Raw genomic sequence first — 115343 nt, forward strand, 5'->3', positions numbered from 1 at the left:
CCTGAAGATCGCCGACGCCCTGACCTTCTTCTCCAGCGAGCGTGAGCACCTGGAAGAGGCCTTCGCCGGCGACATCATCGGCCTGCACAACCACGGCACCATCCAGATCGGCGACACCTTCACCGAAGGCGAGGCGCTGGGCTTCACCGGCATCCCCCACTTCGCCCCGGAGCTGTTCCGTCGGGTACGGCTGAAGGACCCGCTGAAATCCAAGCAGCTACGTCAGGGCCTGCAGGAATTGGCCGAGGAAGGCGCCACCCAGGTGTTCTTCCCCGAGCGCAACAACGACATCGTGCTCGGCGCGGTGGGCGTGCTGCAGTTCGACGTGGTCGCCAGCCGCCTGAAAGAGGAATACAAGGTGGAGTGCGCCTACGAGGCCATCAACGTCTGGTCGGCGCGCTGGATCGAGTGCGACGACAAGAAGAAGCTCGAGGACTTCAAGACCAAGGCCTTCGAGAACCTGGCGGTGGACGGCGGCGGTCACCTCACCTATCTGGCGCCGACCCGCGTCAACCTGGCCTTGATGGAAGAGCGCTGGCCGGAGATTACCTTCCGCGCTACCCGCGAGCACCACTAAGGTTTGCTTCCTGGCCGGTGGACCCTCCGCCGGCCAGCTGCCTCTGCTCTACTGCCCAGCCGCTAGTCAGCTGCGGTCTGCCAGCTCCACCACGTTGAGTTCCAACTCCGCGCGCTCGGTCCACTGGCCATCCAGCTCGGTGCGTACCGCCACGCCCAGTTCCTTGAAGTCGGCCACCTGCTTGACCAGGTTGCCCGGCCCGCCCACCAGTTGGCCGCAGGCCTTGCGATAGGCCTCACCCGCCTTTTCCAGGCTCTTGCCGATGCCATCCATGCTGCCGAGGAAGGTACGCAGCTTGTCGTAGACCTTGCCGGCGCGGTCGGCCAGTTCCGCGGTGTGGCGATTCTGATCCTCGAAGCGCCAGAGTTGGCGGACGATATTGAGGCTGGTCAGCAGGGTGGTCGGGGTGGCCACCAGCACGTTCTGCTCGATGGCACGCTGGAACAGACTCTCGTCGGCCTTGAGCGCCTCGACGAAGGCCGATTCGATGGGGATGAACAGGAAGACCATCTCCGGCGAATTCAGCCCCGGCAGGCTGAAGTACTCGCGATCGGCCAGTTCGCGGATACGCTCGCCTACGGCACGTACGTGCTCGCCCAGGGCCAGGCGGCGCTCGCCTTCGTCTTCGCTGTTGACGTAGCGGGTATAGGCGTTGAGCGACACCTTGGCGTCCACCACCAGGTGTTTCTTCTGCGGCAGATGCACCAGCACGTCCGGCCGCCGGCGCCCGGTCTCGGTGGTGAAGCTGCGTTCGCGGACGAAGTCGCGCCCTTCGCGCAGGCCGGAGCGTTCCAGCACATTTTCCAGGATGAGTTCGCCCCAGTTGCCCTGGGCCTTCTTCTGGCCGCGCAGGGCAGTGGCCAGATCGTGGGCTTCCTGGGTGATCTGGCGGTTGAGCTCCTTGAGGTCGAGCAGTTGCTGACCGAGGGCCGCCTGCTGCTGGACGTCCTTGTGGTGGATGTCTTCGACCTTGGCGCGGAAGCCTTCGATCTGCTCGCGGAAGGGCCGCAGCAGGGCATCCAGCGACTGCTGGCTGTGCTGGGCGAAGGCCTGGCCCTTGGCTTCGAAGATGCGTCCGGCTAGCTGTTCGAATTCCAGCTTGAGCTGCTCACGACTCTCGCGCAGCAACAGGTGCTGTTCCTGGAAGTGCTGTTCCTTCTGCTCCAGGGTGGTCTTGAGGGTGGCGTGTTCTTCGGCCAGGCGTGCATGGCGTTCCTGCACCTCGGCGTGCAGTTGTTGCTCGCGGTGCTGGCGCTCACGCAGTTCGGCGAGTTGCTCCTGGATGCACTGCAACTGGGCGCGGGTGGCCTCGGCCAGGGCGTGCTGCTCGGCGGCCTGCAGCTGGGCCTGGCGGGTCTGCTGGCGCAACTCGGCCTCCAGCTCCCGATTGGCCTCCAGCTGACGCTGCAGGGTGGCGGTGCGTTCGCGTTCGGCGCCCAGCTCCACCACCTGGCGGCCATTGGCCAATTCGGCTCTTTGCAGGTCGTCGCGCAGCATGTCGTAGCGCTCGGCGGCGCTGTCGAGCTGCTGCTGGAGATAGCGCTGGCGGCCGGTCAGCCAGACGGCCGAACCGGCCCAGGCGGCCAACAGCAACAGGGGAAGCACAAGGGAGGCGAAAGGCAGGGAAGTCATGGCGCTCTCATCACGGACGGCTCCCCCTCACCTTAGGCAGGCCAGGCGGGAGCGTCCAGCAGTTATCTGTATATTTACACAGTATTTCGCAAATCCAGGTCTAGCCCACTGACGCGCCGGACCCGCCGCGCCACCGCCTCGGCGAAGATGCCGCCACGGGCCTCGATGAGGGTGAAGTCATCACGGGCCCGAGTGATACCGGTGTACACCAGCTCCTTGGTCAGCACCGGGCTGAGTTGCTCAGGCAAGAGCAGCGCGGTATGAGCGAATTCCGAGCCCTGGGACTTGTGCACGGTCATGGCGAACACCGTCTCCACCGCGGCGAGGCGACTGGGCAGGACGAATCTCAGGCCGCCGCTGCCATCGCCACGGGGAAAGGCGACCCGCAGCACCTTGCGCCCCGGCTGGGTGGCGTCGGGCAGGCAGAGGGTGATGCCGATGTCGCCGTTCATCAGCCCCAGGCTGTAGTCGTTGCGCGTCACCAGCACCGGGCGCCCTTCGTACCAGCCATGCTCGCCACTGAGCAGGCCCGCGGCCAACAGGGCACTGGTGATGCGCAGGTTGAGGCCTTCCACCCCCCAGGGGCCCTTGCGCACGGCGCAGAGCAGCTGGAAATCGTCGAAGGCGGCGAGCACCTGACCGGCCCAGTGCGTCCAGGCCGGATCGTCCAGTGCGGTATCCGCCTGGGGCCGCGCCTGGCGCAAGACCTCCAGATAATGCCGATACCCGCGAGCACGCCCTCGGCCCTCCAGCACCAGGCGCTCCAAGGCCCGATCCTCGGGCCCCTTGAGCAGCACCCGATGCAGGTCGGCGTAGCCGCCGTCGACCAGCACCTGCTGCGCACCCTGCCCATCCTGGGCATTGACGCGGCGCGCCAGCTGGCCGATGCCGCTGCCGGCGCCGAAGCGGCGTGAGCGGCGCAGCATCACTACCTGTTGGGCCAGGGCATCGCCTTGGTCATCGCCGACGGCCAGGTCGGCTGCCGCCAACGACTGGCCGCTCACCGCCTCCAGCCAGGCGCGGGTGGCGGGGCTGTAGCGCCCGGCTTCGGCATCGCGGCAGAGATCACCCAGCACCGCGCCCGCCTCCACCGAAGCCAACTGGTCCTTGTCGCCGAGCAGGATGAGGCGCGCCCGCGGCGGCAAGGCCGCCAACAGGCTGGCCATCATCTCCAGGTCGATCATCGAGGCCTCGTCCACCACCAGCACGTCCAACGGCAGTGGCTGTCCGCGGTGATGGCGGAAGTGGCGGGTATTGGGGCGACTGCCCAGCAATCGATGCACCGTAGTCACCCCGGTGGGGATGTGCCGGCGCAGCTCCTCGTCCACCGGCAGGCGGCTGACCTGGCCGCCGATGGACTCTGTGAGCCGCGCGGCGGCCTTGCCGGTGGGCGCGGCCAGGCGGATGCGCAAGGGACGACCGGCGGCCACCGCCGGTGCCTGGAGCAGCGCCAGCAGGCGAACCACGGTAGTCGTCTTGCCGGTGCCGGGACCGCCGGTGACGATGCTGAAGGCACCCCGCACCGCCAGGGCGCAGGCCAATTTCTGCCAGTCGGGCTCGCCGTCGGCCTCGATGTCTGGCGGAAACAACAGATCGAGACGCTCGGCGAGATCCGCTGGCAGGGGCTCCGGAGTGGCCAGCCGCTGGCGCAGGCTGGCGGCCACCTCGCGCTCGTAGTTCCAGTAGCGGCGCAGATAGAGGCGCTCGTCACCCAGCACCAGGGGGCGCTCCGGCGCGCTGCCGTCGCCATCGACCAGGGCGCTGGCCAGCAGCGCCTGGCGCCAGGCCTCCAGGCTATAACCCTGCAGCAGTTGCGACGGCAGCAGCGAGTTGCGCGCCTCGTCGCCCTCCGGTGGCAGCGACAGGGCCGCATCGGGATTGCGCAGGGTGGCGGCGAGATCCAGGCAGACATGACCATGGCCGAGCTGATGACTGGCCAGGGCCGCGGCCAAGAGCACCGCCGACTCGCCATTCGCTTCGAGTTCACCGAGAAAGCTGGTGAAGGCGCGGTCGACCTGGCGCAGCCAGCCGCGCTGGACCCAGAGCTCCAGCAGGCGAAAGAGGTCGTCACGGCGGCTCAGGGGCGACAAAGGGCTTTCCGGAACCAAGGAGGCCAGGCGCAACAGGCGTTCGGTGGCGGCGCTGAAATCAGACATGGGCAAGCTCCGCACCGCTGAACAGCAGATCCAGGGTCTCGATCAGGGCCTGGGCGGGGCGCTCGACGAAGACGCCGTGGCCGGCCGGATCGCAACCGCGCAGGAAGAGGTAGACGGCCCCGCCGAAGTGGCGCTCGTAGCTGTAGTCGGGCAGCCGCGCCTTGAGCAGGCGGTGCACGGCCAGGCTGTAGAGCACGTATTGCAGGTCATAGCGTTTGGCGAGAACGGCGCTTTCCATGGCCGTGCGGGTATAGGCCGCGGCCTCGGCCCCCAGCCAGTTGGATTTGTAGTCCACCACGAAATAGCGCCCCTCGTGCTCGAAGACCAGGTCGATGAAGCCTTTGAACAGGCCGTTGAGCTGCCCTGGTTCCAGTACCGGCCGCGCCTGGCCGCCATGGGTGCCGCGACGCACCAGGTTATCCAGGCGCTCCAGATCGACGCCGTGGGTAGCGAACCAGAATTCCATCTCCACCTGGTAGCGCGCCAGCTCACCCAGGCGCTGGGCGCCGCCCGGCAGGGGCAGCGGCAAGGTTAGCAGCTGGCGCAGCCAGCTCTGCAGGATGGGAATCCAGTGATTCCAGCCGCGCCGCTGGCAGCGCCGGGCGATCAGGTCGTCGAGCCGCTCGGGCGCCGCCTGGATGGCGGCGAAGCCCTCCTCGCCGACCCATTCCAGCAGGCTGTGCAGGAAGGTGCCCGGACCGGGACCGCGGGGGAAGCGATGCAGGTCTTCGCCAGCGGCAGGCTGGCGGGCCTCGTCCGGGGCGAGACGGTCGTCGTCGAACAGCTTCTGGGCCGCGGGCGTATCCAGGTCCAGCTCCAGATTCAGCTGGCCCTCCTCCCGTGCCTCGCCCAGGCGCGTACCGATGCGCAAGGCACTGTAGGACGCGATCCACCAGTCCTCGCGGGCCGCACGCCGGGCGGTCAGGGCCTTGAGGGTCACCGGGGCCTCACGCGCTTCCGGTAGCCGCTCAGCACTGGCCTCCGGCAGCGGCAGGATGAGGCTGTCGGGCTGGGTGCCGATCAGGGTGCTTAGCGCGGTGGTCAGGGCGGCCGAACTCGCCAATGGCTCGCCACCGGTGGCCAGATAGCCCAGGGCACTGCGGGCGAAGCCGGAGTCCTTGCTACGTCCACGCTTGAGATCGGCCACCCCGACCCAACAGGCATGCCGGGCGCGGGTCAGGGCGACATAGAGCAGGCGCAGGTCCTCGGCCAGACGCTCGTCGTCGGCGCGGGCCAGGTCTTCGGCGGAGGGGCGGAAGGTCCGCTGCACCCGGCCCTGGTCGTCGTGATAGCGCAACGGCAGGCTGGCGCCCTCCTCGGCGCGGTAGGCACAGGCGAAGGGCAGGAATACCAGCGGGTATTCCAGGCCCTTGGACTTGTGCACCGTCACTACCTTGACCAACTCGGCGTCGCTTTCCAGCCGCAGGATCTGCTCGTCGGCAGCGCCCTGGGCGGCCAGTTGCTCGGCCAGGTGGCGAATCAACGCCTGCTCGCCATCCAGCTCGCCAGCGGCGCGCTGCAGCAGTTCGGCGAGGTGCAGCAGGTTGGTCAGTACCCGCTCGCCGTCGGCGCGGGCCATCAGCCGCTGTGGCAGGCGGAAGTCCTGCAGCAGGCGGCGCAGCATGGGCAGCACGCCCTGGCCGCGCCACAGCTGGCGATAGCCGCGGAATTGCAGCACCCGCGCCTCCCAGGCCTGCTCGTCGTGGTTGAGGGCGTCCAGTTCGGCCAGCGGCAGGTCGAGGGTCAGGCTGCCCAGGGCCGCACGCAGGCGGCGATCCACGTCGGGCTCGGCGCAGGCCTTGAGCCAGTCCAGCAGGCAGCGGGCCTCCTGGGCGGCGAACACCGAGTCCTTGTCCGACAGATAGACGCTGCGTACCCCGCGCCGCACCAGCGCCTGGCGCACCGCCTGGGCCTCGCTGCCGGCGCGTACCAGGATGGCGATATCGGCCGGTCGCAGCGGCTTGAGCTCGCCGTCCTCATGGCGAAAGCCCGCGCGCCCATCGGCGGCGAGGGTCAGCAACCGGACGATCTCGCTGGCGGTGCTCTCGGCCAGGCTGACGCGATAGGCGGTGCCGGCCAGGGGCTCGTCGCCGGCCAGGTGCCAGAAGGTCAGGGCCGCACCGGGTGCGCCGTCGATCTCCAGCACCTCACGCCGCCCTTGGGCGCGGACCGGCTCGAAGGGCACCGGATTGTCCTCACCCTGGCGGAACAGGAAGGCCGCGCGCGGCGCCGTCGTCTCACCATGCAGGAATACCTGGTTGACCGCGGCGACCATGGCGGCAGTAGAACGGAAATTGGTGTCCAGCGAATGCAGGTGGCCGGCATTGGCGCGACGGGCCTGTAGATAGGTGTGGATATCGGCGCCACGGAAGGCATAGATGGCCTGCTTGGGATCGCCGATCAGGAACAACCCGGTGCCCTCCCCCGCGCCATAGACGGTGCTGAAGATGCGGTACTGCACCGGGTCGGTGTCCTGGAATTCGTCAATCAGCGCCACCGGGAATTGCTCGCGGATCAGCGCCGCCAGCCGTGCGCCGGCGCCATCGGCCTGCAGCGCCCTATCCAGGCGGGTGAGGATGTCGTCGAAACCCAGCTCGGCGCGGCGCAGCTTCTCGCGCTCGAATTTCTGCTGGACCCAGGCTGCGGCGTGTTCCAGCAAGGGCACCTCGGGGCTGGGCAGCTCGGCCAGTTGTCCGGGCAGGCGCGCCATGGCCGCCAGGGCCGGGTGATCCGGCGGGCTGGCCTTGGTCCAGACCTCGGCGAAGCCCTCCTCGGTCAGCCGGGTGAAGCCGGTGCCGATATCGAGGGCTTCACTGGCGGAATCCTCTGCCCAGGCGCCCAGCTTGTCGCACCAGGGCCCGAAGAATCTCTTCTGCAGCTTGCGCCCATCGACCACCTTGGCGTCGCAGCCAGCCTGGCAGAGATCACGCAACTCTTCCGCCCAAGCCGTCCAGGGCGCCTTGAGTGTTGCCAATCGCGCCTGGCGTTCGGCCAGGGCCGTGGCCAGCAACGTGGCGGGATCGCCCTGGGGTGCGCCCAAGGGTTCGCCCAGCAAGGGTCGCAGACGCGCCGCCAGGGCCCGGGGTTCGCCCCAGTGCTCGATGACCCAGTCCAGCGCCGCGCCTTCGAGGGGATAGCAGAAGCGCCGCCAGTAGTCGCGCACCACCTGGGCGAGCAATTCGCTCTGGTCCTGCTCCAGGTTCTGCACGAAGAGGCTGCCGCTGTCGAAGGCATGCTCGCGCAGCATGCGCTGGCACCAACTGTGGATGGTGGAGACCGCCGCCTCGTCCATCCACTGGGCGGCGATATCCAGGCGCCGGGCGCAATCGGCCCAGGACTCGACGGGGAAATCTTCGCGCAAGGCGTCGAGCAGCGGATCGGGTGCCGCGATCTCGTCACGGAAGAAGCGGGCCGCTTCGGCCAGCCGATGGCGGATACGGTCACGCAGTTCCTGGGTGGCGGCCTCGGTGAAGGTCACCACCAGGATCTGCGGCGGCAACAACTCCCGGCCAAAAGCCGTCTCGGCCGTGCCATGGCCCAGCACCAGGCGCACATAGAGCGCGGAGATGGTGAAGGTCTTGCCGGTCCCGGCACTGGCCTCGATGAGCTGATTGCCCTGCAGTGGAAAGCGCAGGGCGAGCGGACGTTGACTCATGCCTGCCCCTCCCCGCCGACGACCTGCCAGCCGGCGGTGAAGACCGGTGCATAGAGCGTCTGGCACCAGCCATCGAATTCCTCGTCGGCCAGCAGGGCAGCGAAGTCCGGATACTGGCGGCGCAGTGCCGGATGGGTCGCCGCCTCGCCCTGGTAGGCCTGCTCGGCAAAGGTCAGCGCCTTGTCCGGCTCATTGGCCAGCCAGGCGAAGGCGGTGCGGGGCGCGACGGGTAGCGGGCGCCGCTGACCCAGGGCCCAGGCATCGAGCAATTCGTTGAGCTGACGGCTGCCCAGATCGGCGTCCAGCGGTGGTAGCAGCAGGGTCAGATCGGTCGCCACCACGGCGGTGGTGAGCTGCAGACCACCGGCCGCCGCGACCAGGTGCTGCACCCAGGGTCGCAACAGCCGATGCCACTTGCGGGTACGAGCATTGCCCAGGCCATTGGCCTGGGCGGTCAGGGCCAGCAGCCCTTCAGAGCCCCGACGCAAACGTTCAAGGTTGGCCACCAACTGCACTTCGCGATGTTCGAGGTCCAGGGTCACGGCCTCTTCCAGAGGTTCGGGCCAGCGCAGCGTCAAGGCCTCGACCTGGGCCACCACGGCGGGCAGTGGCTCGCGCAACGCCCGTCCGGCCCGCTCGCCAAAACCCGCCAACGGCAGGCGACCACTGCCGCGCAGCCGTTCGGCCGCCGCGGTGAGCGCTCGGTCGACGGCTTCCGGCTCGGCCAGCGCCGCCGCCAGCAGGCCTTCGCCCAGTTGGTAACGGGTCAGGGCGTCCAGACCGAAGGGTTCTTCGTCTTCCGCCGGGGCATCGGGCGCCTCGAAATGCACCTTGAGGCGATTGGCGAAGAACAGATCCACCGGTCCGCGTAGAAAGCGCGCCAGGTCGTCGAGGCCCAGCGGCTCTTCCAATACCAACGGCGGCAACAGGGCATCTTCATCCCGCGTGGTGCGGTCGTGCACGCCCAGCCACTCGGCGGCAAAGCTGAAATAGCCGCGCTCGCCGCGGAAATAGCGGGCACTGAAGGGTTGCAACGGATGCTCCTGGGTCAGGGCCGCGAGCAGACGCTCCGGCTCCTCTTCATGGCCAGCCAGCCGCCAACCGGCCAGGAGATGATCGCGCAACTGGGCGATCAGCACCGACGGCGGTCGCTCGCTGTTGTCGCGGATGCTGCGCCCCACCCAGCTGACATAGAACTGGTCGCGCGCCGAGAGCAGGGCCTCCAACAGCAGATAGCGGTCGTCTTCGCGCCGCGAACGGTCACCGGGCCTATAGTCCTGAGCCATGAGGTCGAAATCCAGCGGCGGCTGGATGCGCGGATAGGCGCCATCGTGCATGCCCAGCAGGCAGACCACGCGGAAGGGAATGGCGCGCATGGGCATCAGGGTGCAGAAGTTGACCGCCCCGGCGAGAAAGCGCTGGGCCAGGCCGCCGGCATCCAGCCCGGCCAACCAAGCCTCGCGGACCACGGTGAGCGGCAGCTCTTCGTCCAGCGCCACGTCCTCACACAGCTCCAGCCAACGCTCGCGCAGATTTTCCAGCTGCTCCAGCAGGTATTCGTCATGCTCGTCCTGGGCGCTGAAGAACAGCGCCAGCAGCGCCTGCAAGCGCGCACCCCACTCCGCCGGCCGGGCCGGTTGCGCCAGCGCCGCCTGGGCTGCGTCCAGCGCATCGAGCAGATCCACCAGCGGCCCGACCAGCGCGGCGTCCAGGCCGCCCACCTCATCGAAGGGCTCGATGTCGCCCAGGGCCGCACCGCCGCCCACCGCATAGCCCAGCAACATGCGCCTCAGGCCGAAGCGCCAGGTGTTCTGCGTCAGGCCTTCGGGCAGGTCGAGACGACTGCGCTGCGCGGCATCCAGCCCCCAGCGTACACCGGCGCCTTCCAGCCAGAGGTGCAGGGTCGGCAGATCGGCCTCGCGCAAGCCGAAGCGCGCGCGCAGCGCCGGCACATCCAGCAGATCGAGGATCTCGCTCAGGGCAAAGCGGCTGTCGGGCAGCTGCAGCAGATGCTCCAGGGCGATCAACAGCGGCTGGAAGCCGCGCTGGTGCTGGTCGGCCAGACTGAAGGGAATGAAGCGGGGATCGCTACGGTCGAGCTGGCCGAACACCGCGCGGATGTGCGGCGCATAGGCATCGATGTCCGGCACCATGACGATGACGTCGCGCGGCCGGAGGCTGCCATCGCTGTTGAAACGTGCCAACAACTGGTCGTGGAGGATCTCCACTTCACGCTGCGGACTATGGGCCACATGGAAGCGCACGGACCTGTCCAGCGCCGGGTCTACCGCCGGCCAACGCGCGCGCGTCTCGGCCAGAGGGCGCAATTCAAGGATATCGTCCTGCAACTGGCCTAGCAGATGCTGGGGTTCGGTATCGGCGAAGAGATCGATGCGGCCGCCGTTGAGGTCTTCGAATAGCCGGCGATAGCCATCGGGTTCGTCGAATTCGTCCAGCAGATGGATATAGTCGCGGCCCTGCTTGCCCCAACTCGCCAGCAGCGGCTGGCCGTGCTGATGCAGCGCCTCGGCGTCCAGGGTCTGGGGCATGCCCGGCTTGCGCTGCTGACGGCGATAGTTCTGCCGCAGTAGATCCTGGTCGGCGACGATGTCGGACCAGTGATGGCGACAGGGATTGTGCACACAGAGCAGCACCTGGCTGAAACGCGCCAGGGCGGCCAGGGCTTCGAGGGTCTGCGCCGGAATCGCCGACAAGCCAAAGATCACCACCCGCCGCGGCAGACCGGCCGGCGCTTCGGTCGCCGCCTGCATCACCTCCAGAAAACGCCGATGCACCCCGGCCCGACTCCGGGCCAGACCGCCGTCGCCAACATCGGCCAGCAGGGCGCGCCACAGCTGCGCCTGCCAGCGGCAACTTTCCGGCAAGGGGCGCCGGCTGTCACGCAGACTGGCCAGCAAATCGCGGCCCTCGGCCCAGTCGTTGAGCCAGTCGGCGCGATAGACCTGGTAGCCGTCGTAGAGGTCGGCCAGGCGCTCGGCCAGCTGATAGCGCTTGCGCAGATCACCATCATCATCGAGAAAGCGCCGTAGCGCGGCGAAGTCCGGCTGCATGAGCAGGGTCGGCAAGAGCCGCATCAGCCGCCAGGTCAGGGGCGCGCGGTCCAGCGGCGAGGATGGCGGTACGTTGTCCCGGCCCAGCACCTGGCGATAGGTGCGCCAGAGAAAGGCCGCCGGCAACTGCACCTCAAGGGCCGCAGCCACTCCGCAGCCACCCTCGTCGTCTCCGCGCGGATCCTCGGCCAGCGCCAGCTTCAGCCACTGGACGATGCCATTGCTCTGCACCAGTACCTGTTCGTTTTCCAGCGGTGCCAGGGGATACCGCCGCATCCAGCCGACCGCCAGGCTGCGCAGCTCTTCGAGCCGATTGCCGTGTACCACCATGAATCCGGGAGTGAGCACCTCGGACATCCTACGCCTCGCTGTTCGCTATCTGCGGCAAGGGTAAGGATCACCCGCGCCGGACACCAGCCCGCCATGTCGTCGGCTGTGCATGACGCAGCGCACAGCCGCCTATTCCATCCGCCTGCAACGGGCTTTCAGCCGGTAGACTCACCGCCCATCGGCCGCCGGCCATCGACAGGACGTTTCCATGCGCTTCATCGCTGCCCTTCCCCTGCTCCTGGGCGCCGCCCTCGTTCATGCCGCTGACACAGCCCCCGTCGATTGCGCCAGCGTGCAGGCCCAGTTGCCGCTGCCCCTGCTCCAGCAGACGTCGGGCCTGCCACTGGCCTACGCTCGCCAGATCGCTGGTGGTTGTGCCTTCACCGATCGCGACACCGGCCAACCGGCCAACTATCTACTGGGCCTGTCCGCAGGTTACGAGAATGGCGGTCGGGCGCTGCCCAAGTTGCGGCGCCAGGTGCAGTCGCTCAGCGAACAGCTGGACTGCAAGGCCATCGACGGCCTCGGCGAAGGCGCCACTGCCTGTAGCAAACCCTTGCTGGGCACGCAGATCTTCTTCATCAAGCGCGACCGTATCCATACGGTGACCGCGTCCAGCCCACTGGAATATGAGAAACCCGAACTGGCGGCCAAGCTGCATCAAGCAGCGCTGGCGACTGCCCTGGCCTGGTCGCAGCGGTTATAGAACTCAGTGGCCGCGCCGATTGAGGTCTTCGGAATAGAGATCGTCTTCGAGCTCGTTGCCGGGAATGGCATGTTCTTCCGCCGCCCAGGCACCTAGATCGATCAATTTGCATCGGTCGGAGCAGAAAGGCCGATTGGGGCTCTTCTCGCTCCATTCCACGGGTGCGCCGCAGGTGGGGCAATCCACGGTGAGAGTGCTCATGCTTGGCCTCCGTCAAGGGTCAGGTAAAAGGAATGCAGGCGTTCCACTTCGGCGTGGAGCGCGGCGAGATCGCCGTCATTGCGGATAACGTCATCGGCCTTGGCCAGTCGCTCGGCCCGCGGCAGTTGCGCCGCCAGGATGGCCCTTACCTGGGCTTCATCCACTCCATCACGGCGCATGGCCCGTTCGAGTTGAAGCTCTTCCGGCGCATCGATCACCAGGCCACGTTGCACCAGCGCCCGCTGCCCCGATTCGAACAGCAGCGGCGACACCAGGATGGCATAGGGCGACTGCGCCCGGGCCAAGACCGCCAGGATCTCCTGACGAATGATCGGATGCAGCAAGGCCTCGAGCCAGCGCCGCTCGGCCGGATCGGCGAAGATCGCCGCCCGCAACGCCGCCCGGTTCAGGCTGCCGTCCGGTTGCAAGACAGCCGGCGAAAAATGCCTGGCGATCTCGGCCAAGGCCGGTCGTCCCGGCTCGACTACCCAGCGGGCAGCCTGGTCAGCGTCGACGCAGGTGATGCCCAGACGGGCGAAGTGCTCGGCAGCGGCGCTCTTGCCGCTACCGATGCCCCCGGTCAGGCCGAGGGTCCAGGCAGAAGTCATCGGAATCCGGCGAAGTTCAGGTATAGGCCGGTTATTTGATCACCCCAGAGCAAGGCAATCCACCCCGCCACAGCGAGATAGGGACCGAAGGGCAAGGGCGTACTGGTTTCCGCCCGGCGCAAACGCAGGGTGATGATGCCGAGGATGGCCCCCACCAGCGACGACAGCAGGATGGTCAAGGGCAGGATCTGCCAACCACCCCAGGCCCCGAGCAAGGCCAGCAACTTGAAATCGCCATAGCCCATGCCTTCCTTACCAGTCACCAAGCGAAACAGCTGGAACACCAGCCAGAGACTCAGATAACCCACCACCGCGCCCCAGACGGCATCAGCAAGCGTAGCGAAAAGCCCGAACTGGTTGACGATCAAGCCCAACCACAGCAGCGGCAGTACGATGATATCCGGCAGCAACTGATGATCAGCGTCGATCAGGCTGGCAGCCAACAGCCCCCAGGTCAGCAGCAGAAAAGCGCCGCCCTGCCAGGTCACACCCAGATGCCAGACGACCCAGGCGGACAGCAATCCACAGGCCAGCTCGACCAACGGATAACGCAGGCTGATGCTCGCCTGGCACCCCTTGCAGCGGCCGCTTAAGAGCAGGTAACTCAGCACCGGTACGTTTTCCCAGGGCCGCACGCCGCGTTGGCAATGGGGGCAACGGGATGCAGGGCGCGCCAGGTTGAAAGACGCACCGACAGGTTCGACTGGCAGCTCCAGCACCTCACGAGCCTCGGCCTGCCAATCACGCCTCAACATCACCGGCAAGCGATACACCACCACATTTAGAAAGCTACCGACCAGCAGCCCCAGGAGCAGCGCACACAAAGCCGCGGCCAGCGGCACGCCGGCCAGAAATTCCAGCAGCGCCATCAGACCACCGAGCCGAGCTGGAAGATCGGCAGGTACATGGCGATGATCAGACCACCTACCAACACCCCCAGCACCGCCATGATCATTGGCTCCATCAGGGTGGTGAGGTTGTCGACCATGTTGTCGACCTCATCTTCATAAAAGGTCGCAACCTTGGAAAGCATCTCGTCCAGCGAACCCGACTCTTCACCGATGGCCGTCATCTGGATGGCCATGGAAGAAAACACCCCGGTGGTGCGCATGGAGAAATTGAGCTGCATACCAGTGGAGACATCAGCCTTGATCTTCTCCACCGCATTGCGGAAGACCACGTTACCCGTAGCACCGGCCACCGAATCCAGAGCGTCCACCAAAGGCACACCTGCGGCAAAGGTGGTAGCCAAGGTACGGGCATAACGAGCGATGGCCGACTTGTAGAGAATGGAGCCAATTAGTGGGATTTTTAATAAGCCACGGTCCGTGGCGTCACGGAATTTCTCCGACTTCTTATAGAAACGTCGCAACACAAAGCCCAGTACGAACAGGCCGCCGAGCACCAGCAACCACCACTCCTGCAAAATCTCAGACAGGCCGATGACCATAAGTGTAAAAGCAGGCAGTTGAGCGCCGAAACCCTCAAAAACCGATTGGAACTGAGGCACTACTTTAATTAGCAGTACAGCCGAAACAATGATAGCCACCACCACCACTGCTGCAGGATAGGTCATGGCTTTCTTAATCTTCTTCTTAAGAGCTTCAGTCTTTTCCTTGTAAGTGGCTACCCGATCCAGCAGGGTCTCCAGCGCACCAGACTGCTCACCAGCATCCACAAGATTGCAGTAGAGGTCATCGAAATACTGCGGCTGCTTGCGGAGAGAGTTGGACAAACTGTTGCCTGCGGCAACGTCCTGCTTGATGTCGTCCACTAGCTTACGCATGTTAGGGTTTTCGAAACCCTCACCAATGATGTCGAAGGCCTGCAACAGGGGTACACCCGCACTCATCATGGTCGCCAGTTGACGGGTGAACAAGGCGATATCGAGGGGCTTGATCTTCTTGCCCCGGCCTAGTAGCGAAATCGACTTCTTGCGCACGCGGGTCGGATTGATCCCCTGCTTACGCAACTGCGCCTTGATCAGTGCCGGATTGAGACCGGTCATCTCGCCCTTCACCTTGGTCCCTTTGCGATCGGTCCCCTCCCAGGTGAAGCTGCCCATCTTGATTGCTTTATCGGCCATGGCCTCGACTCGTCAAAGACTCGGCCCGGCGTGGCGGACCCGTCAAAAGAATGCTCTTTGCAAAGCTGCTGCCTCTGCTAAGGCAAGCATCGCGCCAAATGCCGCACGCTCAGTGCTCTGAAGGCTTAAAGCCTGCTAATGACAACTGCCCCCGCTCCGCCCCAGTCCCCTCTCCCTGAGGGAGAGGGCTAGGGTGAGGGAACCCATCAATCCTTGGTCACCCGATTGATCTCTTCCAGACTGGTAATCCCCTGCATCGCCTTCACCAGCCCCGACCGCCGCAGATCGTTGAAGCCTTCCGTCCGCATCCGCGCCGCGATCTCGATGGAATTACCCTCCTCCATGATCATCTGCTGCAGCGCTGGAGTGATCTTCACCACCTCATAAATCCCTACCCGACCGCGATAACCCGCGTTGCAGTCCTCGCAACCTATGGGCTGGTAAAGCGTGAAACTACCGATTTCCTCCTCCCTGAAACCCTCGGCCAACAGTGCCTCACGCGGCACCTCATGGACACGCTTGCACTTGGTGCACAGTTTGCGCGCCAGACGTTGGGCGATGATCAGATTGACCGAAGTCGCCAGGTTGAAGGCTGGTACACCCATATTGCGCAAACGCGTCAGGGTTTCCGCCGCACTATTGGTGTGCAGGGTCGACATCACCATGTGACCGGTCTGGGCCGCCTTGATGGCGATCTCCGCTGTCTCGAGATCCCGAATCTCCCCCACCATGATCACGTCGGGGTCCTGGCGCAGGAAAGCGCGCAACGCCTGAGAAAAATCGAGCCCCTGCCGCGGATTGACGTTTACCTGGTTGATGCCTTCCAGGTTGATTTCCACCGGATCTTCCGCCGTGGAAATATTGATGTCTTCCGTATTGAGAATATTGAGGCCGGTATAGAGGGATACCGTCTTGCCCGAACCGGTCGGCCCGGTTACCAGGATCATCCCCTGCGGCTGCTTGAGCGCCTGCAGGTAGAGCTCCTTCTGCACATCCTCATAGCCCAGGGCATCGATCCCCATCTGGGCACTGGAAGAGTCGAGAATCCGCATCACGATCTTCTCGCCCCACAGCGTGGGCAAGGTATTGACCCGGAAGTCGATGGATTTGGTCTTGGACACCTTGAGCTTGACCCGACCGTCCTGTGGTTTGCGGCGCTCGGAGATATCCATATTGGACATCACCTTGAGCCGCGCCGAGATCCGCGACACCAGTTGCACCGGTGGCCGCGCGACCTCGTGCAGGACGCCATCGGTACGGAAGCGCACACGGTACATCTTTTCATAGGGCTCGAAGTGGAGGTCGGAAGAGCCCTTTTTGATGGCATCGAGCAGCATCTTGTTGACGAACTTCACCACTGGCGCATCGTCAGCATCGGTACCGGCAACAGCTTCCTGAGGACGCTCGCCGCTGTCGGCCTCCAGATCGAGATCGATATCGCCCAGATCCAGACCACCCGTGCCGGTATCCAAATATCGCTCGATGGCTTGGTGCAGCTTGTCGTCCTCGACCAGCACTACCTCGACGGCAAGCTTACTGCCAAAGGACACATCATTAATGGCCTGCTGATTGGTCGGATCGGACAAGGCGATAAAGAGCTTGTTACCTCTCTTGCTGAGTGGCAGGAAATGATGCTGCTGCATCAACTTCTCGTTGACTATGTCCTTGGGCAATTGCTCCTTGTCGATGGCCGCCAGATCAAGAAAGGGCACGCCAAACTCCTGGGCAGCCAGCTCCGCCAAAGGGCGGCTCTGCACCAGCCGCTGTTGAACGAGATAGGTCACCAGTGGCACCTTGGCCTGCTTGGCCTTGACCACCGCCTGCTGGGCAGCCGCCTCCGCTAGCAAATGCGCATCCACCAATTGCCGCGCCAGCCCTGACAGCATCACCGTCTCGTTCATCATCCATCACCCAAGCCTACGTTAGTTGGCCTTATAGCACCGCCCCAGCTCGGTCGCAAAATGGCGCCAGACCGCTGACGTTTTTCGTCACCACCTGCCCCTTTGGTGACACCCAGCACAGCAGAATCGTGCTGCAGTCGCCACTTTTCTTTGGCACGGCCTGTGCTATACATCAAACAGGCACGTTGGCCTGACCCAACCTCGGAGATTTTGAATGAAAGCTCAGAAAGGCTTTACCTTGATCGAACTGATGATCGTGGTAGCGATCATCGGTATTTTGGCGGCGGTGGCATTGCCGGCTTACCAGAACTATGTGCGCCGTGCTGCTTATAGTGAAGTTATCTCCGGCATGGAGCCTTACAAGGTAGGTGTAACGGAGTGCTTCCAAACTACTGGAGCATTGACTAACTGTACTTCTGGTAGCAATGGCGTACCTGCAAACATTACTGGGCGCACTAACGGGGCTCTGAATGGTATCTCCACTGCTGCTGGCGTTATCACTGCCGTACCAAACCTCTATAAGGGAATTGCAACCGGCGATACTTGTACGCTTACTCCTACTCCAGCCGCCGGCAGTACCGGATTGCTTGACTGGACTTATAGCGGGGTCTGCGTGACGAACAACTACATCAGAAACTAAATTAAAGAAAAAGGCGCCTATGGCGCCTTTTTTATCGCCATGACCAAAGAACAGAAAAACACCGCCAGAATACTCATCTGGGCCTTTGTAGCCTGCACTTTCCTATGCACCCCCTTCCTCAGAAGCCCCACACTCTTTGATGACTTCAACATCATAACCCCCTCCAACTTAGACAAAATAAAATCGCTAGGCTTGGATTTTTCACCACGAATATGGGTATATCAGACCTTTGCTTTAAATCAATATTTCTCCGGAAACGATTTAGAAAGCTATAGGGCATTTAACCTAGCCCTGCATCTCCTAAACAGCCTCGCAATATTTTTCCTTTGCCGCGAAGCAATGAAGCAACCCGCCCAGAAGGGCGCCCTTACCAAGAAAAATTCTGACTTGAATGCGGCCTTAGTGGCGGGCTTGTTTGCCTTGCATCCGATAGCCATATTCACACAAGCCTATCTCATCCAGCGCACCATTCTAATTGCAACACTGGCAGCACTTTGCTCGACCCTCTTTTTTCTGAAGGGGCTCAGGGGGAGCAAAGGCTTCTTCTACCTAAGTGCGCTATTTTGCGCGATATCTTTGTATTCGAAGGAAAACTCCATAGCTCTCCCGGCCGTTCTATTTTTACTATCTACAGTAGAAGCAAAAAGAAGAAAGCTGAGTATCTGGGGTTTCCTGAGAGACGAAAAACATGCGACAGCTTCTCTACTCATCTCTGGCATCTTTGCTATCAGCTTGGTCCTGAGACTCAAGGGCTTGATCGGCAGTAATTACGAGCCCTTGACAGCCGAGGTATTGGAGGAAAGCAGCCTACTGAATGGAAAGAACCTCTATCTACTAAGCATACTGAATCAAGCTAAGCTTTTTTTCTATTATGTAGTCTACTGGGTGACACCCTTCCCCAACGATATTGTTATTGACATTAGAAAACCTTTCCCCACCCAAGTCCTGACGCCCCGCCTATGGCTGACGGCAATGCCCTTTATAGCACTAAACCTTTTCCTAATCATCAAGGCCATAAAAAACCCTAAAAAAGCAGCCTATGCCTTTCTTGCCATCCCTGGAATTCTCTTCATAACCGAATTTGCCGCAACAAGGATTCAAGAAAACTTTGTACTGTACAGATCTTATCTCTGGGCACCTTTCGGCTTTATTGCACTCGGAATCATGCTATCAAAGATAGAACTAACCAAGACAAAGCTTACTCTATTCATCACTCTAGCCACCCTATTCTTTTACTCTAGCTGCCTAACATTAGTATCCCTATCAAATCCATATCTTGCCTGGGATGCAGCACGAAAGATATACGAAGAAAACGATAAAAACCTATTCGTACCCGGCGGATATAGAATATATTACAATATCGGCACAATACTCTACGACCATAAAAACCTTGAACTCTCCCTAGAAAACTACGATAAGGCTTTAAAATTAAACAGCAAATACACCTACGCACTAATGAACAGAGGAATTGTCTTCCTAGACACCCAACAATGGGAGTTAGCTTTAAATGACTTCGAAGAAGCCTCTAGGCTCAGTCCTCTTTCAATAAAACCTCTAATAGGAAAAGCCAAATCACTCAAAAAGCTCGACCGACAAACTGAACTAGATGCAACCTTAAGCGAACTATGCAGACTTTCAAATGAAAACACCTGCCGCGAAACAAAGGAGTTTGTAAACACAAAATAGATAAAATTGAGCGCCAACCTAAAACACACAAAAGGAGGGAGAGGTGAACCTAAAGGATCATGCCTTTTCGTTTACAAATCAAATTTGGCGCCTTACATCGGCTCCCCTTACCTTGGTACTGTTACCATTTTTTTTGAATGCTGAGATCCAAGGGTATTGGTACGTTTTCATCGGTGTTGCTGGATTAATTTCCTTTGCCGATCTCGGCGCATCGAGTGTTGCGGCCAATCTTGCAGCACACGAAGCAGCCTGGATTTCTATCTTAGAGAAAAGCCCACCACAGGGATCAACGATACACCTCATTAGATTAGGCTCTCTTTTCTCTTTCACTTGCAAGTGGATTTGCACCTGCGGAGCCATTGCTCTTCCAGTTATATTTTCAATCGGCTTCTACATATTCGAATCGAAATCCGAACATCTTACATGGCTAGCCCCATGGACCTTAATCTGTATCTCATCAGCGCTAACTCTATTAAACAATTTCTTGCTTAGCTTCGTTGAGGGCTGCGGGAATGTTTCTCACGGGCAAAAAATCCGGTTCATCTCATCGAGCATTGGATTTTCTACCCTAGCGATACTGCTCTTATTAGAACTCAATCTTTATGCCTTAGCACTATCTTCTATTATAGGAAGCCTCCTGTGTATAGCCATGACGTTAAGCAGATACAAAATATTTTTCATGACCCTGCAAAAATTTTCACAACATGAAGAAAGTGCAGAAAAAGAAGCTAGAAAAGAAAAATCAACCCTACTATTTAAAAGCACGGCAATCAGTTTCTTAGGTGGAAACATAGGCTTTCAGACGATCACTCCTATCATATTTTACTTCAAAGACCCAGTACTGGCTGGACAAGCAGGACTTAGCATAGCTATCTTTTCCGCACTTCACTCAATATCGTGCGTCTGGCTGAATGCTTTCATTCCAAAATTCTGCAAATTAATAGCACAAGGAAGAATCAAAGAGGCAAATGTCGGATTTACAAAATTCTCCTTATCGACACTGAGCAGCTTTATAATAGGTTCAAGCTTGTTTTTTCTATGCTTGCATCTTACTCCTTTTAACGTCGACCTAATCAAAAAAATTATAAACGACTGGAATTTATATTTCCTATGCATAAGCTGGCTCCTACAAACGCTTACCTGGATAATTGCCACACATTTAAGAGCCCAAATAAAAGAGCCCTTCTCAAAAATATCAGTAATTACAGGAGCCTACCTAGCCCTACTTAACGCCACCCTAATCAACTACGTACCCTTCGATATATTTTTTTCTATACTACTTAGCTCTTACGCATTCTCTCTACCTTGCTTCTATATAATTCATCGACGTGAAAGCCCAATAAAAATTACTGCGCGCAACAGTCTGAAAGCAATCACACATTGACATGAACCGCGAGCATTATTTGAAATAATTAAATAAATTCAGAGAAAAGTCATTACTGCTTACCGATAACCTTAATGACCGCATAGCGATTTCGAATTGAGCATTCGAACGATTAAAAGCAAGCCTAAGCTTGGACTGCAAAAACTGTTCAGCCGCCCGAAATACCAGCAGCGCACCATCATTTATATAGATGTCAGGTTGACTGAAGGAAGAAGAGCGGTATTAACCTTCCTTAGATGGGCACTCGAGCTTGCTCGCGAGGAGGGGGCACTGAGTTTTGCCCAAAGATGTATAGCAATGCTTCCAGCCCCATCCTGAGCTCACGGCATCCCCTTCCCCCCAAACGCCCCCACCACCGTCCCCGTACTAAAACTCGCATCCTCCTCCGCCAACGCCACATACAGCGACGCCAACTCCGCCGGCTGCCCGGCTCTTCCCAGTGGCGTATCCTGCCCAAACTCCTTCATCTGCCCCTCCAATTGCCCACCCGCCACCTGCAACGGTGTCCAGACCGGCCCCGGCGCCACGGCATTGACGCGTATACCTTTCTTAGCCAATTGCTTGGCCATGCCCTTGGTGAGATTGAGGATCGCAGCCTTGGTAGAGGCATAGTCGATCAACTCTTCGCCGGGATCGTAGGAATTTACCGAGACGGTATTGATGATGCTCGCACCCGGCGGTAAGTGAGGAATGGCTGCCTTGCTGAAGCGGAAGACGTGATAAACGTTGGTCTTGAAGGTCCGGTCGAATTGTTCGTCGGTGATCTCGAGGATATCGGCCTTGCTCTGTTGATAAGCCGCGTTGTTTACCAAGAGATCCAGGCCACCAAGTTGCTGGATGGCCTTGCTAACTACCTCTTCGCAAGCCTCCTGAGTACGGATATCGGCCGGCAGGGTAACGGCCTTGCGACCGGCTTCGTTGATCAGCTTCACCACTTCCTGAGCGTCGGATTCTTCTGAGGGGTGATAGTTGATGGCGACGTCAGCGCCCTCGCGTGCGAAGGCGATGGCGACCGCGCGTCCTATGCCGCTGTCGCCACCCGTGATCAGCGCCTTGCGCCCGGCCAGGCGACCCGAGCCGTGATAGCTGGTCTCGCCATGATCGGGACGGGGCTCCATCTTACTGGTCAAGGCCGGCCACTCCTGGCGCTGCTCCTTGAAGGGCTCGCGGGTATATTTGGTCCGCGGATCTTGCAGTGGCTTGGTCGGACGCGTGGGGGCGGTGCCTTCCTGAGCGACAGCGGCACCCGAGGCGGCAGCAGCGAGTCCCACGGCCGAACCGAGGAGTACAGTGCGACGGGTAAGGGAGTAGTCGGTCATCGTGGGTCTCCGGTAGTAGGATCGCAGGACAAAGCCTTGATCATTCACAAGCCAGTTGCTGCTATATCTATCCAGAGTTAGGTATGACGAATCAGCCAAAGGTTTCCCAAAGACTGAGGCCGCTGACGAACCGATGACCGAACCCCATGGAGGAGCCACCGAGCTTGGGTTCAGAGCTATGGAGGAAGGCCTTCGCGACAGTGCGACACATCGCCACAGGCATGACCAGGCAGTCGATACATGGGCTTGCACGTCGAGCCATTCGGGCCTTAAAATTGAAAGCTTCGTGCCGGTGTAGCTCAGTTGGTAGAGCGGCGCATTCGTAATGCGAAGGTCGTAGGTTCGACTCCTATCTCCGGCACCATCTCCCCGCGCTTCTTTTCTCCCGCCATTTCAAAGGCTTCAAGGCCGCAGCCGCCTGACGATGCGCCTTTCCAAGACCTTCCCTCTTCAAGAATCCTTTCGTCCAAGCCCCTGAAAAGCGGTCAGTCGACTGGCAGCATCGTCGCGCTCGACTACTCTTACCCAGCGCATGACAGTGCCTTACCCCGCCTGATTTCGGCTTTCTTGACGGCCGGCAATAGCTGAACGGCGGCTGACCAAAGGGTCGAATCTCCAGCCCCTCTGTGGCACCATACCGCGCTGCGAAATCCCGCAATTTCCGCAATCCATCAGCCTGCCGCACGGATGCCTGTCCGTTGCGGAGCGTGAGGCTGGCGACAGGCACGTTGAGAGAATAACCACGATGAGCCGCTCTACTGAGGTCGTGAGATGAAACTGACGAAGTATCTAAAACCAACCGGTTGGCTTCTAGCCGGTGCCGCCGCGCTGCTGCTCAGCGGGTGCGACGCCGTGCTGCTGGATCCGAAAGGCTCCATCGGCGTGCAAGAACGCAACCTCATCTACACAGCGTTCGGCCTCATGCTGATCGTGGTGATCCCGGTCATCGTGATGACCTTCCTGTTCGCCTGGAAGTACCGCGCCGATAACAAGGAAGCCAAGTACACCCCGAACTGGGCTCACTCCTACAAGATCGAAGCCGTGGTCTGGCTGGTACCCCTGGCCATCGTGGTATTCCTGAGCATCCTGTCCTGGAAGACCTCCCACGAGCTGGATCCCTTCAAGCCGCTCGACAACCCCGAGAAGCCGCTGGTGATCGAGGCGGTCTCGCTGGACTGGAAATGGCTGTTCATCTACCCGGAGCAGGGCATCGCCTCGGTCAATGAGATCGCTATTCCGGTCGGTCGTCCGGTGCAGTTCAAGATCACTTCCGAGTCGGTCATGAACACCCTGTCCATTCCGGCCCTGGGCGGCATGATCTACGCCATGTCCGGCATGCAGAGCCAGCTGCACCTGATCGCCGATCATCCCGGCGTCTTCGAGGGTCGCTCGGCCAACTACAGCGGCGCCGGCTTCTCCGACATGATCTTCACCGTGCACGCGGTGCCGACCGCAGGCGACTTCGACGCCTGGGTCGCCAAGGTCAAGCAGTCGGGTGGCAAGACGCTGGACCAGGCGAGCTACGCGCAGCTGGCCAAGCCCAGCGAGAAGCAGCCGATCTCGTACTACTCGACGGTCGAGCCGGACCTGTTCAGAACGGTCATCAAGAAGTTCATGAAGTCCGACTTCAGCAAGCAGACCGACCACGTGATGGATATGACTCAGCACGCCGGTCAACACGGTACCGAGGAATAAGTTATGTTCGGTAAATTAACTCTTGCGGATATTCCGTATCACGAGCCGATCATTCTCGTGACGTTCCTGGTGGTCGCCCTAGGCGGCCTGGGACTCTTGGGCGCGATCACTTACTACGGCAAGTGGGGCTACCTCTGGAAAGAGTGGTTCACCACGGTCGACCACAAAAAAATCGGCGTGATGTACTTCATCGTCGCGCTCGTCATGCTGCTGCGTGGCTTCTCCGACGCCATCCTCATGCGTAGCCAGCAGGCCATCGCCTCCGGCGGTGCCGAGGGCTACCTGCCACCGCATCACTACGACCAGATCTTCACCGCCCACGGCGTGATCATGATCTTCTTCGTGGCAATGCCGTTCGTGGCCGGCCTGATGAACGTGGTGACACCACTGCAGATCGGTGCCCGCGACGTGGCCTTCCCCTTCCTGAACTCGCTGAGCTTCTGGCTGTTCGTCGCCGGTGCCGTGCTGGTCATGCTGTCGCTGTTCGTGGGCGAATTCGCCGCGACCGGCTGGGTGGCCTATCCGCCACTGTCGGGCATTCAGTACAGTCCGGGCGTGGGGGTTGACTACTACATCTGGGCGCTTCAGCTCTCCGGTATCGGTACGACCCTGACCGGCGTGAACTTCTTCGTCACCGTACTGAAGATGCGTACCAAGGGCATGACCCTGATGCGTATGCCGATCTTCACCTGGACCTCGTGGTGTACTGCCATTCTGATCATGGCAGCTTTCCCGATCCTGACCGTCACTCTGGCATTGCTGACTCTGGACCGTTACCTGGGCTTCCACTTCTTCACCGCGGAAGCTGGCGGCAACCAGATGATGTACACCAACCTGATCTGGGCCTGGGGCCACCCCGAGGTATACATCCTGATCCTGCCGGCTTTCGGCGTGTTCTCGGAAGTGACCTCCACCTTCAGCAAGAAGCGTCTGTTCGGCTACGTGTCGATGGTCTGGGCCACGGTTGCCATTACCGTACTGTCCTTCATCGTCTGGCTGCACCACTTCTTCACCATGGGCTCGGGCGGTAACGTCAATGCCTTCTTCGGCATCGCGACCATGATCATTGCGATCCCGACGGGTGTGAAGATCTTCACCTGGCTGTTCACCATGTACCAGGGCCGCATCCAGTTCACCTCGCCGATGCTCTGGACCCTGGGCTTCATCGTCACCTTCAGCATCGGCGGCATGACCGGCGTCCTGCTGGCGGTACCGGGTGCCGACTTCGTGCTGCACAACAGCCTGTTCCTGATCGCCCACTTCCACAACGTAATCATCGGCGGCGCCGTGTTCGGCTACTTCGCCGGCATGATCTACTGGTTCCCGAAGGTGTTCGGCTTCAAGCTGAACGAGCGTCTGAGCAAGCAGGCCTTCTGGTGCTGGCTGATCGGCTTCTATGTCGCCTTCATGCCGCTGTACATGCTGGGCTTCATGGGCATGACCCGTCGTCTGAACCACTACGACAACCCCGATTGGCACCCCTTCCTGATCACCGCCGCCATCGGCGCCGGCATCATCGCCATCGGTATCCTGAGCCAGATTTGGATGTTCTACGTCAGCATCCGCGATCGCAATCTGCCGGAAAACCTGGACGTGACGGGCGATCCTTGGGATGGCCGTACCCTGGAGTGGTCGACCTCCTCGCCGCCGCCCTTCTACAACTTCGCTGAAGTGCCGGAAGTGCACGACATCGATGCCTACTGGGGCATGAAGGAAAAAGGCATCACCGAGAAGAAAGAGGCGGATTACAAGCAGATCCACATGCCGCGCAATACCGGCGCCGGTGTCGTGATCAGTGTCTTCGCCCTGGCTCTTGGTTTCGCCCTGATCTGGCATATCTGGTGGCTGGCCATCGCGAGCTTCGTGGGTGCCATCGCCAGTGCGGTGATTCGCAGCTACGACGATGACATCGACTACTACGTACCGGCGGAAGAAGTGGCGCGCATCGAAACCGCTCGCCTTCAGTCCCTGGCGAAATTGAAGCAGGCCTAACTCAATGGCGAATCAAGTTATGCATAACGAAGTCGCCCATGCCGAGGAGCATGGGCACCATGACGCCGGATCGATGAAGACGTTCGGCTTCTGGTCCTACCTGATGACCGACTGCATTCTGTTCGGGACGCTGTTCGCGACCTATGCAGTACTGAGCGGGGCCCATGCCGATGGCCCCTCCCAGAAGGACATCTTCGAACTGCCGTTCGTACTGGTCGAAACCTTCCTGCTGCTGTTCTCCAGTATCACCTACGGCTTCGCCATGATCGCGCAGCACCATGGCAGCAAAGGTGGCGTCCTGGGTTGGCTGGCGGTGACCTGGCTGTTCGGTGCGGGCTTCATCGGCATGGAAGTCTATGAGTTCCATCATCTGATCGAAGAAGGCTTCGGGCCTGATCGCAGTGCCTTCCTGTCGTCGTTCTTCGCGCTGGTCGGTACCCACGGTCTGCACGTGAGCTCGGGTCTGATCTGGATGCTCGTGTTGATGGCGCAGGTTGCCTCCAAAGGCTTGACCACCACCAACGTGACCCGTCTGTCGTGCCTGAGCCTGTTCTGGCACTTCCTGGACATCATCTGGATCTTCGTCTTCACCATCGTCTATCTGATGGGGGTGCTGTAAATGGCGCACGACCATAACGCCCACGGGCATACCGCCGAGAGTCATGGCAGCTTCAAGAGCTACATGATCGGCTTCATCCTGTCGGTCATCCTGACGGTCATTCCCTTCGGCCTGGTGATGTTCCCCACCTTCTCCAAGGGCGCGACCCTGGCGATCGTGGTGATCATGGCGGTGGTACAGCTGCTGGTGCACCTGTACTTCTTCCTGCACCTGAACACTTCCGAAGAGCAGCGTTGGAACGTGATCTCCTTCGGTTTCACCGTGGTCATCGTCGGTATCGTGGTGGTGGGATCCCTGTGGATCATCTACCACATGCACCGCAACATGATGATCCACTGAACCGGGCCGACGTGATGATCAAGAAGTACCTTCTCGTGACGAAGCCGGGCATCATCTTCGGCAACCTGATATCGGTTGCCGGCGGGTTCTTCCTGGCTTCCAAAGGGAGCATCGACCCGCTGTTGCTGCTGGCGACGGCTATCGGGGTGTCGTTGGTCATTGCTTCCGGCTGTGTGTTCAACAACGTGATCGACATGGACATCGATCAGAAGATGGAAAGAACCCGCAATCGTGCCCTGGTCCAGGGTACGATCTCCTCGAAGGTGGCGCTGGCCTATGCCACCCTCCTCGGCCTGGCCGGGGTGGGACTGCTTTATGTGGCGACCAATCTGGTCGCCACCGCCTTCGCGGTGATGGGTTTCGTGGTGTACGTGGGGCTCTACAGCCTGTGGCTGAAGCGCACCTCGGTATACGGCACCCTGGTCGGCAGCCTCTCCGGTGCCGCTCCGCCGGTAATCGGTTACTGCGCCGCCAGCGGCCAGTTCGACAGCGGCGCCGCGGTGCTGCTGCTGATCTTCTGCCTCTGGCAGATGCCGCACTCCTACGCCATCGCCATCTTCCGTCTCAAGGACTACACCGCGGCCTCGATTCCGGTCTTGCCGGTGGCCAAGGGCATCTCGGTGACCAAGCGCCATATCGTCTGGTACACCGTGGCCTTCCTGGCCGCCACCCTGCTGCTGACCGTGCTCGGCTACGCCGGCTATGTCTATCTGGCAGTGGCCGCTGTGATCGGTGCCTGGTGGTTGCGTCTGGCGTTCATGGGCTACCAAGCCGAGAACGACGCGCAATGGGCACGCAAGCTGTTCGGGTTCTCCATCATCGCCATCACGGCCCTTTCCGTGATGATGTCGGTGGACTTCCAGATCCCGGGCGACGTGCTGCTGACCTACGCGCGCTGAGACGAAGTTCGCTGAAAAGCCCGGCCTAGTGCCGGGCTTTTTCATGGGCGCTCGTAAACGAAAGCGGGTCAATCCTGATTGGTAATGACCCTCCAGGTCTGCCGGCGGCTGGCGGGCAGCTCACCGCCCAGACCGGCGTCGGGGGATTTGCCGTCGCTGCCGTAGAGCGCGGCATCGGCCAGGGTGCCCTCCATGCTGAAGCTGCCATCGCCATAGACGAACGGCACGATGCCACCCAACAGCCCATCCATCTGGATACGACCGTAGACCGTGTCCAAGCCCAGGTTGAACAGGCCGCTGTTGTTGCCGCCCGTATAGGGGTCCAGGGCATAGAGGTAGGTCGTGACCCCGCTGGCGCAGGCATCGGTACTGGGCACCAGCGAACTCATCAGCAGGGTACCGCTGAACAGCTGGGGCTTGTTGATCACCAATTCACCGTTCAAGGGCAGATTGAGATACCAACCCTGCTTGCCATTGGCCGCCGTTGCCGGGTCGTACCAATTCACCGAGGTAGTGGAGACGGTATTGGCCGTGCTACTGACACTGGCGCCGCTGGAGCCTCTGTAGTTGATCGACTGATCGGTGCCCAGGGTTTGTTGCTGGAGGTTGGCGATCGTCAGCGTTGGCGTGCTGCCAGCGGCCGAACCATCGGTCTGGCGGTCCCAGATACCGTAGAGCGTCATGGCCTTGTTGGGATTGGCGATGGCATCGCTGGCTTCCAGATATTTGCCGGTACCGAAGATCACCAGATGGCCGACGCCACTCGGGTGAGCGATTGCCGCGGGACTCGCCGTGATCGGCTGGACCAGATTGGTAGTGCCGGGCGCCACGCTGCTGGCCTGGGCGGTATAGAGTGGTCGTCCGCCAAAGGCGACGCGGAAGTTATCCGCTGCAGCCACGGCAGTCAGTGAGGTGCCGATCAGATCAAAGCGCCAGAGATTGCCGTGCAGGTCACCGGCGTAGGCGTAATCGGCCACCAGGTCGCCATCGACATCGGCCACGAAGGGCGAACTCAGGCCATTGGGCGTGGCGACGTTGTCGCTGGCCGGGAGGGCCTTGATCAGGCTGCCATCGGCCATGTTCATCACGTAGAGCACGGCATTGTCCTGGGCGCTGTTGTACCCATTGCTCATTACCACTCCCCAGCCCCCCGTGTGCAGCCGGGCGATGACGGGACGGGCATAGGTGAAGCCCAGGTCCGCATAGCCGGGATCGCTCGCGGATTTCTCCCAGAGCAATACCGGCGCATTCGGATTGGTGATGTCCAGGGCGAAGATCCCCTGCCCTCCCCCGCGCAGGGTACCCACCAGGACGGTTCGCCAGGCGCCGCCAATATAGACGTCGCCCACGACCGGGGTGTTGTCGACGTAGGACTGATGGCCGCCCCCGGCGTAGCCGCGATCGGTGAGCCGATTCAGGTTGCCGATCACGGCGCTCGGTACGAAGGCGAAGACTTCCTGCCCCTGATCATTGAAAGCATGCAGCATGCCGTCGTTGGCGCCGACATAGATGCGCCGCTCACGGTTCAGGTTGGCGGTACGAAAGGTGGCGTAGGAGTTATCGCCGACCGTGGCGTTCATCAAGGCGATGGGCTGGGTAGGTGCCGCTACCACCACGGGCGAGGAATTCACGATGTCGCCAAGGATATGGTTACGCGGTCGGAAAGAAGGCGTCGTACCAGGCGCCTCCAGGCTGCGATCACCGCGCAGGTAATCGACGCGGCGACTGCCATAGGTGTCGGTGGCGCCAGCGGAGGTGCGATTGAGACTGGCCTGCTGGGCCGCGGTCAAATTCGCCCAGCTGAAGTCGGTTAGTACGCCGCGACTGGCCACGTAGATCTTGCGTCCGGAGTAGGCGTTATTGCCCAGGGTGAATCGGCTATCGAGTAATTGACCTGCGCTCCAGAGACGCGTCCGAGTGGTCGCGGTGCGTTGGTATTTGATGAGGTCACCGCTCCAGTCGGTACTGGAGAAAGACGGCACATAGGTATAGAGCGAGGTGCTGTCGCCTTCCTGGGTGGGCGAGACGGTCTGGCTGGCACCCACGCTGGTGGATTGGGTGATACGGGTGATCACCGCGCTCAGCGAGGTGATCAGGTCGCTGGCGTCTTCCGCACTGAAGAACTCGCCACGCGAGTTGATGGCCGCGTGCCAGAGGTCATAGACATTGTTCTGATTGACGGAATTGTCCGCGCCGGCCACCGGCCAGGAGGTGGTGCCCGCCGCCAGGCCGCTGTAGCCACCGGCGAAGGTATCGCCGCCCCAGGCCGGATTGACCAAGGCACTACTCAGACCTATCCCGACATAGAACCCCGTGAGGTGCTGCCAGGTGGCCGGATCGTTGCGGGGATTCCAGTAGGGTGCCAGTGTCCGGGTGCCCTGGACCTCATCGCTGGTGACGGTGTTGTAGGGCGGCACCCTGTTGTTCAGATTAGGCTGGGCATCGTTGCGCCAATAAAGAAAGGCCAGGTCAGCCAAAGTGTTAGCCGTACTGTCCTGGAAGGGAGCCTGGGGCGAATACTGCTGGCCGTCTGGCAAGGTGGCCGAGCTCCCATCGAAGTTGCCCGAATTCAGGGCCGCATTCCAGATACCGTCGGTGACCACCAGGCTATAACTGGCACGGCAACCGTAGACCGGCGTCTCGCTGGTGCCCGGCTGATAGGCATAGGGGCTGTCGTTGCCGGTGACCTTGAGCAGTTCTCCCACCCGGGCGACAGCCTGTAGCAAAGGCGTGCTCTGGTTGTAATAGACATCTCCTAGCCAGGTGAAGAAGGCTGCCCGATGGGCGCCCGTGAAAGGCCGCAGACGATTGTCGTAGGTCGTCGAACTGGCGTTACTGATGCCACGGCAGTTGGCGTTGGCTGTGACCAGGACGCAACTGTCATTGGTGCCCAAAGCCTGCCAGCCGACCCGGATGTTCTCGGACGCATCCGCCAGTGCCAGGTTGGTCGCCGTCTGCGCGGACAAGGCGCGGCTGCGATAGAAGGAATACCAGTTGGCGAAATTCTGCCGCTCGTCCGTACCGTTGGGACCCGAGGAGGTGCCGACCAGTACGCGGCGATAGCAGCCTTCGGTTTGCAGAGCGGCCGGGGTACAGGTGGCCAGGGTAGTATCGTAGAGATAGTAGTAGGCAGGCACGCCGGCAATGGCGCCGGAGATGCTGGTGTTGGCCGTGACCGTGTAGCTGGCCGCGGTGATGGCGCCGAACAGTCCGTATTGGACGTTACGGGTACAGGTCACGTTGCTGTAGGTGACGCTGCTGGTATTGGCGATGGTCGCCGTACACCCGCCGGTCAGGGAACCGCCAAACAACAGCCGCGACAGCAAAGAGGGATCGCTGATGCTGACCTGGGCGCCGTTGATGTTTTCGGTGAATCCCGCCCCGACCAGTATGTTCACCAGGGTCAGGCTGCCGTAGGTATTGCTGGTGCCCTGGTAGGTACCAGAGCTGTAGAAATCCTGGGACGGGTTTTCCGCCAACATGCTCGGACTGTTGTTCTGCAAACCCGGATTGCCGTAGGCGGTGCCACGCGCCACGTTGGGATCCGTGGTGACCAGGTTTGGGTTGTAGCTCCAACTCACCCGATAGTCACTGGCCAGATTGACACTCCCCAACCCAGGCCGATAGCCGTTGACATAGGCACTGGTGAAGCTGGTAGTCAGGCGGGTACGGGTCAATCCACCGGTACTGCTGTAACTCACCGCATAGGGTGCCGGATAGGTAATCGCCGGGTTGTAGTAAAGGCTGTTGAAAGCCGCCGACTTGGCGCGACGGGTGGGACGGATGGCGTCCGTATTCGAAGCATCCGGCACCACCGCCATCTGCATGCTGGTGGAGTTGTCCAGGGTGACGAACAGATTGGGACCGACGCTGTTGGTCAGAAACAGCGGCTGCTGACTGAGATTCAGGGCCGCGGCCTGAACGCCTGGCGTAGCCATGGCGGACAGCAGGGCCAGAGACGCTATACCCAGCACGACTCGACTCATGGCACCTCCAGGGAGACGACGCTCTGCAGGATTACGGGAAAGCGTCCGCCACGATCCTGGGCGACAGCGGTCACCCGGAACAGAGTGGTGGCAGGCGCGGAGACATCGACGGAGTTGCTGCCGATGGCGGTGACCACCCAGCGTGGTGTCCGGGTGAAGGTCGAGCCGCCATCGGAGCCACGATAGGCGACCGACCGCGAGGTGGCCGTCATGCCGGTGGCCTGCAGCGCCGTCGCCGCCCAGGTCTGCGTCAGGGCGCTGGTAGCCAGATCGTTACTCTTGGTCAGGATGCACAGATCGCCACTGGGAGGCTTGGCGAAGGCGCTCTGGATCAGGGATACGCTTTCGGTACAGCTGGCGAATCCAGCACTGAACGCAGTGAAGGTCGGCTGTCGACTGAGGGCCATCAGCCGGCGCTCGCCCTCGCGCAGCGCCGCTTCGGCAGCATTGAAGGCCTGGGTATTCTCCATCGCTGCACCTCCGCTACGCGCCTGCAACAAGGTCTGGCGCATGCTGGACGCCGCCAGCAGCGAGAGCAGCAGCAACATCACCAAGGCGACCAACAGCGTAGCGCCACGCTGGCCGCTGCCGAGGCGGGTCTTCATAAGGCAAGATTCCTCAGGGTGACGGTGCTCTGCAGCATCTGCATGGGTCGACCGGTATCGTCGAGCTGCTGGCCAGTGAGCGTCTTCCAATTGGCCACCGCATTGCTCGCCACATCGCTCGGTAACGCGTCGCTGGTACTGAGCAGCGCGGCGTATCGCACCGCCGGCGAATCCGCGCTCGGCGGAATGGACCAGCGAAAGTCGCGTAGCCCCTGCACCAACACTCCACTTCCCTTGCGGGTCAAGGCGCCGTTCCGCTCGCTCCAGACGGTACAGCTCAGGGTACCCGTGCCCGGCGTGGCATCGGCGAGGTAGCGTAGCTTGAGCAGGACGTTTCCCCCGGTATTGAGATTCACCCGCGGGATGGCGCTGCCCAGGCAGTCCAGATCCTTGCCGTCCAGCCCACCCTGATAGCGAATGCAGACACCCGTGGGCGCATTGACGCTATCCGTGGTGGCGGCGAAGGTGACCCCGGCATTGAATGCCGGACAGCTCACGCCATCGGTGTCCGCCACGGCGCTGACCGCCGGAAAAGCCGCCCGCAAGGTGCCCTGGTAGCGGATATCGGCGCGAAAGCCAGTCCGCGCCAGTTGCCGGTCGAGTATCTGCAAGGTCAATTGGGCGTTGTTTCTGTTGCCGGTCTGCCCCTGCTGGAAAAGAAAGCTGCGCTTGTTGTCGATGTAGATCTGCGAGACACCCAGTACCAGAAAGGTACCCACGGTCAAGGCGATCATCATCTCGATGAGGGAGAACCCCCGCTGTTTGGCACGCTGTCGACGCCAAGCCTTCATGACTCACAACTCCGAGCGCAGGGCGTAGTAGCAAACGCCCTTGGGGCAGTTCACCGGATCATTGCTGGCGTCCTGCCATGCGATCACCACCATGATCGTCGCGCGCGCGGCGTTCTCGCAGGCGCTGAGCGGCGTGGTGTTGCCTGACGCATCGCTGGCCGGTAGCGGCGGTATGCCCGACGCGGGGCAGACCGCGAAACTGCTGGTGATCAGGGCGTCCGTCACCGGCAACAGCGCCTTCACCTGACTCAGCCAGCAACCCAGGTCCTGGCCCGCCACCGTCTCACCGCCGGCCGAGCGATCCCGGGTCAGGCAAGTCTTGCCGGCATCGAGCGCCTTCACCTGGAAGCTGCGCCCCGGTTGCTTGGCGTAGCTGCCATCGGGCTTGACCTTGTCGCTCGCCAGCACCTGATCACGATTGCTGCGCATCAGTTCGAGCAGATCGTTGGCCAGCACCATGGCGTTGCTGCGCTGCACCGAATCCTGGGACAGCGCCACGCTGCGGGTCTGCAAGGCCACCATGCCGAGCACACCGATGCAGATGATCACCAGGCTGACCAGCACCTCGATCATGCTGAAGGCCTTCTGCCGGGGCTTCATCTAGCTGCACCCCACGGCACTGGCCTGGGTGGGCACATAGTCCGTCACACTCAGGACCCCACCCACGCTGAGCGTGAATTGCTTGCCGGGCGTCAGGGCATTGGTGGCGCAGATGCGAATGGTGGCCTCCGAACTTATCCGCAAACTGCCATTGGGCTGGAAGGTCAGGCTGGTGAGTGGACTGCTGCCCTGGGCACCAGTACCGTTGACCCCATTGCCCAGGCCCCCGGCGTACTGCCGCAAGACCTCGGCATTGGGCAGGACCACGGTCTTGGCGGTACTGATCTTGAGCGCGCCCGTCCAGCCGTTGGCGTCTTCCGGATCCGTGGTGACGATGACATTCACCCCCCGGCTCATGGCTTCACTGCGCGCGTAATAGAGCGCGCGCTGCAACTCCCCTGCGGCAGCCTGCACTCGATTGCTCCGGATCAAACTGGCAAAACCTGGCGCCGCCAAGGCAGTGACGATACCCAGCAAGACAACGACGACCAGAACCTCGATAAGAGTGAAACCCGAGAGGTGTTTAGACTGCATCCGCACCGCCCTGAAACCTGATTCCTCACTTGATAGTAGTCAGGCGTACGGCTGTCATTACTACCGAATATCGCCTCGCTAAGCGCTGGAAGACGCATGAATCAAGGCTTTCGCCGGAAAGTAGCGAAATAGAGCGGCATCCCGTCAGGCTGGGATCAGAGACATGGATAAAAAAAGAGTGCCCTGGACTTCAGCGGGACGGGATGCCAGGAAACGGATACCGACCAGCGAAAGATTCAGCCTCGGACGGTGAAGCCTGGAAGACGGGAGGGCATGAAATCCCAGCGCCAGAAACGCAAAAACCCTCCTTGCGGAGGGTTTCTGGTGAATATGGTGGGTCGTGTAGGATTCGAACCTACGACCAATTGGTTAAAAGCCAACTGCTCTACCGACTGAGCTAACGACCCAAATATGGTCGGGGTAGGGGGATTCGAACTCCCGACATCCTGCTCCCAAAGCAGGCGCGCTACCGGGCTGCGCTATACCCCGAGAATGGAAGTGGCTCCGCGACCTGGACTCGAACCAGGGACCCAATGATTAACAGTCATTTGCTCTACCGACTGAGCTATCGCGGAATTTCGATCTTCCAACCCCTCTTACGCCACTGCCTTTCGGGCTTTGCCGTAAGTGAGGTGCGCCATTTTACGGAAGTAGAAACAGACGTCAACACCTAGCCTGCTGTTTTTTCACAAATTTATATGGAAAGCCGGGCGATCCAGGGATCGTCCGGCGTTTTCCTAGGCGAAGACGATCTCGTCGTCCTCCACCCTGCCCTGGATGCGGCTGCCGGGTGCGAAGGCACCGGAGAGGATGCGCTGGGCCAGCGGATTCTCGATCCAGCGCTGGATGGCACGCTTGAGCGGCCGGGCACCATAGACCGGGTCGTAGCCCACGGCCACCAGCTTGTCCAAGGCTTCCGGCGTCAGCTCCAGTTGCAGGTCACGCTCGGCCAGACGCTGACGCAGGTGTTGCAGCTGGATCTCGGCGATGCCGGCGATCTGCTCGCGGCCCAGGGGCTCGAACACCACCACTTCGTCGATCCGGTTGATGAACTCGGGGCGGAAATGACTGGCCACCGCATCCATCACCGCTGCGCGCTGGGCGTCATGGTCGTCGACCAGTTCCTGGATCTGCGCCGACCCCAGGTTGGAGGTCATGACGATCACCGCATTGCGGAAGTCCACGGTACGGCCCTGGCTGTCGGTCAGACGACCGTCGTCCAGCACCTGCAGGAGGATGTTGAAGACGTCGGGATGGGCCTTCTCCACCTCGTCCAGCAAGACCACCGAATAGGGCTTACGCCGCACGGCCTCGGTCAGGTAGCCACCCTCTTCATAGCCAACATAACCGGGCGGTGCCCCGATCAGCCGCGCCACGGAGTGCTTCTCCATGAACTCGGACATGTCGATGCGCACCATGGCGTCCTCGGTGTCGAAGAGGAACTCCGCCAACGACTTGCACAGCTCGGTCTTGCCCACCCCGGTCGGGCCAAGGAAGAGAAAGGAACCACTGGGGCGATTCGGATCGGACAGCCCCGCCCGCGAACGGCGCACGGCATTGGCCACCGCGGTGACCGCTTCGTCCTGGCCGATCACCCGGTTGTGCAGGGCGTCCTCCATGCGCAGCAGCTTGTCGCGCTCGCCTTCGAGCATCTTGCTGACCGGGATGCCGGTCCACTTGGAGACCACTTCGGCGATCTCGTCCTCGGTGACCTTGTTGCGCAGGAGCTGGTTGGCCGGCTTCTCGTGCTGGTCGACCATCTGCAGGCTGCGCTCCAGGTCGGGAATGGTGCCGTACTGCAGCTCGGCCATGCGATTGAGGTCACCCTTGCGGCGGGCGACCTCCAGCTCAGCACGCGCCTGTTCAATGCGCTGTTGCAGCTGTGCGGAATCCTGCACTTCGGCCTTCTCGGCCTTCCACACCTCTTCCAGGTCGGCGTATTCCTGTTCGAGACGAGTGATCTCCTCCTTGAGTCTTTCCAGACGCTTGAGCGCGGCGTCGTCGTCTTCTTTCTTCAGGGCCTCGCGCTCGACCTTGAGTTGGATCAGGCGGCGATCCAGGCGGTCCAGGGCCTCGGGCTTGGAGTCGATTTCCATACGGATGCGGCTGGCGGCTTCGTCGATCAGGTCGATGGCCTTGTCCGGTAACTGACGGTCGGTGATATAGCGGTGCGACAGCTTGGCTGCGGCGATGATGGCGCCGTCGGTGATGGCCACCTTGTGGTGCACCTCATAGCGCTCCTTGAGGCCCCGCAGGATGGCGATGGTGTCTTCCTCGCTCGGCTCGTCCACCAGCACCTTCTGGAAACGCCGCTCCAGGGCTGCGTCCTTCTCGATGTACTGGCGGTACTCGTCGAGGGTGGTGGCGCCCACGCAATGCAGCTCGCCACGCGCCAGGGCCGGCTTGAGCATGTTGCCGGCGTCCATGGCGCCCTCGGCCTTGCCGGCGCCGACCATGGTGTGCAGCTCGTCGATGAACAGGATGACGCGCCCTTCCTGCTTGGCCAGTTCGTTGAGTACACCCTTGAGGCGTTCCTCGAACTCACCACGGAATTTGGCACCGGCGATCAGGGCGCCCATGTCCAGCGCCAGCAGGCGCTTGTCCTTGAGGCCGTCCGGCACCTCGCCGTTGATGATGCGCTGGGCCAGGCCCTCGGCGATGGCGGTCTTGCCAACGCCAGGTTCGCCGATCAGCACCGGGTTGTTCTTGGTGCGGCGCTGCAGGACCTGGATAGTGCGCCGGATCTCGTCGTCACGGCCGATCACCGGGTCGAGCTTGCCGTCCTCGGCGCGCTTGGTGAGATCGACGGTGAACTTGTCCAGCGCCTTGCGGCTGTCTTCGGCATTGGGATCGTTGACCGCCTCGCCGCCGCGCAGGTTGTTGATGGCATTCTCCAGCGCCTTGCGCGAGACGCCCTGCCCCAGCAGCAACTTGCCGAGCCGGGTGTTCTCGTCCATGGCGGCGAGCAGCACCAATTCACTGGAGATGAACTGGTCGCCCTTCTGCTGGGCCAGGCGATCGGCCTGATTGAGCAGACGCGCCAAGTCCTGGGAGAGATTCACATCGCCCGTGGGATTCTGGATCTTGGGCAGCTTGTCCAGCTCTTCGGCCAGGGTCTTGCGCAGGCTGGCCAGATCGAAACCAACCTGGCGCAGCAGCGGGGGAATGGAACCGCCCTGCTGGTCGAGCAAGGCGGAGAACAGGTGCAGCGGCTCGATGGCCGGATGATCGTGGCCGACGGCCAGGGACTGGGCATCCGCCAGGGCGAGCTGCAGTTTGCTGGTGAAACGGTCTATACGCATGGGTAAGGTCCTATCTGAGACGCGGGACAGCGCGGCAGAAGGCGCTTTCGATTACCCGCGGGAATGACCTTTAGATAGGGGCGATGCTTAACGATTCAAGCATGGCGCATGCGCCATGTCGGAAAAGACGTCAGGGCTTGATCCAGATCAGGCTGGCGAAACGTCCGGTTCGCGCGGAACGCCGATAGGAGAAGAAGCGCGCCTGATCGACGAAGGTGTCCAGACCGCCACCATACACCGCCGTGATGCCCTGAGCGGCAAGACGCAAGCGGGCCAGGGCATAGAGGTCACCCAGGTACTTGCCTTCTTCCCGCGCCACGAAGCAGGACTCGGCATCGGCGTGCTGGGCGACGAAGGCCTCGCGCACTTCAGCACCGACCTCGAAACTGGCCGGGCCAATGGCCGGCCCCAACCAGACCAGCACCTCTGTGGGTGCCACGGCCAGGCTGGCCGCGGCAGCTTCCAACACTCCGCCCGCCAGACCGCGCCAACCGGCGTGAGCCGCCGCGACGCGAGAACCGTCCCGGCGGCAGAACAGGGCCGGCAGGCAATCAGCGGTCATCATGGTCACGGCGATACCCGGCATCGACGTCCAGGCCGCATCGGCGCGCAGCACCTGGGTGGGATCGGCCTCGACCACCGTTGTGCCATGCACCTGCTCCAGCCACGCCGGCTGGCAGCCCAGGGCTTCGCCCAGGCGCCGACGATTCTCGGCGACCGCGGCGGGATCGTCACCGACATGGGCACCCAGATTGAAGCTGGCAAAAGGCGGCTGACTGACACCACCCGCCCGAGTGGTGACGCAGGCCTGAACGCCGACCGGCGCCGGCCAGTCAGGCCGCAGCCAGCCGGCGCCTATCATTCGAAGGACTCCCGGTCCTGGCGCAGCAGATCCAACAGCCAGACCAGGTCTTCCGGCAATGGCGACTCCCAGCGCAGGCGCTCACCGGTCTCCGGATGATCCAGTTCGAGGAAGCGCGCATGCAAGGCCTGGCGCGGAAATTCGCGCAGGGTCTTGATCAGGGTCGGATTGGTCGCCGGCGGAATCTTGAAACGACCGCCGTAGACCGGGTCGCCCACCAGCGGGAAACCGACATGGGTCATGTGCACGCGAATCTGGTGGGTCCGCCCGGTCTCCAGCTTGACGCGAGTGTGGGTATAGGCGCGGAAGCGCTCCAGCACCCGGTAATGACTGATCGCGGGCTTGCCGCCGGCGATCACCGCCATCCGCTGGCGCCGCTGGGAGTGGCGGCCGATGGGCGCATTGACCGTGCCACCCGCGACGATCACCCCGGCGACGATGGCTTCGTAGATGCGGCTCACCGAGCGGGCCTGCAACTGGGCCACCAGATTGGTATGGGCTTCCAGGGTCTTGGCCACTACCATGAGCCCGGTGGTGTCCTTGTCCAAGCGATGGACGATACCGGCGCGCGGCACGTGTTCCAGCCCTGGCACATGATGCAGCAGGGCATTGAGCAGGGTGCCGTCGGCATGACCAGCGGCCGGATGCACCACCAGCCCGGCCGGCTTGTCGAGCACCAGCAGGTGATCGTCCTCGTAGACGATGTCCAGCTCGATATCCTGGGCCACCCACTCACCCTGGGCTTCGCGCTCGGCGCGCAGCGCCAGCTGGGCACCGCCGTGCACGGTATCGCGCGGGCGCAGCACGGCGCCGTCGACGGTCAGGCTGCCGTCCTTGATCCAGGCGGCGAGCCGCGAGCGGGAGTGTTCGGCGAACAGCTGGGCAGCGACCTGGTCGAGGCGCTGGCCACCGAGTTCGGAGGGGACTTCGGCATTGAGAACGATGGATTCGGACATGGATCTGCGCGGGCAATGGCAGGGCTTTTGGAATCGGCCCGACCCTGTGGTTAAATACGGCGACTTTTTTGCCCCGGCATTCCGGGTCGATCATCATAACAGGACGGTTCCGGCCCCGTCACAGGCTAGGTGAGAGCTCTCCGCCCTCATCCCTGCACCGCCGACCGTTTCGGGGAATCCAAGCCGCCATGCAATTGAAGCACCTGCTGCTGGTCACCAGCCTAGTCCTCACCGCCGCCTGCTCCTCGAAAGCGCCCGAGGTTCCGGAGAACATGCCGGAAGGCGAGCTCTACAGCCAGGCCCAGCGCGATATCGCCAACAGCAGCTACACCGACGCCATCAGCAAGCTGAAGGCCCTGGAGTCGCGGTATCCCTTCGGTCGCTATGCCGAACAGGCCCAGCTCGAGCTGATCTACGCCAACTACAAGAATGGCGAGCCCGAGGCGGCGCGCACGGAAGCGGATCGTTTCATCCGTCTGCATCCGCAGCATCCCAATGTCGACTACGCCTACTACATGAAGGGCGTGTCCTCCTTCGACCAGGACCGTGGCCTGCTGGCGCGCTTCCTGCCGCTGGACATGACCAAGCGTGATCCGGGTGCCTCGCGCGACTCCTTCAACGACTTCGCCCAGTTCACCAGCCGCTTCCCCAACAGCCGCTATGCCCCCGATGCCAAGGCGCGCATGATTTACCTGCGCAACCTGCTGGCGGCCTACGACATCCATGTCGGTCACTACTACCTGACCCGTAAGGCCTACGTAGCTGCCGCCAACCGCGGTCGCTACGTGGTGGAGAACTTCCAGGACACCCCATCCGTGGGCGATGGCCTGGCGCTGATGGTCGAGGCCTACCAGCACATGGGGCTCAACGAACTGGCCGCGTCCAGCCTGGAAACCCTGAAGCTGAACTATCCGAACAACGTCAGCCTCAAGGATGGCGCATTCCAGCTGCGCGAGCCCGACGACAAGGACCAGCAACGCTCCTGGCTGACCCGCGCGACCCTGGGCCTGATCGATCGCCCGAGCGATCCGCTGCCGCCCGGCGAGACCCGCGCCAGCCAGGACATCCAGCGCAAGTACCAGGAAGAGCGTGACAACCTGGCGCCCGAACTGCGTATCGTCGACCCGGCTGAGGCCGAAAAGGCCGGCGGCGCGACGCCCGCACCGGTCAAGCGCTCCTGGTTCAGCCGCCTGACCTTCGGCCTGTTCGACTGACCAGGCGCAGACGTAAAAAGGGGAAGCCAGTGGCTTCCCCTTTTTTATGGCGCTCGCAACAGGCTACGAAAACCCTGGTGCCGGATCGTAGAGACGCGGCAGCAGACCCCTAGTCGCCGATGCGCCAGCCGGAGGTGATCGGATAGCGCCGGTCACGGCCGAAACCGCGCTGGGTCACGCGCGCACCGACCGCTGCCTGGCGCCGTTTGTATTCGTTGAGATCCACCAGGCGCAGCACCTTGCGCACTACCTCCTCGTCGAAACCGGCGGCGACGATATCCACCGCCGACAGGTCCTGCTCGACATACAGGCGCAGGATCTCGTCGAGTACCGGATAGGGCGGCAGTGAATCCTCGTCCTTCTGGTCCGGCGACAGCTCGGCGGACGGCGGCCGATCGATCACCCGTTGGGGAATCACCTCGCCGGCGCGATTGCGATACTCGCAGAGACGGAACACCAGGGTCTTGGGCACATCCTTGAGCACATCGAAGCCGCCGGCCATGTCGCCATAGAGGGTGGCATAGCCGACCGCCATCTCGCTCTTGTTGCCGGTGGTGAGCACTAGGTAGCCCTTCTTGTTGGAAATGGCCATCAGCAGAGTGCCACGACAACGCGCCTGCAGATTTTCCTCGGTGGTGTCCCGACCGAGACCGGCGAACTCACCGGCCAATGTCTGCTGGAAGGCCTCGACCATGGGTGCAATGGGCAGCACGCTATAGCGTACGCCCAGGGTCCGGGCCTCGGCTTCGGCATCGTCCAGGCTCATCTGGGCGGTGTAGTGATAGGGCATCATCACCGCCTCCACCTGCTCCGCCCCCAGGGCATCCGCCGCTACCGCCAGCACCAACGCCGAGTCGATACCCCCGGATAGCCCCAGTACCACGCCCTTGAAGCCATTCTTGCGCACGTAGTCGCGCACCCCGAGCACCAGGGCGTCGTAGACGCTGGCCTCCAGTGAGGCGATAGGCGCTAGCTCAGCCGGCAGCGGATTCAAGGCTTCGTCGAAGGCGACCGGATAGAGTCCCTCGACGAACGCTGGCGCCCGTTGGGTGACCTGCCCCTGGGCATCCACCACGAAGGAATGGCCGTCGAACACCAGCTCATCCTGGCCACCCACCTGGTTGACGTAGACCACCGCCATGCCACCTTCGCGGGCCCGCTCGGCCACCACGGCTTCACGCTCCGGTTGCTTGCCGCCGTGGAAGGGCGAGGCGTTGAGGTTGAGCATCAACCGCGCGCCAGCCGCCCGCGCCTTGGCCATGGGCTCGGCGAACCAGATGTCCTCGCAGATGGTGACGCCGATGGGGACGCCCTTGAATTCGAACACCGCCGCGCTATCGCCCGGCTCGAAGTAGCGCTTTTCGTCGAATACCCGATAGTTCGGCAGTTGCTGCTTACGGTAGAAGGCCAGTTGCACGCCGTCGCGATAGACCACACAGGCGTTGTAGCGCCGCCCCTCTTCCAGCCAGGGAAAGCCGACCAGCACATGGATGCCGCCGATCTCCTCGCGAATCCGTTGCAAGCCCTGCTCGATGCGCCGCTGCATGCTGGAACGCAGCAGCAGGTCCTCCGGTGGATAGCCACACAGTGAAAGCTCGGGAAAGACGATCAGATCGCCGCCCAATTGGTCGCGGGCCTCGCAGGCCGCCGCGATGATCCGATCGACGTTGCCATGGATGTCGCCCACCTTGAGGTTCAATTGCGCCATCACGACATTCAGCAGCTGACTCATGAAAACTCCCTAGCCCGGTTTATCGGGTCATTTTCCAGCATGCAGGGAAGCCGGACAATCGGAGCCGCACGGCGATCTCCCAGCACCTGGCGGCCCTGCTAAACTCTCCCATCATTTACGCCGCGAGATCATCCATGGGTCTGTTTCGCCTGCTGTTGTGGCTCGCCCTGCTGGGCGCGCTGTTTTGGCTGATCCGACGCTGGTGGCGGGGCAAGACGCAGAGGCCATCCGGCAAAGCCCGCCCGCTCCCGCCCAATCCGATGGTGCGCTGCGCCCATTGCGAGGTCCACGTGCCCCAGGAACGAGCCCTGGCCGATGGCGACAGCCAGCGCTGGTATTGCAGCGCCGAACATCGCCGGTTGCAGCATGAGCACCGAGACTGATCCCGATATCCTCAGAGCCGACGCAGTCCTGCGGCTCTATCACTTCTATCGCATCGTCATCGGCTTGGCGCTGGTCCTGCTGATCTCCAGCGATCTCGACCAGCACTGGCTACGCACCGTGGACGGCCAACTGTTTCGCCAGGCCAGTTGGGCCTATCTCGCCGCCAACACGGTATTGGCCGCCTTTCACCGACCACTGCGCCGGCATGCCTTCACCCTGGCACTGATCGATATCATCGCCCTGGGCGGCCTGTTCTTCCTGGCCGGCGGCATCACCAGCGGTATGGGCAGCCTGCTGGTGGTGACAGTGGGCGTGTCCAACGTCCTGATCCGTGGTCGCCGCGGCCTATTGATCGCCGCCCTGGCCGCGATCGCCCTGCTGCTCGCCACCATCTACCTGGACCTGCGCCGCGGCGACGGTGGCAGTGGCTACGTCCAGGCCGCGGGCCTGGGCACCCTGTGCTTCGCCACGGCATTGCTGGTACAGGGCCTGGTTCGGCGACTGCTGGACAGCCAGGCGCTGGCCGAAACCCGCGCCACTACCGTAGCCGAGCTGGAAGCGCTAAACGCCCTCATCCTCGAACGGATGCGTACCGGCATCCTGGTGTTCGATGCCGAATACCAGGTGCTGCTGGCCAATCCAGCGGCGCGCCGTCTGTTGGGCGTGGACGACGACGGCAGCATCACGCCCCTGAGTAGCGTCCTGGCCCAACGCCTGGAGGAGTGGGAGCGCAATCCCAGCATCCGCCCGGCCGCGTTACGCGCCTACGCCAACGGTCCGTTGTTGCAGCCAACCTTCGCGCGCCTGCAACAGGGCGAGGGCGAGCGCGTGCTGACCTTTCTCGAAGACGTCTCGCGAATCGCCCAGCAAGCACAACAACTCAAGCTCGCCTCCCTCGGTCGCCTCACCGCCGGCATTGCCCACGAAATCCGCAACCCGCTGGGCGCCATTAGCCACGCGGCGCAACTGCTCCAGGAGTCCGAGGAGCTGACCACTCCGGATCGCCGCCTGGCGCAGATCATCCAGGATCAATCGCGGCGGATGAACCGGGTGGTGGAGAACGTCCTGCAACTTTCGCGGCGGCGCCAATCGGCGCCCCAACTGATCGACCTGCGCTACTGGGCCCATCGTTTCGCCGGTGAGTTGCGCCCTACCCTACCCGCCGACCAGAAAATCCATGTCAAGGCCGAACCCGGCACCTTGCAGACCCACATGGATCCCCACCAGCTGGGGCAGATCCTCACCAACCTGGTGCAGAACGGCCTGCGCTACAGCGTTACCGGTCAGGTCTGGCTCAGCGTGTATCGCGACCCGGACAGCGACCTGCCCATCCTCGACGTGGTCGACGACGGTCCCGGCGTCGCCGCCGAGCAACTCGACCACCTGTTCGAGCCGTTCTTCACCACGGAAAACAAGGGCACCGGCCTGGGGTTGTACATTTCCCGTGAGCTTTGCGAAAGCAACCAGGCCAGACTTGGCTATCATCCCTTGGCGAGCGGCAGCTGTTTCCGCATCACCTTCGCCCATCCCCGCACAATGAGCTGAGCATGGCCAGACAGAAAGTCCTGATCGTCGACGATGAACCCGATATCCGCGAACTCTTGGAAATCACCCTGGGCCGGATGAAGCTCGATACCGCCAGCGCCAAGAACATCGCCGATGCGCGTGCCATCCTCGAACGGGAAAGCTTCGACCTCTGCCTGACCGACATGCGCCTGCCCGATGGCTCGGGCCTCGAGCTGATCAACTTCATCCAGCAGCGACTGCCGCAACTGCCAGTGGCCATGATCACCGCCTTCGGCAGCCTGGAAACCGCCGTGCAGGCGCTGAAAGCCGGCGCCTTCGACTACCTCACCAAACCCGTGGACCTGCCACGTCTGCGCGAATTGGTCGGCACCGCCCTGCGTCTGTCCGGCCCCGCCACGCCGGTGATCGGCTCGAGCGAAACCCAACTGCTGGGCGAATCGCCGCCCATGCGCGCCCTGCGCACCCAGATCGCCAAACTCGCCCGCAGCCAGGCACCGGTCTATATCAGTGGCGAATCGGGCAGCGGCAAGGAACGCGTGGCCCGCTTGATCCACGAACAGGGCCCGCGCGCCGGCAAGCCGTTCGTGCCGGTCAACTGCGGGGCGATTCCTTCGGAATTGATGGAAAGCGAATTCTTCGGCCACCGCAAAGGCAGCTTCACCGGCGCCATCGAAGACAAGCAGGGGCTATTCCAGGCGGCCCAGGGCGGCACCCTGTTCCTCGACGAGGTGGCCGATCTGCCGCTGCCGATGCAGGTCAAGCTATTGCGCGCCATCCAGGAAAAGGCCGTGCGCCCGGTAGGCAGTCAACAGGAGATCAGCCTGGACGTGCGCATCCTCAGCGCCACGCACAAGGACCTCGCCGCCGAGGTGGCGGCCGGCACCTTCCGCCAGGATCTCTACTATCGGCTCAACGTCATCGAACTGCAGGTGCCGGCCCTGCGCGAGCGCCGCGAGGACATCGGCGTGCTGGCGGGTCACATGCTCGAACGCCTGGCACGCGATTCCGGCCTGGCTCCAGCAACGCTGGGTGAGGATGCCCTGGCCAAGCTCAAGAGCTACCGCTTTCCGGGCAACGTCCGGGAACTGGAGAACATGCTGGAGCGCGCCTATACCCTCTGCGAAGGCGACGTCATCCGCCCGAACGACCTGCGCCTGGCCGACGCTCCGGCTGCCACTGCCGCCGGCGAGGCGAGTCTGGCCAATATCGCCAACCTCGAGGACCACCTGGAGTCCATCGAGCGCCAGCTGATCATGCAGGCACTCGAAGAGACGCGCTGGAACCGCACCGCTGCGGCGGAACGTCTGGGCCTGTCGTTCCGCTCGATGCGCTACCGCCTGAAGAAGCTCGGTATCGACTGATTAATCGACCTTCAGACGCGATGCCGGCGCATAGGGCGCCGGATCGATGATCGGCGGGCGCTCGGTAAGCAGATCGGTCAGCAGTTGGCAGGAAGCCGGCGCCAGCACCAGGCCATTGCGATAGTGGCCGCAGTTGAGCCACAGCCCGGGCAACTCCGCCACCGGACCGATGAAGGGCACGCCATCCGGCGAGCCCGGCCGCAGCCCCGCCCAATGCGCGACCGGCTCCAGACCTGCCAGCGCCGGCAGCAACTCGGCGGCCGACGCCCGCAGGCTGGCAAGCGCCTGGGCGGTCGGCGTCTTGTCGAATTCGGCGTGCTCCAGGGTACTGCCGATCAGGATATGACCGTCCCGCCGCGGAATGGCGTAGCGCCCCTTGGCCAGCACCATGCTGGTCAGATAGCCCTCCGGCTGCCGATAGAGCAGCATCTGCCCCTTCACCGGAGCCACCGGCACCGCCAGCCCCAGCGTCTGCAACAGCTCACCACTCCAGGCACCCGCGCAGACCACTACAGACTCCGCGTGGATCTCCTCAAGAGTGGTCCGCACGCCTACCACTCGCTCGCCCGAGCGCACGAAGCCCGTCACCGGAGAATCGGTCAACAGCGTGACGTTGGGCATCTGCAACAAGGCTTCGTGCAACGAACGCACCAGCCGCGGGTTGCGCACATTGGCCACCCCGGCCATGAACACCGCCCGCGCATAACCCGGTCCCAACACCGGCACCCGGCTACGCACCTCGTCCAGCGACACCGACGACAGCGGCCTGACGTTGCGCCGCGCCCAATCCAGCGCCTCGGCTTCGTCCTCCAGATCCAGCCAGTACAGGCCGGTGACCTCCACCTCCGGGTCCACCCCGGTCTCCTGACGCAACCGCTCGCCCAGCACCGGATAGAAATCCTGCGACCAATGCGCCAGCGCCGTCACGGCGGGCTGGTAGCGCCACGGATAGAGCGGCGAAACGATGCCTCCGCCGGCCCAAGACGCCTCCCGTCCCGGCTCTCCCCGCTCGACCACCACCACCCGCCGACCGCTCAAGGACAGGTGATAGGCCGATAAAAGCCCTATGGCGCCGGCCCCTATTACCGCTACATCGAAACTCACGTCACACCTCTACACCCGGAGAATTGACTGTTCCATCGCCATGAAGCAAAACGACGATGGCGACCAGGACGGCCGCCCCCCACACAAGGACGTCAACATGACCTATCGCGATTCGCGAGGCGTCAGCCTCTTTGAATTACTCATTTGTCTCAGTGTACTCGGCATCGTCGTCTCTCTGGCGGTCCCCGCTTTCGGCGGAATACTGCAACGTAATCGACAGCAAATTGCCATCCAGCAACTGAGGGAAACGGTGAGCTTCGCCCGCGCTGCAGCCATCAGCAGGAAAAGCAGCATTTCCATCTGCCATGCACCGGCAGGCACCTGCGAAGCATCGAACATCTGGTCAGCCAGCACCCGCGTCTTCCAAGATCTCGACCGAGACGGCCGCCAGTCCGCGCAGGAAACGACACTACTGATCAGTGAGCAGCCGCCAAGGGACTTCCAGTGGCGCTGGAACAACTTTCGCGCACAGCCTCATCTCACCTTCCTGAACAACGGCACGACCGATGCACTCAACGGTAGCTTCATCCTCTGCCAGGGAGACATCCCCCGCGCACGACTGGTCCTGAACAAAGCCGGAAGGATTGAAACGGCCGACCTCCGGGAGCACGACCGCTGCGCTTGAACCGCCGTACCAGACACCTTCCTGTTTCGACCGGACATCTGTCGTCAGCTACTACATCGCCCGTTAATCCCCCATGCTACGAATCCCAGCATGGCGAAGTAGACGATGCGTACCCAGTACGGTTTCACCCTTATCGAAACGATGGTAGCGATCGCCATTCTGGCGATCGTGATCAGCATCGCCGCGCCTTCCTTTACCCGCATGCTGCAAAGCAACCGTGCGGCCGTCTTGAGCAACGAGCTGTTGGGAACCCTGCAAATCGCGCGCTCCGAGGCCCTAAAGCGGCGAACTAACATCGTGCTCTGCCGTAGCACTACGGGCAGCAACACTTGTGTGAACGGCACAGACTGGTCGTCTGGCTGGCTCCTGATGCAGGGCAACACCGTATTGCGAATCTGGGAGCCCATCAGTGGCGGCACCCTCGTCGGCCCCAGTGCGGGCATGACCTATCAAAGCAACGGCCTGACCACGCTGGCAGGGGGCATCCAAGCGACGTTCACCATAACGACCTCCCCTACGTGCAGCCGTACCATCCAGGTCAGCACCACCGGCAATGCCACAGTCGGCGCAGGTGGCTGCCCATGATCGGGTCTTTCCGACAACGCGGCGCCACCCTCATCGAGGTGCTGGTCGCCATGCTGATCCTGGCCATTGGCCTACTCGGCCTGGCCGGTTTGCAGACGGTGAGCGTGCAGAGCAACCAGGGTGCCTATTTCCGCTCGCAAGCCACTATCCTGGCCAACGACATCGTCGATCGCATGCGAGCAAATCGGGTTGCCGCGCTTGCCGACCGAAGCAGCTACTCAGCCAGCTTCCCGACCCCGAGTACTACCAATGCAATCACTGGCACGGTCGCCCAACAAGACGTCAACGGCTGGCTGAATGCCCTGGCTCTCAGCCTCCCCCAAGGCACGGGCAGTCTTAGCCTGGACAACACAAACAACGTCACCGTCATCGTCTGTTGGAATGATCGTCGAGCGGCCATTAAATCGGCCCAGGCCGTGGCGGCGACCAACGACAGCTGCAGCAGTCCTGCCAGCAGCAACAGTAGCTTCGAGCGCTTCACTTACAGGACACAGCTATGAGGGCCGCCTCAGCACAACACCAACGCGGTCTTTCCATCATAGAGTTGATGATCGCGCTACTGCTTGGGTTACTACTCATGGGCGGGGTATTGCAGCTTTTCCTGTCATCCAAGCGCACCTACCAAACCAACGCTGCGCTGTCCCAAGTGCAGGAATCGGGGCGTTTCGCGCTGGAGTTCCTGGCCTTCGATCTGCGCAATGCGGCTTATCACGGCGAATGCATGAGCCCACTGGACGAAAGCTTATTACCAGCGAGTCTCGCCAGACCCAACGGCCAAACCGATATCCGCTACGACCTGGGTGCGGGTATCCAAGGCTGGAGCACTGCGAGTAATACGCAGAATCCGGCAAACACTCCCGCCTGGCTGACTACGATCTTTAACAACCGCGCCAACAGCTCCGATGTCATTCTGCTCAAGCATACAGCGGACTCGGTGAGCACCCAGATTACCAGTGCGACCGTTACCCAGATCTCTACGGATCGAGCCACTGGACTAGCGCAAAATAGGCTTCTAGTCATAGATGACCCAGGCGCCTGTTTTCTTTTCGCGAATCAAAGTGGTCCCACTGACAGTCGCGTATCTGTCGCGGGGAGTACCGGTTTCGGTCGTACGTACCGGAATACCGCCCACCTGCTGCTCTACCAGAGCGCCCTCTACTATCTGCAGAACAATCCAGATACAGGTGTACCGTCACTGTGGCGACAGGTCTACAACGGCTTGAACCAGCCCGCGGAAGAATTGGTATCAGGCATCCAGCAACTGCAGATTCGCTATGCCGTAGGTGATGCCAACGGCCAGATCAAGGTGGACGCCAACGGTCAAGCCTACCAGGACGCCAGCACCATCACTGACTGGCAGAGCGTGGTCGCCGCCCGGATCAACCTGATCGCGGTGAGCAGTGCTACCAACGTCGTTACACCTAATCAGCAAGTTCTTTTCAACAACGCCTCGGTGACCATCCCTAATGGCCGCCTTGCCCAGGTGTTCACCCTGACCGTCAGCCTGCGGAACCACCTGCCATGAATCCGCCCCCCTCATCCCAGCGCGGCGCGATCTTGATCGTCACCCTGGTAATGCTACTGCTGTTGACCCTGCTGGCCTTGGGAAGCATGCGCGGAACAACCCTGGAAGAACGCATGGCCGGCAACCTGCGCGATGAAAGCCAAGCCTTCCAGGCGGCGGAAATGGCACAGCGTACCGCCGAAGCTGTATTGCTGAGTCGCTCTATTGCCCAACTCCAGGGAATGACCTCACCCGAGACGGTTACGCTAAACCCAACGGGCTTGCAACCTACAACCTATACCTTGGTGCCACTGCCGGGAGTACGCGTACGCCCTCCCGCCTCAAGTGCCGAGGCTAACGAGCCTAGCGACAACAGCGTCATCCGGATCGTCAGCACAGGCAAAGGTGCCGCGCAGGATACCGGCTCGGACGGTACCCCCGCGCCCAGCTCCAACGTCACCATCAATACCCTCTATCTCAGGCGTTAGGTTTCGGAGAATCCCATGCATAGCTCTTACGCATCCCGAATTCGCCGTTACAGCCTGGGCATCCTGGCCTACGGCGTCATGGCCCCGTTCGCCCAGGCCACGCTGACCCCATCGACCACTACCACTACCACTACCACTACCACGCAGCCTGCGGTATCCCAAACCCCTTTAGCGAGCGGAGCCAACATTCCAGGCAGTCTGGCTCTGGTACCCTCGGTGGAATGGCCTACTGTGCTGTCGGTAGCCAATCTCGGCAGCTATAGCTCCGCTAACACCTATAGTGGTTATTTCGATTCCAACAAGTGCTACGTCTACACCTACGCCAATCCACCTGCCCAGTCTGGCGATGGTAGTACCAACTTAGACAATAGTTGGTTCCAGCCCCAGACCTCAGCCAGCAATCACCAATGCAATGGCGCCAGGCAGTGGAGCGGCAACTTCCTGAATTGGGCTGCTACTCCTACCATCGATCCCTTCCGTAGTGCTCTGACCGGCGGCGAGCGTATTCGGGACACCGAAGGCCTCACGGTCCTGCAAAAAGCACGTCATGATGGCCAGAACAGTGCCGGCAACCGCCTGAGCACTGATCAAGGGCTTATCCCTCACTCCGAAATCGCGGGCGCCACGCCCTTTGCCGCCACCTGGGACAATCTCTATGTCCGCCTGGAAGGCCAGGGTTTCGACATGCTGTTTTCCAACTGGAATGACCGTATTGGCGGCGGTGGCTCCAGAGATTATGGCTATGGCAATAATTGGCCGAGCGTCTGGGCCGATCTCGATCCTAACAATACTCGCCAATGGGATGGCAACAGCCTCAGAAGAGACTATGAGCCGGGAGGTGGTGCAACCAACACCAACAGCGTCTATCGCGTGCGCGTCCAGATACAGGTCTGTAATCCGGCTGTGGGCCTCGAGAGCAACTGCAAGGCTTATTCGGCATCGAACTACAAGCCCGAAGGGCTGCTGCAGCAATACTCCGATCGGCTGCGCTATTCCGTCGTCAGCTATCTCAACGATTCTGATGTGCTAAGGGATGGCGGGGTACTACGTGCCAAACAGACCTTCATCGGCCCGTTGAATCCCGACCAGACGACCAATACCAATGCGGAATGGAATGCCCAGACCGGTATCCAAAGTCTCAATCCACGTCCTGCGGAAGCCAGTGGTACTCCGGGCACCACGGGAATCACCAACAGCGGTGTCCTCAACTATCTGAACAAATTCGGCTCCATGCCCTATGACAGCCAAAAAGACTATCGCAACCTAAAGAGTTTCGACCCAGTCAGCGAGCTTTATTACACGGCAATCCGTTATTTCAAGCACCAGGGCAACGTCGCCGCCTATAGCAATCTCACAGGCGATGCCACCAACCGCTATGCCCAAGCCGATGGTTTCCCGGTAGTCACGAGCTGGGACGATCCCATTACCTACTCTTGCCAGAAGAACGTGATCCTCGGTATCGGCGATACCAATACCTGGGACGATAAAAATCTGCCGGGAGGCGATACCTCGTCCGGCGGCGAACCGGCAAGGCCCGCAGAGGTGACGGCGGACACCACGGTGAATGTGCAAACCGCTACTCAGAAAGTTGCATCACTCGAAGGCATCACCATAAACACGCCTTTCACAGGCCGCGGTAACTCAGCCTATATCGCCGGCCTCGCCTACGATGCCCATACCCGGGATCAACGGCCAGACCTATCGGGTAATCAGACCATATCCACCTATTGGATGGATGTTCGGGAAAACCAAACGCTCGCGGGCAAAGCCCAAAACCAATACTGGCTCGCAGCCAAATATGGTGGCTTCAGCGTCCCACAGAACTTTTCTCCTGACACTGCTACCAGTGCCAGTATCACCGACAATCTCTGGTGGACCAGTGGCGATATTCTTCCCACAGGGGACAAAAGACCCGATAATTTCTTCGTAGCCAGCGATGCCCAGGCTATGACTACCAGCCTGAAAAAAGCCTTTGCCCAGATCGCCAGTGAAACAAGTAATACGAGTACTTCGATCGGTGCCAGCAGTTCGGAACTCAACACCAGTACGGCACTCTTCCAGGCGAGTTACAAGCCGAAATTCTGGAGCGGTGATCTAGTCGCCCAGGCTTTCAATGCAGATGGCACTCTGAGTCCAACCGCTACCTGGAGCGCAGCCGCGAAGCTGGATGCCCGGGACTTTTCCACGCGTAACATCGCCACCGGCAATGCACCAGCCAGCGGAAGTTTGGTCGCAACAGGCGGGCGCGACCTCTCTTGGACTGGGAGTAATGCCTTGGATGATGACGCCAAGGCGGCGCTTCGCAACAATGGCGACGGTACCCAGGTCAACGACGCAGAAGGCCAGCGACGCCTGAATTACCTGAGAGGTGATCGTAGCCCTGAAACAGCTGCCACGAACCCCTTGCGCACCCGTGCCAGCCGCTTAGGCGACATCGTTAACTCCGATCCGCTTTATATCGGCCAGCCGGATTACGGTTACAACCTTTTGCCCGGCCAAGCAGGAAATAGCTACCTAGACTTCCGAGCAACAATCAAAACTCGGGCGCCCATCGTGGTGGCCGGCGCCAATGACGGCATGCTGCATATATTCGATGGCAGCCTTGGCGACTCTGGCGGCAATGAACTCTTCGCCTATATTCCGCGGGCCATTTTGGGCAACCTTTATCAATTAACGCGGCAAGACTATAGCCATAGGTATTATGTCGACGGACCTGCGACCTCTTCCGATGCCTACTACAACGGTGCCTGGCATACCCTGCTGGTGGGTACAACAGGTGCCGGTGGCAATGCCGTCTTTGCCTTGGACGTGACGAATCCCAGCCGCATGAACAAAGATAAGGTGCTTTGGGAATTCGCTTCACCCGATATGCATTACCCAGTACAAAAGCCGGCAATCGTCGCCCTACCCAACGGTAGTTTTGGTGTCATCGTCACCAGCGGCTTCAGCGATGGTCCCGTGACCTCTGGCAAAGTGTGGATTCTCGATGCCGGTACCGGCCAGGTCATTAAGGCTTTCACCCTTACCACCACGGGAGGTTTGGGTGCGCCGCTGGCCGTGGACCTGAACAATGACCGCATCGCGGATTCCCTCTATGTAGGAGATACGGCTGGCAAACTCTGGAAATTCGATATTTCCAGCACCGATCCAAACAACTGGCAGACACTCACTACGCCACTCTTCACTGCTACCACAGGTCCGGACTACGGTAACGTACCACAACCCATCACCGCACCTTTGGCAGCGGCATTGAATACCGACGGCAAGGCCATCATCCTCTTCGGCACCGGTAGTTATTATCGCATTGGCGACAACATCATTCCGGCACGACCAAGGCTGGAGAGTTTCTACGCCATTATCGACCGGGGCCAGGCTATTACGCGTAATCAGTTACTCGAACAGCAGATCATCGCTCAGGGCACGGTCGGTACCAACCGCGCGAGAGCCGTCAGCGACAATACCCTAGGCTCAGGTCAAGCCGGCTGGTTCATGGATTTAGTCTGGAAGACACAAAACGGCGGGCCAGGAACGCTTACCGGAGAAAGAGTGATAGCCAAGGCTGCCCTAAGTGGTGGTGCGGTCGTTTTCACCAGCATGACGCCTTCAAGCGACCCCTGTACCGGTGGAGGAACCAGCTGGATCATGGCGGTAAACGTTCTAACCGGCAGTCGGTTCAATTACAGCTACTTCGATCTCAACGGCGATCATCTGCTGGATGCAAGCGACTATGTACTCAGTGGCAATGTGCGGATTCCTGCATCAGGCTTATTAAATGGAGGAGGAGCCTCCAAAAGTGTTTACATTGGTAGTCCGGCTAACGGATCTGATGGTTCTTTCAATAGCCAAGGACCGAAAAATAGCGTGGCCTGCGTCTCGCTAGCTAACGGGCAAATAGATTGCAAAGACATATCATCCGGAAACCGCACCTCCGGAAGAATGTCTTGGCGAGAGGTCAGAAATTAGCGATGAAGAAATCTACCAAGCCCCTACAAAGAGGCTTCACCCTTATCGAAGTGATGATCGTGGTGGCCATCGTCGGCATCCTGGCCGCCATTGCCTATCCGTCCTATATGGAACATATCCGCAAAGGCAATCGCGCAGATGCCGAAGCATCGCTCATGCAACTGTCGCAGTTCATGGAGCGGTACTACACAGGGACGGGACGCTATTCGAAGACGGCCGGAGGGACGGATGTGCCGGACAATCCGGCACCGCCCTATCCTACGGGAACCAACTACACCTTCACCATCACCGTGGGTAACGCCGGTACGTCCTATACCGCCACCGCCACGCCGAACAACGCCGGGGTGATGGCCAATGACAAATGCGGTGCCCTGACGCTCACCAACAATGGTCTCAAAGGCCAGACCGGCACCGGCGTTACCACCGCCGACTGCTGGCGCCGCTAGGGCGCCAGCGACGTCCTACACCGCCTTAACCCTGAGCTCCCGCGGCAGGGTGAAGGTGATGTTCTCCGGCTCGCCCTCCAGCTCCACTTCTCCGGTGGCGCCCCAGCTCTGCAGTTGGTCGATGACACCGCGTACCAATACCTCGGGAGCCGAGGCGCCGGCGGTGACACCGATACGCTGAACCCCTTCGAACCAGCTCTGCTGCAGATCCTCAGCGCCGTCGATCAGGTAGGCCGGGGTGCCCAGGCGTTCGGAGAGTTCGCGCAGGCGATTGGAGTTGGAGCTGTTGGGGCTGCCCACCACCAGCACCACGTCGCTTTCCAGCGCCAAGGTCTTCACCGCATCCTGGCGGTTGGTGGTGGCATAGCAGATGTCGTTCTTGCGCGGACCATTGATGTGGGGGAACTTGGCGCGCAGGGCGTCGATCACCTTGCGGGTGTCATCCATCGACAGAGTGGTCTGGGAGACGTAGAACAGGGCTTCGGGGTTGCGCACCTCGAGCTTTTCGACGTCTTCCTCGTCTTCCACCAGGTAGATGGCACCGCCGGCACGATCGTCGTACTGGCCCATGGTGCCCTCCACTTCCGGGTGCCCGGCGTGGCCGATGAGGATGCATTCCTGGCCGTCGCGGCTGTAGCGGGCCACTTCCATGTGCACCTTGGTCACCAGCGGGCAGGTAGCATCGAATACCTTGAGACCGCGCTCAGCGGCCTCGCGGCGCACGGCCTGGGAGACGCCGTGGGCGCTGAAGATGAGGATGACGTCGTCCGGTACGTCGGCCACGTCTTCGACGAAGACGGCACCGCGAGCACGCAGGTTGTCGACCACGAACTTGTTGTGCACCACTTCGTGACGCACGTAGATGGGCGGGCCGAAGACGTCCAGCGCCCGGTCGACGATGTCGATGGCGCGGTCCACGCCGGCGCAGAAGCCGCGGGGATTGGCGAGCTTGATCTGCATAGGCTCCTCTGCCCGCTTCACGGGCGGCGGTAGATCAATGGGAGACGGCAGGCTCGATGGCCAGGATTTCCACGTCGAAGGTCAGCACACGGCCAGCCAGCGGGTGGTTGAAGTCTATGACCACCTGCTCGTCGTCATAGCTCTTGACCACCCCGGGCATCTCGCCACCGGCGGCGTCGCTGAAGATGATCAGCAGGCCCGGCGACAGCTGCATGTCGGTGAAGTCGTCACGCGCCATGGTCTGGAGGTTACCGTCGTTGGGTTGGCCGAAGCCACGCTCCGGCGGGATGGTCAGGCTGGTCTTGGCGCCAGCCTGCAAGCCGAACAGTGACTGTTCGAAACCAGGCAGCAAATTGCCGTCACCGACGGTGAAGGTGGCTGGCGCCTTGTCGAAGGTGCTGTCCACCACATCGCCGTTCTGCAACTTGATGGCGAAATGCAGGGTGACCCGGGTATCCGGGCCGACGGTGATCTCAGCCATGAACGGCCTCCGGCTTCTTCGTGCGGAACATGTCCAGGGCCAACATGATGGCGCCGACGGTAATGGCGCTATCGGCCAGATTGAAGGCTGGGAAGAACCACTCCTGGCGCCAGTGCACCAGGATGAAATCGATGACGTGCCCCAGGACCATACGATCGTAGAGATTACCCAGCGCACCACCGAGGATCAGCGCCAGAGCGATGGCAGTCCAGGTGTCGTTGCGCAGGCGCTTCAGCCAGACCACCAGCACCACACTGACCACGACCGCGATGCCGGCGAAGAACCAGCGCTGCCAGCCGGAATGGTCGGCCAGGAAGCTGAAGGCGGCACCGGTGTTGTAGGCCAGGGTCCAGCTGAACAGATCGGGAATGATCGATACCTGCTGGTAGAGCGACAGGTTATTCTGGAAATAGGCCTTGCTCAGTTGATCCAGCAGGATCACCACCACGCTCAAGGCCAGCCAGGGCAAGGCGCCGAAGCGCTGAGCATCACGCATGCTCGCGCACCTCACCAGCCCCATAGACGTTGGTCACGCAGCGTTCGCAGATTTCCGGATGCTCGGCATGCTGGCCCACGCTGTGGCTGTGGTGCCAGCAGCGGGCGCACTTGGGCGCTTCGGATTTGCGTACCACCAACTTGAGACCGCTCAGCTCGCTGGCCACGGCGCCTTCGGGTGCCTTTTCCAGCGGCTGGACAGCCGCCTGGGAGGAGATGAGTACGAATCTGAGTTCGTTGCCCAGGGCCTCCAGTACGGTCTGCAGGGCGCTGTCGGCATAGAGGGTGATCTCCGCCTGCAGGCTGCCACCCAGGGTCTTGGCGGCACGCTGGTTTTCCAGCTCCTTGTTGACCGCCGCCTTGACCGCCATGACCTGGTCCCAATAGGCGCGATCCAGGGTCGCACCTTCCGGCAGGGCGAAGAGGCCGTCGTACCAGGTGGTCAGCATCACCGATTCTTCCCGCTCGCCCGGCAGGTACTGCCAGATCTCGTCGGCGGTGAAGGACAGGATGGGGGCGATCCAGCGCACCAGGGCCTCGGCGATGAGGTACAGCGCGGTCTGGCAGGAGCGGCGCGGCAGGCTGTCGGCACCGGTGGTGTACTGGCGGTCTTTGATGATGTCGAGGTAGAAGCCGCCCAGCTCCTGCACGCAGAAGTTGTGCACCTTCTGGTAGACGTTGAGGAAGCGGTACTCGGCGTAGGCCTGCTCGATTTCCTTCTGCAGCAGCAGGGCGCGATCCACGGCCCAGCGATCCAGGTCGATCATGTCCTCGGGGGCGACCCGGTTGACCGCCGGATCGAAGCCGGACAGGTTGGAAAGCAGGAAGCGCGCGGTGTTACGGATGCGGCGATAGGAATCGGCGCTGCGCTGCAGGATCTGGTCGGAGACCGCCATCTCGCCGGTGTAGTCGGTGGAGGCGACCCAGAGGCGCAGGATGTCGGCGCCCAGGCTGTCGATGACCTTTTGCGGGGCGACCACGTTGCCCAGCGACTTGGACTGCTTGCGGCCCTGCTCGTCCACGGTGAAGCCGTGGGTCAGCAATTCCTTGTAGGGCGCGTGGCCGTCGATGGCGCAGCCGGTCAGCAGCGAGGAATGGAACCAGCCGCGGTGCTGGTCGGAGCCTTCCAGGTAGAGATCGGCTACCGGACCCTGGGTATGCGCCAGCTCGGCATGGGAGCCGCGCAATACGTGCCAGTGAGTGGTGCCCGAATCGAACCAGACGTCGAGGGTGTCGCGACTCTTGTCGTACTGGCCGGCTTCCTCACCGAGCAGCTCGACCGGGTCGAGCTTGAACCAGGCTTCGATGCCCTCGCGCTCGACGCGCTGGGCGACGGCTTCCATCAATTCGACGGTGCGTGGATGCAGCTCGCCGCTTTCCTTGTGGGTGAAGAAGGGAATCGGCACGCCCCAGTTGCGCTGACGCGAGATGCACCAGTCGGGACGGCCGGCGATCATGCCGTGCAGCCGCGCCTGGCCCCAGGCCGGGACGAACTGGGTCTGCTCGATGGCCGCCAGGGAGCGCTCACGCAGGGTGGCGCCCTCGTTGGGCTGCTTGCCTGACGCGGCCCGATCCATACCCACGAACCACTGGGGAGTGGCGCGATAGATCAGCGGGGTCTTGTGCCGCCAGCAATGCATGTAGCTGTGGTTGATCGCCTCGTGCTTGAGCAGGGCGCCGACTTCTTCCAGCTTGCCAACGATGGCCGGATTGGCCTTCCAGATGAACTGGCCACCGAACAGCGGCAGCGACTCGGCGTAGACGCCGTTGCTCTGCACCGGGTTGAGGATGTCGTCGTTACTCAGGCCGTATTGCTTGCAGATGCGGAAGTCGTCCTCACCATAGGCGGGCGAGCAGTGCACCACGCCCGTGCCGGCGCCCAGCTCGACATATTCGGCCAGGTAGATGGGCGACAGCCGCTCGTACAGCGGATGGCGGAAGTTGATCAACTCCAGGGCGGTACCCGGCGCGGTGGCGATCACCTCGCCCTGCAGGCCGTAGCGTGCCAGGCAGCTTTCCACCAGTTCTTCGGCCAGCACCAGCAGACGATCACCGACATCCACCAGTGCATAGGTGAATTCGGGGTGCACGTTGAGCGCCTGGTTGGCCGGGATGGTCCAGGGAGTGGTGGTCCAGATGACGATGGCGGTGGGCTTGGCCAGCGTATCGAGGCCGAAGGCGGCCGCCAGCTTGTCGGCATCGGCGACCGGGAAGGCCACGTCGATGGCGTCGGATCGCTTGTCCTGGTACTCCACCTCAGCCTCAGCCAGGGCGGAGCCGCAGTCGAAGCAGAAGTTGACCGGCTTGAGGCCCTTGAAGACGAAGCCGTTCTTGACCATCTCCGCCAGTGCGCGGATTTCGCCGGCCTCGTTGGCGAAGTTCATGGTCAGGTAGGGATTGCTCCAGTCACCGAGCACACCCAGGCGGACGAAACCGGCCTTCTGCTCTTCGATCTGCTCGCTGGCATAGGCCCGGCAGCGCTCGCGGGTCAGGTCCGCCGGCTGATTCTTGCCGAAGGTGGTCTCCACCTTGTGCTCGATGGGCAGGCCATGGCAGTCCCAACCCGGCACATAGGGGGCATCGAAGCCGGCCAGGGTCTTGGAACGGGTGATGATGTCCTTGAGAATCTTGTTCAGCGCATGACCGATGTGGATGCTGCCGTTGGCATAGGGCGGACCGTCATGCAGGATGAAGGTCGGCCGGCCCTTGCCGATGGCGCGCAGCTTCCCGTACAGGTCGATATCCTGCCAGCGCTTGAGCGCTTCCGGCTCGCGCTGCGGCAGGCCGGCTTTCATCGGGAATGCCGTTTCCGGCAGATTCAGCGTCGCTTTGTAATCGGTCATGTCAGTCCAGGCTCGTTGACGGTTGCCCCTGCCAGAAGGCGCGGGCCGTGGCGACGTCCGCTTCGATCGCCGCCTTGAGGGCCTCCAGAGAGGCGAATTTCTGTTCGTCGCGGACCTTCTGCACGAAGGTCACGCTGAGATGGCGGCCATAGAGGTCGCCGGCAAAGTCCAGCAGATGGATCTCCAGGTGCGGGCGACCATCGCCCTGCACCGTAGGGCGTTGGCCGATATTGGCTACGCCCGGCACCACCCGTCCATCGATGAGGCTGCTGACCAGGTAGACGCCGCGCAGCGGCGGTCGACGGCGCTTGAGCTGGACGTTGGCGGTCGGCCAACCCATTTGGCGCGCCAGCTTCTGGCCATGCAGTACCCGCCCGGAGAGGCTGTAGGGCCGCCCCAGCATGCGCTCGGCTAGGGCCAGGTCGCCGTCGGCCAGAGCCTGACGGATCAGGGTACTACTGACTCTCAGGCCATCCAGCTCTACGGTGGTGGCGGCTTCCAGGGTGAAGCCATGCTCGCGGGCGGCCAGGTTCAGATAGGTGAAGTCGCCGGCGCGATCGCAGCCGAAACGGAAGTCGTCCCCGATCTCCAGGTGCTTCACGCCCAGCCCCTCCACCAGCACCTGCCGGACGAAGGCCTCAGCGGACAGTTCGCGCAGCCGGCGATTGAAGTTCAGGCACAGCACGTTGTCGACGCCCAGGCGCGCGAAGCATTCCAGCTTCTCGCGCAGGCGGGTCAGCCGCACCGGCGCGATGTCGGGCAGGAAGAACTCGCGGGGCTGCGGCTCGAAGATCACCACGCAGCTGGGCACCCCGAGCTCCGCCGAACGCTCACGCAGCCGCGCGAGGATAGCCTGGTGCCCCAGGTGAACCCCGTCGAAGTTGCCGATGGTGGCAACGCAGCCCTTGGGAAAGGCGTCGAGATGGTGGAGACCGCGAAACAGCTGCATGGGTAGGTATTGCTCAGAAATTAATCGATTATATCCGGATGCCCGCCGTGAGGACAGGCGTACGCCCGGCTTCGTGCGATCCCCTGGCCGCTACATCACTGCCCGTCGATTGAAGTCGCGCAGCCGGAAACCAAGCAGGAAGAGACTGGCGAAATAGGCCAGCACCCCAGCCGCCACCAAGCCACCGAGACGCAGCAGGCGCTGCCACATCAGGCCGTCGCTCCAGTTGGGCAATATCTGCATGAGTCCGAACAGCACGGCGCTCATCGCCATCACGGCGACCAGCAGCCGCAGCAGGAAGCCCAGCCAGCCGGGCTGGGGCATGAATAGGTTATGGCGGCGCAACTGCCAGAATAAAAGGCCCGCGTTGAGACAGGCCGCCAGACCTATGGCCAGGGCCAGACCCACGTGCTGCAGCGGACCGATCAGGATCAAGTTGAGCACCTGGGTCACCACCAGGGTGAAGATGGCAATCTTCACCGGCGTCTTGATGTTCTGCTGGGCATAGAAGCCCGGCGCCAGCACCTTGACCAGGATGATGCCCAGCAGCCCCACCGCATAGGCGATCAGGGCGCGCTGGGTCATCAGGGCGTCATGGGCGTCGAAGCGACCGTACTGGAACAGCGACACCGTCAGCGGCTCGGCCAGCAGCGCCAGGGCCGCGGCGCAGGGCAGTACCAGCAGGAAACACAGCCGCAGGCCCCAGTCGAGCAGGCGCGAATACTCCTGGCGATCGGCCTTGGCATAGGTACGCGACAGGGCCGGCAGCAGGATAGTGCCCAAGGCCACGCCGAGCACCCCGGAAGGCAGCTCCATGAGGCGGTCGGCGTAGTACATCCAGGACACCGAGCCGGCGGCGAGGAAGGAGGCGAAGATGGTGTTGATGATCAGCGAGAATTGGCTGACCGAGACCCCGAGGATCGCCGGCCCCATCTGCCGCATGACCCGCCAGACACCACTGTCGCGCAGATTGAGGCGGGGCAGCACCAGCATGCCGATGCGCTTGAGGTGCGGCAGCTGGTAGAGGAACTGGGCCAGACCACCCACCAGCGTCGCCCAGGCCAGCGCCATGATCGGCGGATCGAAATACGGTGTGAGGAACAGCGCGAAGATGATCATGCTGATGTTGAGCAGCGTCGGCACGAAGGCCGGCACGCTGAACCTGTTCCAGGTATTGAGCACCGCGCCGGCCAGGGACGCCAGGGAAATCAGCAGAATGTAGGGAAAGGTCACCCGCAGCAGACTGGAGGTGAGCGCGAACTTCTCCGGAGTATCGGCGAAGCCCGGCGCGGTGATCCAGATCACCAGCGGCGCCGCCAGCATGCCCAGCACTGTGACCACCGCCAACACCAGGGTCAGCAGACCGCTGACGTAGGCCAGGAAGGTCCGGGTGGCCTCCTCGCCCTGCTGGGCCTTGTATTCGGCGAGGATGGGCACGAAAGCCTGGGAGAAGGCCCCCTCGGCGAAGATGCGACGCAGTAGGTTGGGCAGCTTGAAGGCGACGAAGAAGGCATCGGTGGCCATGCCGGCGCCAAAGGTTCGGGCAACGATGGTGTCACGCACGAACCCCAGCACGCGGGACAGCATGGTCATGGAGCTGACGGCGGCCAGGGACTTGAGCAGATTCATGGATAGGGACAGACTCGATGGATACAGCAGGAAAGCGGGCGCCAGGAGTCGCTGGAGCGCAGTCGCGCCGCCTGGACAAGAGGCCGAGTGTAACGAGGCCCTTCATCGGCGACCAGCCGGATATCCATCCAGACGGCCTTGACAGGCGCCGCCAGGGACGTCAAGATTCGCGACCTTAATTTAGCTCTGTACTTGCTACAGAGTTCGCTCTGTACCTAATACAGTCTTTTTCGAAGGAGCTCCACGGTGGCTAACTCCCCCTCCGCCAAAAAACGCGCCAAACAGGCTGAGAAGCGTCGCAGCCACAATGCGAGCCTGCGCTCCATGGTGCGTACCTACATCAAGAACGTCGTCAAGGCGATCGAAGCCAAGGACCTGGAAAAAGCCAAGTCCGCTTATGTTGCTGCCGTTCCGGTCATCGACCGCATGGCCGACAAGGGCATCATCGACAAGAACAAGGCCGCTCGCCACAAGAGCCGCCTGAACGCGCACATCAAGGCCCTGGCTATCCCCGCCGCTGCCTGATAAGCGTTCGAATAAAAAACCGGCCTCGGCCGGTTTTTTATTGTCTGCGATTTGAGGAACCGGACACCTCCAGGGAGGCGCCGGGATCCGGAGGCGTCAGACCAGAACCAGATTGTCTCGATGGATCAGCTCAGGCTCATAAACATAGCCCAGCTCGACGACGATGGCATCGGAAGGCCTTCCCAGGATGCGACGCGCCTCAGTCGCACTGTAGTTGACCAGGCCACGCGCCACTTCGCGCCCATCGGGCCCCATGCAGGCGACCATCTCGCCGCGGCGGAAATTACCTTCCAGTTCCTGCACCCCTACCGGCAGGAGACTGCGATGACCGCCGACCAGGGCTTGCACCGCACCCGCATCCAGCCGCAGCGTGCCACGCACTTGCAGATGCCCTGCCAGCCACTGCTTGCGCGCCGCCACCAGGCCACGCTCGGGTGACAAGAGGGTACCCAACTGCTCGCCTTGCTGCAGACGGCTGAGGACCTGCTGGATACGCCCACCAACAATAACCGTATAGGCACCGGAGCGGGCCGCCAGCCGCGCGGCGCGCAGCTTGGTCTGCATGCCGCCACGCCCCAGGGCACCACCAGTACCGCCAGCGACCAGATCCAGGACCGGATCGTCCGCCCGCGCCTCACTGATGAGACTGGCCTCGGGGTTACTGCGTGGATCAGCGTCGAACATGCCATCGCGATCGGTGAGGATGACCAGCAGATCAGCCTCGACCAGATTGGCCACCAGGGCGGCCAGGGTGTCGTTGTCGCCAAAGCGGATCTCGTCGGTGACGACGGTATCGTTCTCATTGATCACCGGCACCACGCCCAGACTGACCAGGGTGCGTAGGGTACTGCGGGCATTGAGGTAGCGCTTGCGGTCCGACAGGTCATCATGGGTGAGCAGGATCTGAGCGGTCTGCACCTGATGCTCGGCGAAACTGGACTCCCAGGCCTGCACCAGACCCATCTGCCCTACCGCGGCGGCGGCCTGCAACTCGTTGATGGCGGTTGGCCGCTGAGTCCAGCCGAGCCGACTCATGCCAGCCGCCACCGCACCCGAGGACACCAGCACCAGCTCGATACCCGCTTGGTGCAGCGCCACCATCTGCTCGACCCAGCCAGCCATGGCGCCGCCATCGAGGCAACGGCCGTCGTCGGTCAGCAGGGCACTGCCGATCTTCACCACCCAGCGCTGGGCGCCAGACACCTGATCACGCATGGGCAAGCTCCTTTCTTACCGTACGTAGAAGATTTCCGGACCGTCGCCGTCGTCTTCGTCATCATCGAAGTCGTCGTCTTCGTCAACCGCCTTGACGCCCGAACGCCGCAGGGCACGCTGATCGTCCAGCGCCTGCAGCCGCGCCCGCGCCTCGTCCTCGATCCGCTGATCGAGTTCTTCCAGCGCCTCGGCGTAGGCCGGATCCTCGGCGATGCGCAGGGAGCGCTCGTCCAGGTATTGCATGATCGCCTGGCAAAGCGCCTCGGTCCCCTCGCGCTCCAGTGCGGAGATGACGAAGACCGGACCCTGCCAGTCCAGACGCTCGACGACTGCCTTGAGGCGCTCTTCGCGCTCCTCGTCGAGCAGTTGGTCGGCCTTGTTCAGCACCAGCCAGCGGTCACGCTCGCCCAGCGCCGGACTGAACTTGGTCAACTCGTTGATGATGGTCTCGGCCGCTTCGGCCGGATCGCTCTCATCCAGCGGCGCCATGTCGACGAGATGCAGCAACAGGCGAGTCCGCGCCAGATGCTTGAGGAAACGAATCCCCAAGCCCGCGCCTTCGGAGGCCCCCTCGATCAGCCCCGGAATGTCGGCGACCACGAAGCTCTTGAAGCGGCCCACGCTGACCACCCCGAGATTCGGCACCAGGGTGGTGAAGGGATAGTCCGCCACCTTGGGCTTGGCGGCCGACACCGCGCGGATGAAGGTGCTCTTGCCGGCATTGGGCAGACCCAGCAGGCCGATGTCCGCCAGCACCTTGAGCTCCAGCTTGAGATCGCGCTCTTCGCCGGGCTTGCCCGGCGTGGTCTGCCGCGGCGCACGGTTGGTACTGGATTTGAAACGGGTATTGCCCAGGCCGTGCCAACCGCCCTGGACGACTCGGATGCGCTGGCCGGGCTGGGTCAGGTCACCGATGATTTCCTGGGTCGCCGCATCGATCACCGTGGTACCCACGGGCACCGGCAGCACCAGGTCTTCACCCTTGGCGCCGGTGCATTCGGTACTGCCACCCTTTTCACCGTTCTGCGCGGTGAAACGCCGGGTGTAACGGTAATCGACCAGGGTGTTCAGGTTGATGTCGGCTTCGAGCCAGATCGACCCGCCATCGCCACCGTCACCACCATTGGGGCCACCCTTCTCGATGAATTTCTCCCGGCGGAAACTCATCATGCCGTTGCCGCCGTCACCCGCTTTTACGTGTATGGATACTTCATCGACGAATTTCATCTGGACCTCCCGCGCTCGCGGGCCGCTGCAAACAAGGAACTAGTGTGGTGTTTCAGAAGTTCGCGCAAGAATTGGCAAGTGTTTTTTTGGCGGTTCGGCGTTCCGACTGGGCTAGGCGTCGCGACGAGTCATAGCAGGGCTATGGCGAGGAGTGGCAACAACGCCCAGGCGGTCCGCCGCTGCGGCCGAAAAAGCGCCGCCAAAATTGTGCAGGTAACTTCTGAAACACCACACTAGCTTAACTACAAACGAAAAAGCCCCGTCGGGTAGACAGGGCTTTTCTTCCGTCACAGGCCTTAGGCGGCGGTGACGATGCTCACGTAACGACGGCCGAAGGCGCCCTTCACGTCGAACTTGATCACGCCGTCCACTTTCGCGAACAGGGTGTGATCCTTACCGAGGCCCACGCCGTAGCCGGCATGGTACTGAGTGCCGCGCTGACGCACGATGATGTTACCGGCCTTGACGACCTGGCCGCCGTACAGCTTCACGCCAAGGCGTTTGCTTTCGGAATCGCGACCGTTACGAGTAGAACCACCCGCTTTTTTGTGTGCCATGAGTCAATTCTCCGTTAGAGGCGAGATCAGGCCTGGATGCCAGTGATCTTGATTTCAGTGAACCACTGACGGTGGCCCTGACGCTTCATGTGATGCTTACGACGACGGAATTTGATGATGGTGACCTTGTCGTGACGGCCCTGGGCGGTCACTTCGGCGGTCACTTTGGCACCATCAACGACCGGCAGACCGATCTTGACGTCGTCACCGTTGCCAACCAGCAGAACCTGGTCGAAGGTGACGGTTTCACCGGTGGCGATGTCGAGCTTCTCGACTTTCAGGTATTCGCCTTCGGCGACCTTGTATTGCTTGCCACCGGTAACGATAACTGCGTAGGACATGGTAAATCTCCGTTAAACCTGCTCACCCGGTGCTTTATAAGAGGTATCGTCGACCGGCATGGCTGCACGGGATCGGAAGGAGCGCCGTGCAATTGCGTAAGACAGGGGGTTAACCCTAGGAATGTTCAGGGCCCGCGATTCTACGCAAGCAACCGCTCGGAGGCAAGAGCCTCCAGCCCGCGCCTTGACAGCCCCCCACCCCACCCCTAGCATGCCGCGCAACCTCGTTCAGCGGCCATGCCGGGCCGGTGCCTGTCTGAAGCGGCAGGTGCGGCGAGCCGCGGGAGCGCGATGGCAGTCCTTGGGCATGGCACTTTGGCCGGTCCCTAGGGCATAGTCTGGCGGTCATGCGCCATCCGGCCGCCTGAATATTGCCCGGAACTCCAGTGGACACCTCTCAATGACGCAGCAATCCCAGTCCTTCTATCGCGTGGTGACGGACGATTTCGCCGCCGTGGACGGCATCATCCGCCAGCAGCTGACTTCGCGTGTGCCGCTGGTCGAGAAGATTGGCGACTACATCGTCTCCGCTGGCGGCAAACGTCTGCGTCCGCTCCTGGTGCTGCTGGCCGGCAAGGCGCTCGGGCGTGCTGACCATGACCTTCAGTTGCTGGCGGCCACCATCGAGTTCCTGCATACCTCCACGCTCCTGCACGACGACGTCGTCGATGCCTCAGGCATGCGCCGTGGCCGCTCCACCGCCAACGCGCTATGGGGCAATGCACCGAGCGTTCTGGTCGGCGACTTTCTCTACGCCCGCTCCTTCGAGATGATGGTGGCGCTGGGTTCGATGGAGGTGATGCGCATCATCTCCCAGGCGACCCGCGTCATCGCCGAGGGCGAGGTGCTGCAACTGTCGAAAATCCGCGACGCCAGCACCACCGAAGAGATCTACATGGAGGTCATTCGCGGCAAGACCGCCATGCTCTTCGAAGCCTCTACCCATAGCGCAGCGATCCTGGCCGGGGCCAGTCCCGAACAGGCGGAAGCCTTGCGGCGCTATGGCGATCACCTGGGTGTAGCCTTCCAACTGGTCGACGACCTGCTCGATTATCAGGGCGATGCCGCCACCCTGGGCAAGAATGTCGGTGACGATCTGGCCGAAGGCAAGCCGACCCTGCCGCTGATCGTGACCATGCGCGAAGGCACGGCCGATCAGGCGGCGCTGGTACGTCAGGCGATCCGTCAGGGCGGCAGCCAGGATCTGGAAAGCGTTCGCGCGGCCGTCGAAGCGGCCGGCGCCCTAGACTATACCGCCCGCAAAGCCCAGGAATTCGCCGAACGGGCCATCGAGTGCCTGGAAGTGCTGCCTGCCAGCCCCTACCGGGACGCCCTGGCCGAGCTCGGCCAATTTTCGGTCGCGCGCACCCACTGACAATCCGGTTCCAACAGAAAAGCCCGCCGTCGAAAGACCGCGGGCTTTTTCATATCCGACCAAAAAAGTCAGGTAATCGGCTTGCTATTTTGCTAATAAGAATTATTCTCACAAATAGCAACACAGGAGCTCTCCCATGACTTATCTGATCGACGCCTGGCTGGACCGGCCCCATCCCTATCTGCGCATCCTCAACCGGGAAACCGGCAAGGTCTGTGCGGAACTGGACGAGACGGCCCTGGAAGAACTCAAGGATCTGGGCGAGCTGGATCTGCACAGCCTCACCTCCAGCGAACCCCGGGTGGTGAAGGAACAGATCCGCCAGGTCTTCCTGTTCAGCTACGCCCTGGCGCTGCGCCCGGAAAACGAAGCGCTACGCCTGGACGTCTGAGCTCTCAGAGGACGTCGAGCAATTCGACGTCGAACACCAGCACGCTGTGCGGCGGGATGCTGCCGACGCCCTGGGCGCCATAGGCCAGTTCGCTGGGCACGTGCAGCCGCCACTTGCTGCCGGCCGGCATGAGTTGCAGGGCTTCGGTCCAGCCGGCGATCACGCCACCCACCGGAAACTCGGCAGGCTGGCCACGCTCGTAGGAGCTGTCGAAGACACTGCCGTCGATGAGGGTGCCGTGATAGTGGGTGCGCACCTGATCTTCACGGGTAGGCGTAGCGCCCTCCCCCTGAGTCAAGACTTCGTATTGCAGACCGGACGGCAGCACCACGACACCAGGTCGCTCGGCGTTGGCCTTCAAGTAGTCGACACCCTCCTGAGCGGCAGCGGCGGCCTTGACCTTGGCCTCTTCCTGCATGCGCTCACGGATGACGCGGAAGCTGGCGTTCAGCGCCTCGACGTCCACCTTGGAGGCTTGGCCATCGAAGGCTTCGGTGAGGCCGGCAAGCACGGCGGCCAGTTGCATGCCGGGGACCGGATTCTGCCGCAACTGATCGCCCAGTTGGCGGCCGATGCCGTAGCTGACGCGGGCTTCGTCGGTGTCGAGCAGGATGTCGTTCATAGCAGCCTTTCCATCGTGAAAAAGGAGCCGAGCCTAGCACATCAGGGATGCGGATCGCCGCCACTCGGGTGGCCGCGCTGACGTCGACAGCGCTCGGAGCAGTAACGTACCTCGTCCCAGTTCCTCTCCCACTTCTTGCGCCAGGCGAAGGGGCGCTGGCAGACGGGACAGATCTTGGTGGGGAGATCGCTCTTTTTCATAGGGATTCTCCGGCATCCAGACGCGCCAGCAATTCCTCGCCCCGCTGCCACAGCGCCTGCTGTCGCTCCGGCGCCTGGCGGTCTAGATTCCGATAGAGATTGTGCATGCGGGGATAACTGGCGAAACGGTGGCGATGGCGGATCAGGAAGTGCCAGTAGAGGGCATTGAAGGGACAGGCCGTCTCGCCCAGAGACTCGCTGACCTGATAGTGGCAACCCTTGCAGTAGTCGGATTGCCGCCGGATGTATTGGCCACTGGCGCAATAGGGCTTGCTCGCCAGGTAGCCCCCGTCCGCATGCATGACCATGGCCTGGGTATTGGGTAGCTCGACCCACTCGAAGGCATCCAGGTAGACCGCCAGATACCACTCGCCGAGGGCCTGGGGGACGATACCCGCCAGTAGGGCGAAATTGCCGGTGACCATCAAGCGCTGGATGTGATGGGCATAGGCCAGCTCCAGTGTCTGGCCGATGGCCTCACGCATGCAGGCCATGAGTGTCTCACCGGTCCAGTAGAATTCCGGCAAGGGGCGCGTATTGCCCAGGGCATTCAACTCGGCGTAGTCGGGCATGCGCAGCCAGTAGATTCCACGAACGTACTCGCGCCAGCCGATGAGCTGTCGCAGGAAACCCTCGGCACTGTTCAGCGGCACCCGGCCCTCGCGATAGGCGCTATCCAGGTCGGCGCAGAGGCGACGCAGGTCCAGCAGGCCAACGTTGAGGGCGGCGCTGATACGGGCGTGATGGAGATAGGGCTCACCTCTTGCCATGGCGTCCTGGTAAGCGCCGAAATCGTGCAGCCCGGTGTCCAGGAAGTGTTGCCATAGCCGCTCGGCGTCCCCGCGCGTCACCGGATAATCGAAGCCGTCCAGCCGGCCATAATGATGGGCGAAGGCACGGCCGACCAGTTCGAGCACCTCGCGAGTGCAAGCATCGGGAGGGCAACCGAGCGCGGCGGGAACGTCATGGTCCCTGGGCAACGCCTTGCGATTCTCCTTGTCAAGATTCCAGGTGCCGCCACAGGGCTCTTCGGGCCCCGCCATCAGCCAGCCGTGGCGCCGGCGCATGCCACGGTAGAAGGTCTCCATCCTCAGATTGGTGCGCGAGCCGGCCCAGCGGGCGAAAGCCGCTCGGCTGCAGAGAAAACGATCATCGCCGTACCACTGCAACGACACCGCCAGCTCGAGCTCCCTTAGAGTCTGCTCCAGACGCCATTCGCCGGTTTCGGTGATCCCCACCTCGGCTACGTTCAATTCGCGGGCCCAAAAAGCGATCTCGGCAGCTAGCGAGCCCTGGTTTTGGGGATCGTCGAGGGTGCGGTACTCGACCCGAAAGCCGCGCTCGCGCATCTCGACGGCGAAATGCCGCATGGCACTGAAGATGAAGGCGATCTTGCGCGGATGATGAGGCACGTAGGAGGCCTCGCTCATGACCTCCGCCAGCAGCAGCACGTCTTGCACCGGATCGGCAGCGCGCAAGGAAGCCAGTTCTGGGCTCAGTTGATCGCCAAAGACCGGCAGCAGGCGCCGGACGGCGCCCTCGCTCAAGAGGCGTTCCGGTAGTTCAGCGGGATTTTCAGTGGCTCGGCGGAACGTGGCGCCATGCCCACCATTTCGTCATAGGCGCTGTGCTGGATGAGAAAGCACGGCAGCGCCGGCAACTCGGCCAGCAGACGGCGAGCCTGGGCGGCCGAGCCGAGCCGGTAGAAGTGCCCATCGCGCCCCGTCAGCCGCGCACGGCCATCCTGGGTGAGCACCTCGAGCACATAGAAGCCGCCTTCAATGGAGAGCAAATTGAGTTCCCGGACCTCTCCGGCCTGGGCGCGCTGGGTCAATTCCGGCAATTGCATGGGGACCTCCGGGTCGAGGTCGGCACCAGAAGCGGCGCCGATCCGTATTCGACAACCTAGGACAGACAAGCGCAGCGGCGCAATCCACAAAGCGTAAGCGGAGATGCCGGGGCCAGACGAACGGCAGCCTCTCCTAGTGCTTGGTCAGACGATCCAGATAACCCATGGCGAAGGCTGAGATCACGAACACCAGATGGATGATCACGTACCACTTCAGGTATTCGGGATTGGTGTTCTGGGCATCCATGAAGATGCGCAGCAGATGAATCGAGGAGATGGCGACGATGGACGCGGCCACCTTGTTCTTCAGCGATCCCGAATCCATCTTGCCCAGCCAGCTGAGCTTTTCCGAGCCTTCGTCGATATCCAGTTGGGAGACGAAGTTCTCGTAGCCGGAGATCATCACCATGACCAGCAGGCCGCCAACCAGCGCCATGTCGATCAGCGATAGCACCAGCAGGATCAGCTCGGCTTCGGTGGATTCGAAGATATGCGGCAGGACGTGGAAGACTTCCTGGAAGAACTTCAACGCCAGCAGGATCAGGGCCAGCGACAACCCCATGTAGATGGGCGCCAGCAACCAACGGGAGGCGTAAAGGACTTTTTCGATCAGACGTTCCATGCAGACTCGCTCGGTTCAGGACAGCCGCGCGAGTATACCTACACCGCTACCGCCGACAATGCGACGGCTTGTCGTCAGGCATCGGGCCCGACCTGGAAGCGCACCTGATGATGGGCGCGTTCGCCGTTCATCTTGCGCAGTTCGCCTTGCATGTGCAGGCGCCAGATCTGGGTTTCTTCGACCTGGATATAACCCTGTTCGACCAGATTCTCGGCGATGGCGGTCATGACGCCTTCGGCGGCCTTGGGTCCGTGGAAGGGGCCCTGGGCTTTAATGGCCGTGGGCTGCTGGCCATTGAGACCGGCGGCGCACAACAGCGTCCACAGACCCTGTTCCTGACCGAGGGGCTTGATCTCGCATTCGATGCGGGTGACGAGGCCCAGGCAGGGACGGATCAGGGTGATAGTGCGGGACATGGCGTCATCCTCTCGAAGCGCTCGATACTCGCCGGTCCTAGGCCAGGGCTATCCACACAAGCTGTGGACAACTCTGTTGGTCAACAGGGGGCAAGCGGATCTGGGCGCCGTGCTACTTGGGCTGCAGCGCCTTGTACAAATTCCGACCTGCCCCCTGGGGCTCAGTTCTGCTCCGCTTCGTTGTTTTTGGCTTTTGCCTTGGAGTTATCACTGAGTTTGTCGGCCAGTTCATCTTCCAGTTCGAGTTCGGCAATGTCCTTGAGACGCTGTACCACCCGCGCGTTGACGCTGCCCTCGGGGAAGCGGCCATGGGCATCGGGTGCGCCGGCCGGCTCGCCGACCAGCAACGAAAGGGCCTCGTCTGCCTGACGGACGGCATAGACATGGAACAGCCCTGCACGGACCGCTTCCAGCACGGTTTCGTCGAGCATCAGGTTGGTCACGTTGGCGCGAGGAATGATGACCCCCTGCTCGCCGGTGAGGCCACGGGCCTGGCAGAGACGGAAGAAGCCTTCGATCTTCTCGTTCACGCCACCGACCGGCTGCACCTCGCCGAATTGGTTGATGGAGCCTGTGATGGCGAAACACTGCTTGAGCGGGGTGCGCGACAGCGCGGAGATCAGGGTGCAGGCTTCGCCCAGGGAGGCGCTGTCGCCGTCGACATAGCCGTAGGATTGCTCCAGGGCGATGCTGGCCGAGATCGACAGCGGGAATTCCTGGGCATAGCGACTGCCCAGGTAACCGGTAAGGATCATCACGCCCTTGGAGTGGATGGGCTGGCCGAGGCTGACCTCGCGCTCGATGTCGAGGATGCCGCTGGCACCGGGGTAGACCGTGGCCGAGATGCGCGCCGGCATGCCGAAGGCGGAATCCGCCACTTCCAGCACGGTGAGGCCGTTGCACTTACCCACCGCCGCGCCCTGGGTGTCGATGAGGATGAGGCCGGTGAGCATGTCGTCCAGCACCCTGGCGCAGACGCGCCCGGTACGGGTCTCCTTGGCCTTGAGGGCGCGTTCGACATGGCCCTTGTCGGTACGCTCGTCCCCTGCCAGCTGGCGGATGAAATCGGCCTCGCTGACCAGTTGGAAGAGATCGCCGATGCGGGCCGACAGGCGCCCCTGATGCTCGGCCAGCCGCGCGCTGTAGGTAGCCAGGCGGGCGACGGCAGCGGACGTCAGGGGCGCCATGCCCTCCTCCGAGGTGCGCGTCTTGAGCAACTGGGCGAACTGCTCGAGGCTTTCGTCGCGCAGTGGCAGCTCCTCATCGAAGTCCACCAGGACCCGGAACATCTCCTGGAAGTCCGAATCGACCTCCTGCAGGGTGTAATAGATGTTGCGCGAGCCGATGATGATGACCTTGAGCTGCAGCGGGATCTGCTGCGGCGCCAGGCTCATGGCGGTGAGCCGCCCCAGTTCGGCCAGCGGCGACTCCATCTTCAGCTGGCGCGAATGCAAGGCGCGCTTGAGAGCGTCCCAGACGAAGGGCTCGGTCAGCAGCTTTTCCGCCTCGACGATCAGGAAGCCACCATTGGCGCGATGCAGTGCACCCGGACGCAGCTGGCGATAGTTGGTGTAGAGCGCGCCCTGGTCGGACTGGTACTCGATGCGACCGAAGAGGTTGTCGTAGGTCGGGTGGGACTCGAACACCACGGGCGCGCCGCCGGTGGCATGGTGGCCGATGATCAGGTTGGGCTCGTACTGCTCGCGCAGCTCCTTGCGCCTTTGCATGTCGGGCTTGGCGTCGTCGGCCAGTTGCTCGACCACCGTCTTGAGCAGGTCCACCTGCATGGCCTGCAGGTAGGCGCAGACGCCGGGGTTGTCGTTGTACTTCTCCGACAACGGCGCCAGCAGCGGTTGCAGGGCCTGGATGATGGTGTCTTCGTTCAGCGCCCGTAGCTGGTTGCTCGATTCCCGGCGCCATTGCGGCAGGCTCGACAGCTCTTCGTTGAGCTGCTCTTCGAGACTGGAGATGTCGGCGTGGAAGCGCTCACGCTCCGCCTCGGGCAACTGGGCGAATTCGGCTTCATCCAGCGCCTTGCCGTCCTTCATGGGGGTGAAGGCGACATTGTTGGCATCGCGGTAGAGGGCGATCTCCTTTTCCAGGGCGAGCTTTTCCACCACGTCCAGCGCCTGGTCGTAGCGCTGGTTGAAGGCACGCTCGATGGCGTTCTTCTTCTGCTGGAAGGCCGGATGCTCGAACACCGCCGGAAAGGTGGCCAGCAGGTTGTCGATGAAATGGGCGATGTCGGCCACGAAGGCCTCGCCTTCGCCGGGCGGCAACTCCAGGACGCTGGGTGCGCGGGGTTCGTCGAAATGATTCAGGTAGACCCAGTCGTTCGGCGTAGGCTGACGCTTGGCTTCGGCCTTGAGATAGCGCTGGACGAAGGAAAAACGTCCGGTGCCCGGTTCGCCCATGACGAAGACGTTGTAGCCGGGGCGCGGCATGGCTACCCCGAACTGCAGGGCTTCCACCGCGCGCTCCTGCCCCAGGATGCCGCGGAAGGGTTCGAGCTGATCGGTATCGGTGAAGGAGAATTGTTCGGGAGCGAAGGGGCGGGTCAGCTCATCAGGAGCGAGCCGGAGACCGGCCGCGACGGGATCGTGCATCGTAAGTCCTTGTCAGGCATGCAAGCAGTGTCCGCATTCTGCGACCGGTTCGACGAGGTAGGCAAGGCGAGCGGCGCTCTGCCGTGCAATTTGTCAGCGCGCCGAAAGCGGTTGCAGCGACGTCCGTCGGCCATTTTCCACGGCTGCGTTTTTTGACGAATTTCTCACAGGACGCTGGCTAAGCTGTAGGTATGGGGATCAGTCGTTGGATCCCGTGAGGAGGCCCGATGGCTGTCTTCCGTCGTATCGCGCTGTTGTCCGCCCTGCTGTCCATGCTGACGGCCTGTGCCAGCTATCACGATCAATTGATCGCCCAGGGGTATCCGCCCGCCTATGCCGATGGCTTCAGCGATGGCTGCCAGACCGGCAAACAGGCCGTGAACGGCATCGGCTACGTGCACAAGGATCTACGCCGTTTCGCCGGGGAAAAGCCCTATCAGCAAGGTTGGGACGCCGGCTACGCACAATGCGTGCAGACCGCCCAACGCGATGAGCAGGAGCGCTTTCACGAGCAGCTGCGGGAGAATCGTGAAAGCCCCGAGCAACTTCACCTGCGCTCCAAAACACGCTGAGGTCGCCGTCGTCCTTGCGTGCCCGGGGAGATGACCTATGCTGGCGGGCCCGCTAGTCGAGCCCTGCCGATGTCTTCCCGCTCCCCACTGTTCGCCGTCGCCCTGCTGCTGGTCGCCATGACCTCGATCCAGGCGAGTGCTAGCCTGGCCAAGACGCTCTTTCTGCGCCTCGACCCGGTGGGCGTCACCACCTTGCGCCTCATCTTCGCCGCCTTGGTCCTGCTGGCCGTCCTACGGCCCTGGCGCACCTTCCGGCGCGAAGCCCTGGGTAGTCTGGTGGGCTATGGTGTCGCCATGGGCGTGATGAACCTGAGCATCTACCTGGCCATGCAGCGCCTGCCGATCGGCATCGCCGTGGGCCTGGAATTCGTCGGCCCCCTGGTGGTGGCGCTGTGCGCCCTGCGCCGCTGGCTGGATCTGCTGTGGATCGCCCTGGTGATCGCCGGGCTGGCGGTCTTGCTGCCCTTCGGCCACAACACCTCGGCGCTGGACCCGCTGGGCACGGCCCTGGCCTTGGGCGCCGGCGCCTGCTGGGCGATCTACATCGTGCTGGGCAAGCGGGCGGGCGCGGTACACGGCACCGGCACGGTAGCCTGCGGCGCGGCCATCGGTGCCCTGGTCATCCTGCCCATCGGCATCGTGCACAGCGGCAGCCATTTGCTGCAACCGACGATCTGGCCACTGGCGTTGGGGCTGGCACTGCTGTCCACGGCCATTCCCTATGCCCTGGAAATGGTGGTATTGACGCGCTTGCCGGCCGCGACCTTCGGCACCCTGATGAGTCTGGAACCCGCGCTGGGCGCTTTCTCCGGCTGGGTGTTCCTGGGCGAGATCCTGGGGCTGCCACAGTGGTTCGCGCTGGCCTGCATCATCGCCGCCTCCATAGGTGCGACCTGGAGCAGTCGCCTACGGCCGGAGCAAACGCCGCTCTAGGGACTCTATAGCGAGGCGAACCCTCACGCGGAGTGCCGATGATGATCTACCTGATAATGGGCGTCTCGGGCAGTGGCAAGACCACCCTGGGCGAATTGCTCGCCAGCCGATTGGGCTGTCGTTTCGACGACGCCGACACCTTCCACAGCCAGGCCAACAAGGACAAGATGGCCCAAGGCATCGCCCTCACCGATGAGGATCGCTGGCCCTGGCTGGACGCCATCCATGCGGCCATGCAACAGGCCCAAGCCGCAGGCACCACCCGGGTGTTCGCCTGCTCGGCGCTCAAACAGGTCTATCGCGACCGCCTGCTGGACGGCCTCGAAGGCGTCCGCCTGCTGTTCCTCAAGGGCTCACCGGAACTGCTGGCCGAGCGTATCGGTAGCCGGCGCGGGCACTTCTTCGATCCCAAGCTGCTACAGAGCCAGCTCGACACCCTGGAAGCACCCGGCCACCTGGATGCCCAGGTACTGGACGTGCGCAAGTCACCCGAGCAATTGGTGGACGAGGTGCTGGAGCGCGACCGCACCGCCTGAGCGATCCGGTCGCCGTCTCAGACCGCGACCGGTGCCTTGATATGCGGATGGGCTTGGTAGCCTTCCAGCTCGAAATCCTCGAAGCGGAAGGCGAACAGGTCCTGTACCGCCGGGTTGAGCTTCATGGTCGGCAACGGCAGCGGCTCGCGGGTCAGTTGCAGATCGGTCTGCTCCAGATGGTTGGCATAGAGATGGCAGTCGCCACCGGTCCAGATGAATTCGCCGGGTTGCAGGCCGGTCACCTGGGCCACCATCAGCGTTAGCAGCGCATAGCTGGCGATGTTGAAGGGCACGCCGAGGAAGATATCGGCGGAACGCTGGTACAGCTGGCAGCTCAGGCGGCCGTCGGCCACATAGAACTGGAACAGCGCATGGCACGGCGGCAGGGCCATCTCGTCCACCAGCGCCGGATTCCAGGCTGAGACGATCAGCCGCCGCGAATCGGGCTTGGCGCGGATCATGTCCACCACCCCGGCGATCTGGTCGATGTGGCGACCATCCGGTGCCGGCCAACTGCGCCACTGGTAGCCGTAGACCGGACCCAGCTCGCCGTTCTCGTCGGCCCATTCGTCCCAGATGGAGACGCCGTTGTCCTTCAGGTAGCGGATGTTGGTATCGCCCTGCAGGAACCACAGCAGCTCGTGGATGATGGATCTGAGGTGACACTTCTTGGTGGTGACCAGGGGGAAGCCGTCGGCCAGATCGAATCTCATCTGGTAGCCGAAGACGCTGTAAGTCCCGGTGCCGGTGCGGTCGCTCTTGAAGGTGCCGTGTTCGCGCACATGGCGCATCAGGTCGAGGTACTGTTTCATGGGGGCCGCTTATTCGTTGCAATGCTTCGAATTTTAGCAAACAACGGCCCTCACCCTAACCCTCTCCCAGAGGGAGAGGGGATGAAAGGCCACCCCGCTGCTGGCTGGCGGGCAGCGAGGATTGCTGTTTCGCATCTGCCGTTCGGTGCGTACCTGCGACGGCCCTCACCCTAGCCCTCTCCCAAAGGGAGAGGGGATAAAAGGCTACCCCGCTGCTGGCTGGCGGGCAGCGAGGATTGCTGTTTCGAATCTGCCGTTCGGTGCGTACCTGCGACGGCCCTCACCCTAGCCCTCTCCCGGAGGGAGAGGGGATGAAAGGCCACCCCGTTGCTGGCTGGCGGGCAGCGAGGACTGCTGTTTTCGAATCTGCCGTTCGGTGCGTACCTGCGACGGCCCTCACCCTAGTCCTCTCCCAGAGGGAGAGGGGATGAAAAGCCACCCCGCTGCTGGCTGGCGGGCAGCGAGGACTGCTGTTTCGAATCTGCCGTTCGGTGCGTACCCGCGACGGCCCTCACCCTAGCCCTCTCCCAGAGGGAGAGGGGTTGAAAGGCCACTCAGCTGTTAGCCGGCGGCGCCGTGAGGGTCGCCGTTTCGCGTTCGCGCTGGGTGATCTCGGAGGCCGTGGCGTCCATGGCTTCCTGCAGGCCCTGCAGCCGCTTCTTCTCGGCACGGCGGGTGAAGTACCAGGCGAAGAAGGTGAACAGCGAGACCGCCAGCAGGATGAGGCTGGCGATGGCGTTGATCTCCGGCTTCACGCCCAGGCGTACGGCAGAGAACACTTCCATCGGCAAGGTGGTCGAGCCGGGACCGGAGACGAAGCTCGCCAACACCAGGTCGTCCAGCGACAGGGCGAAGGACATCATGCCGCCCGCCGCCAGCGAGGGGGCGATCATGGGAATGGTGATCAGCAAGAACACCTTCCACGGCCGCGCGCCCAGGTCCATGGCCGCTTCCTCGATGGACAGGTCCAGCTCGCGCAGGCGCGCCGACACCACCACCGCCACGTAGGACGAGCAGAAGCTGGTGTGGGCGATCCAGATGGTGGCCACGCCACGATCCTGCGGCCAGCCGATCAGTTGCGCCATGGAGACGAACAGCAGCAGCAGCGACAGACCGGTGATCACCTCGGGCATCACCAGCGGCGCCGTCACCATGCCGCCGAACAGGGTGCGACCGCGAAAGCGCGGAATACGGGTCAGCACGAAAGCCGCCAGGGTACCCAGGATCACCGAGGAAATGGCCGTATAGAAGGCGATTTCCAGGGAGCGGAACACGGCGCCCATCAGCTGGCTGTTGTCCACCAGGCCGACGTACCACTTCACCGACCAGCCGCCCCAGACGGTCACCAGGCGCGATTCGTTGAAGGAGTAGATGACCAGGATGACCATCGGCAAGTAGATGAACAGCAGCCCGAGCACCAGCATCAGGTTGGTGAACTTGAGGCCTCTCATAGCTTGCCCTCCAGTTCCTTGGCTTGGTTTCTGTTGAACAGCACGATGGGCACGATGAGGATCAGCAGCATCAACACCGCCAGGGCGGACGCCACCGGCCAGTCGCGATTGTTGAAGAATTCCTGCCAGAGCACCCGGCCGATCATCAGGGTTTCCGGGCCCCCGAGCAGCTCGGGAATGACGAACTCGCCCACCGCCGGGATGAACACCAGCATGCAGCCGGCGATGATGCCGTTCTTCGACAGCGGCACGGTGATCTTCCAGAAGCTGGTGAAGCGGCTGGCGCCCAGGTCCGCCGCGGCTTCCAGCAGGGTCAGGTCGTGCTTCACCAGGTTGGCGAACAGCGGCAGGATCATGAACGGCAGGTAGGAATAGACGATGCCCAGGTACACCGCGAAGTTGGTGTTGAGCATCTGCAGCGGGCTGCTGATGACGCCCAGGCTCATCAGGAAGCTATTGATCAGGCCGTTGGTGGAAAGCAGCCCCATCCAGGCATAGACGCGGATCAGGATCGCCGTCCAGGTCGGCATCATGATCAGCAGCAGCAACACTGTCTGCTTCTCGCGACTGGCCCGGGCGATGGCATAGGCCATGGGATAGCCGATCAGCAGGCAGATCAGGGTGCTTATACCGGCGATCTTCAAAGAGCCGAGATAGGCGTCCAGATACAGCGGATCGCCGGTGAACATCAGGTAGTTGCCGAAGTTGAGCGCAATGTCCAACTGTTGGTCGGCGTAGCTGAACAACTCGGTATAGGGCGGAATGGCCACGTCTGCCAGCGAAAAACTGATCTTGAGCACGATCAGGAACGGCAGCAGGAAGAACAGGAAAAGCCAGACGAAGGGCACGCCGATGGTCAGGCGGCGGCCATCGAGCAGGCGCTTGAGCAAGGGAGGTTTGGTCATGCTTGCAGTACCACGCCGCTGTCGTCTTCCCAGTACACCACTACGGAATCATCCCAGGTGGGTCGCTTGCCGAGGCGCTCGGCGTTGGCAATGAAACACTGGACGATCGGACCGGTAGCGAGCTTGACGTAATACACCGAGTGACCGCCCAGGTAGGCGATATCGTGCACGGTGCCGCTGCACCAGTTGTAGTCAGGGTGTTCATGATCCGCCGGCAGGCTGGTGCCCATCAGCAGCTTCTCCGGCCGTAGCGCGAAGGTGATCTGCTTTTCCTGGGCCCGGGTGCTGATGCCGTGGCCGATGTAGATCGGTCGCTCCAGCTGCGGACTCTGGATGATGGCATGGTCGGCGCCGTCGTCGACCAGCTCGCCGTCGAAGAGGTTGACGCTGCCGATGAACTCGCAGACCAGCCGGCTCGCCGGGGTCTCGTAGATGTCCATGGGGCTGCCCACCTGGGCGATCCAGCCCAGGTGCATGATGGCGATGCGCTCGGCCATGGTCATGGCCTCTTCCTGGTCGTGGGTCACCATCACGCAGGTCACGCCCACGCGCTCGATGATCTCCACCAGTTCCAGCTGCATCTGCGAGCGCAGCTTCTTGTCCAGGGCGCCCATGGGTTCGTCGAGCAAGAGCAGTTTGGGCCGCTTGGCCAGGGAACGTGCCAGGGCCACCCGCTGGCGCTGGCCACCGGAGAGCTGGTGCGGCTTGCGCTTGGCGTACTGGGTCATGTGCACCAGCTTGAGCATCTCGGCCACCCGGGCGTCGATCTCGGCCTTGGGCAGCTTGTCCTGCTTGAGGCCGAAGGCGATGTTCTGCTCCACACTCATGTGCGGGAACAGCGCATAGGACTGGAACATCATGTTGATCGGCCGCTCGTAGGGCGGCATGTCGGTGATGTCCACGCCATCGAGGAAGATGCGGCCCTCGCTGGGTCGCTCGAAGCCGGCCAGCATGCGCAGCAGGGTCGACTTGCCCGAGCCGGAGCCGCCGAGCAAGGCGAAGATCTCGCCCTTGTTGATGGTCAGGGAGACGTCGTCGACCGCGACGGTTTCGTCGAATTTCTTGGTGACCCGGTCGATCTTGACCAGGACTTCCTTGGCTTTCTTGTCGCCGGTGGCGGCTTTCTTGAAGGCACTGGTGGCAGTCGCCATGTACATCTCCCCAGGAAAATCGGGGACCGGCCGGGCCGGTCCGCTTAGCGTTGGTTATTTGCCGGATTTGACCCGCGTCCAGCTACGGGTCTCCAGGCGCAGGATCTGCGGGGGCAGTTCCTTCATGACGTACAGCTTGTCCATCACCGCCTGCGGGGGATAGACCGTTTGGTCCTGCCGCAACTCGGCATTCATCAGCTCGCCCGCCTTGGGATTGGGGTTGGCGTAGCCGACGTAATCACTGACCTTGGCGATCACCTCGGGCTGCAGCAGATAGTTGATGAAGGCATGGGCCTCCTTCACGTTCTGCGCATCCTTGGGGATGGCCAGGAGGTCGAACCAGAGGTTCGCGCCCTCTTTGGGAATCGCGTAGCCGATCTTGACGCCCTTCTTCGCTTCCGCGGCACGCGAACGCGCCTGGAAGACATCGCCGGAATAACCGAAGGCCACGCAGATGTTGCCGTTGGCCAGGTCCGAGATGTACTTGGAAGAATGGAAGTAGGTGATGTACGGCCGCACCTTGAGCAGCTGTGCCTCGGCCTTCTTGTAGTCGTCAGGATTGGTGCTGTTGGGGTCGAGCCCCAGGTATTGCAGTACCGCCGGATAGACCTCGTCGGGCGAATCCATGAAGGAGACGCCGCACTTGCTCAGCTTCTTGAGGTTCTCGGGTTCGAACAGGATGGCCCAGGAATCGAGCTTGTCGGTGCCCAGCGCGGCCTTGACCTTGGCGACATTGTACCCGATCCCGTTGGTACCCCACAGGTAGGGCACGCCGTACTGGTTGCCCGGATCGCTCTTTTCCAGCTGCTTGAGCAGCGCCGGGTCGAGATTCTGCCAGTTCGGCAACTGGCTCTTGTCGAGTTTCTGGAAGGCGCCCGCCTTGATCTGCTTGGCCAGGAAGTTACTGGAAGGCACCACCACGTCGTATCCGGTATGGCCGGCCAGCAGCTTGCCTTCGAGGGTTTCGTTGGAATCGAAGACATCGTAAACCGGCGCGATGCCGGTGGCCTTCTGGAAGTCCTCCAGGGTGGTCTCGCCGATGTAGTCGCTCCAGTTGTAGACGCGCACCGTCGGCTCGGCGACGGCGGTGCCCATGACGGTCAGGGTGGTCACGGCCAGCAGGGTTTTACGCAACGAAAGCACGGGCGGCTCCTTCACTTGATGGCATCGGGGCTGACGCCTTTTTCAGCGGTCCATACAGACGGACGGCACGCCAGAGAGGTCTCCGGCGTGCCGTCCTGTCATCCGCACGCGGCGGCAGACATCACTTGCCGGACTTGATGGTGGTCCAGGTACGAGTCATCAGACGCTGGGTCTTGGCCGGAAGGTCCGGGAAGGCGTACAGCTTGCCCATGGTTTCCGGGGTCGGGTAGATGCCCGGATTGGTGCGGATCTCTTCGGCCACCAGCGGGGTCGCCGCCTTGTTGCCGTTGGGATACTGCACGTAGTCGGTGATCGCGGCGATCACCTTGGGCTCCATGATGTAGTTGAGGAACTTGAGCGCGCCCTCAGGGTTCTCGGCATCCTTCGGAATGGCCATGGTGTCGAAGAAGGTACCGGCGCCTTCCTTGGGAATGTTGTAGGCCACGGTCACGCCGTTCTTGGCGTCGGCCGCGCGAGCCTTGGCCTGGGCGATGTCGCCGGAGTAGCCGACGGCCACGCAGATGTTGCCGTTGGCCAGATCCGAGATGTACTTGGAGCTGTGGAAATAGGTGACGTATGGACGGATCTTGAGGAACAGCGCCTCGGCGGCCTTGATCTCCTTGGGATCCTGGCTATCCGGCTTGTAGCCAAGGTAGTGCAGGCCGGCCGGGATGATCTCGGTGGGCGAATCCAGCATGGCGACACCACAGCCCTTGAGCTTGGACAGGTTCTCGGGCTTGAAGATCAGGTCCCAGGAATCCACCGGGGCGTTGTCGCCCAGCGCGGCCTTGACCTTGGCCGGGTTGTAGCCGATGCCGATGGTGCCCCACAGGTAGGGAATGGCGTACTTGTTGCCCGGGTCGCTGACTTCCAGGGTCTTCATCAGCTGCGGGTCCAGGTTGCCGTAGTTGGACAGCTTGGACTTGTCCAGCGGCTGGTAGACGCCGGCCTTGATCTGCTTGGCCAGGAAGGAGTTGGACGGCACCACCACGTCATAGCCGGAGTGACCGGCCAGCAGCTTGGCTTCCAGGGTCTCGTTGCTGTCGTAGACGTCGTATACCACCTTGATCCCCGACTCCTTCTCGAAGTTGGCGATGGTGTCGGGAGCGATGTAGTCGTTCCAGTTGTAGACGTGCAGAACCTTGGGATCAGCCGCCAGTGCCTGGCCAACGAACAGGCCGGCCAGGCTTAGGGCCAGCAGAGTCTTGCCGAAAACTTTCATGCGGTGGTGCTCCTTGAGTCAGCGTATGGTCTTTTGTTTCGGTGCGCGGCCAGCGCCCGCGCGCAGTCTGGCAAGGTCCGCCGCTCGGCTCAAGCCTTGCAGGCCATCAGCCACGTTCGCGCAGCACCGCATGGGTCTGATCGAGACTCCGGCGAGCCAGGGTGACCAGCTCGTCGATGGACTCGTGGGTGATGACCAAGGGTGGTGCAATGATCATGGTATCGCCCACCGCCCGCATCACCAGACCGTTGCGGAAGCAGTGCTCGCGGCAGAGCATGCCGGCCCCGCCCTCGTAGCGAGTCCGCGTCTGCTTGTCGCGTACCAGCTCCAGCGCGGCGAGCATGCCGACGCCACGGGTCTCTCCCACCAGGGGGTGATCCGCCAGCTCGGCCCAGCGTTTCTGCAAATAGGGTGCCGTGCTACTGCGGACCCGGTCGACGATGCCTTCGTCACGCAGGATGCGAATGTTCTCCAGCGCCACGGCCGCAGCCACCGGATGCCCGGAATAGGTGAAGCCGTGATAGAACTCGCCACCTTCGTCCAGCACCTTGACCACCTCGTCGCGCACCACCACGCCGCCCATGGGCACGTAGCCGGACGTGAGGCCCTTGGCGATGGGCATGAGGTCCGGGGCATTGCCGTAGTACTGGCTGCCGAACCACTCGCCGGTCCGGCCAAAGCCGCAGATGACCTCGTCGGCGATGAAGAGGATGTCGTACTTGGCGAGGATCTGGCGCACCCGCGGCCAGTAGCTCTCCGGCGGAATGACCACCCCACCGGCGCCCTGAATCGGCTCGGCGATGAAGGCGGCGACCCGTTCTTCACCGACTTCGAGGATCTTTTGCTCCAACTGATTGGCCGCCCAGATACCGAACTCCTCCGGGCTCATCTCGCCGCCTTCGCCGAACCAGTAGGGCTGCGGGATGTGCACGATGTCGGGGAGCAGGCCACCCTGCTCGTGCATCGCCGCCATGCCGCCCAGGCTGGCACCCGCCATGGTCGAGCCGTGGTAGCCGTTCCAGCGGCCAATGACCACCCGCTTCTCCGGCTGGCCCTTGATCGCCCAATAATGGCGCACCAGGCGCAGTACGGTGTCGTTGGCTTCCGAGCCCGAGCCGGTGAAGAAGACGTGGTTCATGCCTTCCGGTGCCAGTTCGGCGATGGCCTCGGCCAGTTCCAGCGCCGGCGGGTGGGCGGTCTGGAAGAACAGGTTGTAGTAGGGCAGTTCGCGCATCTGTCGGCTGGCGGCCTCCACCAGTTCCTCACGACCGTAGCCCACGTTGACGCACCACAGCCCGGCCATGCCGTCGAGAATACGCTGGCCGTCACTGTCCCAGAGGTGTACTCCGGAGGCCTTGGTGATGATACGCGCGCCCTTTTCATTGAGCTGGCGGTAGTCGGTGAAGGGCGCCAGCAGATGCCGGCGACTCAGATCCTGCCAATGGGCGGTGGTAAAGGTAGTCACGAAGCCTCTCCTCGGATCGCGCTCAGACGCTGAGCAGCAGGAATTCCCGCTCCCACGAACTGATCACGCGCTTGTAATTCTCGTGTTCGGCGCGCTTCACCGCGACGTAGCCGCGGGTGAAGCGATTGCCCAGATAGCGTTCCAGGGTCGCCGACTGCTCCATGCGCTCCAGGGCCGCTTCCAGGGTCAGCGGCAGGCGCAAGTTGCGCCGCTCGTAACCACGCCCCTGCACCGGCGCGCTCGGCTCCACGCCCTCCGCCATGCCCAGGTAGCCACACAGCAGGCTGGCCGCGAGAGCCAGATAGGGGTTGGCGTCGGCGCCGGCCAGGCGGTTCTCCACACGGCGATTCTGCGGATCGGATTCCGGCACCCGCAGGCCGACGGTACGGTTCTCCTCGCCCCACTCCACATTCACCGGCGCCGAGGTGTCGGGCAGGAAGCGGCGGAAGGAATTGACGTTGGGTGCGAACAGCGGCAACGCCTCGGGGATGTACTTCTGCAAGCCGCCGATGTGGTGCAGGAACAGCTCGCTCATGCTGCCGTCGGGATTGGAGAACACCGTCTTGCCGGTCTTGAGGTCCACCACGCTCTGGTGCAGGTGCATGGCGCTGCCCGGCTCGCCGGTCATGGGCTTGGCCATGAAGGTGGCGGTCACGTTGTGCTTGAGCGCCGCCTCGCGCAGGGTGCGCTTGAAGACGAAGATCTGATCGGCCAGGTGCAGCGGATCGCCATGGCGGAAGTTGATCTCCATCTGGGCGGTGCCTTCCTCGTGGATCAGGGTATCCAGATCCAGCTCCTGGGCCTCGCACCAGTCGTACATGTCTTCGAACAGCGGGTCGAACTCGTTGGCGGCATCGATGGAGAAGGACTGGCGCCCGGTCTCCTGGCGACCGGAGCGACCCACCGGCGGTTGCAAGGGATAGTCGGGGTCGTCGCTGCGCTTGGTCAGGTAGAACTCCATCTCCGGCGCGACGATGGGCTGCCAGCCGCGCTCGGCATAGAGCTTGAGCACCTTCTTGAGCAGATTGCGCGGCGACAGCTCGATAGGGATGCCGCGCTTGTCATAGGTGTCATGGATCACCAGAGCGGTGGGCTCCAGCGCCCAGGGCACCAGGAACACCGCCCGGTCGTCCGGCCGGCAGTGCATGTCGATGTCGGCCGGGTCGAGCAACTCGTAGTAGATGTCGTCATCGACATAGTCGCCGGTCACGCTCTGCAGGAGCACGCTCTCCGGCAGGCGCATCCCCTTTTCGTTGAGGAACTTGGCGGTGGGGGAAATCTTGCCGCGGGCGATACCGGTCAGGTCGGCGACCAGGCATTCCACTTCGGTGATCTTGCGTTCTTTCAACCAGGCGGTCAGCCGGTCAAGCGGGGTGCTCATAAAGACCTCGAAGGTTCGAGCGGGATAGACAGCATCAACGAGCGGCCGCACGCTCCTGGCAAGCGGTGCCGAACGCCTTGAACAAGGCAAGGTACACGGGATGGCTGCGCACCTGCCATTCCGGGTGCCACTGCACGCCGCAGGCGAAGGTACGGGCATCCTTGACCGAAACGGCTTCGATCAGGCCGTCGGGGGCGAGCGCCTCGGCACGCAGGCCAGGCGCGAGGCGGTCGATACCCTGGCCGTGGATGGAATTCACCTCGAAGCGTGCCGGCAGCGCCAGCGCCTCGAACACCCCGCCAGGCTGGACCTCGACTTGATGGTGCAGGCCGTAATGCTCTTCCAGCGTCTCGCCACGCTCGCGGTGATCCATGAAGGGTCCGGCTTCGTGCACCTTCTGGTGCAGGCTACCGCCGAAGGCCACGTTCATCTCTTGGAAACCCCGGCAGATGCCCAGTACCGGAACCCCTGCGGCCACCGCTGCCCGCAGCAGCGGCAGGGTCACGGCATCGCGGGCGGCATCGTGCAGGGTACCGGGCTCGCTGGGAGTCCCTTGGTAGTGGTGGGGCTCGACATTGGACGGCGACCCGGTGAACAGCAAGCCGTCGAGCCGTTCGACCAGGGCCTCGGTGGCAATCAGCTCGGCCAGGGCGGGAATCACCAGGGGCATGCCCTCGGCCCCCTCCACCACGGCCCGCAAATACTTGTCGCCAGCGATGTGAAAGGGATGCAGACCGAGTTGCTTGGTACAGGCTGTAACACCGATGAGCGGCAGCGCAGGCATGGGACACCGGGGGTGATCGGGGATCATCCGAGCCTAGTCTTGTTCGTTTTTTTTCACAACCACCGGCAAAAACTTTCGAGATTCTGCACAGACCCGCCCAAATGCCCCCTATTCCAAGCCGGAAAATGCGCCAAAAATAGGCACCTCCGCACCACCCGCGGGCACACCTGCCTCCAGTTGACTTTGGCCTGCCTTTCGGATTGACTCCAGTGTGGTAACTCCGCTGATTGATATTTTTAACAGGGGCGCTGGCAAAGCGTCGGAGCGCAGGCGAGACCGTACTCTCAGGTCGCTGTCGGATCGACAGCGGGCACTCGTGCCCTCACTGCGGTTGGCCCACTGGGCAAACAGGCGCGTCAGGCGCTAACCGTTTTGTCGAGCGCAGCCAAAAGCAAAGGTGTTTCATCATGTCGGTACCCCCGCGTGCCGTTCGTTTGGATGAAGCGACCGACTTCCTCAGGGAACATCCTGAGGTCCAGTTCGTCGATCTTCTGATTGCGGATATGAATGGCGTGGTGCGTGGTAAACGCATCGAGCGCAACAATCTGCCCAAAGTCTTCGAGAAAGGAATCAACCTCCCCGCTTCGCTCTTCGCCCTCGATATCACCGGCTCCACCGTCGAAAGCACCGGCCTCGGGCTCGACATCGGCGACGCCGACCGCGTCTGCTTCCCCATCACCGGCACCCTCTCCATGGAGCCCTGGCAGAAGCGCCCCACCGCGCAACTGCTGATGACCATGCACGAGATGGAAGGCGAGCCCTTCTTCGCCGACCCCCGTGAGGTCCTCCGCCAGGTCGTCCAACGCTTCGACGAACTCGGTCTCACCGTCTGCGCCGCCTTCGAGCTGGAGTTCTATCTGATCGATCAGGAGAACATCAACGGCCGCCCGCAGCCGCCGCGCTCGCCCATCTCCGGCAAGCGGCCCCAGTCGGTCCAGGTCTATTCCATGGACGATCTGGACGAATACGCCGACTGCCTGCAGGACATCATCGACGGCGCCCGCGCCCAGGGTATTCCGGCCGACGCCATCGTCGCCGAATCCGCGCCGGCCCAGTTCGAGGTCAACCTCAACCACGTTGCCGATCCGATCAAGGCCTGCGACTACGCCGTGCTGCTCAAGCGCCTGATCAAGAACGTCGCCTACGACCATGAGATGGACACCACCTTCATGGCCAAGCCCTACCCGGGCCAGGCAGGCAATGGCTTGCACGTGCACATTTCCCTGCTGGACAAGGATGGCCATAACATCTTTGCCGGCGAGGATCCCGAGCAGAACGCCGCGTTGCGTCACGCCATCGGCGGTGTGCTCGAGACCCTACCGGCCTGCATGGCCTTCCTCTGCCCCAACGTGAACAGCTATCGCCGCTTCGGCTCGCAGTTCTTCGTGCCCAATGCCCCGAGTTGGGGCCTGGACAACCGCACCACCGCCCTGCGCGTGCCTACCGGTACACCGGAAGCGCACCGCATCGAGCACCGGGTAGCAGGCGCCGACGCCAATCCCTACCTGCTGCTGGCTGGCGTCCTCGCCGGCGTCCACCACGGCATCACGCGGCAGATCGAGCCCGGCCCGGTCACCGAGGGCAACTCCTACGAGCAGCACGAGCAGAGCCTGCCGAACAACCTGCGCGATGCCCTGCGCTACCTGGACGACAGCTCGGTGATGGCCGAATACATCGATCCCAAGTACATCGACATCTTCGTCGCCTGCAAGGAACACGAGCTGGAGGAGTTCGAGCACTCCATCTCCGACCTCGAGTACAACTGGTACCTGCACACCGTCTAAGCGGGACTGCCGACCGGTTTCGCACCGGTCGGCCGTTGTCTCCGCCCGATACGGCCGCCTGCTCGCCTGACGCTCCTAGCTCCATAGGAGATAGACTGCGCCTCTCGAATACCCATGCAGCACCCGCCGCAGCCCTCGTGCTTCACAGCCGAGGCGTCTGCCGGCCCTGCCCTTTTCAGCCCACGAAGACTCTGGACGGAGAGCCTCGCCCATGACCACCCTCACCACGCCGCGCGCCGACGGCTTCCATATGCCGGCCGAATGGGCCGATCAGTGCCAGATCTGGATGATCTGGCCCGAGCGCCCGGACAACTGGCGCCTGGGTGGCAAGCCTGCCCAGGCGGCCTTCACCGCGGTCGCCCAGGCCATCGCTCGCTTCGAGCCGGTCACCGTCGGCGCCTCTGCGGGCCAATACGAGAATGCCCGCGCGCGCTTGCAGCACCCGAACATCCGCGTGGTGGAGATCAGCAACGATGACGCCTGGTGCCGCGACACCGGCCCCACCTTCGTCAGCGACGGCCAGGGCGGCGTACGGGGCGTGGATTGGAGCTTCAACGCCTGGGGCGGCCTGGACGGCGGCCTCTACTTCCCCTGGCAGCGCGACGACCAGGTGGCGGGCAAGATCCTGGCGATCGAGAACCTGCCGGGCTATCGCACGCCGGACTTCGTCCTGGAAGGCGGCTCCATCCACGTGGATGGCGAAGGCACCCTGATCACCACCGAGGAATGCCTGCTCAACCCCAACCGCAATCCGCATCTGGATCGCCAGCAGATCGAGCGCTACCTGAGCGACTACCTGGCGGTGGACAAGGTCATCTGGCTGCCTCACGGCCTCTACAACGACGAGACTAATGGCCACGTGGACAACTTCTGCTGCTACGTGCGGCCGGGTGAGGTGCTGCTGAGCTGGTGTGACGATGAAGCAGACCCGAATTACAGCCGCTGCCGCGAAGCGCTGGCCGTGCTGGAGCGCGAGACCGACGCCCGCGGTCGTGCCTTCAAGGTGCACCGGATCGTCACCCCCGGCCCGCTGTTCGCCAGCGAGGAAGAGTGCCGCGACGTGGATGCCTGCCTGGGTACCCAGCCACGCCGCGCCGGTGAGCGCCTGGCGGCCTCCTACGTCAACTTCCTGATCGTCAACGGCGGCATCATCGCCCCGACCTTCGACGTCCCCGAGGATGCCGAGGCCCTGCGCACCCTGCAGGCCTGCTTCCCGGAGCACGAGGTGGTGCAGGTACCCGGCCGCGAGATCCTGCTGGGCGGTGGCAACATCCACTGCATCACCCAACAGCAGCCGACCGGCCGCTGATTTTCCGGCGCCAACGGAAAAGCCCGTCTCGCGACGGGCTTTTTCTTGACCTGGACGCGGCTTAGAGCAGCGGCAGGGTGTAGCTGACGATCAGACGGTTTTCGTCCTGGTCACGCTGGCTGGCGGCCGGCAGATCGGTACGGTACATCGCGTTACGCCAGGTGAAGCCCAGACCTTTCAGCTGGCCTTCCGGAATGACGTAGCTGACGGTCAGGTCACGTTCCCACTCCATGGAATCACCGGCAGCGGTACGGATGTTGTCGCCACGCTGGTAGATGACGCCAGCAGTCAGGCCCTTCGCGCCCAGCTGACCGAAGTCATAGGAGTAGCGAGCCTGCCAGGTGTCTTCGCCGGAACGGGTGAAGTTGGCGATCTGGATATCGGTAATGGTGTAGGTCGAAGCTCCACCCGCCTCGTTCAGATACGGGAAGTTGCTCTTGCCATTGGTGCTCTGGTAGCCCAGGCCCAGGGTGTGACCGTAGATGGAGTAGGTGAACAGGCCGCTGTAGAGACGGTTATCCACTTCGCCACGGGTACGGCCAGCGCCATAGTAGCCAGAGGCACCATAGAGGGCGCCCTGGGTGTCGGCATCCTTGTTGTCGCCGTTACCCTTGCTATTGAAATAGCGCAGGTCGGTCTTGAAGGTGCCGTCGCCCAGCTTGACGTTGTGGGTCAAGCCCAGGAAGTGCTGGTTGTAGAAGTCTTCCAGCTGACCGAAGTAGTACTGCAGGGTCAGGTCTTTGGTGACCTTGTAGTCACCGCCGACGAAGTTGAACTTGTTGCTGTCACGCGCAGTGGAACCGCTGTTGGAGCCGGCGATGGACAGCTGGTCCTGATCGGTGGAGTTACGGTTCTTGGCGCTCTGCAATTGGCCGGCGGTCAGGGTCAGGTCCTTGATGTCCTTGGAGGTGACCTGGGCGCCTTGGTAGGTCTGGGGCAGCAGACGACCATCGTTGGAAACCGCGATCGGCAGCTTGGGCAGCAGAGTACCGTAGCGGAATTCGGTTTCGGAGATCTTCATCTTGGCGGTAGCGCCCAGGCTGGAGAACTCGTCGACGGAGCTGTTGTCAGTTTCGCGCGGGAACATGGTACCCGGCTGAGTGGAGTTGGTGGCACGACCCGCATGGCCTTTGCCGTCCAGACGAATGCCCAGCATGCCGATGGCGTCAACGCCGAAACCAACGGTGCCCTGGGTGAAGCCAGACTGATAGTTCAGCAGGAAGCCCTGGCCCCACTCCTCGACCTTGGAGGGGTTACGAGCGGCGTAGGACGCCTCGTTGCGGTTGTCGTTGTTGTAATAGAAGTTGCGCAGGCTCAGGGTGGCTTTGCTGTCTTCAACGAAACCGGCAGCGTGGGATGCGGCAACCAGGGACAGGTTCAGGCAGGCCGCGGATACCGCGACCACCAGGGGCTTCTTGACCATATGTGCTCCAGGGGTAAATCGTTGTTATGCAACCACCAGAGGTGTCAGCGCCTGCTGGTGATATGCCCGACGGGCGATGCGGAAGGGAAAGCTAGAGGGCTTTTGTTTCAATTTGAGGAATTGTCCGCGCCTGATCGACTTTTCTACGCCGCGATCTGGAGCACGGTCCCCCCGCCACTGTCTTCCACGTTGCGAAAGCTAATTGCAAAAAAGCATTTCGTCTAGCCGTGAACGATCTGATCTTTACCCTGACGTTTAGCCTGGTACATGGCTTCATCTGCGCGTACGTAGAGGGTATCCAGGGATACATCCCCCTCCCGCAGCACGGCTAAACCCTGACTGATGGTTACTTTCAGTGGACCGTCGGTCGTAGGCACGGCCAGCTGTCGAACCGCCCGCTGTAGACGGCTTCCGATCTGTAGCGCGAGGTCGGCATCGCAGCCGGGCAGCAGCAGTGCGAATTCCTCGCCGCCGATGCGCCCGAAGAGGTCACCGCGACGGGTTGTCTGAACGCCACATTCGGCAACACGCTGCAACACCTGATCGCCCATCTGGTGGCCGAAGCGGTCGTTGATCTTCTTGAAATCATCGATATCGAGCAGCAGGAAAGCCAGCGGCTCCCCTTCGCTCTGGGCGAACTCGAAGGCGCGTTGCGCGCTTTCGAAGAAATGCCGGCGGTTGCTGCTGCGGGTCAGCACATCGGTGGTGGCCAGCCGCTGCAACTCTTCTTCCATGCGTTTCTTGTCGGTGATGTCTTCGGCGATGCCCACTACCAGCAGCGGCATGCCCGCTTCACTGCGCTGGCTGACGAAGCATTTGTCGCTGAGCCAACGGATCTCGCCATCGGCACGAATGATGCGGTACTCACGCGATTCGACGGCGCCCTGCTCGATTACCTGCTCCAGGGTGCGCTGGGCATATTCGAGGTCGTCGGGGTAGATGTTGTTGAGCCAGGTACTGTAGTCGCTCAGTACCAGGGACTGGGAGCGACCGAAGATCTGGGCGTAGGCGGGGCTGACGTAGATGATCTGGCGGGTGCGCCAATCCAGGGCCCAGAGCACCGCGTTGACGCTCTCCAGGAGGGCGCTGAAGAGCTGTTCGCGATCTCGCAGGCGGTCGGCCTCGGCCCGCGAATGCAGAAGTGCCAGAAGATTCTCTTCGGGAGTGGGAAGAGCGGACAGCGAAGGTTGTTCATCCATATACAGGTGCGCCTAGAGCGGGGTCCTAAAGGCGTTAGAGACCGTCAGGACCAGCCAGGTTCAATCCGTACTAGGGGTAGCCCACCGGCTCGGTGGGCTTTTGTGAAACCCTTCTCAGGCGGTACCGGCGGGCCGCAAAGAGTAGGTCTTCAACTGCTCGGCGAACTCACGCAGGGAGTGGATGCCACTGGCCTCGGCCTCGCCGATCCACTGCCGGGTCGCCGCCAGCATATCGTGCCCGTTGGCACTGGTCCGCGCCCAGATCTGCTGCAGCGCCAGGCGCTTCTCGTAGATCAGTTTCAGCGTCTGGCTGTGCTCGAGCAATTCGTCGATCCGTACCTTGTGCCGGGTCTTGAGCAGGCTGGTCTCACGTGCCAGCAGGCTACGAGCGCGACGGAACAGCGGACGCTGGGAAGGAGCGGCACTCACCCGTTCCTGGCGCAGCAGCGGGCCGATTACCTGCTTGCGGTACTGCGCCATGATCTGGAAGCGGTTGTTGAGGATGGCCATGGCGGTGTCCATGTCCAGTTGACCCTTGCCCTCGACGCGGTGGGCGATGGGCGCGATGCGGTTGACCTTGGCCAGACGCAGCCAGGTGAACAGCTTGATCCAGGCCCAGCCCATGTCGAATTCCCAACGCTTGACCGACAGCTTGGCCGAGTTGGGATAGGTGTGGTGGTTATTGTGCAGCTCTTCGCCGCCGATGAGGATGCCCCAGGGCACCAGGTTGGTCGCGGCGTCGCGGCACTCGAAGTTGCGATAGCCCAGGGCATGGCCCAGGCCATTGACCACCCCGGCGGCCCAGAACGGAATCCAGATCATCTGGACCGCCCAGACCGTCAGGCCCAGCGCGCCGAACAGGGCCAGGTCGATCAGCAGCATCAGACCGACGCCTAGGTTGCGATGACGGGAATAGAGATTGCGCTCGACCCAGTCGTCCGGGCAGTTCTTGCCATAGATGCGCAGGGTCTCGGCGTTGCTCGCCTCGGCCTTGTACAGCTCGGCCCCCTTGCGCATCACGGTACTCAGCCCCTTGTGCACCGGGCTGTGGGGATCGTCTTCGGTTTCGCACTTGGCGTGGTGCTTGCGGTGGATGGCGGTCCACTCGCGGGTATTCATGGCGGTGGTCAACCACAGCCAGAAGCGGAACGCGTGCTTAAGGGCGGGATGCAACTCCAGCGACCGATGCGCGGAGTAGCGATGTAGGTAGACGGTGACGCTGACGATGGTCAGGTGAGTCAGTACCAGGGTGACCACCACCAATTGCCAGACCGTCAGGTCGAGCAGGCCGTTATAGCTCATGGACGCAGAGGACCTCGCGCGAGATGTGTAGTGCGGCTGCCACGAAAAGTTCAGTGAACAGGCGTTCGCGCATTATTGCCGGGGTAGAGGAGAAATCCACCCCCACCTTTTGCTACACGGCATGTCCTTCACAGACAGCTAATTCCATAACCGAATAAACAAAGCATTATTAGCAATTTTAAGAAATAACAACCGCCCTCCTATGATGGCGCCACCTTTCCTCCCACCCCCTCACCCGAGGACGCCCGCCCATGAGCTCCGTTCCGTTCCGCAGCCTGGAAAACCAGGACGAAACCGCACTGCTCCGCGATATTCAGCAGGCCTTGCGTGGCCTCAGGTTCGGCGCGATCGAGATCACCGTGCACAACGGCCAGGTGGTACAGATCGAGCGCAAGGAAAAATTCCGGCCCCAGACCGGCCAATCAAATAAGCACTGAGTTCACGAGGTCAGCGGACGAGCGGGCAAGACGCCCGCCAGACGGTGTCCGGATTTCTCACTTCAAGGAGCGCTTCCATGTCCATTCGCCGTTTCGCCCTGGCTGCCCTGGCCGGTGCCCTCTTCGCCAGTTCGGCCCACGCCGTCGAATTGCTCAACGTGTCCTACGATCCGACCCGCGAGCTCTATCAGCAATACAACGCGGCCTTCATCAAGCACTGGAAGGCGGAAACCGGCGAGGATCTGACCATCAACACCTCTCATGGTGGCTCGGGCAAGCAGGCGCGCTCGGTGATCGATGGCCTGCAGGCCGACGTGGTGACCCTGGCGCTGTCCGGTGACATCGACGCCTTGAACACGCACGGGCAACTGATCGATCCGAACTGGCAGCAGCGCCTGCCGGACAACAGCACGCCCTATACCTCGACCATCGTCTTCCTGGTGCGCAAGGGTAATCCGAAGCACATCAAGGACTGGGACGATCTGGTGAAAAAGGGCGTCGAAGTCATCACGCCCAATCCCAAGACCTCCGGCGGCGCACGCTGGAATTTCCTCGCCGCCTGGGCCTACGCCAAGACCCGGTACGGCAGCGATGCCGAGGCACTCAAGTTCGTCACCGAGCTGTACCGACACGCGCCGGTGCTGGATACCGGCGCGCGCGGCGCCACCATCAGTTTCGTGCAGCGCCAGCTCGGCGATGTGCTGATCGCCTGGGAGAACGAAGCCTATCTCGCCCTCAAGGAAGAAGGTGGCGACCAGCTGGAAATCGTCACCCCGTCCCTGTCGATCCTCGCCGAGCCGCCGGTGGCCTGGGTGGACAAGGTGGTCGAACGCAAAGGCACCCTCAAGCAGGCCAAGGCCTATCTGGAGTACCTCTATAGCCCCGAAGGGCAGCGGATCGCCGCGCAGAACTTCTATCGTCCCCGCGATCCCAAGGTGGCCGCGGAATTCAAGGACCAGTTCAAGCCGGTGAAGCTGGTGACCATCGAACAGGAGTTCGGTGGCTGGAAGTCGGCTCAGCCGAAGTACTTCGCCGACGGCGGCGTGTTCGACAAGATCTTTACCGAGATCAACCAGTAAGGCTCTAGCCGGGACGGCTCACGCTGACCGGCCCGGAACAGGTATCGTTCCCCCCTCTACGCCCTGGCGAAGGCATCGCCGGGGCGCCTTGCAGAAGGACGTCTCATGTCTCGCCGTCTCTCCCCGGTCATACCCGGCTTCGGGTTGACCCTGGGATTCACCCTGAGCTACCTGGCGCTGATCGTCTTGATCCCGCTGGGTGCCATGTTCCTCCATGCCAGCCAACTGACCCTCGGGCAGTTCTGGTCGCTGATCACCGGACGCCAGGTACTGGCCGCCCTGCAGCTGTCCTTTGGTACCGCCCTGCTGGCGGCCTTCATCAACGGCATCCTGGGCACCCTGCTGGCCTGGGTGCTGGTGCGCTATGAGTTTCCCGGACGCAAGCTGATCGACGCCATGGTCGATCTGCCCTTCGCCCTGCCCACCGCGGTGGCCGGTATCGCCCTGACGGCGCTCTATGCACCCAATGGACTGATCGGTTCGCTGTTTCCCTTCAAGATCGCCTACACCCCCATAGGTATCACCCTGGCGCTGATCTTCGTCACCCTGCCCTTCGTGGTACGCACCCTGCAGCCGGTGCTGGCGGACATCCCCAAGGAAATCGAGGAAGCCGCCACCTGCCTGGGCGCCCGGCCCTGGCAGGTGTTCCGCTACGTGCTGGTGCCGACCCTGCTGCCGGCCTGGCTGACCGGCTTCGCCCTGGCCTTCGCCCGGGGCGTGGGCGAGTACGGCTCGGTGGTGTTCATCGCCGGCAACATCCCCTTCAAGACCGAGATCCTGCCGCTGCTCATCGTCTCCAAGCTGGACCAGTACGACTACACCGGTGCCACCGGCATCGGGGTGTTCATGCTGCTGGTGTCCTTCGTCATGCTGCTGCTGATCAATCTGCTGCAGCGCCGCATCCAGCCCAACATCTAAGGACGTACGCATGAGCCTCACGAGTTCGACCAAAGCCGATGCGCGGGCCCGGGTGCAGCGCACGCCGGTGGCCATCGCCCTGATCGCCAGCGCCTGGCTGATTTTCCTGCTGATCCTGGTGCTGCCGCTATACATGGTGCTGACCCAGGGCCTGGCCGAGGGCCTGGGCGTCTTCTGGGACGCCATCAGCGAGCCGGATGCGATCTCGGCGCTGAAGCTGACGCTGCTCGCCACCGCCATCTCGGTGCCGCTGAACCTGGTGTTCGGCCTGGCCGCGGCCTGGTGCGTGACCAAGTTCGAGTTCACCGGCAAGAGCCTGCTGATCACCCTGATCGACCTGCCCTTCTCGGTCTCGCCAGTGATCGCCGGCCTCATCTACGTGCTGCTGTTCGGCGCCCAGGGGCTGCTGGGTCCCTACCTGCAGAGCGTCAATGTGCAGATCGTCTTCGCCGTGCCCGGCATCGTGCTGGCGACCATCTTCGTCACCTTCCCCTATGTAGCCCGCGAGCTGATCCCGCTGATGCAGGAACAGGGCACCCAGGAGGAAGAGGCCGCCCGCCTGCTGGGCGCCAGTGGCTGGCAGCTGTTCTGGCACGTGACCCTGCCCAACGTGAAGTGGGCGCTGATCTACGGGGTGGTGCTGTGCACCGCACGGGCCATGGGTGAGTTCGGCGCGGTGTCGGTGGTCTCCGGGCATATCCGCGGCCTGACCAATACCCTGCCGCTGCACATCGAGATTCTCTACAACGAATACAACATCGTCGCCGCCTTCAGCGTGGCGATCCTGCTGCTGATGATGGCCCTGGTGATCCTGCTGCTGCGGCAGTGGAGCGAAAGCCACCTGAGCCGTGAACTCCAGCACCGTGATGAGGAATAAAACGCCATGAGCATCGAGATCCAGGGTATCAACAAGAGGTTCGGCGCCTTCCAGGCGCTCAAGGACATCAACCTGCACATCGAGAGCGGCGAGCTGGTCGCCCTGCTCGGCCCGTCCGGCTGCGGCAAGACCACCCTGCTGCGCATCATCGCCGGTCTGGAATCGCCGGACACCGGCAACATCGGCTTCTATGGCGAGGACGTCTCCCGCCGCGACGTGCGCGATCGCAACGTCGGTTTCGTCTTCCAGCACTATGCGCTGTTCCGCCACATGACGGTGTTCGACAACGTGGCCTTCGGCCTGCGCATGAAGCCACGCCGCGAACGGCCGAGCGAGGCGCAGATCGCCAGCAAGGTGCATGAACTGCTGAACATGGTGCAGCTCGACTGGCTGGCAGACCGCTATCCGGAGCAGCTCTCCGGCGGTCAACGCCAGCGTATCGCCCTGGCCCGCGCCCTGGCGGTGGAACCCAAGATCCTGTTGCTCGACGAGCCCTTCGGTGCGCTGGATGCCAAGGTACGCAAGGAACTGCGCCGCTGGCTGGCCAGGCTGCACGACGAGATCCACCTGACCTCGGTGTTCGTCACCCACGACCAGGAGGAAGCCATGGAAGTGGCGGATCGCATCGTGGTGATGAACAAGGGGCAGATCGAGCAGGTCGGTTCGCCCGGCGAGGTCTACGAGCAACCGGCGAGCGACTTCGTCTATCACTTCCTCGGCGACTCCAACCGCCTGGCGCTGGGCGAGCAGGAGGTACTGTTCCGACCCCACGAGGTGGAACTGGAGCGCGAGGCGCGGCCCGGCTATCACGCCGCCGAGGTCCGCGATATCCGCCCGCTGGGCGCCATCACCCGGGTGACCCTGCGGGTGCCGGAGCAGGCTGAAATGATCGAGGTGGAGTTGGTCAAGGATCATCCGGCGCTGATCGGACTGCAACGCGGCACGCCGCTGCACTTCCTGCCGCGTACGCCTTGAGCGGCACCTTCGGTCGGCTGCGACCAAAGTCGTAGCCGATATATCAGACAACCATTGCAACCTCTGGAAAACTGGCTCCATGATCGCGACGTCGAAATCCATCACGGTTTCGGCGTCGACCTGAGCACAAAAACAAGGAGGTCGCATGCCCAAGCGCTGGCTGGCCGTGTTGTCGCTTCATTTGGTAACGCTCGCTGGCGCGCTGCTGCTCTGGCAGGTATTCGCCCTGCCAATGGTGGAGGGCGCGGCGCTGACGCTGCTCGCCGCGCTCTGGCCCTGGCTGCTGATGCGTCCCAACGCCCCTCCTCCCGAACCTGCCCAGGCCGGGGATGAACTCACCCGCGATCTTTCCCGCAGCACGGCGCGCAATGCCGTGGCCATCGCAGGCGTCGCCTATGCGGCGCAACAACTGGCGGCCAAGGTGCAATCCCAGGCCAGTGCCGCCGCGCAGATATCCACCAGTGCCGCGTCCCTCACCCACACCGAACAGGACAGTGCCAGCAGCGCGCGTCAGGCCCTGGACGTGGTGCAGCAGGTACACGAGCGCAGCGAGGCCGGCCAGGTGGCCCTGAGTTCGGCGATCCGCGCCATCCAGGCCCTGGGCGACCACGCCCGCGAAAGTCGGGAATTGATCGCCGGCCTCAGTGCCCGTACCGACAAGATCCAGCAGGTCACCGAGGTCATCCAGGCCATCGCCAGCCAGACCAACCTGCTGGCACTCAACGCCGCTATCGAGGCGGCACGCGCCGGCGAGCACGGCCGCGGTTTCGCCGTGGTGGCCGATGAGGTGCGCGGCCTGGCGGCGCGGACGTCCCAAGCCACCGGTGAGGTGGGGTTGATCGTCGCCGACATCAGCCAGCAGACCGGCGCGGTGGTCAGCCAGATCCAGCAACTCGCCAATGCCCTGGAGGATGGTGTCCGCCAGGTAGAACAGACGGGCGAAGGGCTCCAGGAAATCGCGCGCCTGGCGCAGACCGCCGAGCGCCAGGCCGAGGACATCGCCCAGGGGACCTCGGCCAACCTCGCCCAGTTGGAAAGCCTGGCCCAGGCGGTGGACCAGGTGCACAGCGATCTGGCCGACAGTGAGCGCCAGACCAGCCGCCTGAGCAACGCCGCCGACGAACTGGTGGACATGGCCGAAGCCAGCAGCGAGCGCCTGGCCGAGGTCGGCCTGGACAGCTATCACCAGCGCATCTTCGAACTGGCCCGCCAGGGCGCGGACGCTATTGGCCGGCGCTTCGAAGAAGATCTGGCCGCCGGACGCATCACCCAGGACGCCCTGTTCGACCGCCAGTACCAGCCCGTTCCCGGTAGCCAGCCGCCCAAGTACCGTACGCGCTTCGACAGCTACACCGACGGCGTGCTGCCGGCCATCCAGGAACCCCTGCTGGAACAGCATCCGGGACTGGTGTTCGTCATTGCCTGCACCCCCGAGGGCTACGTGCCCACCCACAACCGGGCCTTCTCCCATGCCCTCACCGGCGATCTGGCGGTGGATACGGCGCGCAGCCGCAGCAAGCGCATCTTCGGCGATCGCACCGGCAAGCGCTGCGGCAGCCACCAGCGGCGGCTATTGCTGCAGACCTACATGAGGGATACCGGTGAGGTGATGCACGACCTTTCGGTGCCGATCATGGTGAACGGTCGGCACTGGGGTGGGCTGCGGCTGGGCTATCGACCCGATACGACGCGCTAGGCCTTTTTGCTTTGCAAGGTCGGTGGCCCTTCAGACCGCCGAGGACAGTTTGAGCTGGCTGACGGCCAGCTTCCACACCGGCGCTTCCAGGCCGAGCATGCGTCCGGCCTTGTGCTCGACCAGCGTCTCGAGCTCTTCGTCCGCGGTCAGGCTCGCGGCATGGGCAGCCAGGTGCAGGATCAACGAGGGCTTGGCCAGCACCCCCTGCAGGCTGTGCACCGCGGCCACCAGCTCGCGCAACTCCAGCGGCAGGCGCCAATGCCGCTGCAGTTCGGTGGAAAATTCCAGGCTGTAGCGCGCCAGGGCACGTTCCACCGCCGCTTCATCGACCATACCGCCACCGTCGCTCCAGCGTTGCAGCCCCTGCAGCACGGCCAGCTCACCCAGGCGATGCAGCAAGCCTCCGGTGTAACAGCGTTCAGCGTCTTCGCGGACATAACGGAGCGCCAATAACCGGGCACAGTCGGCCGCACGCTGAGCGAAGTGCAGATAAACCTCGGCGCGTTCGGCCAGCAGGGGATGGCCAAGCCGCGTCGCACGCCTGAGGCTCAGACCCAGGACCAGATTGAGGGTAAAACCGACGCCCAGGCGCGGCAGGGCCTGGCTGAGTGTCTGGCAGGATTGCCCCACGCGCTGGGAAGCGCTGTTGGCGGCGGCGATCAGGGTCGCGGTGACCAGCGGGTCCTGACCGAACTCGGTTTCCAGCTCACCCAGGCTGCAACTCGCGCTATCACGGCAGCGCTGGATGATGCTCGGCAGGTCGGCGAACAACGGCACGGCGTCGATCTCGGCCGCCAGCCGTTGCAGATAGTCGTCCAGCGTTCCCAGCAGCGCGGCCTGGCCGGCCTGGAGGTCATCACCCGCAGGCGGCAACAGGCTGCGCAAACGGCGCAACACCTCTTCGGCCGCGTAGGGTTTCACCAGATAGGCAGTGGGCGCCAGGCGCAGCGCGGCGCGTACATAGGCGGCATCGGCCTGGTCGGACAACAGGATGACCGGCTGCAGCGGTTGGACACCACGCTGGCGAATGCGCCGTAAGAGGTCGAGTCCATCGCAGTCGGCGGGACTTTCGACGATGACCAGGGCACATCTCTTGCGACGATCCAGTTCGGCAAGCGCCTGGTAACCGTGACCATATTCATGGACCAAGGCATCGGCGCGCACGGCAAGGATAAGTGACTTGAGCAGGTCACGGGTCCAAGGATTGGCGTCGACGATCAGTATCAGGGGCGGCATCCCAACCCACTCCTGCTCAAGGTAAGCGAAGCGGCGGATAATGCGTCAAACTCGGGCTTTCTGCCAAGCCCGTCACAACCGAACCGCCCTCTTTCGAGGGCGGCCGGCAAGCACTCAGGTCAATTCGGCGAAACATTCGCCGATAATGGCCAAGCCCCGGTCGAGCTCTTCGTCGCTGGCGGTCAGCGGTACCAGGATGCGCAACACGTTGCCGTAGCTGCCGCAGCTGAGCAGGATCAGACCCTTCTGGCGGGCGCGAACCACGATCTGGCTGGTCAGCTCGGCATCGGGCTGCTCGACGTCACCACCCTTGCCCAGCTCCATGGCGATCATGGCGCCCAGGCCACGGACGTCGCAGATCTGCCGATGCTTGGCAGCCAGCTCGCGCAGGCCGGCAGTGAGGCGTTCGCCCACGGCCTTGGAGCGATCCAGCAGGTTCTCTTCCTTGAAGGTCTCGATCACCGCCAGGGCCGCGGCGCACGCGATGGGGCTGCCGGCATAGGTACCGCCCAGACCGCCGGGGGCGACGGCATCCATCACCGTGGCGCGACCGGTCACGCCTGACAGCGGGAAACCACCGGCGATGGACTTGGCGAAGGTCACCAAGTCGGCGTCCACGCCCATCTGTTCCATGGCGAAGAAGGTCCCGGTGCGCCCGGCGCCGGACTGGACTTCGTCGGCGATCAGCAGGATGCCGTGGGTATCGCAGAGCTTGCGCAGGCGCTGCATGAAGTCCTTGGGCGCGGCATAGAAACCGCCCTCGCCCTGCACCGGCTCGAGGATGATGGCGGCCACGTCGCCGGGCGCCGCATCGTTCTTGAAGATGCGCTCGACGCTGGCGATGGCGTCATCGACGCTGATGCCGTGCAGCTCGCAGGGATAGAGGGCGCGATAGACGCCGCCGGGCATCAGCCCCATGCCGGCCGAATAGGGCGCGACCTTGCCGGTGAGCGACAGGGTCATCATGGTGCGGCCGTGGTAGGCGCTGGAGAAGGCGATGACGCCGGCGCGCTGGGTAGCGGCGCGGGCGATCTTGACGGCGTTCTCCACGGCTTCGGAGCCGGAGTTGAACAGCGCGGTCTTCTTCGGGAAGTTACCCGGCACCAGCTCGTTGAGCTTTTCGCAGACCTCGACGTAGGGCTCGTAGGCCAGCACCTGGAAGCAGGTGTGGGAGACCTTGGTCAGCTGCTCCTGCACGGCCGCCACCACGCGCGGATGCAGGTGGCCGGTGTTGAGCACGGCGATGCCGCCGGCGAAGTCCAGGAACTCGTTGCCCTCGACGTCCCAGACCTTGGCGTTCTCCGCACGGGCGACGAAGATCGGGTGGGTCTGGCCGACGCCACGGGCGACGGCGGCGCTGCGGCGGTGCATCAGGGAATCGTTGGTGTGGCTCATTGCAGTCCTCGATGGCCGCTCATCGTGCGGCCGGCTACGGGAAAAGCGCGGACCGGATTCCGGGCAGCATACGATGATCGACTGCCAACGGCCCGGCGTCCGCGCCGGGGGAAAGCGTTGAAGCGGGCTGGCCCTGTTGGGCTTCGACGGTGGAGCCGTCTCAACCCAACCTACGGGTGTCGGTAGGTTGGTTGAGCGCAGCGAAGCCCAACAGCTCAGCCGGCGTCGGGATCAGACGCCCAGGCAGAGGTACTTGATCTCCAGGTATTCCTCGATGCCGTACTTGGAGCCTTCGCGGCCCAGGCCCGAGGCCTTGACGCCACCGAAGGGGGCGACCTCGTTGGAGATCAGGCCGGTGTTGATGCCGACCATGCCGTACTCCAGCGCCTCGGCCACGCGGAACACGCGGGACAGGTCGCGGGCATAGAAGTAGGAGGCCAGGCCGAACTCGGTGTCATTGGCCAGCTCGATGACCTCGGCCTCGTCCTTGAAGCGGAACAGCGGCGCCAGCGGGCCGAAGGTCTCTTCCTTGGACACCTTGGCGCTCTTGGGCACGTCGGCGAGGATGGTCGGTTCGAAGTAGCTGCCACCGTTGGCGTGGGCCTTGCCCCCGGCGATGACCTTGGCGCCCTGGCTCACGGCGTCGTCGATGTGTTCCTTGACCTTGGCGGCGGCCTTGGCGTCGATCAGCGGGCCGATGGTGACGCCCTCCTCCAGACCATTGCCGACCTTGAGCTTGGCCACGGCAGCCTTGAACTTCTCGGCGAAGGCCTCGTAGACGCCGTCCTGGATGTAGAGGCGGTTGACGCAGACGCAGGTCTGGCCGGCGTTGCGGTACTTGGAGGCGATGGCGCCTTCCACGGCCTTGTCCAGGTCGGCGTCGTCGAAGACGATGAAGGGCGCGTTGCCACCCAGCTCCAGCGACAGCTTCTTGATGGTCGGCGCGCTCTGCTCCATCAGCTTGGCACCGATCTCGGTGGAGCCGGTGAAGGAAATCTTGCGCACGATGGGGCTCTCGGTCAGCTCGGCACCGATCTCGGTGGCAGAACCGGTCACCACGCTCAGCACGCCCTTGGGAATGCCGGCGCGCTCGGCCAGCTCGGCCAGGGCCAGGGCCGAATACGGGGTCTGGCTGGCGGGCTTGATGACCATGGTGCAGCCGGCGGCCAGGGCCGGGCCGGCCTTGCGGGTGATCATCGCGGTGGGGAAGTTCCACGGCGTGATGGCGGCAGTGACGCCGATGGGCTGCTTGATCACCAGGATGCGCTTGTCGGCCTGATGGCCGGGGATGGTGTCGCCATAGATGCGCTTGGCTTCCTCGGCGAACCACTCGATGAAGGAGGCGGCATAGGCGATCTCGCCCTTGGCTTCGGCCAGCGGCTTGCCCTGCTCCAGGGTCATCAGGCGGCCCAGGTCGTCCTGGTTCTCGATCATCAGTTCGTACCAGCGGCGCAGCTTGGCCGACCGCTCCTTGGCGGTCAGGGCACGCCAGGCTGGCAGGGCGCGGTTGGCGGCGTCGATGGCGCGCTTGGTCTCGGCGCGGCCGAGCTTGGGAATGGTGCCCAGGGTCTCGCCAGTGGCGGGGTTGTCCACGCTGACGGTGGCGCCGCTGTCGGCGTCGATCCAGGCGCCGTCGACATAGGCTTGCTGGCGGAACAGGGAAGCATCTTTGAGCTGCATTACGGTCTCCTTGGCTGAAAGGGCCGGAAGCAAGGGCATGGACACCCCTGCGCCTGCGATAGGGTCAGGCTTGGCAACGCTGGCATGGCCACCGTTCAGTGCCTGCTGACTAGCCGTCTAGAATGCTACGGCGTTCGAAATATTGAACGCATCCTAGGAGAATCTTGAACCCCTGCGCAAGAGCGAACGAGCCGTTTTCTCATCGACCTTGCTGCCGTTTACGCAGCCCCTGCCCAAGCCGATGAAACAGTCGTTCAAAATCAACAACATCGTGCATCCGGGCATGGACGGTCGGAGGCAAGGTGAGTATGATGGCGACCGATTCAGCGTCACCGAATCGCTGCACTCGTAGCTCAGCTGGATAGAGTACTGCCCTCCGAAGGCAGGGGTCGTGGGTTCGAATCCCGCCGAGTGCGCCATCTTCAGTTCACTGCCGTTGCAGTCGCGTGAACGCCGCCAAAGCCCGCCATCGAGCGGGCTTTGTTGTTTCCTGCCGGCTGAACCAAGCGCTGCGAGCGAGCTCTCAAGCACGTCTTACCTGCCGACGAGGCCAAGATGAGGTCGCTGATTCCCTTCCTGTTCCTTCCCCTGGCCCTGGGTGCCTGCACCCTGCAGCAGGGTCGACCCGCTGACCTTGGCCTGCCCAGTTGCGATCTGGCGCAGCAACGCGCGCTACCGGGTGAGCTGAGTGGCTCGATCACCGATCCGCTGCAGGCGCATATTTCCATGCGTGCCAATGTGCTGCAGGCGGATGTGAGCACGGCGCGGATCGCTCGGCGGATCAGTCAGCAGCAGGCGAACCAGTTCAGCGAGCGCATCGCCCAGGTGCGGCAGCGGAGCGACGACTTCGTCAAGCAGCAGGGCTTCCTGAGCGCGGCCGAGCGGGCCAGTTTTGATCGGGAGTTCGATGGGATCGCCGAGCAGATTTGCAAGCCGCATTAGGTGAGCGACAAGCCCTACGGGTCGAAAGGCCCGGGCGCGACCGTTTAGGATAGCGCCGCCGATCCGGCGGTGAGGTCTTGCCGCCCTTCTCTTCTAGCCCTGGGGACGCCCCCTAAATCGGTGGGCAGCGTTCCGGGACGGCCCGGTGTCACAGGAGGCCGTCCGTGGCTTGGATCTATCTGGTGTGTGCGGGATTGCTCGAGGTGGTCTGGGCATTCTCTATGAAGCAGTCCGCGGGTTTCTCGCGCCTCACCCCGACGGTGATCACCCTGGTCGCCATGGTGGCGAGCGTGGCGCTGCTGTCGATCTCCATGCGCAGCCTGCCGCTGGGCACCGCCTATACGATCTGGACCGGCATCGGCGCGGTGGGCGCCTTCGTGGTGGGCATCCTGGTGCTGGGCGAGGCGGCGAGTCCGCTGCGGATCCTGGCCGCGGCCTTGATCGTCAGCGGGCTGGTGTTGATGAAGCTGAGCTCGTCCTGAGATCAGCCTCCCCTAACGTAGAACACCGGCCGGGTCAGCCAGATGAACAGTAGACCGCCCACCAGCCCGCCCACGGCCATCGCCAGCAGGCCATCCAGGGTGCGGGTGGCGTAGATGAGCACCGGCATGGGGGCGAAGGCATCGATCACACGGATGGCGGCGATCAGGCTGACGCTGGTGGCCAGCGGCAGCAGACAGGCGCGGTAAGCCCCCTTGCGCCGACCGAGCCAGAAGGCGACGGCAAAGGCTGGTAACCAAGCGGCGAGCACGATGGCGGCGTAGACGGGTCCGAAGCCCAGCAGGTCCTGTAGTGAGGTCTGCCAACGGGTGGCGGCGTCTATGGGCAGCCCAAGCCCCTGCAGCGCGGCCAGGTTGTATTGGGTCTGCACCAGGCTGCCCCAGGCGGTGGCCAGCAGCAGGGCGGCGGCGAAGGCCAGCAGCGTGCGGGGTCTGAGCAAGGCGCGCCAGAGCGGTTTGGACATGAGCGGACGTCTCGAAGAGAGGTGATGATGGTCGCGACAGCGAATGCCTGCGGTAGACCTCGGCCGTTATCCGAAGCTTCCAGAGGCTGGGCCTGGTTTGTGTTGCTAATGATTGTGCTCGGCGTTCCGCTGACCAAGGCCGCGCCGGCCTACCGGATCGAGACGGTGGCGACCGGGCTCGCGCGGCCCTGGTCGCTGGCCTTCCTGCCCGATGGCCGGGCACTGGTGACCGAGGGCGTTGGCCGCTTGCGGGTGCTGGTGCCGGATGACCAAGGCCGGCTCTCGCTGCAAGCCGAAGCCGTGAGCGGACTACCCGCGCTGTACAGCGAAGGCCAGGCCGGGCTGTTCGAGGTGTTGCCGGACCCGGACTTTGCGAACAACCAGCTGCTCTATCTCTCCTACGCGTCAGGCACGCGCGAGGCCAATCATTTGCAGGTGGTGCGCGCCCGGCTGGACGGCGGGCGCCTGCAAGACGTTCAAACCCTGTTCACCAGCCAACCGGCCAAACCCTTCGGCCAGCACTTTGGCGCGCGCATGGCGCTGCTGGGCGACGGCACGCTGGCTATCACCCTGGGCGATGGCAACGTCGAACGGACCGACGCCCAGCGACTGGATACCCATCTGGGCAAGATCGTGCGCATTACCCGCGACGGTGACGTGCCGGCGGACAATCCCTTCGCCGATCGCCCCGGCGCCTTGCCGGAGATCTACAGCCTCGGCCATCGCAATCCCCAAGGCCTGGTCTGGGTGGCCGAGCGCCAGGCGCTGTACCAGCACGAACACGGCTCCAAGGGCGGCGACGAGCTGAATCTGATCCGCGCCGGCGCCAACTACGGCTGGCCGCTGACCACCGGTGGCGTGGACTATACCGGCGCCCGCATCACGCCCTTTCGCGAGCTGCCGGGGATCACCCCGCCCCTGCTGGAGTGGACACCCTCCATCGCCCCGGCCGGCCTGACCTGGTACGACGGCACGGGCTTTCCCGCCTGGCGCGGCAGCCTGTTCGTCGCGGCGCTAAGGGAGAAATCGGTGCGGCGGATACCACTGGTGGACGGCAAGCCCGGCCAGCAGGAGCTGTTGTTCCAGGAACTGGACCAGCGCCTGCGCGATGTCCGCAGCGGACCGGACGGCACGCTCTGGTTGCTCACCGACGGTGAGGAAGGCCAAGTGTTGCGGGTGGTGCCAGGGTAGGTAGTGATTGTAGCCGTGGTGATTAGCCGAGGTGCCGACCCTATACAACGCTAGTCGCGGCCATGCCGGTGCGCTGTAGCGACCGCTCCTGCGAGCCGCCGTAGGTTGGGTTGAGCGCAGCGAAGCCTAACATCGTCTCAGGGCTGGCCATGTTGGGCTTCGACGATAGAGCCGTCTCAACCCAACCTACGGAGATATCGATAGCCTGTAGAGCGGCCTCGTCGAAACGACGAATATCCCGCCGTTTCGTCAAATAAAGCACGACGATTCGACGCTCTGACGCTCACATCTGGCAGCGCCGCTTTTTAAGCTGGAGCCCTCAACCACGGAGGATCCGCCATGAAAGTCACCCTGCTCGGCGCCGGCCACATCGGCTACACCATTTCCCAACTGCTGCATGCCAGTGGCGACTATCAGGTGACGGTGGCGGATCGTGACGAGCGGGCCCTGGCCGCCATCGCGGCCCTGGGTGTACGGACCCGCACCCTGGATACGGCCGACGCCGCCGCCCTGACCGCCGCCCTGGACGATCAGGACGTGGTGCTCAACGCCCTGCCCTATCACCTGGCGATCCCCGTGGCCCAGGCGGCCAAGGCTACCAATACCCACTACTTCGACCTGACCGAAGACGTGAAGGCGACCAAGACCATTCGCCAGCTGGCCGAGGGCGCGAGCAACGCCTTCATGCCCCAGTGTGGCCTGGCGCCGGGTTTCATCGGCATCGCCGCCCATTCGCTGGCCAAGCGCTTCGACAGCGTGCGCGAAGTGAAGATGCGCGTCGGCGCCCTGCCGGAATTCCCCACCAATGCCCTGAAGTACAACCTGACCTGGAGCGTCGACGGCCTGGTCAACGAGTACTGCCACCCCTGCGAAGCGGTGCGCAACGGCGAGCTGCAACTAGTGCAGCCGCTGGAGGGCCTGGAGCACTTTTCCCTGGACGGCGTGGAATACGAGGCCTTCAACACCTCGGGCGGCCTGGGCACCCTCTGCGAGACCTTGCAGGGCCAGGTGGAAACCCTCGACTACAAGACCGTGCGCTACCCCGGTCACCGCGACCTGATGAAGTTCCTGCTGGAAGACCTGCGCCTGGCCGGTGACCAGGAGCAACTCAAGGGCATCCTGCGCGGCGCCGTGCCCACCACCATGCAGGACGTGGTGCTGGTGTTCGTCACCGTCAGCGGGATGCGCGATGGCAAGCTGGTGCAGGACGTCTTCAGCCGCAAGATCTTCGCCGCCGAGCGCGACGGCCGGCTGACCAGCGCCATCCAGATCACCACCGCCGCCGGCATCTGCACCGCCCTGGACCTGTTCCGCGAAGGCAAGCTGCCGCAGCGCGGCTTCATCGCCCAGGAGCAGGTGGACATGGACGCCTTCCTGGCCAACCGCTTCGGCAAGGCCTACCAGCCGGCCTGAGCGGGGAAGCTTAGCGGTGCCTGAGGGGTCCATAACGGTAGAGAGACCGTTAAAGGACCCCTTTTCATGCTCAGCGTCGCCATCGTCGGTTGCGAACAGATCCATGCCCAGGATTACCTGGACACCAGCCTGGCCGACCCGCGGGTACGGGTGGTTGCGGTAGCCAGCGAGCGCGATCTAGCCCGGGCGCAACGCCTTGCCGCGCCCCATAGCCTGTCTGTGCTGGACGACTTCCGGCAGCTGCCCGCGGTGGACCTGGCCTTCGTCACCACCGCCATCGACGACCATGAAGCCGCGGTGGCGGCCCTGTTGCCCCGCGCCCGTCATCTGTTCGTGGAAAAGCCGCTGGCCGTCTCGGCCGAGCGGGCCACCGCCCTGGCCGAGCGACTCGCCGGACGCTCCTTCTTCAGCGGCTTCTACCTGCGTACCGACCCGGCCTTGCAGCAGCTGCGCCAGCTGGCGCGGGATGGCGCCATTGGCAGCCTCTCGCATCTGTCGCTGACCGCGGGCCATCCGGGACTGTTGGAGGGTTGGCTGAGCGAGTGGCCGGCGCATCTGGACGAGGCGCGCATGGGCTACGGCGCCTTTGGCGATCTGGCGGTTCATCTGCTCGACTTCAGCGCCTGGCTCACCGACCAGCCGTTGACGGTTGAGCATTGCCGTCTGGAGCGCGACCCTCGTTGGCCGCTGGATCACGGTGGCGAAGCCCTGCTGCACGCGGGCGCCCTGCCCATCCACCTGCGCGCCAGCGCCATCTTGCGCGGCCCGCGTCTGGCCATCCGCCTGGATGGCAGCTCGGGAACCCTGGAGCTCTCCGCCGGGCAACTACTGCTGCACGATGCCCAAGGCAACCGCCAACTCCTGAGCGAAGGCGTCGATCCTGGGGTGCCCCAGGGCGCCCAGGCGGTATTCGATCAGTTACTTGGCCAGGAGCGTCCCGAGCTGGCCACCTTGGACGCTGCCCTTGCAGCCAATCATCTGCTTGATTATCTCTATGGACGCCGCTGAACTGGCAAATTGCCAGCAATATCGCCTGAATGAACCGATTAAAGGTCATTCTATTGATGCCGATAGCGAAGACATCCGGCGCACTGTGGCTGGCCTCTTCTTCGCTGAAAGGAACATTCAATGGTCTGGTTCAACAATCTGGCGCTGGCGAAGAAACTCGCCATCGCCTTCGGCCTTTGCACCCTCATCACCCTCGGCATAGGTGCAGCCGGCATGAGTGGGCTCCACAGCCTCAACGCGCTGCTGGACTCGGTGCTGAACAACAATCTGCGCTCCATTACCCAGCTCAACGACTCCAAGAGCAACGTGATCGGCCACAACCGCGACCTGTTCCGGCTGGTGTCCATGGCCTATGCCAATGCGCCCCAGGCTGACCAGGGACGTATTCTCGATTCGCTGCGCGCCAATCAAGCCGAAGCCGAGAAGCCCTTCGCGGACTATCGCGCCACGCCGCTGGAAGCCGATGAAAAGGCGGCCGGGGATGACTTCGAACGGGATTGGAAAGCCTATCTCGCGGGTGTCGACAGCGTGCTGGCGCGGCTGGCCGCCAAGGACCCCAGCGCTGCCTATCAACTCCTGAACGATCAGGTGCAACCGCTTTATCGCAAGACCATGGCCTCCTTCAAGATCATGGTGGAGTCCAACAAGCGCCAGGGCAACGAGTCCGGCGCCGCCGCCCACGCCACCTTCAACCAGGCTTTCTGGTTGCTGGGGGGCGGACTGGTACTGGCCGTGGTCTGCGCCCTGGTACTGGGCATCGTCATCACTCGCCTGATCGTCACCCCGATTCGCCAGGCCGTGACCAGCGCCGAGCGCGTCGCCCAGGGCGATCTGACCCAGACCATCCAGAGCACCCGCCGGGACGAAGCCGGTCAGCTGCTGCAGGCCCTGGGCGGTATGCAGCGTAGCCTGAAGGACACCGTGCAGCAGATGGCCAGCGCCGCCAGCCAACTCGCCGCGGCCGCCGAGGAATTGCATGCGGTCACCGAGGAAACCTCGCGCGGCCAGGTTCGTCAGCACGATGAAGTGCAGCAGGCCGCCACGGCAGTCAACCAGATGACCGCCGCCGTGGAAGAGGTGGCCCGCAACGCCGCCTCCACCTCGACCGCCTCCCAGGAGACCAGCCGCGAGGCCCAACTCGGACGCGAGCAGGTGCAGCAAGCGGCCCAGGCCATGGCGGTGATGACCACCGAGATCACCGATTCCACCCACAAGGTGCAGACCCTGGAAGGCCAGGTCCGCGAGATCGGCCAGGTGCTGGAAGTGATCCGCGGCATCGCCGAGCAGACCAACCTCTTGGCGCTCAACGCCGCCATCGAGGCCGCCCGCGCCGGCGAGCAGGGCCGTGGCTTCGCCGTGGTAGCGGACGAGGTCCGCGCCCTGGCCCATCGTACCCAGGGCTCCACTGGCGAGATCGAACGCATGATGAGCGCCGTGCGCGGCAGTGCCGAAGAGGCAGTGAGCGCCATGCACAAGAGCCAGACCCTGGCCGACGACACCCAACAGCGCGCCAATCGTGCCGGCGAGGCGCTGGAGCGCATCACCGCCGGAGTGGCCCGTATCGAGGAGCGCAACCTGGTGATCGCCAGTGCCGCCGAGGAGCAGGCCCAGGTGGCCCGCGAGGTGGACCGCAATCTGGTGAACATCCAGGATCTGTCCACCCAGACCGCTACCGGCGCCCAGCAGACCGCGGCCTCCAGCCAGGAGCTGTCACGTCTGGCGACTTCCTTCCAGGGTCTGGTGGCGCAATTCCGTTACTGAGGCAAGCCTCGGCATCCTTCCGACCAGCGGTCAGCCTGCCCTCGCACGAGAGAGCGGCAGGCTTCAAGCGCAGCGGTGACGTTCAACGAACGGAACGCGCTCAGCAGGGATTGAACATCCTGGACTAGAGCGGCTCTGAGCTGAAACACCCGATTGGATGCTCCCATGCGCTTCACCTACGATGCTCGCCGCAGTTATCGCCTGATCGGCCTGGATGATGGTCGACTGGCCGGTCAATTGCTCGGAGGCCAGCTGTACATCATGGTCGCAGGCGATGGCACCCAACCCACGTCCTATGCCCAGCTGGAAGACGACCAGTTGCGTACGTCCGAGGGCGACCTGATCGGCTGCCGCGAGGCGGACATCCTCACCCTGCAACGTACCGGTATAGCACTGCGCCTGGAGCCGCTCGATCCCTGAGTGCCGAGCTGCCGAGCTGCCGAGCTGCCGAGCTGAAGGCTATCCAGCCAACTCCTGACTGGTGTTTTCACCAGCGTCCAAGACGCTTGGCGCTGGCTACCCTGCTGCAATCGAAAAAGCGACGCCCGTAGCCAAAGCTACAGACCTCATACGTCTTCCGACAACAGACGGGAACCTCGCCCGGCCTGCGGCTTTCCATTTTCCTGAACGTCATCGAAAAGGTCGCCATCCGGCGCCTTTCTTGCGCTTTTCAGGAGATGTCATGTCCCGCGACAACCAGTACGCCATGCAGAACCCCCTCACCCAGTATCCCCAGCCGGAATTCCCCAAGCAGTCCCAGGAAGCGCCTGGCCTGGCTCAGGTCATGCAACCGCGTCCCGATCATGGCGAGACCAGCTACCAGGGATTTGGCCGGTTGGCGGGGCGCAAGGCGCTGATCACCGGGGCGGATTCGGGCATCGGTCGGGCGACCGCCATCGCCTATGCCCGCGAGGGTGCCGACCTGGTGCTCAACTACCTGCCCGAGGAGGAAGCCGACGCCCAGGAAGTGGTCAAGCTGGTGGAAGCCGAGGGTCGCCAGGCCTTTTGCCTACCCGGTGACCTGAAGGACGAGGCCTTCTGCAACCAGTTGGTGAGTAAGGCCAAGGACGCCCTCGGTGGCCTCGATATCCTGGTCAACGTGGCCGGCAAGCAGACCGCCGTGCCGGACATCGCCGAGCTGACCACCGAGCAGTTCGACGCCACCTTCAAGACCAACGTCTATGCGCTGTTCTGGCTGTGTAAGGCGGCGCTGCCGCACCTGCCGGCCGGCGCCACCATCATCAACACCACCTCGATCCAGGCCACCCAGCCCTCCGAGTTCCTACTGGACTACGCCGCCACCAAGGCAGCCATCACCAACTTCACCAAGGCCCTGGCCAAGCAGGTCGCCGCCAAGGGTATCCGGGTGAATGCGGTGGCCCCCGGCCCCTTCTGGACCCCGCTGCAACCCAGCGGTGGCCAGCCCCAGGAGAAGATCCCCAGCTTCGGCGGCGAGACGGTGTTCAAGCGCCCGGGGCAGCCGGCGGAACTGGCACCCCTCTATGTGCTGCTGGCCTCCCAGGAATCCAGCTATGTGACCGGTGAGGTCTATGGCGCTACCGGAGGCATGGGCTAAGGGCCATGGCGGCTTTCGACCCGGCGCGCCAGGACGGCTATGCGCCCCTGGCGGGCTATGCCGCCCTCTCCGACGGCCGCTCGGTGGCCCTGGTGGCAACGGACGGCTCGCTGGACTGGTGGTGCGTGCCCAACATGGATTCCGCCCCGCTGTTCGACCGCCTGCTGGATGCCCCGGACGGCGGTTTCTTCGCCATTGCCCCAGTGGCCGACTATCGCGTCGAGCGGGCCTATCGTGAAGACAGCAACGTGCTGGAGACATGCTTCCACACCGCCGAAGGCAGTGTGCGCCTGACCGAATCGCTCAACAGCGGCTCGGCCGGGCGCCTGCCCTGGTGCGAACTGGGCCGCCGGATTGAAGGAGTCTCTGGACGGGTCGAATTGCGTATCGAACTGGTACCCGGCACCCAGGGCCAGACCGTCTCGCCCTGGATGCGCAGTACCCCCAATGGCGAGGTCATGCATGTCGATGGCGTCATGGCCACCCTGCGCTATTGCGAGCGCCTGGAAATCCTCCAGCGCGACGACCGCCGGCTGGTGGCGCGCCTGGTATTGGAGGCTGGCCAACGCAGCGTGCTGGCCCTGACCGCCACCGAGAACGAACCCCTGATCGTGCCGACGCTGGAAGAAGTCGATCAGCGCATCGACCGCAGCGACCAGGCCTGGCGAGAGTGGGCCCAAGGCTTTGCCTATCGGGGTGAATTCCTCAGCGAGGTGAAGCGTTCGGCCCTGGCGCTCAAGCTGCTGCTCTACTCCCCCACCGGTGCCATCGTCGCCGCGGCCACCACCTCGCTGCCGGAGCGGATCGGCGGCGACAAGAACTACGAATATCGCTATGCCTGGGTGCGCGATGCGGTCTTCACCATCAAGGCCTTCCTCTACCTGGGCGCGCTGGGCGAGGCCCAGGCGGCCCTGGCCTAGATCCAGAACGTCATCCGCCGCCATGGCAACCGCCTGCACACCTGCTTCACCCTGGAAGGCGCACTGGCGCCCGCGGAACGCACCATCCCGGTTCCCGGCTATCGCGACTCCCAGCCGGTGCGCGTCGGCAATCGCGCCAGCGCCCAGTGCCAGCTGAGTCTCTATGGCGATCTGCTGGAGACCTTCCGCCTCTATGCGAGCAAGGGCCACATACTGGATTTCGCCACCGCCAGCCTGCTCACCGACCTGGCCAATCTCTGCGCCGACAGTTGGCGCCAGCCGGATGCCGGCATGTGGGAGCTGCCCGAGGAGCGCCACTACACCCTCTCCAAGCTGGGTTGCTGGTTCGCCCTGGATCGCGCCGTGACCCTGGCCCGCGAGGGCCATATCCCCGATGCCCTGTGCGGTCGCTGGCAACGGGAGCGCGACCGTATCCGCGACTGGGTCAACGAACACTGCTGGAGCGAACGCCAACAGGCCTACACCTTCTATGCCGGCACCGAGCGCCTGGATGCCGGCCTGCTACTGGGCATCCGCTTCGGCTTCGACGGCGGTACACGCGCGGTCAGCACCCTGGCCGCCATTCGCCGCGAGTTGGCCCGGGGCCCGCTGGTCTATCGCTACAGCGGCGCCGAGCGCGAAGAAGGCGCCTTCCTCGCCTGCTCCTACTGGATGGTCGAGGCTTATGCGGTACTGGGCGAGGTGGAGCAGGCGCGCGCATTGATGCGCGAGGTGCTGGCCGCCAGCCTCAACGGCGTCGGGCTGATGACCGAGATGCGCGATCCGCGCGACGGCGCGGCCCTGGGTAATTTCCCCCAGGGCCTGAGCCACCTGGCCCTGGTGCACGCCGCGCTGATCCTGGAAACGCCGGAGTCCGGGGTGTGATGGAGTTGGATTTCAGTCATCCGGTGGAGGAAGTCGCTCGGCAACTGATCGGCGCCACCCTGCTAGTCGCGGGGGTGGGCGGCGTGATCGTCGAGACGGAAGCCTACGACGGCGAAGACCCGGCCTCCCACAGCTTTTCCGGCCCGACTCCACGCAACAAGGCCATGTTCGGCCCGCCCGGGCATGCCTATGTCTATCGCTCCTACGGCATCCACTGGTGCTTCAACCTGGTCTGTCGCGAGCCTGGTCATGGCGCCGGGGTCTTGATTCGCGCCCTGGAGCCGCGTTGGGGGCTGGAACTCATGCGCGAGCGACGCGGCGGGTTGGCCGATCGACTGCTCTGCGCCGGTCCGGGCCGGGTCTGCCAGGCGCTGGGCATCGACGGCAGCCACGACGGTCTACCGCTGGCTGGACCGCCCTTTCAATTGACACCGGCGGTCGAGCCCATGGCCGTGGTCCAGGGCCCGCGTATCGGTATCACCCGCGCCCGCGAGGTGCCCTGGCGCTTCGGCCTGGCCGGTTCGCGCTATCTGAGCCGAGGCTTTCCGAGCTGAGCGCAAGGTAGCCCCGCCGGCGCTGCGCGACGATGGCGTACCCAAGTTGGGTGCGTCGAGCCCCAGCTTCGCACCCATGGCCCAGAGCACGGCGCCACGCGCCAGCTCAGGTTCGTCGACGGCAAGTTGGTGGAGACCAGGGTGGCGCGTCAGGGAGAGGGATACCCCAACTTCCATACCCCTCACCCCGGCCCTCTCCCAAAGCGAGAGGGGGCGAAGCGGCTCCTGCCCTCCATACCCCTCGCCCCAACCCTTTAGCCAAGCAGCTCCCGCGTAGGTTGGGTTGAGCGCAGCGAAGCCCAACAATCCGGGCCCATGAAAAAGGCCACTCCCAGGAGTGGCCTTCAAGTACGAACTGGCAAGGCTTCAGCCGAAGCGACCGGTGATGTAGTCCTCGGTCTGCTTCTTGTCCGGCTTGGTGAAGATCTTGTCGGTCTTGTCCATTTCGATCAGCTCACCCAGGTACATGAAGGCGGTGACGTCGGAACAGCGCGCCGCCTGCTGCATGTTGTGGGTAACGATCACCACGGTGAACTCCTGCTTGAGCTCGGCCAGCAGTTGCTCGATGCGCGCGGTGGAAATCGGGTCCAGGGCCGAGGTGGGTTCGTCCAGCAGCAACACCCGCGGCCGCAGGGCGATGGTGCGGGCGATGCACAGGCGCTGCTGCTGACCACCGGAGAGGCCCAGGGCGCTCTGGTTCAGCTTGTCCTTGACCTCATCCCACAGCGCCGCGCCGCGCAGGGCCTGCTCGACGCGATCCTGCAATTCCACCCGTGACAACCGCTCGTGGTGGCGAATGCCATAGGCGACGTTGTCGGCGATGGACATGGGGAACGGCACCGGCTTCTGGAACACCATGCCGATGGTGCTGCGCAGACGGCTCAGCGAGTACTTGGGATCGAGGATGTTCTCCCCGTCCATGAGGATCTCGCCGGTCGCTTCCAGCCCCGGATATTCGGAGTAGATGCGGTTGAAGATGCGCAGCAGCGTGGACTTGCCGCACCCGGACGGGCCGATGATGGCGGTGATCTGCTTGGCCGCGATGTCCAGGTTGATCGACTTGAGCGCCTGGTGGCCCTTGTAGCGGAAGCCGACG

Annotated in this window: 98 protein-coding genes, 5 tRNA genes and 2 pseudogenes (2 of these 105 only partly in view); 47 read left to right on the forward strand and 58 right to left on the reverse strand. The window is 63.0% G+C overall.

What is annotated here, in order from left to right:
• Nucleotides 1-577, forward strand: the 3' portion of a protein-coding gene (locus tag FAZ11_RS10910) for a peptide chain release factor 3 (protein ID WP_058763855.1). 1007 nt of this gene lie to the left of the window's left edge; 577 of the gene's 1584 nt are visible here — the last part of the coding sequence; the start codon falls outside the window, past its left edge; it ends in the stop codon at nt 575-577.
• Nucleotides 578-643: 66 nt separating this feature from the next.
• On the opposite strand, the gene FAZ11_RS10915 is transcribed toward FAZ11_RS10910, so the two are convergent.
• The 4 genes from FAZ11_RS10915 to recC form a co-directional block, all read right to left on the reverse strand.
• The gene (locus tag FAZ11_RS10915; RefSeq protein WP_058772144.1) at nt 644-2209 is read right to left on the reverse strand and encodes a DNA recombination protein RmuC; all 1566 of its coding nucleotides are present in this window, start codon (nt 2207-2209) and stop codon (nt 644-646) included.
• 74 nt (nt 2210-2283) lie between these two features.
• Nucleotides 2284-4365, reverse strand: coding sequence for an exodeoxyribonuclease V subunit alpha (recD, locus tag FAZ11_RS10920; RefSeq protein ID WP_058772143.1), 2082 nt, complete (start codon nt 4363-4365; stop codon nt 2284-2286).
• Nucleotides 4358-8020, reverse strand: a complete 3663-nt coding sequence (gene recB / locus FAZ11_RS10925; RefSeq protein ID WP_058772142.1) for an exodeoxyribonuclease V subunit beta — start codon at nt 8018-8020, stop codon at nt 4358-4360. The genes recD and recB overlap by 8 nt, the downstream gene beginning before the upstream one ends.
• On the reverse strand, nt 8017-11448 hold the full coding sequence (recC, locus tag FAZ11_RS10930) for an exodeoxyribonuclease V subunit gamma (protein WP_058772141.1): 3432 nt from the start codon (nt 11446-11448) through the stop codon (nt 8017-8019). The genes recB and recC overlap by 4 nt, the downstream gene beginning before the upstream one ends.
• Before the next feature lie 181 nt (nt 11449-11629).
• Here recC and FAZ11_RS10935 point away from each other — a divergent pair, with 181 nt between their 5' ends.
• Nucleotides 11630-12127 carry a hypothetical protein gene (locus FAZ11_RS10935; protein ID WP_058782780.1) on the forward strand — a complete coding sequence of 166 codons (498 nt, stop codon included), beginning with the start codon at nt 11630-11632 and terminating at the stop codon, nt 12125-12127.
• A 3-nt stretch (nt 12128-12130) separates the two neighbouring features.
• Here FAZ11_RS10935 and yacG read toward each other — a convergent pair whose 3' ends face one another.
• The 5 genes from yacG to pilB form a co-directional block, all read right to left on the reverse strand.
• Complete coding sequence (gene yacG, locus FAZ11_RS10940; RefSeq protein WP_058767413.1) at nt 12131-12328, reverse strand: DNA gyrase inhibitor YacG; 198 nt, start codon at nt 12326-12328, stop codon at nt 12131-12133.
• On the reverse strand, nt 12325-12936 hold the full coding sequence (gene coaE / locus FAZ11_RS10945; RefSeq protein ID WP_058777710.1) for a dephospho-CoA kinase: 612 nt from the start codon (nt 12934-12936) through the stop codon (nt 12325-12327). Before coaE ends, yacG begins: the two co-directional genes overlap by 4 nt.
• Nucleotides 12933-13805: a prepilin peptidase gene (locus tag FAZ11_RS10950; protein WP_058782779.1), complete on the reverse strand. Its 873-nt coding sequence runs from the start codon at nt 13803-13805 to the stop codon at nt 12933-12935. The genes coaE and FAZ11_RS10950 overlap by 4 nt, the downstream gene beginning before the upstream one ends.
• Complete coding sequence (locus FAZ11_RS10955) at nt 13805-15022, reverse strand: type II secretion system F family protein (RefSeq protein ID WP_058782778.1); 1218 nt, start codon at nt 15020-15022, stop codon at nt 13805-13807. Before FAZ11_RS10955 ends, FAZ11_RS10950 begins: the two co-directional genes overlap by 1 nt.
• Nucleotides 15023-15228: 206 nt before the next feature.
• A complete protein-coding gene (gene pilB, locus FAZ11_RS10960; RefSeq protein WP_058782777.1) occupies nt 15229-16923 on the reverse strand; it encodes a type IV-A pilus assembly ATPase PilB in 1695 nt (564 codons plus the stop codon).
• Nucleotides 16924-17137: 214 nt separating this feature from the next.
• Here pilB and FAZ11_RS25260 point away from each other — a divergent pair, with 214 nt between their 5' ends.
• The 3 genes from FAZ11_RS25260 to FAZ11_RS10975 are packed head-to-tail and all read left to right on the forward strand — an operon-like array spanning nt 17138 to nt 20633.
• Nucleotides 17138-17563, forward strand: a complete 426-nt coding sequence (locus FAZ11_RS25260) for a pilin (RefSeq protein WP_081323425.1) — start codon at nt 17138-17140, stop codon at nt 17561-17563.
• Nucleotides 17564-17602: 39 nt separating this feature from the next.
• Nucleotides 17603-19249 (forward strand): tetratricopeptide repeat protein, encoded by a 1647-nt coding sequence (locus tag FAZ11_RS10970; protein ID WP_137279089.1) that lies wholly within the window; start codon nt 17603-17605, stop codon nt 19247-19249.
• A gap of 43 nt (nt 19250-19292) precedes the next feature.
• The gene (locus FAZ11_RS10975) at nt 19293-20633 is read left to right on the forward strand and encodes a hypothetical protein (RefSeq protein ID WP_137279090.1); all 1341 of its coding nucleotides are present in this window, start codon (nt 19293-19295) and stop codon (nt 20631-20633) included.
• A 320-nt stretch (nt 20634-20953) separates the two neighbouring features.
• Here FAZ11_RS10975 and FAZ11_RS10980 read toward each other — a convergent pair whose 3' ends face one another.
• Complete coding sequence (locus tag FAZ11_RS10980) at nt 20954-21952, reverse strand: SDR family oxidoreductase (RefSeq protein WP_137279091.1); 999 nt, start codon at nt 21950-21952, stop codon at nt 20954-20956.
• Between the two features lie 288 nt (nt 21953-22240).
• Here FAZ11_RS10980 and FAZ11_RS10985 point away from each other — a divergent pair.
• The 6 genes from FAZ11_RS10985 to cyoE all read left to right on the forward strand — a co-directional run bounded on the left by FAZ11_RS10985 (nt 22241) and on the right by cyoE (nt 27496).
• Nucleotides 22241-22316, forward strand: a tRNA-Thr gene (locus FAZ11_RS10985).
• Between the two features lie 407 nt (nt 22317-22723).
• Nucleotides 22724-23647 (forward strand): ubiquinol oxidase subunit II, encoded by a 924-nt coding sequence (gene cyoA, locus FAZ11_RS10990; protein ID WP_058765467.1) that lies wholly within the window; start codon nt 22724-22726, stop codon nt 23645-23647.
• Between the two features lie 3 nt (nt 23648-23650).
• A complete protein-coding gene (gene cyoB, locus FAZ11_RS10995) occupies nt 23651-25639 on the forward strand; it encodes a cytochrome o ubiquinol oxidase subunit I (protein WP_058765468.1) in 1989 nt (662 codons plus the stop codon).
• 4 nt (nt 25640-25643) lie between these two features.
• The gene (locus FAZ11_RS11000) at nt 25644-26258 is read left to right on the forward strand and encodes a cytochrome o ubiquinol oxidase subunit III (protein WP_058765470.1); all 615 of its coding nucleotides are present in this window, start codon (nt 25644-25646) and stop codon (nt 26256-26258) included.
• The gene (cyoD, locus tag FAZ11_RS11005; RefSeq protein WP_058765472.1) at nt 26259-26597 is read left to right on the forward strand and encodes a cytochrome o ubiquinol oxidase subunit IV; all 339 of its coding nucleotides are present in this window, start codon (nt 26259-26261) and stop codon (nt 26595-26597) included. It abuts the gene before it with no gap.
• 11 nt (nt 26598-26608) lie between these two features.
• The gene (gene cyoE, locus FAZ11_RS11010; RefSeq protein ID WP_240043547.1) at nt 26609-27496 is read left to right on the forward strand and encodes a heme o synthase; all 888 of its coding nucleotides are present in this window, start codon (nt 26609-26611) and stop codon (nt 27494-27496) included.
• A 68-nt stretch (nt 27497-27564) separates the two neighbouring features.
• Here cyoE and FAZ11_RS24860 read toward each other — a convergent pair whose 3' ends face one another.
• From FAZ11_RS24860 to rluD, 12 genes and pseudogenes are all read right to left on the reverse strand, one after another.
• The gene (locus FAZ11_RS24860; protein WP_240043548.1) at nt 27565-31482 is read right to left on the reverse strand and encodes a pilus assembly protein; all 3918 of its coding nucleotides are present in this window, start codon (nt 31480-31482) and stop codon (nt 27565-27567) included.
• On the reverse strand, nt 31479-32087 hold the full coding sequence (locus FAZ11_RS11020) for a pilus assembly PilX family protein (RefSeq protein WP_058765476.1): 609 nt from the start codon (nt 32085-32087) through the stop codon (nt 31479-31481). Before FAZ11_RS11020 ends, FAZ11_RS24860 begins: the two co-directional genes overlap by 4 nt.
• The gene (locus tag FAZ11_RS11025; RefSeq protein ID WP_058772243.1) at nt 32084-32878 is read right to left on the reverse strand and encodes a PilW family protein; all 795 of its coding nucleotides are present in this window, start codon (nt 32876-32878) and stop codon (nt 32084-32086) included. The genes FAZ11_RS11020 and FAZ11_RS11025 overlap by 4 nt, the downstream gene beginning before the upstream one ends.
• Before the next feature lie 3 nt (nt 32879-32881).
• Nucleotides 32882-33478, reverse strand: a complete 597-nt coding sequence (gene pilV / locus FAZ11_RS11030) for a type IV pilus modification protein PilV (protein WP_058765480.1) — start codon at nt 33476-33478, stop codon at nt 32882-32884.
• The gene (locus tag FAZ11_RS11035; protein WP_237141965.1) at nt 33479-33892 is read right to left on the reverse strand and encodes a GspH/FimT family protein; all 414 of its coding nucleotides are present in this window, start codon (nt 33890-33892) and stop codon (nt 33479-33481) included.
• 39 nt (nt 33893-33931) lie between these two features.
• Nucleotides 33932-34012 (reverse strand): annotated as a pseudogene (locus FAZ11_RS25000) (prepilin-type N-terminal cleavage/methylation domain-containing protein); the annotation flags it as partial.
• Nucleotides 34013-34343: 331 nt separating this feature from the next.
• Nucleotides 34344-34419: transfer RNA gene (locus FAZ11_RS11040), tRNA-Lys, on the reverse strand.
• Between the two features lie 5 nt (nt 34420-34424).
• Nucleotides 34425-34501: transfer RNA gene (locus FAZ11_RS11045), tRNA-Pro, on the reverse strand.
• A gap of 10 nt (nt 34502-34511) precedes the next feature.
• Nucleotides 34512-34587 (reverse strand) — tRNA-Asn (locus FAZ11_RS11050).
• Nucleotides 34588-34749: 162 nt separating this feature from the next.
• Complete coding sequence (clpB, locus tag FAZ11_RS11055; RefSeq protein ID WP_058767403.1) at nt 34750-37314, reverse strand: ATP-dependent chaperone ClpB; 2565 nt, start codon at nt 37312-37314, stop codon at nt 34750-34752.
• 130 nt (nt 37315-37444) lie between these two features.
• Complete coding sequence (pgeF, locus tag FAZ11_RS11060) at nt 37445-38176, reverse strand: peptidoglycan editing factor PgeF (RefSeq protein ID WP_058772426.1); 732 nt, start codon at nt 38174-38176, stop codon at nt 37445-37447.
• Complete coding sequence (rluD, locus tag FAZ11_RS11065; protein WP_058772425.1) at nt 38173-39132, reverse strand: 23S rRNA pseudouridine(1911/1915/1917) synthase RluD; 960 nt, start codon at nt 39130-39132, stop codon at nt 38173-38175. The genes pgeF and rluD overlap by 4 nt, the downstream gene beginning before the upstream one ends.
• Nucleotides 39133-39320: 188 nt before the next feature.
• On the opposite strand from rluD, the gene FAZ11_RS11070 reads away from it, so the two are divergent.
• On the forward strand, nt 39321-40346 hold the full coding sequence (locus FAZ11_RS11070; protein ID WP_058767400.1) for an outer membrane protein assembly factor BamD: 1026 nt from the start codon (nt 39321-39323) through the stop codon (nt 40344-40346).
• Nucleotides 40347-40455: 109 nt separating this feature from the next.
• Here FAZ11_RS11070 and FAZ11_RS11075 read toward each other — a convergent pair whose 3' ends face one another.
• Entirely contained in the window at nt 40456-42078 is a 1623-nt protein-coding gene (locus FAZ11_RS11075; RefSeq protein WP_058772424.1) for an NAD+ synthase, read from the reverse strand.
• 134 nt (nt 42079-42212) lie between these two features.
• Between FAZ11_RS11075 and FAZ11_RS11080 the strand changes: the two genes are divergently transcribed.
• From FAZ11_RS11080 to FAZ11_RS11090, 3 genes are read left to right on the forward strand one after another with little or no spacing between them, the layout of a single operon-like run.
• A complete protein-coding gene (locus FAZ11_RS11080; protein WP_058772423.1) occupies nt 42213-42461 on the forward strand; it encodes a PP0621 family protein in 249 nt (82 codons plus the stop codon).
• On the forward strand, nt 42445-44007 hold the full coding sequence (locus FAZ11_RS11085) for a sensor histidine kinase (RefSeq protein ID WP_058760744.1): 1563 nt from the start codon (nt 42445-42447) through the stop codon (nt 44005-44007). The genes FAZ11_RS11080 and FAZ11_RS11085 overlap by 17 nt, the downstream gene beginning before the upstream one ends.
• A 2-nt stretch (nt 44008-44009) precedes the next feature.
• The gene (locus tag FAZ11_RS11090; protein WP_058772422.1) at nt 44010-45350 is read left to right on the forward strand and encodes a sigma-54-dependent transcriptional regulator; all 1341 of its coding nucleotides are present in this window, start codon (nt 44010-44012) and stop codon (nt 45348-45350) included.
• Here FAZ11_RS11090 and thiO read toward each other — a convergent pair whose 3' ends face one another.
• On the reverse strand, nt 45351-46454 hold the full coding sequence (gene thiO / locus FAZ11_RS11095; RefSeq protein ID WP_058772421.1) for a glycine oxidase ThiO: 1104 nt from the start codon (nt 46452-46454) through the stop codon (nt 45351-45353).
• A 97-nt stretch (nt 46455-46551) separates the two neighbouring features.
• Between thiO and FAZ11_RS11100 the strand changes: the two genes are divergently transcribed.
• From FAZ11_RS11100 to FAZ11_RS11130, 7 genes are all read left to right on the forward strand, one after another.
• Nucleotides 46552-47079 (forward strand): GspH/FimT family pseudopilin, encoded by a 528-nt coding sequence (locus FAZ11_RS11100; RefSeq protein ID WP_158295273.1) that lies wholly within the window; start codon nt 46552-46554, stop codon nt 47077-47079.
• Nucleotides 47080-47184: 105 nt separating this feature from the next.
• Nucleotides 47185-47664, forward strand: a complete 480-nt coding sequence (locus tag FAZ11_RS11105; protein ID WP_058772419.1) for a GspH/FimT family pseudopilin — start codon at nt 47185-47187, stop codon at nt 47662-47664.
• Nucleotides 47661-48164, forward strand: coding sequence for a type IV pilus modification protein PilV (gene pilV, locus FAZ11_RS11110; RefSeq protein WP_058772418.1), 504 nt, complete (start codon nt 47661-47663; stop codon nt 48162-48164). Before FAZ11_RS11105 ends, pilV (FAZ11_RS11110) begins: the two co-directional genes overlap by 4 nt.
• Entirely contained in the window at nt 48161-49189 is a 1029-nt protein-coding gene (locus FAZ11_RS11115; RefSeq protein ID WP_058772417.1) for a PilW family protein, read from the forward strand. Before pilV (FAZ11_RS11110) ends, FAZ11_RS11115 begins: the two co-directional genes overlap by 4 nt.
• Nucleotides 49186-49656, forward strand: coding sequence for a pilus assembly PilX family protein (locus tag FAZ11_RS11120; RefSeq protein WP_058772416.1), 471 nt, complete (start codon nt 49186-49188; stop codon nt 49654-49656). Before FAZ11_RS11115 ends, FAZ11_RS11120 begins: the two co-directional genes overlap by 4 nt.
• Before the next feature lie 15 nt (nt 49657-49671).
• The gene (locus FAZ11_RS11125; RefSeq protein WP_081319975.1) at nt 49672-53619 is read left to right on the forward strand and encodes a pilus assembly protein; all 3948 of its coding nucleotides are present in this window, start codon (nt 49672-49674) and stop codon (nt 53617-53619) included.
• 2 nt (nt 53620-53621) lie between these two features.
• Nucleotides 53622-54065, forward strand: coding sequence for a type IV pilin protein (locus FAZ11_RS11130; protein ID WP_058772413.1), 444 nt, complete (start codon nt 53622-53624; stop codon nt 54063-54065).
• 15 nt (nt 54066-54080) lie between these two features.
• Here the strand turns inward: FAZ11_RS11130 and ispH are convergent, their stop codons facing one another.
• From ispH to murJ, 6 genes are all read right to left on the reverse strand, one after another.
• Nucleotides 54081-55025: a 4-hydroxy-3-methylbut-2-enyl diphosphate reductase gene (ispH, locus tag FAZ11_RS11135; protein ID WP_058772412.1), complete on the reverse strand. Its 945-nt coding sequence runs from the start codon at nt 55023-55025 to the stop codon at nt 54081-54083.
• A 34-nt stretch (nt 55026-55059) separates the two neighbouring features.
• Nucleotides 55060-55506 (reverse strand): FKBP-type peptidyl-prolyl cis-trans isomerase, encoded by a 447-nt coding sequence (fkpB, locus tag FAZ11_RS11140; protein WP_058772411.1) that lies wholly within the window; start codon nt 55504-55506, stop codon nt 55060-55062.
• Entirely contained in the window at nt 55499-56002 is a 504-nt protein-coding gene (gene lspA, locus FAZ11_RS11145) for a signal peptidase II (RefSeq protein ID WP_058772410.1), read from the reverse strand. The genes fkpB and lspA overlap by 8 nt, the downstream gene beginning before the upstream one ends.
• Nucleotides 55995-58844, reverse strand: coding sequence for an isoleucine--tRNA ligase (gene ileS, locus FAZ11_RS11150; protein WP_058772409.1), 2850 nt, complete (start codon nt 58842-58844; stop codon nt 55995-55997). Before ileS ends, lspA begins: the two co-directional genes overlap by 8 nt.
• A gap of 1 nt (nt 58845) precedes the next feature.
• Nucleotides 58846-59793, reverse strand: a complete 948-nt coding sequence (ribF, locus tag FAZ11_RS11155; RefSeq protein WP_058772408.1) for a bifunctional riboflavin kinase/FAD synthetase — start codon at nt 59791-59793, stop codon at nt 58846-58848.
• A 90-nt stretch (nt 59794-59883) separates the two neighbouring features.
• Entirely contained in the window at nt 59884-61422 is a 1539-nt protein-coding gene (murJ, locus tag FAZ11_RS11160) for a murein biosynthesis integral membrane protein MurJ (RefSeq protein WP_058772407.1), read from the reverse strand.
• 246 nt (nt 61423-61668) lie between these two features.
• Here murJ and rpsT point away from each other — a divergent pair, with 246 nt between their 5' ends.
• Nucleotides 61669-61947 (forward strand): 30S ribosomal protein S20, encoded by a 279-nt coding sequence (gene rpsT / locus FAZ11_RS11165; RefSeq protein ID WP_058760758.1) that lies wholly within the window; start codon nt 61669-61671, stop codon nt 61945-61947.
• Between the two features lie 96 nt (nt 61948-62043).
• Here the strand turns inward: rpsT and proB are convergent, their stop codons facing one another.
• From proB to rplU, 4 genes are all read right to left on the reverse strand, one after another.
• Nucleotides 62044-63162 carry a glutamate 5-kinase gene (proB, locus tag FAZ11_RS11170; RefSeq protein WP_058772406.1) on the reverse strand — a complete coding sequence of 373 codons (1119 nt, stop codon included), beginning with the start codon at nt 63160-63162 and terminating at the stop codon, nt 62044-62046.
• Between the two features lie 15 nt (nt 63163-63177).
• Nucleotides 63178-64389, reverse strand: a complete 1212-nt coding sequence (gene cgtA / locus FAZ11_RS11175) for an Obg family GTPase CgtA (protein WP_058772405.1) — start codon at nt 64387-64389, stop codon at nt 63178-63180.
• A 296-nt stretch (nt 64390-64685) separates the two neighbouring features.
• A complete protein-coding gene (gene rpmA, locus FAZ11_RS11180; protein ID WP_058760761.1) occupies nt 64686-64946 on the reverse strand; it encodes a 50S ribosomal protein L27 in 261 nt (86 codons plus the stop codon).
• A 26-nt stretch (nt 64947-64972) separates the two neighbouring features.
• On the reverse strand, nt 64973-65287 hold the full coding sequence (gene rplU, locus FAZ11_RS11185) for a 50S ribosomal protein L21 (RefSeq protein WP_007160791.1): 315 nt from the start codon (nt 65285-65287) through the stop codon (nt 64973-64975).
• A gap of 400 nt (nt 65288-65687) precedes the next feature.
• Between rplU and FAZ11_RS11190 the strand changes: the two genes are divergently transcribed.
• A complete protein-coding gene (locus FAZ11_RS11190; protein ID WP_058760762.1) occupies nt 65688-66662 on the forward strand; it encodes a polyprenyl synthetase family protein in 975 nt (324 codons plus the stop codon).
• 136 nt (nt 66663-66798) lie between these two features.
• Complete coding sequence (locus FAZ11_RS11195) at nt 66799-67053, forward strand: PA4570 family protein (protein ID WP_058760763.1); 255 nt, start codon at nt 66799-66801, stop codon at nt 67051-67053.
• 4 nt (nt 67054-67057) lie between these two features.
• Here the strand turns inward: FAZ11_RS11195 and FAZ11_RS11200 are convergent, their stop codons facing one another.
• The 7 genes from FAZ11_RS11200 to FAZ11_RS11230 all read right to left on the reverse strand — a co-directional run bounded on the left by FAZ11_RS11200 (nt 67058) and on the right by FAZ11_RS11230 (nt 73368).
• Nucleotides 67058-67675 (reverse strand): BamJ family beta-barrel-assembly machinery protein, encoded by a 618-nt coding sequence (locus FAZ11_RS11200; protein WP_058760764.1) that lies wholly within the window; start codon nt 67673-67675, stop codon nt 67058-67060.
• Nucleotides 67676-67716: 41 nt separating this feature from the next.
• The gene (locus FAZ11_RS11205; protein ID WP_081319974.1) at nt 67717-67875 is read right to left on the reverse strand and encodes a DUF2256 domain-containing protein; all 159 of its coding nucleotides are present in this window, start codon (nt 67873-67875) and stop codon (nt 67717-67719) included.
• Nucleotides 67872-69422 carry a cryptochrome/photolyase family protein gene (locus FAZ11_RS11210; RefSeq protein WP_058772404.1) on the reverse strand — a complete coding sequence of 517 codons (1551 nt, stop codon included), beginning with the start codon at nt 69420-69422 and terminating at the stop codon, nt 67872-67874. Before FAZ11_RS11210 ends, FAZ11_RS11205 begins: the two co-directional genes overlap by 4 nt.
• On the reverse strand, nt 69419-69724 hold the full coding sequence (locus tag FAZ11_RS11215) for a DUF6482 family protein (protein ID WP_058760766.1): 306 nt from the start codon (nt 69722-69724) through the stop codon (nt 69419-69421). Before FAZ11_RS11215 ends, FAZ11_RS11210 begins: the two co-directional genes overlap by 4 nt.
• A gap of 133 nt (nt 69725-69857) precedes the next feature.
• Entirely contained in the window at nt 69858-70346 is a 489-nt protein-coding gene (locus FAZ11_RS11220; protein ID WP_058760767.1) for a TIGR00645 family protein, read from the reverse strand.
• A gap of 74 nt (nt 70347-70420) precedes the next feature.
• Nucleotides 70421-70762 (reverse strand): PA4575 family protein, encoded by a 342-nt coding sequence (locus FAZ11_RS11225; RefSeq protein ID WP_058760768.1) that lies wholly within the window; start codon nt 70760-70762, stop codon nt 70421-70423.
• A 161-nt stretch (nt 70763-70923) separates the two neighbouring features.
• Entirely contained in the window at nt 70924-73368 is a 2445-nt protein-coding gene (locus tag FAZ11_RS11230; protein ID WP_058767377.1) for a Lon protease family protein, read from the reverse strand.
• Between the two features lie 227 nt (nt 73369-73595).
• Here FAZ11_RS11230 and FAZ11_RS11235 point away from each other — a divergent pair, with 227 nt between their 5' ends.
• The 3 genes from FAZ11_RS11235 (at nt 73596) to FAZ11_RS11245 (ending at nt 75409) form a co-directional block, all read left to right on the forward strand.
• On the forward strand, nt 73596-73940 hold the full coding sequence (locus FAZ11_RS11235; RefSeq protein ID WP_058767376.1) for a hypothetical protein: 345 nt from the start codon (nt 73596-73598) through the stop codon (nt 73938-73940).
• Between the two features lie 69 nt (nt 73941-74009).
• Entirely contained in the window at nt 74010-74873 is an 864-nt protein-coding gene (locus tag FAZ11_RS11240; protein ID WP_058772403.1) for an EamA family transporter, read from the forward strand.
• A 38-nt stretch (nt 74874-74911) separates the two neighbouring features.
• Complete coding sequence (locus FAZ11_RS11245; RefSeq protein ID WP_240043549.1) at nt 74912-75409, forward strand: gluconokinase; 498 nt, start codon at nt 74912-74914, stop codon at nt 75407-75409.
• Nucleotides 75410-75426: 17 nt separating this feature from the next.
• Here FAZ11_RS11245 and FAZ11_RS11250 read toward each other — a convergent pair whose 3' ends face one another.
• From FAZ11_RS11250 to FAZ11_RS11290, 9 genes are all read right to left on the reverse strand, one after another.
• A complete protein-coding gene (locus FAZ11_RS11250) occupies nt 75427-76221 on the reverse strand; it encodes a thymidylate synthase (RefSeq protein WP_058772402.1) in 795 nt (264 codons plus the stop codon).
• Between the two features lie 554 nt (nt 76222-76775).
• Nucleotides 76776-77672, reverse strand: coding sequence for an ABC transporter permease subunit (locus tag FAZ11_RS11255; RefSeq protein ID WP_058764915.1), 897 nt, complete (start codon nt 77670-77672; stop codon nt 76776-76778).
• Nucleotides 77669-78577, reverse strand: a complete 909-nt coding sequence (locus FAZ11_RS11260; RefSeq protein ID WP_058764913.1) for an ABC transporter permease subunit — start codon at nt 78575-78577, stop codon at nt 77669-77671. The genes FAZ11_RS11255 and FAZ11_RS11260 overlap by 4 nt, the downstream gene beginning before the upstream one ends.
• A complete protein-coding gene (gene potA, locus FAZ11_RS11265; protein WP_058772401.1) occupies nt 78574-79728 on the reverse strand; it encodes a polyamine ABC transporter ATP-binding protein in 1155 nt (384 codons plus the stop codon). Before potA ends, FAZ11_RS11260 begins: the two co-directional genes overlap by 4 nt.
• A gap of 54 nt (nt 79729-79782) precedes the next feature.
• Entirely contained in the window at nt 79783-80823 is a 1041-nt protein-coding gene (locus FAZ11_RS11270; protein WP_193557137.1) for a polyamine ABC transporter substrate-binding protein, read from the reverse strand.
• A 169-nt stretch (nt 80824-80992) separates the two neighbouring features.
• Entirely contained in the window at nt 80993-82093 is a 1101-nt protein-coding gene (locus FAZ11_RS11275; RefSeq protein WP_058764907.1) for a polyamine ABC transporter substrate-binding protein, read from the reverse strand.
• A 106-nt stretch (nt 82094-82199) separates the two neighbouring features.
• Entirely contained in the window at nt 82200-83558 is a 1359-nt protein-coding gene (locus tag FAZ11_RS11280) for an aspartate aminotransferase family protein (protein WP_058772400.1), read from the reverse strand.
• A 22-nt stretch (nt 83559-83580) separates the two neighbouring features.
• Nucleotides 83581-84939 carry a glutamine synthetase family protein gene (locus FAZ11_RS11285; RefSeq protein ID WP_058764903.1) on the reverse strand — a complete coding sequence of 453 codons (1359 nt, stop codon included), beginning with the start codon at nt 84937-84939 and terminating at the stop codon, nt 83581-83583.
• A 34-nt stretch (nt 84940-84973) separates the two neighbouring features.
• Nucleotides 84974-85723, reverse strand: a complete 750-nt coding sequence (locus FAZ11_RS11290) for a gamma-glutamyl-gamma-aminobutyrate hydrolase family protein (RefSeq protein WP_058772399.1) — start codon at nt 85721-85723, stop codon at nt 84974-84976.
• A 407-nt stretch (nt 85724-86130) separates the two neighbouring features.
• Here FAZ11_RS11290 and FAZ11_RS11295 point away from each other — a divergent pair, with 407 nt between their 5' ends.
• Complete coding sequence (locus FAZ11_RS11295) at nt 86131-87507, forward strand: glutamine synthetase family protein (protein WP_058764897.1); 1377 nt, start codon at nt 86131-86133, stop codon at nt 87505-87507.
• A 211-nt stretch (nt 87508-87718) separates the two neighbouring features.
• The gene (gene aguA / locus FAZ11_RS11300; protein WP_058772398.1) at nt 87719-88816 is read left to right on the forward strand and encodes an agmatine deiminase; all 1098 of its coding nucleotides are present in this window, start codon (nt 87719-87721) and stop codon (nt 88814-88816) included.
• A 61-nt stretch (nt 88817-88877) separates the two neighbouring features.
• Here the strand turns inward: aguA and FAZ11_RS11305 are convergent, their stop codons facing one another.
• From FAZ11_RS11305 to desA, 3 genes are all read right to left on the reverse strand, one after another.
• A complete protein-coding gene (locus FAZ11_RS11305; RefSeq protein ID WP_058772397.1) occupies nt 88878-90239 on the reverse strand; it encodes an OprD family porin in 1362 nt (453 codons plus the stop codon).
• A 221-nt stretch (nt 90240-90460) separates the two neighbouring features.
• Nucleotides 90461-91438: a GGDEF domain-containing protein gene (locus FAZ11_RS11310; protein ID WP_058764891.1), complete on the reverse strand. Its 978-nt coding sequence runs from the start codon at nt 91436-91438 to the stop codon at nt 90461-90463.
• 114 nt (nt 91439-91552) lie between these two features.
• Entirely contained in the window at nt 91553-92740 is a 1188-nt protein-coding gene (desA, locus tag FAZ11_RS11315) for a delta-9 fatty acid desaturase DesA (protein ID WP_058772396.1), read from the reverse strand.
• Nucleotides 92741-92991: 251 nt separating this feature from the next.
• Between desA and oscA the strand changes: the two genes are divergently transcribed.
• From oscA to FAZ11_RS11345, 6 genes are all read left to right on the forward strand, one after another.
• Nucleotides 92992-93177 (forward strand): sulfur starvation response protein OscA, encoded by a 186-nt coding sequence (gene oscA / locus FAZ11_RS11320; protein WP_058772395.1) that lies wholly within the window; start codon nt 92992-92994, stop codon nt 93175-93177.
• Between the two features lie 77 nt (nt 93178-93254).
• The gene (locus tag FAZ11_RS11325; protein ID WP_058772394.1) at nt 93255-94256 is read left to right on the forward strand and encodes a sulfate ABC transporter substrate-binding protein; all 1002 of its coding nucleotides are present in this window, start codon (nt 93255-93257) and stop codon (nt 94254-94256) included.
• Between the two features lie 105 nt (nt 94257-94361).
• Nucleotides 94362-95174 carry a sulfate ABC transporter permease subunit CysT gene (gene cysT / locus FAZ11_RS11330; protein WP_058764882.1) on the forward strand — a complete coding sequence of 271 codons (813 nt, stop codon included), beginning with the start codon at nt 94362-94364 and terminating at the stop codon, nt 95172-95174.
• A 10-nt stretch (nt 95175-95184) separates the two neighbouring features.
• A complete protein-coding gene (cysW, locus tag FAZ11_RS11335; protein WP_058764880.1) occupies nt 95185-96051 on the forward strand; it encodes a sulfate ABC transporter permease subunit CysW in 867 nt (288 codons plus the stop codon).
• Nucleotides 96052-96057: 6 nt separating this feature from the next.
• The gene (locus FAZ11_RS11340) at nt 96058-97026 is read left to right on the forward strand and encodes a sulfate/molybdate ABC transporter ATP-binding protein (protein ID WP_058772393.1); all 969 of its coding nucleotides are present in this window, start codon (nt 96058-96060) and stop codon (nt 97024-97026) included.
• A gap of 286 nt (nt 97027-97312) precedes the next feature.
• Nucleotides 97313-98722 carry a methyl-accepting chemotaxis protein gene (locus FAZ11_RS11345; RefSeq protein ID WP_240043556.1) on the forward strand — a complete coding sequence of 470 codons (1410 nt, stop codon included), beginning with the start codon at nt 97313-97315 and terminating at the stop codon, nt 98720-98722.
• A 30-nt stretch (nt 98723-98752) separates the two neighbouring features.
• Here FAZ11_RS11345 and FAZ11_RS11350 read toward each other — a convergent pair whose 3' ends face one another.
• From FAZ11_RS11350 to gabD, 3 genes are all read right to left on the reverse strand, one after another.
• The gene (locus tag FAZ11_RS11350; RefSeq protein WP_058772391.1) at nt 98753-99958 is read right to left on the reverse strand and encodes an HDOD domain-containing protein; all 1206 of its coding nucleotides are present in this window, start codon (nt 99956-99958) and stop codon (nt 98753-98755) included.
• A gap of 114 nt (nt 99959-100072) precedes the next feature.
• Nucleotides 100073-101353 (reverse strand): 4-aminobutyrate--2-oxoglutarate transaminase, encoded by a 1281-nt coding sequence (gabT, locus tag FAZ11_RS11355; RefSeq protein WP_058764872.1) that lies wholly within the window; start codon nt 101351-101353, stop codon nt 100073-100075.
• Between the two features lie 231 nt (nt 101354-101584).
• Nucleotides 101585-103033, reverse strand: a complete 1449-nt coding sequence (gene gabD, locus FAZ11_RS11360) for an NADP-dependent succinate-semialdehyde dehydrogenase (RefSeq protein ID WP_058764870.1) — start codon at nt 103031-103033, stop codon at nt 101585-101587.
• A 342-nt stretch (nt 103034-103375) separates the two neighbouring features.
• Here gabD and FAZ11_RS11365 point away from each other — a divergent pair.
• The 3 genes from FAZ11_RS11365 (at nt 103376) to sugE (ending at nt 104457) form a co-directional block, all read left to right on the forward strand.
• A tRNA-Arg gene (locus tag FAZ11_RS11365) sits at nt 103376-103452 on the forward strand.
• A gap of 136 nt (nt 103453-103588) precedes the next feature.
• On the forward strand, nt 103589-103975 hold the full coding sequence (locus FAZ11_RS11370; protein WP_058772390.1) for a hypothetical protein: 387 nt from the start codon (nt 103589-103591) through the stop codon (nt 103973-103975).
• 164 nt (nt 103976-104139) lie between these two features.
• A complete protein-coding gene (gene sugE / locus FAZ11_RS11375) occupies nt 104140-104457 on the forward strand; it encodes a quaternary ammonium compound efflux SMR transporter SugE (RefSeq protein WP_058764866.1) in 318 nt (105 codons plus the stop codon).
• 2 nt (nt 104458-104459) lie between these two features.
• On the opposite strand, the gene FAZ11_RS11380 is transcribed toward sugE, so the two are convergent.
• Nucleotides 104460-104939, reverse strand: a complete 480-nt coding sequence (locus FAZ11_RS11380) for a hypothetical protein (protein WP_058772389.1) — start codon at nt 104937-104939, stop codon at nt 104460-104462.
• A 108-nt stretch (nt 104940-105047) separates the two neighbouring features.
• Here FAZ11_RS11380 and FAZ11_RS11385 point away from each other — a divergent pair, with 108 nt between their 5' ends.
• The 8 genes and pseudogenes from FAZ11_RS11385 (at nt 105048) to FAZ11_RS11420 (ending at nt 114247) form a co-directional block, all read left to right on the forward strand.
• Nucleotides 105048-106130 carry a PQQ-dependent sugar dehydrogenase gene (locus FAZ11_RS11385; protein ID WP_058772388.1) on the forward strand — a complete coding sequence of 361 codons (1083 nt, stop codon included), beginning with the start codon at nt 105048-105050 and terminating at the stop codon, nt 106128-106130.
• 339 nt (nt 106131-106469) lie between these two features.
• Entirely contained in the window at nt 106470-107543 is a 1074-nt protein-coding gene (locus tag FAZ11_RS11390; RefSeq protein WP_058772386.1) for a saccharopine dehydrogenase family protein, read from the forward strand.
• A gap of 66 nt (nt 107544-107609) precedes the next feature.
• The gene (locus FAZ11_RS11395; RefSeq protein WP_058772385.1) at nt 107610-108551 is read left to right on the forward strand and encodes a Gfo/Idh/MocA family protein; all 942 of its coding nucleotides are present in this window, start codon (nt 107610-107612) and stop codon (nt 108549-108551) included.
• Nucleotides 108552-108671: 120 nt separating this feature from the next.
• Entirely contained in the window at nt 108672-110312 is a 1641-nt protein-coding gene (locus FAZ11_RS11400; protein ID WP_058772384.1) for a methyl-accepting chemotaxis protein, read from the forward strand.
• Between the two features lie 165 nt (nt 110313-110477).
• Complete coding sequence (locus FAZ11_RS11405) at nt 110478-110732, forward strand: hypothetical protein (RefSeq protein ID WP_058764853.1); 255 nt, start codon at nt 110478-110480, stop codon at nt 110730-110732.
• A gap of 262 nt (nt 110733-110994) precedes the next feature.
• A complete protein-coding gene (locus tag FAZ11_RS11410; RefSeq protein ID WP_058764851.1) occupies nt 110995-111888 on the forward strand; it encodes an SDR family oxidoreductase in 894 nt (297 codons plus the stop codon).
• A 5-nt stretch (nt 111889-111893) separates the two neighbouring features.
• Nucleotides 111894-113693 (forward strand): annotated as a pseudogene (locus FAZ11_RS11415) (glycoside hydrolase family 15 protein).
• Complete coding sequence (locus tag FAZ11_RS11420) at nt 113693-114247, forward strand: DNA-3-methyladenine glycosylase (RefSeq protein ID WP_058772383.1); 555 nt, start codon at nt 113693-113695, stop codon at nt 114245-114247. The pseudogene FAZ11_RS11415 and the gene FAZ11_RS11420 overlap by 1 nt, the downstream one beginning before the upstream one ends.
• 366 nt (nt 114248-114613) lie before the next feature.
• Here the strand turns inward: FAZ11_RS11420 and pstB are convergent, their stop codons facing one another.
• Nucleotides 114614-115343: the 3' portion of a phosphate ABC transporter ATP-binding protein PstB gene (gene pstB / locus FAZ11_RS11425; RefSeq protein ID WP_058764843.1), read on the reverse strand. Its footprint extends 35 nt past the window's final position; only the last 730 of its 765 coding nucleotides appear in the window; its start codon lies beyond the right edge, outside the window; its stop codon occupies nt 114614-114616.

It is taken from the genome of Pseudomonas rhizoryzae (assembly GCF_005250615.1).
Lineage (GTDB): Bacteria > Pseudomonadota > Gammaproteobacteria > Pseudomonadales > Pseudomonadaceae > Chryseomonas > Chryseomonas rhizoryzae.

Coding starts and splice junctions, on each gene's coding strand:
- FAZ11_RS11250 (WP_058772402.1), bottom strand. CDS start 76,221: ATGAAACAGTACCTCGACCTGATGCGCCATGTGCGCGAACACGGCACC.
- cysT (WP_058764882.1), top strand. CDS start 94,362: ATGTCTCGCCGTCTCTCCCCGGTCATACCCGGCTTCGGGTTGACCCTG.
- gabT (WP_058764872.1), bottom strand. CDS start 101,353: ATGAGCCACACCAACGATTCCCTGATGCACCGCCGCAGCGCCGCCGTC.
- FAZ11_RS11380 (WP_058772389.1), bottom strand. CDS start 104,939: ATGTCCAAACCGCTCTGGCGCGCCTTGCTCAGACCCCGCACGCTGCTG.
- FAZ11_RS11255 (WP_058764915.1), bottom strand. CDS start 77,672: ATGAGAGGCCTCAAGTTCACCAACCTGATGCTGGTGCTCGGGCTGCTG.
- FAZ11_RS11190 (WP_058760762.1), top strand. CDS start 65,688: ATGACGCAGCAATCCCAGTCCTTCTATCGCGTGGTGACGGACGATTTC.
- FAZ11_RS11120 (WP_058772416.1), top strand. CDS start 49,186: ATGAATCCGCCCCCCTCATCCCAGCGCGGCGCGATCTTGATCGTCACC.
- FAZ11_RS11295 (WP_058764897.1), top strand. CDS start 86,131: ATGTCGGTACCCCCGCGTGCCGTTCGTTTGGATGAAGCGACCGACTTC.
- FAZ11_RS10950 (WP_058782779.1), bottom strand. CDS start 13,805: ATGGCGCTGCTGGAATTTCTGGCCGGCGTGCCGCTGGCCGCGGCTTTG.
- FAZ11_RS11400 (WP_058772384.1), top strand. CDS start 108,672: ATGGTCTGGTTCAACAATCTGGCGCTGGCGAAGAAACTCGCCATCGCC.
- FAZ11_RS10955 (WP_058782778.1), bottom strand. CDS start 15,022: ATGGCCGATAAAGCAATCAAGATGGGCAGCTTCACCTGGGAGGGGACC.
- FAZ11_RS11345 (WP_240043556.1), top strand. CDS start 97,313: ATGCGTCCCAACGCCCCTCCTCCCGAACCTGCCCAGGCCGGGGATGAA.
- FAZ11_RS11240 (WP_058772403.1), top strand. CDS start 74,010: ATGTCTTCCCGCTCCCCACTGTTCGCCGTCGCCCTGCTGCTGGTCGCC.
- oscA (WP_058772395.1), top strand. CDS start 92,992: ATGAGCTCCGTTCCGTTCCGCAGCCTGGAAAACCAGGACGAAACCGCA.
- FAZ11_RS11205 (WP_081319974.1), bottom strand. CDS start 67,875: ATGAAAAAGAGCGATCTCCCCACCAAGATCTGTCCCGTCTGCCAGCGC.
- FAZ11_RS11215 (WP_058760766.1), bottom strand. CDS start 69,724: ATGCAATTGCCGGAATTGACCCAGCGCGCCCAGGCCGGAGAGGTCCGG.
- FAZ11_RS11340 (WP_058772393.1), top strand. CDS start 96,058: ATGAGCATCGAGATCCAGGGTATCAACAAGAGGTTCGGCGCCTTCCAG.
- FAZ11_RS11245 (WP_240043549.1), top strand. CDS start 74,912: ATGATGATCTACCTGATAATGGGCGTCTCGGGCAGTGGCAAGACCACC.
- rplU (WP_007160791.1), bottom strand. CDS start 65,287: ATGTCCTACGCAGTTATCGTTACCGGTGGCAAGCAATACAAGGTCGCC.
- FAZ11_RS11220 (WP_058760767.1), bottom strand. CDS start 70,346: ATGGAACGTCTGATCGAAAAAGTCCTTTACGCCTCCCGTTGGTTGCTG.
- recD (WP_058772143.1), bottom strand. CDS start 4,365: ATGTCTGATTTCAGCGCCGCCACCGAACGCCTGTTGCGCCTGGCCTCC.
- yacG (WP_058767413.1), bottom strand. CDS start 12,328: ATGAGCACTCTCACCGTGGATTGCCCCACCTGCGGCGCACCCGTGGAA.
- FAZ11_RS11235 (WP_058767376.1), top strand. CDS start 73,596: ATGGCTGTCTTCCGTCGTATCGCGCTGTTGTCCGCCCTGCTGTCCATG.
- cysW (WP_058764880.1), top strand. CDS start 95,185: ATGAGCCTCACGAGTTCGACCAAAGCCGATGCGCGGGCCCGGGTGCAG.
- lspA (WP_058772410.1), bottom strand. CDS start 56,002: ATGCGTGATGCTCAGCGCTTCGGCGCCTTGCCCTGGCTGGCCTTGAGC.
- cyoB (WP_058765468.1), top strand. CDS start 23,651: ATGTTCGGTAAATTAACTCTTGCGGATATTCCGTATCACGAGCCGATC.
- FAZ11_RS11025 (WP_058772243.1), bottom strand. CDS start 32,878: ATGAAGGCTTGGCGTCGACAGCGTGCCAAACAGCGGGGGTTCTCCCTC.
- FAZ11_RS11100 (WP_158295273.1), top strand. CDS start 46,552: ATGACCTATCGCGATTCGCGAGGCGTCAGCCTCTTTGAATTACTCATT.
- FAZ11_RS11125 (WP_081319975.1), top strand. CDS start 49,672: ATGCATAGCTCTTACGCATCCCGAATTCGCCGTTACAGCCTGGGCATC.
- cgtA (WP_058772405.1), bottom strand. CDS start 64,389: ATGAAATTCGTCGATGAAGTATCCATACACGTAAAAGCGGGTGACGGC.
- FAZ11_RS11020 (WP_058765476.1), bottom strand. CDS start 32,087: ATGAAGACCCGCCTCGGCAGCGGCCAGCGTGGCGCTACGCTGTTGGTC.
- FAZ11_RS11325 (WP_058772394.1), top strand. CDS start 93,255: ATGTCCATTCGCCGTTTCGCCCTGGCTGCCCTGGCCGGTGCCCTCTTC.
- pilV (WP_058765480.1), bottom strand. CDS start 33,478: ATGAAGCCCCGGCAGAAGGCCTTCAGCATGATCGAGGTGCTGGTCAGC.
- FAZ11_RS11115 (WP_058772417.1), top strand. CDS start 48,161: ATGAGGGCCGCCTCAGCACAACACCAACGCGGTCTTTCCATCATAGAG.
- FAZ11_RS11270 (WP_193557137.1), bottom strand. CDS start 80,823: ATGGGCACCGCCGTCGCCGAGCCGACGGTGCGCGTCTACAACTGGAGC.
- FAZ11_RS10980 (WP_137279091.1), bottom strand. CDS start 21,952: ATGACCGACTACTCCCTTACCCGTCGCACTGTACTCCTCGGTTCGGCC.
- FAZ11_RS11370 (WP_058772390.1), top strand. CDS start 103,589: ATGAGGTCGCTGATTCCCTTCCTGTTCCTTCCCCTGGCCCTGGGTGCC.
- FAZ11_RS11350 (WP_058772391.1), bottom strand. CDS start 99,958: ATGCCGCCCCTGATACTGATCGTCGACGCCAATCCTTGGACCCGTGAC.
- cyoA (WP_058765467.1), top strand. CDS start 22,724: ATGAAACTGACGAAGTATCTAAAACCAACCGGTTGGCTTCTAGCCGGT.
- FAZ11_RS11390 (WP_058772386.1), top strand. CDS start 106,470: ATGAAAGTCACCCTGCTCGGCGCCGGCCACATCGGCTACACCATTTCC.
- desA (WP_058772396.1), bottom strand. CDS start 92,740: ATGAGCTATAACGGCCTGCTCGACCTGACGGTCTGGCAATTGGTGGTG.
- FAZ11_RS11260 (WP_058764913.1), bottom strand. CDS start 78,577: ATGACCAAACCTCCCTTGCTCAAGCGCCTGCTCGATGGCCGCCGCCTG.
- proB (WP_058772406.1), bottom strand. CDS start 63,162: ATGCGTGATCAGGTGTCTGGCGCCCAGCGCTGGGTGGTGAAGATCGGC.
- FAZ11_RS10970 (WP_137279089.1), top strand. CDS start 17,603: ATGACCAAAGAACAGAAAAACACCGCCAGAATACTCATCTGGGCCTTT.
- FAZ11_RS11080 (WP_058772423.1), top strand. CDS start 42,213: ATGGGTCTGTTTCGCCTGCTGTTGTGGCTCGCCCTGCTGGGCGCGCTG.
- cyoD (WP_058765472.1), top strand. CDS start 26,259: ATGGCGCACGACCATAACGCCCACGGGCATACCGCCGAGAGTCATGGC.
- FAZ11_RS11000 (WP_058765470.1), top strand. CDS start 25,644: ATGGCGAATCAAGTTATGCATAACGAAGTCGCCCATGCCGAGGAGCAT.
- FAZ11_RS11075 (WP_058772424.1), bottom strand. CDS start 42,078: ATGAGTCAGCTGCTGAATGTCGTGATGGCGCAATTGAACCTCAAGGTG.
- FAZ11_RS11090 (WP_058772422.1), top strand. CDS start 44,010: ATGGCCAGACAGAAAGTCCTGATCGTCGACGATGAACCCGATATCCGC.
- FAZ11_RS10915 (WP_058772144.1), bottom strand. CDS start 2,209: ATGACTTCCCTGCCTTTCGCCTCCCTTGTGCTTCCCCTGTTGCTGTTG.
- coaE (WP_058777710.1), bottom strand. CDS start 12,936: ATGACTTCTGCCTGGACCCTCGGCCTGACCGGGGGCATCGGTAGCGGC.
- FAZ11_RS11405 (WP_058764853.1), top strand. CDS start 110,478: ATGCGCTTCACCTACGATGCTCGCCGCAGTTATCGCCTGATCGGCCTG.
- recB (WP_058772142.1), bottom strand. CDS start 8,020: ATGAGTCAACGTCCGCTCGCCCTGCGCTTTCCACTGCAGGGCAATCAG.
- pgeF (WP_058772426.1), bottom strand. CDS start 38,176: ATGATAGGCGCCGGCTGGCTGCGGCCTGACTGGCCGGCGCCGGTCGGC.
- FAZ11_RS11275 (WP_058764907.1), bottom strand. CDS start 82,093: ATGAAAGTTTTCGGCAAGACTCTGCTGGCCCTAAGCCTGGCCGGCCTG.
- FAZ11_RS10935 (WP_058782780.1), top strand. CDS start 11,630: ATGCGCTTCATCGCTGCCCTTCCCCTGCTCCTGGGCGCCGCCCTCGTT.
- FAZ11_RS25260 (WP_081323425.1), top strand. CDS start 17,138: ATGAAAGCTCAGAAAGGCTTTACCTTGATCGAACTGATGATCGTGGTA.
- FAZ11_RS11290 (WP_058772399.1), bottom strand. CDS start 85,723: ATGCCTGCGCTGCCGCTCATCGGTGTTACAGCCTGTACCAAGCAACTC.
- FAZ11_RS11230 (WP_058767377.1), bottom strand. CDS start 73,368: ATGCACGATCCCGTCGCGGCCGGTCTCCGGCTCGCTCCTGATGAGCTG.
- FAZ11_RS11225 (WP_058760768.1), bottom strand. CDS start 70,762: ATGTCCCGCACTATCACCCTGATCCGTCCCTGCCTGGGCCTCGTCACC.
- recC (WP_058772141.1), bottom strand. CDS start 11,448: ATGTCCGAGGTGCTCACTCCCGGATTCATGGTGGTACACGGCAATCGG.
- FAZ11_RS11420 (WP_058772383.1), top strand. CDS start 113,693: ATGGAGTTGGATTTCAGTCATCCGGTGGAGGAAGTCGCTCGGCAACTG.
- pilV (WP_058772418.1), top strand. CDS start 47,661: ATGATCGGGTCTTTCCGACAACGCGGCGCCACCCTCATCGAGGTGCTG.
- rpmA (WP_058760761.1), bottom strand. CDS start 64,946: ATGGCACACAAAAAAGCGGGTGGTTCTACTCGTAACGGTCGCGATTCC.
- ileS (WP_058772409.1), bottom strand. CDS start 58,844: ATGACCGATTACAAAGCGACGCTGAATCTGCCGGAAACGGCATTCCCG.
- FAZ11_RS11085 (WP_058760744.1), top strand. CDS start 42,445: ATGAGCACCGAGACTGATCCCGATATCCTCAGAGCCGACGCAGTCCTG.
- FAZ11_RS11385 (WP_058772388.1), top strand. CDS start 105,048: ATGATTGTGCTCGGCGTTCCGCTGACCAAGGCCGCGCCGGCCTACCGG.
- gabD (WP_058764870.1), bottom strand. CDS start 103,033: ATGCAGCTCAAAGATGCTTCCCTGTTCCGCCAGCAAGCCTATGTCGAC.
- FAZ11_RS24860 (WP_240043548.1), bottom strand. CDS start 31,482: ATGAGTCGAGTCGTGCTGGGTATAGCGTCTCTGGCCCTGCTGTCCGCC.
- FAZ11_RS11285 (WP_058764903.1), bottom strand. CDS start 84,939: ATGAGCACCCCGCTTGACCGGCTGACCGCCTGGTTGAAAGAACGCAAG.
- murJ (WP_058772407.1), bottom strand. CDS start 61,422: ATGAATCTGCTCAAGTCCCTGGCCGCCGTCAGCTCCATGACCATGCTG.
- pilB (WP_058782777.1), bottom strand. CDS start 16,923: ATGAACGAGACGGTGATGCTGTCAGGGCTGGCGCGGCAATTGGTGGAT.
- aguA (WP_058772398.1), top strand. CDS start 87,719: ATGACCACCCTCACCACGCCGCGCGCCGACGGCTTCCATATGCCGGCC.
- ispH (WP_058772412.1), bottom strand. CDS start 55,025: ATGCAGATCAAGCTCGCCAATCCCCGCGGCTTCTGCGCCGGCGTGGAC.
- FAZ11_RS11105 (WP_058772419.1), top strand. CDS start 47,185: ATGCGTACCCAGTACGGTTTCACCCTTATCGAAACGATGGTAGCGATC.
- clpB (WP_058767403.1), bottom strand. CDS start 37,314: ATGCGTATAGACCGTTTCACCAGCAAACTGCAGCTCGCCCTGGCGGAT.
- FAZ11_RS11195 (WP_058760763.1), top strand. CDS start 66,799: ATGACTTATCTGATCGACGCCTGGCTGGACCGGCCCCATCCCTATCTG.
- potA (WP_058772401.1), bottom strand. CDS start 79,728: ATGGCGACTGCCACCAGTGCCTTCAAGAAAGCCGCCACCGGCGACAAG.
- rluD (WP_058772425.1), bottom strand. CDS start 39,132: ATGTCCGAATCCATCGTTCTCAATGCCGAAGTCCCCTCCGAACTCGGT.
- FAZ11_RS11130 (WP_058772413.1), top strand. CDS start 53,622: ATGAAGAAATCTACCAAGCCCCTACAAAGAGGCTTCACCCTTATCGAA.
- FAZ11_RS11395 (WP_058772385.1), top strand. CDS start 107,610: ATGCTCAGCGTCGCCATCGTCGGTTGCGAACAGATCCATGCCCAGGAT.
- FAZ11_RS11070 (WP_058767400.1), top strand. CDS start 39,321: ATGCAATTGAAGCACCTGCTGCTGGTCACCAGCCTAGTCCTCACCGCC.
- FAZ11_RS11305 (WP_058772397.1), bottom strand. CDS start 90,239: ATGGTCAAGAAGCCCCTGGTGGTCGCGGTATCCGCGGCCTGCCTGAAC.
- fkpB (WP_058772411.1), bottom strand. CDS start 55,506: ATGGCTGAGATCACCGTCGGCCCGGATACCCGGGTCACCCTGCATTTC.
- ribF (WP_058772408.1), bottom strand. CDS start 59,793: ATGCAGCTGTTTCGCGGTCTCCACCATCTCGACGCCTTTCCCAAGGGC.
- FAZ11_RS11310 (WP_058764891.1), bottom strand. CDS start 91,438: ATGGATGAACAACCTTCGCTGTCCGCTCTTCCCACTCCCGAAGAGAAT.
- FAZ11_RS11410 (WP_058764851.1), top strand. CDS start 110,995: ATGTCCCGCGACAACCAGTACGCCATGCAGAACCCCCTCACCCAGTAT.
- FAZ11_RS11200 (WP_058760764.1), bottom strand. CDS start 67,675: ATGAACGACATCCTGCTCGACACCGACGAAGCCCGCGTCAGCTACGGC.